The 115343-nt window shown below is 52.3% G+C and carries 111 protein-coding genes and 1 riboswitch (1 of these 112 running past the window's edge); of the genes, 85 read left to right on the top strand and 26 right to left on the bottom strand.

The window, feature by feature from the left end; genetic code table 11:
- Window positions 1-241, top strand: partial view of an AAC(3) family N-acetyltransferase gene (locus RB297_RS28120; RefSeq protein WP_375121941.1) — the 3' portion only. Its footprint begins 560 nt before the window's first position; the window shows 241 of its 801 coding nt (coding positions 561-801); its start codon lies beyond the left edge, outside the window; the stop codon is at window positions 239-241.
- 211 nt (window positions 242-452) lie between these two features.
- Window positions 453-1139, top strand: a complete 687-nt coding sequence (locus RB297_RS28115) for a potassium channel family protein (RefSeq protein ID WP_015737401.1) — start codon at window positions 453-455, stop codon at window positions 1137-1139.
- Window positions 1140-1213: 74 nt separating this feature from the next.
- Here the strand turns inward: RB297_RS28115 and RB297_RS28110 are convergent, their stop codons facing one another.
- Window positions 1214-2593: an aldehyde dehydrogenase gene (locus RB297_RS28110; protein ID WP_096776629.1), complete on the bottom strand. Its 1380-nt coding sequence runs from the start codon at window positions 2591-2593 to the stop codon at window positions 1214-1216.
- A gap of 97 nt (window positions 2594-2690) precedes the next feature.
- Between RB297_RS28110 and RB297_RS28105 the strand changes: the two genes are divergently transcribed.
- On the top strand, window positions 2691-3599 hold the full coding sequence (locus RB297_RS28105; RefSeq protein WP_375121940.1) for a metallophosphoesterase: 909 nt from the start codon (window positions 2691-2693) through the stop codon (window positions 3597-3599).
- Between the two features lie 231 nt (window positions 3600-3830).
- Here the strand turns inward: RB297_RS28105 and RB297_RS28100 are convergent, their stop codons facing one another.
- Both RB297_RS28100 and RB297_RS28095 read right to left on the bottom strand, forming a co-directional pair.
- Window positions 3831-4640, bottom strand: coding sequence for a histidinol-phosphatase (locus tag RB297_RS28100; protein WP_009593069.1), 810 nt, complete (start codon window positions 4638-4640; stop codon window positions 3831-3833).
- 53 nt (window positions 4641-4693) lie between these two features.
- Window positions 4694-5596, bottom strand: a complete 903-nt coding sequence (locus RB297_RS28095) for a LysR family transcriptional regulator (RefSeq protein WP_009593067.1) — start codon at window positions 5594-5596, stop codon at window positions 4694-4696.
- A 419-nt stretch (window positions 5597-6015) separates the two neighbouring features.
- Here RB297_RS28095 and RB297_RS28090 point away from each other — a divergent pair, with 419 nt between their 5' ends.
- Both RB297_RS28090 and RB297_RS28085 read left to right on the top strand, forming a co-directional pair.
- Window positions 6016-6474, top strand: coding sequence for a chemotaxis protein CheX (locus tag RB297_RS28090; RefSeq protein ID WP_009593072.1), 459 nt, complete (start codon window positions 6016-6018; stop codon window positions 6472-6474).
- A 93-nt stretch (window positions 6475-6567) separates the two neighbouring features.
- Window positions 6568-7341 (top strand): SDR family NAD(P)-dependent oxidoreductase, encoded by a 774-nt coding sequence (locus RB297_RS28085; RefSeq protein ID WP_302621997.1) that lies wholly within the window; start codon window positions 6568-6570, stop codon window positions 7339-7341.
- Window positions 7342-7354: 13 nt separating this feature from the next.
- Here RB297_RS28085 and RB297_RS28080 read toward each other — a convergent pair whose 3' ends face one another.
- Together RB297_RS28080 and RB297_RS28075 are read right to left on the bottom strand one after the other, a co-directional pair.
- Window positions 7355-8188: a nucleotidyltransferase domain-containing protein gene (locus tag RB297_RS28080; protein ID WP_375121939.1), complete on the bottom strand. Its 834-nt coding sequence runs from the start codon at window positions 8186-8188 to the stop codon at window positions 7355-7357.
- 44 nt (window positions 8189-8232) lie between these two features.
- Window positions 8233-9174 (bottom strand): helix-turn-helix transcriptional regulator, encoded by a 942-nt coding sequence (locus RB297_RS28075; protein ID WP_375121938.1) that lies wholly within the window; start codon window positions 9172-9174, stop codon window positions 8233-8235.
- A gap of 147 nt (window positions 9175-9321) precedes the next feature.
- Here RB297_RS28075 and RB297_RS28070 point away from each other — a divergent pair, with 147 nt between their 5' ends.
- Window positions 9322-10083: an alpha/beta fold hydrolase gene (locus RB297_RS28070; RefSeq protein ID WP_096776624.1), complete on the top strand. Its 762-nt coding sequence runs from the start codon at window positions 9322-9324 to the stop codon at window positions 10081-10083.
- Here the strand turns inward: RB297_RS28070 and RB297_RS28065 are convergent.
- Entirely contained in the window at window positions 10070-11350 is a 1281-nt protein-coding gene (locus RB297_RS28065) for an adenylosuccinate synthase (protein WP_375121937.1), read from the bottom strand. The two genes, RB297_RS28070 and RB297_RS28065, sit on opposite strands and share 14 nt — an antisense overlap.
- A 217-nt stretch (window positions 11351-11567) precedes the next feature.
- On the opposite strand from RB297_RS28065, the gene RB297_RS28060 reads away from it, so the two are divergent.
- The 4 genes from RB297_RS28060 to RB297_RS28045 all read left to right on the top strand — a co-directional run bounded on the left by RB297_RS28060 (window position 11568) and on the right by RB297_RS28045 (window position 16147).
- Entirely contained in the window at window positions 11568-12452 is an 885-nt protein-coding gene (locus RB297_RS28060) for a LysR family transcriptional regulator (RefSeq protein ID WP_192572753.1), read from the top strand.
- A 251-nt stretch (window positions 12453-12703) separates the two neighbouring features.
- Entirely contained in the window at window positions 12704-14050 is a 1347-nt protein-coding gene (locus tag RB297_RS28055; RefSeq protein WP_375121936.1) for a DEAD/DEAH box helicase, read from the top strand.
- Window positions 14051-14177: 127 nt separating this feature from the next.
- Window positions 14178-14930 carry an ABC transporter ATP-binding protein gene (locus tag RB297_RS28050; protein WP_015737390.1) on the top strand — a complete coding sequence of 251 codons (753 nt, stop codon included), beginning with the start codon at window positions 14178-14180 and terminating at the stop codon, window positions 14928-14930.
- Window positions 14927-16147 (top strand): ABC transporter permease, encoded by a 1221-nt coding sequence (locus RB297_RS28045; RefSeq protein ID WP_375121935.1) that lies wholly within the window; start codon window positions 14927-14929, stop codon window positions 16145-16147. The genes RB297_RS28050 and RB297_RS28045 overlap by 4 nt, the downstream gene beginning before the upstream one ends.
- A gap of 139 nt (window positions 16148-16286) precedes the next feature.
- Here the strand turns inward: RB297_RS28045 and RB297_RS28040 are convergent, their stop codons facing one another.
- The 3 genes from RB297_RS28040 to RB297_RS28030 form a co-directional block, all read right to left on the bottom strand.
- The gene (locus RB297_RS28040) at window positions 16287-16409 is read right to left on the bottom strand and encodes a hypothetical protein (protein WP_009592125.1); all 123 of its coding nucleotides are present in this window, start codon (window positions 16407-16409) and stop codon (window positions 16287-16289) included.
- A 168-nt stretch (window positions 16410-16577) separates the two neighbouring features.
- Complete coding sequence (locus RB297_RS28035) at window positions 16578-17876, bottom strand: aminotransferase class I/II-fold pyridoxal phosphate-dependent enzyme (protein WP_009592117.1); 1299 nt, start codon at window positions 17874-17876, stop codon at window positions 16578-16580.
- Window positions 17877-18001: 125 nt separating this feature from the next.
- Window positions 18002-18616 (bottom strand): pyridoxamine 5'-phosphate oxidase family protein, encoded by a 615-nt coding sequence (locus tag RB297_RS28030; protein ID WP_096776619.1) that lies wholly within the window; start codon window positions 18614-18616, stop codon window positions 18002-18004.
- Between the two features lie 127 nt (window positions 18617-18743).
- On the opposite strand from RB297_RS28030, the gene pdxR reads away from it, so the two are divergent.
- The 3 genes from pdxR to RB297_RS28015 all read left to right on the top strand — a co-directional run bounded on the left by pdxR (window position 18744) and on the right by RB297_RS28015 (window position 22518).
- On the top strand, window positions 18744-20210 hold the full coding sequence (pdxR, locus tag RB297_RS28025) for a MocR-like pyridoxine biosynthesis transcription factor PdxR (protein ID WP_096776618.1): 1467 nt from the start codon (window positions 18744-18746) through the stop codon (window positions 20208-20210).
- Between the two features lie 59 nt (window positions 20211-20269).
- Window positions 20270-21055, top strand: coding sequence for a helix-turn-helix domain-containing protein (locus RB297_RS28020; protein WP_009594561.1), 786 nt, complete (start codon window positions 20270-20272; stop codon window positions 21053-21055).
- A gap of 608 nt (window positions 21056-21663) precedes the next feature.
- A complete protein-coding gene (locus RB297_RS28015) occupies window positions 21664-22518 on the top strand; it encodes an SDR family oxidoreductase (RefSeq protein ID WP_375121933.1) in 855 nt (284 codons plus the stop codon).
- 63 nt (window positions 22519-22581) lie between these two features.
- Here the strand turns inward: RB297_RS28015 and asd are convergent, their stop codons facing one another.
- Window positions 22582-23385 carry an archaetidylserine decarboxylase gene (gene asd / locus RB297_RS28010; protein WP_015737385.1) on the bottom strand — a complete coding sequence of 268 codons (804 nt, stop codon included), beginning with the start codon at window positions 23383-23385 and terminating at the stop codon, window positions 22582-22584.
- Window positions 23386-23550: 165 nt separating this feature from the next.
- Window positions 23551-23663: riboswitch (TPP riboswitch) on the top strand.
- A gap of 91 nt (window positions 23664-23754) precedes the next feature.
- Here asd and RB297_RS28005 point away from each other — a divergent pair.
- The 14 genes from RB297_RS28005 (at window position 23755) to RB297_RS27940 (ending at window position 37094) form a co-directional block, all read left to right on the top strand.
- A complete protein-coding gene (locus tag RB297_RS28005) occupies window positions 23755-24384 on the top strand; it encodes an ECF transporter S component (protein ID WP_015737384.1) in 630 nt (209 codons plus the stop codon).
- The gene (locus tag RB297_RS28000; protein WP_375121932.1) at window positions 24377-26053 is read left to right on the top strand and encodes an ABC transporter ATP-binding protein; all 1677 of its coding nucleotides are present in this window, start codon (window positions 24377-24379) and stop codon (window positions 26051-26053) included. The genes RB297_RS28005 and RB297_RS28000 overlap by 8 nt, the downstream gene beginning before the upstream one ends.
- Window positions 26050-26856, top strand: coding sequence for an energy-coupling factor transporter transmembrane component T family protein (locus tag RB297_RS27995; RefSeq protein WP_096776616.1), 807 nt, complete (start codon window positions 26050-26052; stop codon window positions 26854-26856). The genes RB297_RS28000 and RB297_RS27995 overlap by 4 nt, the downstream gene beginning before the upstream one ends.
- A 302-nt stretch (window positions 26857-27158) precedes the next feature.
- Window positions 27159-27728 (top strand): TetR/AcrR family transcriptional regulator, encoded by a 570-nt coding sequence (locus RB297_RS27990; RefSeq protein ID WP_009594579.1) that lies wholly within the window; start codon window positions 27159-27161, stop codon window positions 27726-27728.
- 4 nt (window positions 27729-27732) lie between these two features.
- Window positions 27733-28092 (top strand): DMT family transporter, encoded by a 360-nt coding sequence (locus RB297_RS27985; RefSeq protein ID WP_096776614.1) that lies wholly within the window; start codon window positions 27733-27735, stop codon window positions 28090-28092.
- A 475-nt stretch (window positions 28093-28567) separates the two neighbouring features.
- Entirely contained in the window at window positions 28568-29266 is a 699-nt protein-coding gene (locus RB297_RS27980; protein ID WP_096776613.1) for a response regulator transcription factor, read from the top strand.
- The gene (locus RB297_RS27975; RefSeq protein WP_096776612.1) at window positions 29266-30198 is read left to right on the top strand and encodes a sensor histidine kinase; all 933 of its coding nucleotides are present in this window, start codon (window positions 29266-29268) and stop codon (window positions 30196-30198) included. Before RB297_RS27980 ends, RB297_RS27975 begins: the two co-directional genes overlap by 1 nt.
- 371 nt (window positions 30199-30569) lie before the next feature.
- Window positions 30570-31493 (top strand): ABC transporter ATP-binding protein, encoded by a 924-nt coding sequence (locus RB297_RS27970; RefSeq protein WP_096776611.1) that lies wholly within the window; start codon window positions 30570-30572, stop codon window positions 31491-31493.
- Complete coding sequence (locus RB297_RS27965; protein ID WP_096776610.1) at window positions 31486-32226, top strand: ABC transporter permease; 741 nt, start codon at window positions 31486-31488, stop codon at window positions 32224-32226. Before RB297_RS27970 ends, RB297_RS27965 begins: the two co-directional genes overlap by 8 nt.
- Before the next feature lie 405 nt (window positions 32227-32631).
- Window positions 32632-33222 carry a YkoP family protein gene (locus RB297_RS27960; RefSeq protein WP_096776609.1) on the top strand — a complete coding sequence of 197 codons (591 nt, stop codon included), beginning with the start codon at window positions 32632-32634 and terminating at the stop codon, window positions 33220-33222.
- Complete coding sequence (locus RB297_RS27955) at window positions 33219-33968, top strand: polysaccharide deacetylase family protein (protein WP_375121931.1); 750 nt, start codon at window positions 33219-33221, stop codon at window positions 33966-33968. The genes RB297_RS27960 and RB297_RS27955 overlap by 4 nt, the downstream gene beginning before the upstream one ends.
- Window positions 33969-34738: 770 nt before the next feature.
- A complete protein-coding gene (locus RB297_RS27950) occupies window positions 34739-35335 on the top strand; it encodes a LysE family translocator (protein WP_096776607.1) in 597 nt (198 codons plus the stop codon).
- A gap of 6 nt (window positions 35336-35341) precedes the next feature.
- Window positions 35342-36121 (top strand): AraC family transcriptional regulator, encoded by a 780-nt coding sequence (locus RB297_RS27945; protein WP_332295543.1) that lies wholly within the window; start codon window positions 35342-35344, stop codon window positions 36119-36121.
- 235 nt (window positions 36122-36356) lie between these two features.
- Entirely contained in the window at window positions 36357-37094 is a 738-nt protein-coding gene (locus RB297_RS27940) for a hypothetical protein (protein WP_375121930.1), read from the top strand.
- 190 nt (window positions 37095-37284) lie between these two features.
- On the opposite strand, the gene RB297_RS27935 is transcribed toward RB297_RS27940, so the two are convergent.
- Entirely contained in the window at window positions 37285-37710 is a 426-nt protein-coding gene (locus RB297_RS27935) for an ImmA/IrrE family metallo-endopeptidase (protein ID WP_096776604.1), read from the bottom strand.
- Between the two features lie 71 nt (window positions 37711-37781).
- Window positions 37782-38201 carry a helix-turn-helix domain-containing protein gene (locus RB297_RS27930; protein WP_009594555.1) on the bottom strand — a complete coding sequence of 140 codons (420 nt, stop codon included), beginning with the start codon at window positions 38199-38201 and terminating at the stop codon, window positions 37782-37784.
- A gap of 297 nt (window positions 38202-38498) precedes the next feature.
- Here RB297_RS27930 and RB297_RS27925 point away from each other — a divergent pair, with 297 nt between their 5' ends.
- The 20 genes from RB297_RS27925 (at window position 38499) to RB297_RS27830 (ending at window position 53846) form a co-directional block, all read left to right on the top strand.
- On the top strand, window positions 38499-38975 hold the full coding sequence (locus RB297_RS27925; RefSeq protein ID WP_015737378.1) for an ArpU family phage packaging/lysis transcriptional regulator: 477 nt from the start codon (window positions 38499-38501) through the stop codon (window positions 38973-38975).
- Between the two features lie 463 nt (window positions 38976-39438).
- Complete coding sequence (locus RB297_RS27920) at window positions 39439-40278, top strand: hypothetical protein (protein WP_375121929.1); 840 nt, start codon at window positions 39439-39441, stop codon at window positions 40276-40278.
- A 10-nt stretch (window positions 40279-40288) separates the two neighbouring features.
- Entirely contained in the window at window positions 40289-40498 is a 210-nt protein-coding gene (locus RB297_RS27915; RefSeq protein WP_192570616.1) for a YqzN/YkzM domain-containing protein, read from the top strand.
- A 2-nt stretch (window positions 40499-40500) separates the two neighbouring features.
- Window positions 40501-41967 carry a phage tail sheath family protein gene (locus tag RB297_RS27910; RefSeq protein ID WP_375121928.1) on the top strand — a complete coding sequence of 489 codons (1467 nt, stop codon included), beginning with the start codon at window positions 40501-40503 and terminating at the stop codon, window positions 41965-41967.
- A 108-nt stretch (window positions 41968-42075) separates the two neighbouring features.
- A complete protein-coding gene (locus RB297_RS27905) occupies window positions 42076-42483 on the top strand; it encodes a phage tail tube protein (protein WP_009594594.1) in 408 nt (135 codons plus the stop codon).
- A 135-nt stretch (window positions 42484-42618) separates the two neighbouring features.
- On the top strand, window positions 42619-43053 hold the full coding sequence (locus RB297_RS27900; protein ID WP_009594601.1) for a phage tail assembly chaperone: 435 nt from the start codon (window positions 42619-42621) through the stop codon (window positions 43051-43053).
- A gap of 23 nt (window positions 43054-43076) precedes the next feature.
- Window positions 43077-43211, top strand: coding sequence for a hypothetical protein (locus RB297_RS27895; protein WP_015737373.1), 135 nt, complete (start codon window positions 43077-43079; stop codon window positions 43209-43211).
- 17 nt (window positions 43212-43228) lie between these two features.
- Complete coding sequence (locus RB297_RS27890) at window positions 43229-45001, top strand: hypothetical protein (RefSeq protein ID WP_375121927.1); 1773 nt, start codon at window positions 43229-43231, stop codon at window positions 44999-45001.
- 66 nt (window positions 45002-45067) lie between these two features.
- The gene (locus RB297_RS27885; protein WP_375121926.1) at window positions 45068-45712 is read left to right on the top strand and encodes a LysM peptidoglycan-binding domain-containing protein; all 645 of its coding nucleotides are present in this window, start codon (window positions 45068-45070) and stop codon (window positions 45710-45712) included.
- The gene (locus RB297_RS27880; RefSeq protein ID WP_277747013.1) at window positions 45709-46686 is read left to right on the top strand and encodes an XkdQ/YqbQ family protein; all 978 of its coding nucleotides are present in this window, start codon (window positions 45709-45711) and stop codon (window positions 46684-46686) included. The genes RB297_RS27885 and RB297_RS27880 overlap by 4 nt, the downstream gene beginning before the upstream one ends.
- Complete coding sequence (locus RB297_RS27875) at window positions 46679-47068, top strand: hypothetical protein (protein ID WP_375121925.1); 390 nt, start codon at window positions 46679-46681, stop codon at window positions 47066-47068. Before RB297_RS27880 ends, RB297_RS27875 begins: the two co-directional genes overlap by 8 nt.
- Window positions 47061-47519 (top strand): DUF2634 domain-containing protein, encoded by a 459-nt coding sequence (locus tag RB297_RS27870; protein ID WP_096776596.1) that lies wholly within the window; start codon window positions 47061-47063, stop codon window positions 47517-47519. The genes RB297_RS27875 and RB297_RS27870 overlap by 8 nt, the downstream gene beginning before the upstream one ends.
- A complete protein-coding gene (locus RB297_RS27865) occupies window positions 47519-48673 on the top strand; it encodes a baseplate J/gp47 family protein (protein WP_375121924.1) in 1155 nt (384 codons plus the stop codon). The genes RB297_RS27870 and RB297_RS27865 overlap by 1 nt, the downstream gene beginning before the upstream one ends.
- Window positions 48666-49232 (top strand): YmfQ family protein, encoded by a 567-nt coding sequence (locus tag RB297_RS27860; RefSeq protein WP_375121923.1) that lies wholly within the window; start codon window positions 48666-48668, stop codon window positions 49230-49232. Before RB297_RS27865 ends, RB297_RS27860 begins: the two co-directional genes overlap by 8 nt.
- Before the next feature lies 1 nt (window position 49233).
- The gene (locus RB297_RS27855; RefSeq protein ID WP_375121922.1) at window positions 49234-50517 is read left to right on the top strand and encodes a tail fiber protein; all 1284 of its coding nucleotides are present in this window, start codon (window positions 49234-49236) and stop codon (window positions 50515-50517) included.
- A gap of 15 nt (window positions 50518-50532) precedes the next feature.
- A complete protein-coding gene (locus RB297_RS27850) occupies window positions 50533-50925 on the top strand; it encodes a hypothetical protein (RefSeq protein WP_375121921.1) in 393 nt (130 codons plus the stop codon).
- Window positions 50906-51046, top strand: a complete 141-nt coding sequence (locus tag RB297_RS27845) for an XkdX family protein (protein ID WP_375121920.1) — start codon at window positions 50906-50908, stop codon at window positions 51044-51046. The genes RB297_RS27850 and RB297_RS27845 overlap by 20 nt, the downstream gene beginning before the upstream one ends.
- A 1102-nt stretch (window positions 51047-52148) precedes the next feature.
- Window positions 52149-52601, top strand: coding sequence for a phage holin family protein (locus tag RB297_RS27840; RefSeq protein WP_375121919.1), 453 nt, complete (start codon window positions 52149-52151; stop codon window positions 52599-52601).
- Window positions 52588-53373 carry a glycoside hydrolase family 73 protein gene (locus RB297_RS27835; protein ID WP_375121918.1) on the top strand — a complete coding sequence of 262 codons (786 nt, stop codon included), beginning with the start codon at window positions 52588-52590 and terminating at the stop codon, window positions 53371-53373. The genes RB297_RS27840 and RB297_RS27835 overlap by 14 nt, the downstream gene beginning before the upstream one ends.
- A 206-nt stretch (window positions 53374-53579) precedes the next feature.
- The gene (locus tag RB297_RS27830; protein ID WP_015737345.1) at window positions 53580-53846 is read left to right on the top strand and encodes a hypothetical protein; all 267 of its coding nucleotides are present in this window, start codon (window positions 53580-53582) and stop codon (window positions 53844-53846) included.
- A 289-nt stretch (window positions 53847-54135) separates the two neighbouring features.
- Here the strand turns inward: RB297_RS27830 and RB297_RS27825 are convergent, their stop codons facing one another.
- Together RB297_RS27825 and RB297_RS27820 are read right to left on the bottom strand one after the other, a co-directional pair.
- Window positions 54136-59118, bottom strand: a complete 4983-nt coding sequence (locus RB297_RS27825; protein ID WP_375121917.1) for a CBM96 family carbohydrate-binding protein — start codon at window positions 59116-59118, stop codon at window positions 54136-54138.
- Between the two features lie 99 nt (window positions 59119-59217).
- On the bottom strand, window positions 59218-60537 hold the full coding sequence (locus tag RB297_RS27820) for a polysaccharide lyase family 7 protein (RefSeq protein ID WP_375121916.1): 1320 nt from the start codon (window positions 60535-60537) through the stop codon (window positions 59218-59220).
- Between the two features lie 417 nt (window positions 60538-60954).
- Between RB297_RS27820 and RB297_RS27815 the strand changes: the two genes are divergently transcribed.
- Genes RB297_RS27815 through RB297_RS27805 form a run of 3 tightly spaced genes read left to right on the top strand, consistent with a single transcriptional unit; the run spans window position 60955 to window position 64356 of the window.
- Window positions 60955-62370: a deoxyguanosinetriphosphate triphosphohydrolase family protein gene (locus tag RB297_RS27815; protein ID WP_096776573.1), complete on the top strand. Its 1416-nt coding sequence runs from the start codon at window positions 60955-60957 to the stop codon at window positions 62368-62370.
- 24 nt (window positions 62371-62394) lie between these two features.
- Window positions 62395-63336: an LLM class flavin-dependent oxidoreductase gene (locus RB297_RS27810; protein WP_375121915.1), complete on the top strand. Its 942-nt coding sequence runs from the start codon at window positions 62395-62397 to the stop codon at window positions 63334-63336.
- Between the two features lie 39 nt (window positions 63337-63375).
- Window positions 63376-64356, top strand: coding sequence for a TRM11 family SAM-dependent methyltransferase (locus tag RB297_RS27805; RefSeq protein ID WP_375121914.1), 981 nt, complete (start codon window positions 63376-63378; stop codon window positions 64354-64356).
- A 13-nt stretch (window positions 64357-64369) separates the two neighbouring features.
- On the opposite strand, the gene RB297_RS27800 is transcribed toward RB297_RS27805, so the two are convergent.
- Together RB297_RS27800 and RB297_RS27795 are read right to left on the bottom strand one after the other, a co-directional pair.
- Window positions 64370-64681, bottom strand: a complete 312-nt coding sequence (locus RB297_RS27800) for an MGMT family protein (RefSeq protein ID WP_015737339.1) — start codon at window positions 64679-64681, stop codon at window positions 64370-64372.
- 149 nt (window positions 64682-64830) lie between these two features.
- A complete protein-coding gene (locus RB297_RS27795; protein ID WP_375121913.1) occupies window positions 64831-65784 on the bottom strand; it encodes a D-2-hydroxyacid dehydrogenase in 954 nt (317 codons plus the stop codon).
- 298 nt (window positions 65785-66082) lie between these two features.
- Here RB297_RS27795 and thpR point away from each other — a divergent pair, with 298 nt between their 5' ends.
- From thpR to RB297_RS27780, 3 genes are all read left to right on the top strand, one after another.
- Entirely contained in the window at window positions 66083-66664 is a 582-nt protein-coding gene (gene thpR / locus RB297_RS27790) for an RNA 2',3'-cyclic phosphodiesterase (protein WP_192570645.1), read from the top strand.
- Window positions 66665-66761: 97 nt separating this feature from the next.
- Window positions 66762-67658: a cell wall hydrolase gene (locus RB297_RS27785; RefSeq protein WP_009590448.1), complete on the top strand. Its 897-nt coding sequence runs from the start codon at window positions 66762-66764 to the stop codon at window positions 67656-67658.
- A gap of 42 nt (window positions 67659-67700) precedes the next feature.
- On the top strand, window positions 67701-68384 hold the full coding sequence (locus RB297_RS27780) for a metal-dependent hydrolase (RefSeq protein ID WP_375121912.1): 684 nt from the start codon (window positions 67701-67703) through the stop codon (window positions 68382-68384).
- A 98-nt stretch (window positions 68385-68482) separates the two neighbouring features.
- Here RB297_RS27780 and RB297_RS27775 read toward each other — a convergent pair whose 3' ends face one another.
- Window positions 68483-69658, bottom strand: coding sequence for an MGDG synthase family glycosyltransferase (locus tag RB297_RS27775; RefSeq protein ID WP_096776568.1), 1176 nt, complete (start codon window positions 69656-69658; stop codon window positions 68483-68485).
- A gap of 327 nt (window positions 69659-69985) precedes the next feature.
- On the opposite strand from RB297_RS27775, the gene RB297_RS27770 reads away from it, so the two are divergent.
- The 5 genes from RB297_RS27770 to RB297_RS27750 all read left to right on the top strand — a co-directional run bounded on the left by RB297_RS27770 (window position 69986) and on the right by RB297_RS27750 (window position 78720).
- Entirely contained in the window at window positions 69986-70567 is a 582-nt protein-coding gene (locus RB297_RS27770) for a TetR/AcrR family transcriptional regulator (RefSeq protein WP_015737333.1), read from the top strand.
- 213 nt (window positions 70568-70780) lie between these two features.
- Entirely contained in the window at window positions 70781-73048 is a 2268-nt protein-coding gene (locus RB297_RS27765; RefSeq protein WP_375121911.1) for a YhgE/Pip family protein, read from the top strand.
- Window positions 73049-73125: 77 nt separating this feature from the next.
- Window positions 73126-73326 (top strand): hypothetical protein, encoded by a 201-nt coding sequence (locus RB297_RS27760; protein WP_375121910.1) that lies wholly within the window; start codon window positions 73126-73128, stop codon window positions 73324-73326.
- A gap of 351 nt (window positions 73327-73677) precedes the next feature.
- Complete coding sequence (gene gltB, locus RB297_RS27755) at window positions 73678-78273, top strand: glutamate synthase large subunit (protein ID WP_213579718.1); 4596 nt, start codon at window positions 73678-73680, stop codon at window positions 78271-78273.
- A gap of 300 nt (window positions 78274-78573) precedes the next feature.
- Window positions 78574-78720 carry a hypothetical protein gene (locus RB297_RS27750; RefSeq protein ID WP_375121909.1) on the top strand — a complete coding sequence of 49 codons (147 nt, stop codon included), beginning with the start codon at window positions 78574-78576 and terminating at the stop codon, window positions 78718-78720.
- A 97-nt stretch (window positions 78721-78817) separates the two neighbouring features.
- On the opposite strand, the gene RB297_RS27745 is transcribed toward RB297_RS27750, so the two are convergent.
- Window positions 78818-79186, bottom strand: a complete 369-nt coding sequence (locus RB297_RS27745) for a helix-turn-helix domain-containing protein (protein WP_009590422.1) — start codon at window positions 79184-79186, stop codon at window positions 78818-78820.
- Window positions 79187-79514: 328 nt separating this feature from the next.
- Between RB297_RS27745 and RB297_RS27740 the strand changes: the two genes are divergently transcribed.
- From RB297_RS27740 to RB297_RS27635, 22 genes are all read left to right on the top strand, one after another.
- On the top strand, window positions 79515-79925 hold the full coding sequence (locus RB297_RS27740; protein ID WP_015737328.1) for a hypothetical protein: 411 nt from the start codon (window positions 79515-79517) through the stop codon (window positions 79923-79925).
- Between the two features lie 116 nt (window positions 79926-80041).
- Entirely contained in the window at window positions 80042-80731 is a 690-nt protein-coding gene (locus RB297_RS27735) for a CpsD/CapB family tyrosine-protein kinase (RefSeq protein ID WP_009590428.1), read from the top strand.
- Window positions 80728-81780 carry a nucleotidyltransferase family protein gene (locus tag RB297_RS27730; protein ID WP_375121959.1) on the top strand — a complete coding sequence of 351 codons (1053 nt, stop codon included), beginning with the start codon at window positions 80728-80730 and terminating at the stop codon, window positions 81778-81780. The genes RB297_RS27735 and RB297_RS27730 overlap by 4 nt, the downstream gene beginning before the upstream one ends.
- A 286-nt stretch (window positions 81781-82066) precedes the next feature.
- Entirely contained in the window at window positions 82067-82858 is a 792-nt protein-coding gene (locus tag RB297_RS27725; RefSeq protein ID WP_015737326.1) for a hypothetical protein, read from the top strand.
- Window positions 82855-83136 (top strand): PqqD family protein, encoded by a 282-nt coding sequence (locus RB297_RS27720; RefSeq protein ID WP_009590425.1) that lies wholly within the window; start codon window positions 82855-82857, stop codon window positions 83134-83136. Before RB297_RS27725 ends, RB297_RS27720 begins: the two co-directional genes overlap by 4 nt.
- Window positions 83126-83563 carry a signal peptidase I gene (locus tag RB297_RS27715; RefSeq protein ID WP_015737325.1) on the top strand — a complete coding sequence of 146 codons (438 nt, stop codon included), beginning with the start codon at window positions 83126-83128 and terminating at the stop codon, window positions 83561-83563. The genes RB297_RS27720 and RB297_RS27715 overlap by 11 nt, the downstream gene beginning before the upstream one ends.
- A gap of 120 nt (window positions 83564-83683) precedes the next feature.
- Window positions 83684-85822 (top strand): ABC transporter ATP-binding protein, encoded by a 2139-nt coding sequence (locus RB297_RS27710; RefSeq protein WP_375121908.1) that lies wholly within the window; start codon window positions 83684-83686, stop codon window positions 85820-85822.
- A complete protein-coding gene (locus tag RB297_RS27705) occupies window positions 85819-86316 on the top strand; it encodes a DUF1854 domain-containing protein (protein ID WP_375121907.1) in 498 nt (165 codons plus the stop codon). The genes RB297_RS27710 and RB297_RS27705 overlap by 4 nt, the downstream gene beginning before the upstream one ends.
- 296 nt (window positions 86317-86612) lie before the next feature.
- Entirely contained in the window at window positions 86613-87374 is a 762-nt protein-coding gene (locus RB297_RS27700) for a YveK family protein (protein WP_009590440.1), read from the top strand.
- A gap of 225 nt (window positions 87375-87599) precedes the next feature.
- On the top strand, window positions 87600-88493 hold the full coding sequence (galU, locus tag RB297_RS27695; RefSeq protein WP_015737322.1) for a UTP--glucose-1-phosphate uridylyltransferase GalU: 894 nt from the start codon (window positions 87600-87602) through the stop codon (window positions 88491-88493).
- Between the two features lie 16 nt (window positions 88494-88509).
- Window positions 88510-89214 carry a sugar transferase gene (locus tag RB297_RS27690; RefSeq protein WP_192570653.1) on the top strand — a complete coding sequence of 235 codons (705 nt, stop codon included), beginning with the start codon at window positions 88510-88512 and terminating at the stop codon, window positions 89212-89214.
- A 27-nt stretch (window positions 89215-89241) separates the two neighbouring features.
- Complete coding sequence (locus RB297_RS27685) at window positions 89242-90201, top strand: GDP-L-fucose synthase family protein (RefSeq protein WP_096776558.1); 960 nt, start codon at window positions 89242-89244, stop codon at window positions 90199-90201.
- Window positions 90198-91196, top strand: a complete 999-nt coding sequence (gene gmd / locus RB297_RS27680; RefSeq protein WP_009590886.1) for a GDP-mannose 4,6-dehydratase — start codon at window positions 90198-90200, stop codon at window positions 91194-91196. Before RB297_RS27685 ends, gmd begins: the two co-directional genes overlap by 4 nt.
- A complete protein-coding gene (locus RB297_RS27675) occupies window positions 91193-92653 on the top strand; it encodes an oligosaccharide flippase family protein (protein WP_375121906.1) in 1461 nt (486 codons plus the stop codon). The genes gmd and RB297_RS27675 overlap by 4 nt, the downstream gene beginning before the upstream one ends.
- Entirely contained in the window at window positions 92650-93450 is an 801-nt protein-coding gene (locus RB297_RS27670) for a glycosyltransferase family 2 protein (protein ID WP_096776557.1), read from the top strand. The genes RB297_RS27675 and RB297_RS27670 overlap by 4 nt, the downstream gene beginning before the upstream one ends.
- The gene (locus RB297_RS27665) at window positions 93440-94288 is read left to right on the top strand and encodes a glycosyltransferase family 2 protein (RefSeq protein WP_015737317.1); all 849 of its coding nucleotides are present in this window, start codon (window positions 93440-93442) and stop codon (window positions 94286-94288) included. The genes RB297_RS27670 and RB297_RS27665 overlap by 11 nt, the downstream gene beginning before the upstream one ends.
- A 56-nt stretch (window positions 94289-94344) precedes the next feature.
- Window positions 94345-95529, top strand: a complete 1185-nt coding sequence (locus RB297_RS27660; RefSeq protein ID WP_096776556.1) for a hypothetical protein — start codon at window positions 94345-94347, stop codon at window positions 95527-95529.
- Entirely contained in the window at window positions 95526-96815 is a 1290-nt protein-coding gene (locus tag RB297_RS27655; RefSeq protein ID WP_036665164.1) for a hypothetical protein, read from the top strand. Before RB297_RS27660 ends, RB297_RS27655 begins: the two co-directional genes overlap by 4 nt.
- Window positions 96816-96826: 11 nt before the next feature.
- Window positions 96827-98059, top strand: coding sequence for a glycosyltransferase family 4 protein (locus RB297_RS27650; protein WP_036665166.1), 1233 nt, complete (start codon window positions 96827-96829; stop codon window positions 98057-98059).
- Window positions 98060-98094: 35 nt separating this feature from the next.
- Window positions 98095-99459: a sugar phosphate nucleotidyltransferase gene (locus tag RB297_RS27645; RefSeq protein ID WP_096776555.1), complete on the top strand. Its 1365-nt coding sequence runs from the start codon at window positions 98095-98097 to the stop codon at window positions 99457-99459.
- A 34-nt stretch (window positions 99460-99493) separates the two neighbouring features.
- The gene (locus RB297_RS27640) at window positions 99494-100042 is read left to right on the top strand and encodes a VanZ family protein (protein ID WP_015737312.1); all 549 of its coding nucleotides are present in this window, start codon (window positions 99494-99496) and stop codon (window positions 100040-100042) included.
- A gap of 6 nt (window positions 100043-100048) precedes the next feature.
- Window positions 100049-100984, top strand: a complete 936-nt coding sequence (locus tag RB297_RS27635) for an LCP family glycopolymer transferase (RefSeq protein ID WP_096776554.1) — start codon at window positions 100049-100051, stop codon at window positions 100982-100984.
- A 119-nt stretch (window positions 100985-101103) separates the two neighbouring features.
- Here the strand turns inward: RB297_RS27635 and RB297_RS27630 are convergent, their stop codons facing one another.
- Window positions 101104-102897 (bottom strand): glycosyl hydrolase family 28-related protein, encoded by a 1794-nt coding sequence (locus RB297_RS27630; protein WP_375121905.1) that lies wholly within the window; start codon window positions 102895-102897, stop codon window positions 101104-101106.
- 490 nt (window positions 102898-103387) lie between these two features.
- Here RB297_RS27630 and RB297_RS27625 point away from each other — a divergent pair, with 490 nt between their 5' ends.
- Both RB297_RS27625 and RB297_RS27620 read left to right on the top strand, forming a co-directional pair.
- Window positions 103388-104305 carry an ABC transporter ATP-binding protein gene (locus RB297_RS27625; RefSeq protein WP_015737308.1) on the top strand — a complete coding sequence of 306 codons (918 nt, stop codon included), beginning with the start codon at window positions 103388-103390 and terminating at the stop codon, window positions 104303-104305.
- Complete coding sequence (locus RB297_RS27620; protein WP_375121904.1) at window positions 104298-105071, top strand: ABC transporter permease; 774 nt, start codon at window positions 104298-104300, stop codon at window positions 105069-105071. The genes RB297_RS27625 and RB297_RS27620 overlap by 8 nt, the downstream gene beginning before the upstream one ends.
- A 136-nt stretch (window positions 105072-105207) precedes the next feature.
- Here the strand turns inward: RB297_RS27620 and RB297_RS27615 are convergent, their stop codons facing one another.
- Together RB297_RS27615 and RB297_RS27610 are read right to left on the bottom strand one after the other, a co-directional pair.
- Window positions 105208-105627 (bottom strand): bactofilin family protein, encoded by a 420-nt coding sequence (locus RB297_RS27615; RefSeq protein ID WP_096776551.1) that lies wholly within the window; start codon window positions 105625-105627, stop codon window positions 105208-105210.
- A 35-nt stretch (window positions 105628-105662) separates the two neighbouring features.
- The gene (locus RB297_RS27610; protein WP_375121903.1) at window positions 105663-106634 is read right to left on the bottom strand and encodes a M23 family metallopeptidase; all 972 of its coding nucleotides are present in this window, start codon (window positions 106632-106634) and stop codon (window positions 105663-105665) included.
- Window positions 106635-106904: 270 nt separating this feature from the next.
- Between RB297_RS27610 and cls the strand changes: the two genes are divergently transcribed.
- Together cls and RB297_RS27600 are read left to right on the top strand one after the other, a co-directional pair.
- The gene (cls, locus tag RB297_RS27605) at window positions 106905-108335 is read left to right on the top strand and encodes a cardiolipin synthase (protein ID WP_015737305.1); all 1431 of its coding nucleotides are present in this window, start codon (window positions 106905-106907) and stop codon (window positions 108333-108335) included.
- A 167-nt stretch (window positions 108336-108502) separates the two neighbouring features.
- On the top strand, window positions 108503-109420 hold the full coding sequence (locus RB297_RS27600; RefSeq protein ID WP_015737304.1) for a YitT family protein: 918 nt from the start codon (window positions 108503-108505) through the stop codon (window positions 109418-109420).
- Window positions 109421-109479: 59 nt separating this feature from the next.
- On the opposite strand, the gene RB297_RS27595 is transcribed toward RB297_RS27600, so the two are convergent.
- Together RB297_RS27595 and RB297_RS27590 are read right to left on the bottom strand one after the other, a co-directional pair.
- Window positions 109480-110550, bottom strand: a complete 1071-nt coding sequence (locus tag RB297_RS27595; protein ID WP_375121902.1) for a serine hydrolase domain-containing protein — start codon at window positions 110548-110550, stop codon at window positions 109480-109482.
- A 44-nt stretch (window positions 110551-110594) separates the two neighbouring features.
- Complete coding sequence (locus RB297_RS27590) at window positions 110595-111176, bottom strand: TetR/AcrR family transcriptional regulator (protein ID WP_375121901.1); 582 nt, start codon at window positions 111174-111176, stop codon at window positions 110595-110597.
- Between the two features lie 228 nt (window positions 111177-111404).
- Between RB297_RS27590 and RB297_RS27585 the strand changes: the two genes are divergently transcribed.
- On the top strand, window positions 111405-112478 hold the full coding sequence (locus RB297_RS27585) for an SPL family radical SAM protein (RefSeq protein ID WP_375121900.1): 1074 nt from the start codon (window positions 111405-111407) through the stop codon (window positions 112476-112478).
- On the opposite strand, the gene ligD is transcribed toward RB297_RS27585, so the two are convergent.
- From ligD to ku, 3 genes are read right to left on the bottom strand one after another with little or no spacing between them, the layout of a single operon-like run.
- Complete coding sequence (gene ligD, locus RB297_RS27580; protein WP_009590907.1) at window positions 112461-113378, bottom strand: non-homologous end-joining DNA ligase; 918 nt, start codon at window positions 113376-113378, stop codon at window positions 112461-112463. The two genes, RB297_RS27585 and ligD, sit on opposite strands and share 18 nt — an antisense overlap.
- Before the next feature lie 5 nt (window positions 113379-113383).
- Entirely contained in the window at window positions 113384-114271 is an 888-nt protein-coding gene (locus RB297_RS27575) for an ATP-dependent DNA ligase (protein ID WP_255250649.1), read from the bottom strand.
- Between the two features lie 24 nt (window positions 114272-114295).
- Entirely contained in the window at window positions 114296-115225 is a 930-nt protein-coding gene (gene ku, locus RB297_RS27570) for a non-homologous end joining protein Ku (RefSeq protein ID WP_375121899.1), read from the bottom strand.
- Window positions 115226-115343: the final 118 nt, after the last annotated feature.

The raw sequence follows: 115343 nt of genomic DNA, 5'->3' as shown, positions 1-115343 counted from the left end.
GAAGGGCAAGGAGGCGGTCACCGCCCACGCGCCAGTCCGCAGGGTGCAGGGAGTGACAGTGTGGGAGGCGTTTCAGGATATCAACTATCATTCGGACGACTTCGAGGCATTAGGGGCTTCGTTCGAAGCGCAGTGCCCCGATGCGTATATCCATGGACGCGTAGGAAAGGCCGACTGCATATTGGCTGAACAGCGGGCCATGGTGGATTATGCCGTGTCGTGGATGGAGAAGAACCGTTAAATGTTAGCGGCGCATCGCACATGCTTTCGGAGTTACCGCAGGCGTGTGTGGAGCGACGCAGCACAAGATATCCAGACTTCGACCAGGACTAAAGTCAGCTCTTGCCGGCTGCCAAGCTGCCAATGACCTCCAGGTGCAGAGGTGCCGTTTCGAGGGTAATAGGACGTAATGGCACGGCCTGCAGGTTGCGGGCCTCAAGGAGGGACTAGAGATGTCTTGGTGGATGTGGCTGCTCAATTTGGCGGGCTTGCTGTCGTTGATCTATTTGTTTTACAGCATGGACAAGAAGTGGTCCAGCAGGCCTTTGCTGCTGGCGCCGCTGCTCATTTATGTCCTGATATCGGTCGAGGATTTGCTCGGCTGGATTGATCTCATGCATGTCGTACCCGGCGAAGGTGGTATGCGGGCCTTGATCCTGCTGTTTTCATTATGTTCCGTTATTTTCTATGTGCTGTATATCTTCGATAAGATTGCAGACTCTGTCCATCAGCATGTCGATATGAAAACGACCCTGGTTCGGATCAGCATGGCGGCGGGGATGTGCATTCTATTTTTCACGGTGGTGTATATGTCGATCTATAAGCTGTTCGGAGGCGTTTCCTTCGAAGGCGAGAACCTCGGTCAGGATTTGCTGAGCCAGTTCATTACCTTCCTGTATTTCAGCATGGCGACGTTTGTCACGGTCGGGTATGGCGATGTAGCCCCTGTCGATAATACGTCCCGGCTTGTCGTGGTGCTGGAGATTGCTTTCAGCTTTGTTACCGTTGCTTATGCGCTGTCCATGCTGGGGACGCTGCGCCGGATCTTTAAGCCCGGCGACGACGGACTGGAGACGGAAGGCGGCGAAGTGAAGACAAAGGGCAATATGCCGCATCGCAGAAAACATTCATCCAAGTAAAACATGCGCGCCGACAACGGTGCGCCTTTATTAGTTATAGTTAACGGGGCAGGAAAGCGAAAGCTGGATGAAAGCTAAGGCTTCATCAGCTTTTTTAAAATGCCCAGCCCGTTCTTGGAAGGATAACGGAATTTAAAATCAAACCGGTTGGTTTGCTTAAGCACGCTTTTTCTATGGGAGAACGTGTGGAAGCTGTATTCCCCGTGATACGAGCCGATCCCGCTCTCGCCGACGCCTCCGAACGGAAGAAAGGGGGTTGCCAGGTGCATCAGCGTGTCGTTGACGCATCCCCCGCCAAAAGAAACCGAGGAGAGCACGTAATCCTGTACATCTTCATTCTCGGTAAACAGGTAAAGCGCGAGCGGCTTGGGACGGGCTTGAATCGCTTGGACCGCCTCGTGCAGATCCTCATAGGTCAAGATCGGACACAGCGGGCCGAAGATTTCTTCCTCCATGATCGGCATATCCCAGGTGATATCGTCCAGCACGGCGGGCTCGATGAGCAATTTATCCCGCGACGTGCCCCCGCCGTGGCGGAGGGTTCCGTTGTCCAGAAAGTTGGAAAGCCGGTCAAAATGCTTCTCCGAAACGATGCGCCCATAATCGGGATTGGTTAGCGGGGTCTCGCCGTAGAATGAAGTGATGGCGTCTTTCAGATGCGCGATGAACTTCTCTTTCACCTTGCTGTGCACGAGCACATAATCGGGAGCGACGCACGTTTGGCCTGCATTCGTAAACTTGCCGAATGCGATACGCGAAGCCGCCAGGGCAAGGGGCGCATCCTCGTGGACGATGCAAGGGCTCTTGCCCCCGAGCTCCAGCGTTACCGGTGTCAGCTGCTTGGCGGCGGCTTCCATGACGATTTTGCCGACGTGGGTGCTGCCGGTAAAAAAGACATAATCCAAAGGCTGCTCCAGCAGGCTCGTGCTAACCTCGGGGCCTCCCTCTACAGAAACCACGTATTCCGGCTCAAACGTCTCTTTCATGATGGCCGTAATGAGTGCGGATACGTTAGGCGTCAGTTCCGATGGCTTCACAATGGCCGTGTTTCCGGCGGCCAAGGCTCCGATCAGCGGAGAGATGGCCAGCTGCCAAGGATAATTCCAGGGAGCGATAATCAGAACCGTCCCATAGGGCTCAGGATAGACCACTCCCTTGCTGCCCACATGCGTCAGCGCGGTTTTGACGCGCTGCGGCTTGGCCCAGCGCTTCAAATTCTTTATGATAAAGGAGAGTTCTTTGTAGACGATTCCGATCTCGGTCGTGAAGGCTTCCTGTTCACTCTTGTTCAGGTCCCTGCGCAGCGCCTCCATAATATCGTTTTCTCTGGCAATCAGGATTTGGCGCAGCTTGGTCAGCTGCTGGAGACGGAAATCTACTTCCTTGGTGATGTCTTTATGAAAAAAATGCCGCTGTGCCGAAACTATGGCTGCGATCGAATCGTTAACAGTCATACATAAACCCCTTTCTCTTATTATTTCATGTATATGAATAAACATAAGAGCGTTAATACTTGAATTCTTTCATTATTATATAGGAGGATGTCCCCCTATGAGAAATCTATCCTCGGAGATGCCCCAGGGTACAGCCGGCGGCGAGGCGAAGCGAGAACTTAAACAGAAGAGGATGTCGCGCCGCCGATTTCTGAAGATCGGCGTTTCCGTCTTGGCCGGAGCTGGCCTTGCTGGCGGTGCTTATGCGTCGTTATGGGAGCCTCGTCAATTGGATATTGCGAGACACACGCTAACGTTTCCTTCGCTGCCCAAGGCTTTTGATGGCATGAAGATCGTCCAGTTTAGCGATTTGCACCTGGGCTTTCATGCAGGGGCGGACAACGCGGCCCGCGTGGTGCAAGCCATTCATCATGAAAAACCGGATATGATCTGTTTTACGGGAGATATGGTGGACGGCAATGCGGAAGATATAAGGGCTGCCATTCAACCGCTCGCTCAGCTGAAAGCCCCGTTAGGCTTATTCTCTATATTAGGCAACCATGATTACGGGGACGTGAAGAAGCTGATTGCTCTGGAGGAGGAGGCCGGGTTTCAGGTGCTGCGCAACGACGCCGTGAAGATTAGGCGGGAGGGTGCCGTCTTCGCCGTTGCGGGCTTGGACGATGGCATCTGGGGAACGCCGGATCCGGAAGCTGCCATCCAGGATCTGCCTGAAGGCATGTTCAAGCTGCTGCTGATGCACGAGCCGGATTATGCAGATACTGCGGCAGTCTATCCCTTTCATCTTCAGCTATCCGGACACAGCCACGGAGGACAGATCCGCCTGCCTTGGATGGGCGAGGTGATCACGCCGCCTGGAGCCAAACGTTACGTGCAGGGCCTGTACACCGTGGGTTCCCAAGGCATGCAGCTCTATGTAAACAGGGGAATCGGCACGACGCATCTGCCTTTTCGTTTCCTATGCAAGCCGGAGCTTACCGTGCTTACGCTGCGGTCCATGGTTTAAGCGAAAGCGGGATATGTAATCTGAAAATTTCAAGTTGAAAGGATCACTTGGAATTTGTTACACAATTGAAATATACCTGTTATCAAACTCTAACAGCCGCGGGTTAAACTTATCACATGACCCCCTTTTGAGAATATATATTATGTTTCGGACCCGGTAACGGGTCCACTTTTTTTGCCCATTTTGCCGCCAATACCCATGTAAATGCAAAAAAACAGAAGGAGTACCCCGTTAAAGAGGTACGGGCACCTTCTGTTTTTGTTCGAAATAGACCCATTCCGTGTATCCGATTTCCTTAAGCACCTTGGCCACTTCGTCAAATTCATCTCCGACCCGGGACGGTTTGTGGGCATCGGAGCCGAAGGTGACCTCGACGCCGTGATGGTGCGCTACTTCCAATATGGCGTTCGACGGATACCAGCCGCCGCACAGCTTGGTTTTGCCGGACGTATTGATTTCGATGGCAAGGCCCGATTCCGCAATGACTTTCAGCGTTTCCTCAATCGCTTCATCGGCTTTGATCTCGGAGAACAGCGGATAATTGCCCTTCATCGCATCCATATGGGCAATGATCTGGAACATTCCGCTTCGGGCGGATTGGCGGATCAGATTGAAGTATTCCTCTTTATCCGCAACCTGCTGCTGAGGCGTCAGCTTCTTCCAGCGGTTCTTGTTGAAGATGCTGACATCCCTGACGTGGTGGATGGAGCCGATGATGTAGTCAAAAGGATAGGCCGATAACGCCTGCTGGTAAATCTGGGCATGGTTCGGGAAATAATCGGATTCGATGCCCAGCAGGACCTTGATTTTCCCCTCATATTCCCGCTTTAAGTCCAGAACCTCTTGCACGTAGGCCGCAAAGTCCGCTTTCGCCATGGAGATGGCCGGGAAGGGCTGTTCTTCCGGGCTTCCGAAATATGGCGTATGGTCGGAGATCCCGATGACCTTTAAATCTGCTGCGATCGCAGCCTCGATGTAATCCCGGATATTGCCGTCGGCGTGGCCGCAGCGAAAGTGATGGGTATGCAGATCGAATTTCATATTGACCTCCTTCATGTCGCTTGATTGGTTATGGTTCTATGGGACGGTCGGCATTATTCACTGCTGATGAATTGGGTCTCGGGCATGCCCTTTAGATCACTAAGGAATTGGCGCATGGCCGAGCTGACATAACGCCCGCTCTTATAGATTACGCCGACAGGGTGGCTGACTTCAAGCTCGCTTAGGGGAACGATCTGCAGGGTGCCGTTGCGCAGCTCCGTCGCGACGGACTGCTTCGAAATAATCGCTGCGCCCAGATTGATCTCGACCATCCGCTTGATTTCTTCGCTGCTGGACAGTTCCATGACCACCTGAGGATCGACGCCGTGCTTCTTCATGACTTCATCGGCGAAGCGGCGGCCGACGGTGTCGCGCGTTAGCAGAATAAGGGGGGTTCCGGCCAGCACGTCCATGTTGGCCGTGGAAAGCTTGGCCAGCGGATGCTGGGGTGATACGACCAGCTCAAAGGTATCGTAATACAGAACGGATGTGCTTAAGTTGGGATTGCGCTCGATCAGATAGCCGATTCCGATGTCGATGAGCCCGTTCTCCACGCTGTGGTAGATTTGGGAAGAGGCCATGGATTGAATGGTTGTTTTTATGTGAGGGAATTGATCCTGGAAGTAGGAAAGTACCCGCGGCAGGATCTGAATCGCTATGGAAGTGGTTGTGCCCAGCTGGATATGACCCTGGGGGGTTTGATCAAGGTCGGACAGCCGCTGCTTCAACTCATCCACGATGCCGAGGATCTGCTCGGCATGATCCACGAAGACCTGGCCCCGGTCCGTTAACGTCACGGGTTGGCTCCGGTCCACCAGCACCGTCTTAAATTCTTCTTCCAGGCTCTTGATCTGGGCGGATACCGCCGGTTGTGTCAGATTAAGAAGCTCTCCCGCTTTGCGAAAGCTCATCGTTTTGGAGATGGTAATAAGCGTTTCCAATTGGCTGATGTTCATAGCCTTCCTCCTTCTTGATATATTCTTCCGCTCAACTATCGCGTGCAACCTGTATGTTATAAATTATAGGTTATTCTCCCCGGTGGAGCAACGAAGGGAGCAAACCGGATGGTTTTCGGCCGAAAAAGATGAAAAACATTTTTATTTTCATTTTAATTATTATTAAAAGATGGGGAAACCATCCGATAATAGTAAAGTAGACATAGAAAAAAGGTGAGACCTAAGGCCCGTTTAAGCGAAAGGAATATCTTCGTACTAAAGCGTTTCAAGCGATAGCTGACATCGTAAGACAGTGGTCGGAATGAGGGCTGTCGCTATTTTGTGATGATTTATTACAAGGTATCCATTATAATGTTTAAATATATAGGTGGGACTTTGGGACCCTGACCAACAACCCAGTGAAAGGGGCGTAATGAGGAATGAAAGCGGAAGTCATCAATCCTTTTTTAGAGTCCGCACGACACGTTATCGAACAAGTCATACAGGTTTCACCCTCCACGGGGAATCTTGGGGTCAAAGAGATCGGATATATGGAGAATCATATCTGGATCCAAATCGGCATGACAGGCCAAATGAACGGTGACATCGTATTTGGAATTCAGGAGCAGGTAGCGCTGCAGATGGTATCGGTGATGATGGGCGGCTATGTCATTACCGAAATGGATGAGATGGGGCAAAGCGCGATTTCAGAGCTCGGCAACATGATCAGCGGCAATGCCAGCACCATTTTATCGAACCAGGGCGTCAGCGTGGATATCACGCCTCCCAAGGTAATGAAGTCGGATAGCACCTCCAGTCTTATTCAGAAGAAGGCGCTATGTATTCCGCTTCGAATGGAAGGAATCGGAGAGCTGGATATTCAAGTCATGATTTCATAAAATAGGAGTAATGAACCCAAGTCCGTGCGTGAAGCTGCTCTGTGGATATTTAGAATGGAGCGCTGCGCCGGTGAGGAAAGGGATAATGAAATCATGCTGAATCATAAAGTTGTAGTTGTTACGGGAGCATCCAGCGGAATCGGTGCCTTGATCGCGGAGAAGCTCTCCGCTCAGGGGGCTTACGTTGTTCTGTGCGCCCGTTCGGCCGATCGTCTGCAGGAGGTGGGTGCGCGTTTATCCGGTCCCCACGAGCTGGCAACCATGGATGTTCAGAACTCTGAGCAGGTGTCGTCTGTCATGGAGGCCGTATTTCAGCGGCACGGCAGAATCGATGTGCTGATTAACAACGCCGGATACGGCAAGTTTGAAAGTATTATGGACATGCCGCAGGAAGAGTTTCAGGATATGATGGACGTCAACTATATGGGCATTGTACGCTGTACGCAAGCGGTGCTGCCGGGCATGCTGAAGCAAGGGGACGGTCAAATCGTCAACATTGCATCCATGGCGGGGAAGATCGGAACGGCCAAATCCACGGCTTATTCGGCTACCAAGCATGCTGTGCTAGGGTTCAGCAATTCACTCCGCCAGGAGCTGCGGAACACGGGCATAACCGTATCGACCGTAAACCCCGGGCCGATCGATACTCCGTTCTTTTCCTTGGCCGATCCGACCGGCGGGTATGTCAAGAATGTAAGCTGGTTCATGATGAAGGCGGATTATGTTGCGGATCAGGTTGTAAAGCTGGTTCATAAACGCAAGGAAGAACTGAATCTTCCGAGACTGGCCTCCTTTGGCATAAGGCTGTATCAGCTGTTTCCGCGGTTTGCAGACCGTGTGTCTTACAAATGGATGAATAAGAAATGAGGGCTATGCGCGCCTACAAAGCTTCCGTTTCGGCTATAAGGTCATGAAGCAGCGCAGTGGCTTGTTTTGTTTTTTCTGTATCCGATGAGAGCAGCGTGATCACTTGGTCCAGGCGTTCCTTGTAATTCGCCGGCTTGCGGGAGAAGGTCTCGATCATGGCCACCGCACGCTTCTCATTGATACAGTACATTTCATTTTTGGCAAAGAGCACTTGGTTCAAGCACGAAATGGAGCGGAAGCAGTGACCTGTAACATAAGTGACGTCATCGCTGGAAGCCGTTTTATTCGCCAACATCAAAGAGAAGGATGCCTCGAAAGTGAAATAGCCGATCATTGCATCCTGCAGAGGCTTCGGATAGGGAGACGTTTTGGCTTTCAGAGTCTGTATGCAATTATCCGAGTCCCATAATATGCGGCAGATCGCTATTTCCCCCATGTACATTACATTCAGATAGGCATGCGGATGTCCGGTTTGGTAATGCGCGGACACCTTTCCTGCCGAACAGTCGTCGATGATGCCGGACACGCGGTGCACATCCCGGAATAAGAAATCCACATGATACCCCTCGATCACTAACCATCCGCCCCCGTTAACCCAGGCTCCCCATTCGCCCAATGAAGTGATAATCCCGTCCCGATGCTCGTCATCTAATTTCTTCGCGATTTTGGCGATGTCCTCCACCTTGAAACCTTGGGCTTCATCATAGTAAACGCCGATATCGATATCGGAATCCGGTCTGGCGGTTCCTTTGGCCCTGGATCCCCCGAGAACGACTCCTGTAACGCCGGGTACCCCGTGAAGCTCTTCCGTTATCCGCTCAATTAAGCGATCCACTTGTGAATTCATGCATATTCTCTCCTTCATTTCTCCCAACTGGGATTGAGTTGTCCTTATGTATACCTTAATCTCATGGATTCAATTTTCTCCCGGGTCCATTGAACCGCTTCGGCTGGCGAGGTGATGACTGCCTCCTCTCCGAGACGCCACACATAGTCCGCATAAAAGTTGACGTCGGTTGCCGGTATTTCAAGCCGAACGACGCCGCTGCCGTCCGTGTTCCGATGGATATGGGGACCGAGCCGTGTATCCGTCTCAAGCAGCCAGACCCCTTTGGAAGTTAATTCTACCTCAAAAAACTTCATCTCGACATCCCCGATCTCGGGCATGTCCTGCAGCGTTTGGCTCGCGATATCTTCACGGATCGGTAAGCATTCATTGGGGCTGGCCGCCGTCATCCGGTCTACCCTGAATTGCCTGATGTCCTCTTGCGTAAAACAGTAGGCGGGACAATACCAGTACCCCGAGCTTGCATACAGCCCGATCGGCTGGATATGCCGCTGGCTGCTTCCGGCGGAAGAACGATAGGAGATCGTGACCGCTTGCCGGACCATGACGGCTTGCATTAACGTTTGTAAAATATCGGCCGACATCGGACGGAACGGGCTGTGAATCATGACGCGATCCTTAAGACGGTCGATCTGCTCCTTAATATCTGCCGGCAAGTAATGATAGAACTTATGGAGCGCCGTGGCGGCTCCCTCACCGAAGGGCAGCGTACTGAAGTAGCTCAGGGATTGGCAGGCAAAAAAGATGGCAATCGCTTCGCTTTCCGTGAAACTGATCGGTGGCAGCATCCGTTCCTGCAGCAATCTGTAGCCGCCGCCTCGTCCTTGCACAGAGTAAATGGGGACGCCGAGCCCGCTCAGCTCATCCAGATCTCTTGATATCGTTCGAACGGAGAGTCCGAATTCGTCGGCCAGCTCTCTTACGGTAAACGACTTTTTTGCATTGATCATCATCATTAATTGAATCAGGCGCTGCGATTTCTGCATTATGAACCCCCAGTCTCTTGATTATTTATTTTATCTTATTCTCTAAATAAGACAACATTTGTCTTATTTAACGGATATGATGTTCTCAAGCAGCAAGGGTTCCATTGAATCCTTGGAACAAAGGTACATTATGGAAGGGGAATATGCATGACTAAACAACAAAAAATGATGCAGGAAGAACTGGGGTTTGTTTTTTTACATGGAGCCGGAATGAACGGAGGCGTGTGGGATATCGTTGCGGAAGGACTGGGCTATCCGTGTTTGAAGGTTGATTACCCGTCGCGGGAAGAGGCTGCAGGGATGCCCGGGCATCATTTGACGCTGGAGGATTATGTAACCCATATGGCGGAGCAGGTGAGAAGATGGGATACGGACAAGTTCGTCCTTGTGGCGCATTCCCTGGGCGGGGTGTTGGCCATGGAGCTGGCTGCCAGGTTAGCCGAACGGGTAGCCGGATTCGTTGCCATCGGTGCCGCCATACCTAAGAGCGGCGGTTCGTTTATTTCGGCGCTTCCGTTTCCCCAGAGGATCATCATGCCGGTTTTATTAAAAATGGCCGGAACGAAGCCGCCTGAATCCGTGATCCGCAAGGGGCTGTGCAGCGATTTGCCGGAGGAGCAGGCCTCCCGCATCGCAGCAGAGTTCATCCCGGAATCCCGTAGGGTCTATACGGACCGCGTTCAAGCATCCGCACCCCAAGTGCCTAAGCTTTACGTGAAGCTCACCCAAGACAAGGAGTTCGGAGAATCCTTGCAAGAGCGTATGGCAGCCAATTTGTCGGCGGACAGGGTGGAGAGCCTCAGCACCGGTCATCTGCCGATGCTGAGCGATCCCCTTGGTGTCCGGCGCATTCTGGAAGGCTTCGTTGGCCAAGTGAAAACAAGCCATGTATCTGCTATCTCATCATAATCTGATCCCGTCTCGGGCCGACGGAGATCGTCTTGACGGGTACGCCAATGGACGATTCAATAAACTGCACGTATTGCTGCGCCGCTTCCGGGAGCTCGTCGAAGGAACGGATATGCGACAGGTCGCATTTCCAGCCCTTCAGCGTTCGCAGGACAGGCTTTGCGGACCGCAGATCGGCCGTTACCGGAAAATGGTCAATGATGCTTCCATTCTCTAATTCATAGCCGACGCATACCGGAATGTCATCCAGATACCCCAGTACGTCAAGGTTGGTGAGAACGGCTTCGGTAGCTCCCTGAATCATGCAGCCGTAACGGGTGGCTACCGTATCAAACCATCCCATTCGTCTTGGCCGGCCGGTCGTAACTCCGTATTCGCCTGCATCGCCGCCAAGTCGTCTGAGTTCATCCGCTTCATCCCCATGCAGTTCGGTCACGAAGGGGCCTGCGCCGACGCAGCTTGAGTATGCTTTAACAACGGCAATGACTTGGCTGATAGCGTACGGCGGAAGTCCTGCTCCGACCGGTGCATAGCCTGCCAGCGTGGAGGAGGAGGTGGAAAACGGGTATATCCCGTGATCCGGGTCGCGCAGGGCTCCTAACTGGCCCTCCACAAGAATCGGATCGCCTTTCATATAAGCTTGCTGCAGCAGCGTGGTCGTATCCTGAATATACGGGGACAGGAACTGGAAGGGCTCCAATAGCTGCTTGACCATCTCATCAACGCTCAGCGGGTCCCTTCCGTAAAGATGCTGCAGCTGCACATTCTTGATGTCAAGCATCTGCTCGAGCCGTTCACGAAGTCCTTCGGGGTGTAACAGATCAGCGACCTGAATGCCCAGCTTGGCATATTTATCCGCGTATAAGGGCGCGATTCCGCGTTTCGTGGAACCGAATCCCCGGGCGCCGAGCCGTTCTTCCTCGAGTTCATCCAGCAGCCGATGAATGGGAAGCACGACCTGGGCGCGCTCGGATATAAACAGCTTCGGAGCGGGAACGTTTCTGGCTTCCAGTTCCTGAAGCTCCCCGATCAAAACCTCCATATCCAAAGCCGTTCCCGGACCGATGATATTCGTTACGTTTGGATAGAATACACCCGATGGCAGCATATGCAGCGAAAATTTCCCGTAATCGTTGATAATGGTATGCCCCGCGTTACTCCCTCCCTGAAATCGAACGACATACGACGATTGCGCCGCAAGAACATCCGTCATTTTACCTTTGCCTTCATCTCCCCAATTGGCTCCTACAATGGCTGTGACTGTCAAAACATGTTCGCCTCCTACGATCATTTTCTTGTACATGGCTCATTATATGAGCCGCTTGATTATAAATAAAATTGATATTAGTAATAGTGGACATTAGTTTGGCTTATGTTATACGATTCTTTAGAGAAGAATACGGGGAACGGTGGAATTCGAAGATGAACTCTCGAATTTCGATCCAAGGTTCCTGTTATCATTTGATAAAATCGAGGTCATCATGATGGAAATCAATATGGAGTGGTATCGCGTCTTTTATTGGACTGCGCGGCTCGGCAGTTTATCGAGGGCAGCGGATCATCTGCATATCACCCAGCCAGCCGTCAGCCATACCGTTAAGCATTTGGAGGAAACGATCGGAGGTCCGCTGTTCTTTCGGACCACCAAGGGAGTGAAACTCACGTCCGAGGGCGATGTGCTGTTTCGCTATATCGAGCAAGCCTTCGGTTTGATCGAAATCGGCGAGAAGGCGATCGCGGACATGCATAATTTGCACAGCGGCGAAATCAATATCGGGGCAAGCGATACGCTATGCAAGTATTACCTGCTGCCGCATTTGGAGTATTTCCACGCCGCTTATCCGGATATTCGCATCCGCATCACCAACCGAACCACTCCGGAAACGCTGTCGCTTCTTAAGGAAGGGAAGATTGATTTCGGCATCGTTCATTTACCGGCTTCCGATAAACAAATCGACTTTCGCCCAAGCTCGCCGATCCATGATTGTTTAGTGGCCGGCAAATCGTATGCGGAGCGGGCCGGATTACCGCACCCGTTGTCCCTTCACGATATCGGGAACTACCCGCTGCTTATGCTGGAGACCGGCGGAAGCACGAGGAGGTACGTGGATCAATTCGCCGAACGCCAAGGCGTGAAGTTAAAACCGGAGTTCGAGCTTGGCAGCATCGAGCTGCTGGTACAGTTTGCCCGAAGCGGCTTCGGACTGGCTTTTGTCATTCGCGACTATGCCAACGACGAATTGCAAACAGGCCAGCTGATCGAGGTGCCGCTCGATCCGCCGATTCCCGAGCGCAGCATTGGAATTGCAACGCTTCGAGGCATTCCGCTATCTGCGGCGGCCAAGTCGTTTCTCGCTCTTCTGCCCTAGGCATGACCAAGCATAGATGAAATAACCTGCATGAAATGCAGAGCATGGCCGTTTCTCATGTTTGATTTGGTGGCAACTCCTGTTTTGGCATATAATGAGAAAGAGTGAACAAGACTCGTTCGAAAAAACGCCTGCTGTACTTTCAATAAAGCAAACAAACTGCACGTAACGGAAGTTTCTCCAGCGATATCAGGCAGCACGCGCTTTGGAACCATAGACTTCTGATATCTAAAAAAAGGATGGACTAACATATGACTGGAACTACATTTCATACATTAGGAATAGCGGAGGATTTTTCCTCCCGATTGGCGGAGTTCGGCATTGTCACGCCTTCTCCCGTTCAGGCTGAGGCGATTCCTCCCATACTCGAAGGCAAGGACGTGCTGGCGACTTCCCAGACGGGCACGGGAAAGACGCTTGCTTATTTGCTGCCCGTTCTTCAGGGCATCGATCCGGAGATCAAGGGAGCCCAGAAACTGATTCTCGCTCCAACGCAGGAGCTCGCCGTTCAGATTGTGAGAGAGAGCGAGCGCTACGGGGAAGCCCGCGGAATCGGCGTGCTCGGCCTGATCGGCGGTGCCGCGGCCAAGCGTCAGATTGAGAAGCTGCGGCTGCATCCGCAGCTGATCGTGGGAACGCCGGGACGCGTGCGGGAACTGATCGAAATCCGGAAGCTGAAAATGCACCAAGTGACCACGATCGTGGTGGACGAGGTGGACCAGGTGTTTAATCTGGGCGGCGCCGGCGATGTGGATCGCATCCTGCGCAGTGCCTTGCGCGACCGTCAATTGGTATTCTTATCCGCAACGGTGAGTCCGGAGACGGCCGAGCTCGTGAAGAAGGAGATGGATCAGCCCGTTGAAATCGGGATCGATCCGGAGCGTCGGACGCCGTCCGCGCTGGAGCATTATTATTTCGTCTCGGAAGAGCGCGACAAGCTGGACATGCTGCGCCGCGTGGTTCGGCATTACAATCCCGACCGTGCGATCGTGTTCGTCAATGCCACCGAGGATTTGGCAGAGGTGGAGGCGAAGCTGAATTACCTTGGATTAAACGCAGCTGCCCTTTACGGGGACGCCGACAAGATGACCCGGAGCCGGGTTTTGAACGCGTTTAGAGAAGGGCGCACCAAGCTTCTGGTGGCTAGCGATGTCGCCGCCCGGGGGCTCGATATCGAAGGGCTCGGCATGGTGATCAATTACGATCCGCCGATTGATGCCGAGCATTACACGCACCGCGCAGGCCGCACGGGACGCATGGGGCGGAGCGGCATGGCGATTACGCTTGTCACGGACCGTCAAACGTTCATCATGCGCAAGTTCAATCGCGAGCTGGGCATATCGATCGAAGAACGCGCCCTGTATGGCGGCAAGGTAAGAACCCCGCGTTCCGCTCCGACCGATCGGGGTCAAGGTCCCCGCGGGTCGGCTGCGGGAGCTGCCCGAAAAGACAAGCCTGCCCGAAAGCCCGCTTCCATCAGCGTCAATGGCAAGTCCGGAAACGGCAAGGCATCGGGCGAGCGTCAAAGTGAACGGGAGCGTGACCGCAAGAACAAGGGCGCTCCGAAATGGTTGAAGAACAAGCCTCCACGGGGCTAAAGCTGCGGCCTCCGCGAGCGTAGGGGCTTGCAGCAATGATGTTGTTTTTTGGGTCCGATTTATGCGGATTCGGTAAGGTCATCATCCGTGTGGATTGGACTCTTTTCAGAATAAGAGGTGATCGATAATGAGCGAACAGCCGGTATTGTCTGTTCAAGGATTAAGTGGCGGATATAGCATAAACCGACCGGTTCTGCATGACGTAACCTTTCAGGTGGAACCGGGGGAAATGGTAGGTTTGATCGGCCTGAACGGCGCGGGCAAGAGTACGACGATGAAGCATATCCTCGGTCTGATGAATCCGCAAAAGGGGATCATCCAGGTCCAGGGGAAGAGCCGCTCGGAGCATTCGGAAGCGTATCACAGCGCCTTGGCTTTCGTTCCCGAATCCCCGCTGCTGTATGAGGAGATGACGGTGCGCGAGCATTTGGAATTTACGGCTCGTTCCTACGGCGTGTCCCGCGAGGATTATGAGACGCGCTCGGCGCAGCTGTCGAAGATGTTCCGAATGGAAGAAAAGATGGACAGCCTGTCCACGCATTTGTCCAAGGGCATGCGCCAAAAAGTGATGATCATGTGCGCGTTCGTCGCGAGACCGTCGCTGTACATCATCGACGAGCCCTTCCTTGGGCTTGATCCGCTCGGGATCCGCTCGCTGCTTGACTTTATGCTGGAATTGAAAGCATCCGGCGCATCCGTTTTGCTAAGCTCCCATATTCTCTCGACGATCGAGAATTATTGCGACCGGTTCATCGTGCTGCACCGCGGCAGCATCATTGCTCAGGGGACGCTGAAGGAAATACAGGATCAAGCGGGAAGACCGGGCATGTCCCTGGAAGAGCTGTTCAATGTGCTGATTCAGGACGGTAAGGGCGAATGAATCTGCGTGAGCTGTATGTCAAACGACGCGGGCAGTTCTGGGGTGAAATCCTTCCCTATCTGGGTTATGTCATACAGAGCGGCGTCGCCGTCGTATTCCTGTTCCTGCTGATTGCATTCGCGGCATGGTATACCGCACTTCTGCAGCAAGTTCCGCCAGATCTGCCGATACGCTGGATCATGCTGATTTTCCTTGCGCCCCTCATGATCAACAGCAGCATTCGCACGTATCTGCGCACGGCGGATACGGTGTTCCTCATTCCGCAGGAATCCCGAATGAAGGAATATTTCCGCAAAGCATGGTTTAGCGGAGTCATATATAAAATCATCGGCTTGGGATTGGTCCTGCTCATTCTATGGCCTCTATACATACGCAGCGATGCTTCGCCAAAGACGCTGCTGGCTACGTTTGCCGTCCTGACCGTGTTCAAGCTGCTGTCCAGCTATGGCAGCTGGAAGGAGCAGCTTATGGTGTCACGGAACGCGGCAGCGGCCTATCGGGCACTCCGCTGGATCGTTCCGGCACTGAGCCTGGCTGCCTGGCTATGGCATCCAACGGGCCGTGCCCTCCTGTTCATGGCGCTGCTCGGCCTCACGTATGTTGCCGCGTTATCCGTTCCCGTCAAACACTTGGTCGCCTGGGAGCGATTAATCGCCGTCGAGCAGCGGCAGGCAAGCCGGGTTATGATGGTGCTGAGCTGGTTCGTGAATGTGCCTCAGCGGGAGCAGCGCGTCCATGCGCGGAAATGGCTGTCCGGATGGGGGAAAGGATTGGCGTGGAAGAAGGAGAGCGCCTATCGCTTTCTTCTTATCAAGAGCCTGACACGCAGCGATATTCTGGGCATTCTGATCCGTGTCGGACTGCTTGGAGCTTTTATCGTATGGGCCACCCGGGATAGCCTGGTATCGGCGCTTGTATATCTGATCAGCCTGATGATTGTCGGGCTCCAATTGTCTGCGCTGCGCAAGCTGCATCCGGAATCGTTCTGGCTGCACGTCTATCCGCTTCCGGAAGGAACTCGCCGCGACAATGAAGGCAAGCTGATCTTCCAGGTACAGCTGTTCTGGGCCGTACTGCTGTGGCTTCCGCTCGTTCCGGGCATCCTTAGCGCGCCAGGGCGGATACTCGGTACAATGGCTGCAGGCATCGCGATTGTGTTCCTGTTCCGAAGCGCCGCTGCCCGAAAGAGCCGGCGCGAAGACGATGACGACGAATAGAATAAAAAGGGAAGAGGCCGGGACGTTAGCGTCCCGGCCTTCTATCGGTGATTATCGTATGGGTTAGGGTTGGCTGCAGAAATCGCAGTGCGTCGTGTGGCGACCTGCGATTTCTAGTATAGCTGTTATCTGGTTGTCATTACACCCAGAAAGAACGAGTGATGATAACGAGCAGGATAAAGAGAACCAGGATTGCTCCGACTCCATATCCACCGCCGTATCCGCCGTATCCACCGTGTCTTACTTCTTCAACTGCACCCATGTTCATTCCCCTTTCGGTTCGTTGATTTATAGTACACGGTATTGTATGTAGCTATTGGTCTATGTGTATGGGCGAGCGTTTAGATATGGCAGAAGAAAAAATAAAGACCGGGGAGAATTCCCGGTCTTTATTTTACCTAAACGTTTATATATTCGGATGCATGGATCATCAAGCCTTCTGCAGATCCTGAATCCCTTTGTAGACCAGGTCGAACAGATCCTCCAAATACTCCTCGTCAATACAGGAGAAGGCGATCCGGAGATCATGCTCGCCAAGGGCGATGGTTCCTACGCCATACTCATGAATGAGATGGGAGCGGAGCTCCTCGGCGTTTACCGTGTTCAGCTTAAGGCACATGAAGTAACCGGAGTTGAACGGATAGTACTCCCAAACATCGCCGTATTTGCCGCTGTCGAGGATGGACTTCACTTTGTTGGCTCGGCCCTTCATGATGACGAATTTCTCTTCCTTCTGCTCGTGGAATTCCGGCGATTTCAGCGCTTCCAGAACAAAGGTCTGCGAAGGGTGGGAGGCACTGGATATCGTTGCGCGGATAATGCCGAGCGTTTTCTGCTCCAGAGCGTCCAGCACGTCTTTGTCTTCAGCCGCATACGTAATGAAGCCGACCCGGAATCCCCATACGAATTCTTCCTTCGTAGCACCGTCGACTTTCACGGGAAGCACGCGAGGATGAAGGCCCGCCAGGCGTCCGAAGAGCGATTCCTTCAGCGAATCTTCAAAGAACAAGCCGAAATACGCATCATCCGTTACGACGACAACGTTCATGCCGGCCTCGGCAGCTTCCTGAATCGCGGACACGATGGCCGCACCTTCCTCCGCGCCGGGCGTGTAACCCGTCGGGTTGTTCGGGAAGTTCAGCAGAACGACGGCTTTGCCTTTATCCTTCTGGCTCAGCAGAGCCTGACGAAGTCCGTCGGCGTTAAATTTCATATCGTCCGTGAAGAGAGGATAGGTTACATGAATGCCATGGCGGCGAATGCCGAAGGTCAGCTCGTAATTTTCCCAGTTTTTGTCGGGATAAATGACGGCATCCCCTTCATCCACGAACAAATCGGCTACGATGCTAAGTCCATGCGTCAGCGCATTCGTGACGATCGGATTGCTGAAGCTCTTGCCTTCAAGCGAAGGATTCTCCTGAATCATCTTGTTCCGCCATACGGAGCGAAGCTCCGGCTTGCCGGCCGGAGGGGCATACGGGTACAGATCCTTCGGCTGGTATGCCGAAAGTTTGTCTTGGATGACGCCCAGATGCATCGGGATTCCGCCCTCGGTTGCAATGCCGATCGTAGCGTTATATTTTTTCGCATGGCTCGTCGCTTCCGCGGATTGGCTCAGGATGCCTTCCTTCGGGAAGTAGATTTCCCTGCCGAGTGTGGAGAGCATGTCGTACACATGCGGATTGCCAGCTTGCATTTTTCCATTCAATTGACCAACCAATGGGTTCATGAACTGATTCCTTCCTTCCGAATACTTTTGGTTAAGGTAAGAGCAGGTGACAAGTTGCCTTTACGTTTTCATTGCCTAACATTATACCACCTACCCCAGGAACCGTCACGGATAAATGTAATGCTTTAACGCGGTCCAGGGTGATACTTGCAAATCAGTCCTGCCGTCTCCTCGTCCCGATTCTTGCCGCGGCATTCCAGGCCTTCGACGACGGCTTGGAGCCGATCGGGCTTCAGGTTCTGGCCGAACTTGAACTTGGCGCTCATTCGCTGCGGAGTCAGCCGGATGACGGCTACCCCTTTCAGCCTGGAGGTGTAAGCCCGGTCGTTCGCGTCGATGGCGCGGTATCCGCCTTCAGGCTGCAGCTTTTGCATCAGCGCCTCCATCGCAAGCGCCTTTTCCTCCAGATCGTCCACGATCACGGCCTCGCCGATAGCCGTTACGCTTTTGAAATAGGCCGTGGCCGGGCATGCCATCTCGGGGTCGGAGAAATAGGAAGGGATGAGGGCATACTCATCCGCAATGGTGAAGCATACGGCGGGCGTCCGGCGGAGATGGTCCATTTTCTCACCCATCCGGCTGCCGTGAAAATAGAACGCTCCGTTGACATAGGCAAAATTCAAAGGCGTTACACGCGGGATTCCCTCTTCATCGGCTGTTCCAAGGAAACCAAAGCTCATCCCGCGAAGGAAGTCCTCGATCTCTTGGGGATCCTCCATCGCAAATTCGTCTCTTCTCATGGTTACATGCTCCCCCTATCATTTTGAATAACAGCATACGATGTTCATTGACAAGGAAAAAGCGCCAATTTAGAGTAATTTGTATAGTCCAATTTGATCGTAATCCCAAAATAGAGGAGACATCGCCATGGAGCTTGGATTGCCGTTCGAGACCTATGTGGAACAATATCGATATAAATATTTGGCTCTGTACCACGCGATTCGCGCCGCGATTCATAGCGGCAAGCTGCCGGAAGGCACGAGGCTTCCCGCAACCCGCGAGCTGGCCAGGCTCTACGGGGTGTCCAGGGGATCGGCCGCGCAGTGTTATGACATGCTCATGGCCGAGGGCTATGTCGTATCCCGGCAGGGCAGCGGAACATACGTGGCCGAGGGAATCGCTGCCACGGCAGGCCAGCCGCCATTGGCCGAGCGGGCGCCGGCGCTCTCCGCTTGGGGGCAGCGACTGATGAGCCAAAGCGGGGAATATGTCTCGGCACAGCTGCTGCTGAAGGAGCCTCCCCCGGGTACGATCTCTTTCGCGAATGCGAGGATGCCCATGGAGGCTTTCCCTTATTCGGAGTGGCGGAGCGCGTTATCCTATGCAGGCGGAAGCGGGGGAGCCGAGCTGCAGAACGGAGCGCCCCCGGAAGGGGATATCGAACTGCGCCGGGCGATAGCCGGACACCTTCGGTTCACGCGGGGCATACAGGCGGATCCCGAGCATATCGTGGTTTTCAGCGGTTCCATGCAGGGGCTTGTCCTGATGTTCCAGCTGTTGGTTGATCCCGGCGATCACGTGGTGATGGAGGATCCGGGTTATCAGGGAATCCACCGGGGCATAAGCTTGAGCGGAGGGATTCCGCTGCCGTCCCCTGTCGACGATGCCGGATTGATTCCGTGCGAATGGGATGCCGGCCTGCTTGTCGTAAGCCCCAGCCGTCAATACCCGACCGGCGCGGTGCTGCCGCTGGAGCGAAGAAGGGCGCTGCTGAATTGGGCGCGAAGCCGCCAGGCCTTTATTATCGAGGATGATTACGACAGCGAATTCCGCTGGGGCGGCAAGCCGATCGAACCTCTGAAAATGCTGGACGACGAGGGACGCGTCATCTTTGTCGGCTCATTCTCCAAAACGATGTTCACCGGCCTCCGCATCGGTTATGCCGTGCTTCCCCCGAGCCTGGTTGAGGCGGTCGTTCAGGCCAAGGCCCTGTACGAGCCGATCTCGCCAGCCGTATTGGAGCAGCGCGCCTTGGCCCGCTTTATTGTAAGGGGAGGTTACGGGAGGCATCTCAGAAGAATGACCCGGCTGTACGGCGCGCGGTATGAGGCGCTTCGCCATGGGATGGAAACCCATGCCTCGGGCTTGTTTCGCCTTCACCCCGGCGATGCCGGCCTTCACGTATACGCGAACTGGCTGCGCTCCGCGGAAGAGTATGCCCTGTTCCAGGAGGCTGCCCGCAAGCGCGGCGTCATGTTTCGGGATGCGGCGGCCTATCATCGTACGCCCGGGCCGCCTGCCGCCTGCTTCGGCTTCTCGCATCTCGGCATCTCCAGCATCGAAGAAGGGGTTGCCCGGATGGCGCAGGCATGGCGGGACATGCAAAAAACATAAAAAACGGGTATGATGGGAAAGAGGTCAATTTTTGAATGAGATGAGGGGGTTATGACGAGATGCTGAATGCATCGCCGTCTTCGTTTATAATCATGCCTGCGCTTGCCAAAATCGTTTGCGAGCCGGGCTGGAAATGGCAAAAACGCGAAAGGCCCATGCAGAACTACGATTTGTTCTATGTATGGAGCGGCGAAGGCACGGTCGAGCTAAATGACGAGCCCTTTACCGTGGGAAAGGGAAGCTGCTTCCTGTTCCGACCCGGAGATCATACGAGCGCGACGCACAATCCGCAGAAGCCGCTCGTATTGACATATATCCATTTTGACGTGACCGACCCGGTCGAAGAGATTCCGGCATCTTATCGCAAGCTGACGGAAACGATGGATTTCGAATATTTGCTTGCACGCTATGTGCGTTTGTATCTGGACAAGCCCTATGGTTCACTGGAAGAGGGCCAGCTCATTCTGAAGCAGCTGATGATTCATTTGCTGCGCTCGGATCTGGATGCGCCGGTGGTCAAAAAAGCAAGCAATCAGCTGTCCGAGGCGATCCATGAAATCGCGAATTACGTCCGCCAGCACCCAGGGGTTCCCCATCGGGTCGAGGATTTGGCGGCCAGAGCGGGGTTGTCTCCCCGCTACTTCTCGATCAAGTTCAAGGAGCTGATCGGCACGCCGGTGCAATCCTATATCATTCAGATGCGGATCGAGCGGGCGCAGCATCTGCTGCTGCATCAAGGGATGAACGTAACGGAAGTGGCCGACGCGCTGGGTTATCGGGATATTTTCTTCTTCAGCCGACAATTTAAGCAGTATACGGGCAAGAGCCCATCCGAAATTCGGTGATTCCCCGCCCTTCCATAACTTACCTGCTTGGTGGAAGGGGCCTATGGGTTTCATAGCAAGCGATTTAGGGTAAAAACGACGTACAGTTTCATTTTAAGATATCAGAAAGTATAAATTCGAAGCAAGAGCCTTCCTGATATCGCAAGAAAAACTTCCGTTAAATGCGGTCTGTCTTCTATGCAAGTACGTCGATAGACGTTTTTCTTATGAAGGGGGGAGAGGGGAATGAGCCCAAGAAGACGGGTGCGTGGACGTTTCTTCAGTCGTGGCGGCTGCGGTATTTTCAGAAATCGCTTGCGCCGCATGAAGACAACGAATCCGAATCATCAGGACGTTTGGTTTTAAAGGACCTTGGCCTACATACGGGTGAATCCCGTTATCATATACGCATTTCGCTGGAAACACGCAAAAGGGAGCTGACAAGCTCCCTTTTTTATTGGGATTAATTTTATAGGTCAGGACTCGGACTGCATTGCAAACATTTGATATATTGGGAATATACATAAAGCGCTTAAGAGCAAAGCTCGAAACAGATTAGGCATTTTGGATATAGGAAGGGTGACGGGTGTGAAGGAGAAAGTGGCATCGACGGAGCCGGCGGTGATCCGATGGTAACGGCGGGAGCAGGGAAGGTTGCGCTGGTCACGGGCGCGTCAAGCGGGTTCGGACTGCTGATCAGTCTGGAGCTGGCAAAAGCAGGTTATGACGTGGCCGCGGGTCTTCGGAGACCTGAGGCGGCAGCAGAGCTGTTGGCTCAGGCTGAACAAGCAGATGTTACCGGGCGTATTCACATCTTCCGATTGGATATATGTGCCGAGGAGCAGGTCAAGGCTGCTGCTTTGGCGCTGGAGCAGAAGTTCGGCCGCTTGGACGTGCTGGTGAACAACGCCGGCGAGGCGGTGGGCGGCATGGTGGAGGAAGTGCCGCTGGGGGGCTGGCGAAAGCAGATGGAGACGAATTTCTTCGGGACCGTATCGGTGACGCAGCATATGCTCCCGCTGCTGCGCAAGACCGGACGGTCCAAAATCATTCTCATGAGCAGCATTAGCGGCAGGGTCGGCTTTCCGGGTTATGGTCCCTATGCGGCGTCCAAATTTGCGTTGGAGGGGTTCGGCGAGAGCCTGTCCATGGAGTTGATGCCCTTTGGCATCGATGTCGTGCTGGTCCAGCCCGGTGCCTACGGCACGCCGATCTGGAATAAGAGTTTTGGGGAGCTGGCGGTCAAGGAAGGATCACCCTACAGCGGTCTGCTGAAGGGCGTGCTGGACTATTCCGAGCGGACGGCCAGGGAAAGCGGAGATCCGCAGGAAGTAGCCCGTCTTGTGGCAAGCATATCGTCCATGACCAAACCGAGGTTCCGCTATACGCTGCCCCGAGGCACGCGGCTGACCGCGCGGATCAAGGGACTGCTGCCGGATCGGCTGTTTCAGCGGATCATTTACCGGCTGCTGAGCAGGCGGTAATCCTTCATCCATCGAATGTTTCATGGACTTAGCTTATAGCGCATGCTTGGAAGGTGAAAGGAATTACCCTTTTCGGGCCGTGGAAGGGTGCAGCAAACCGAGCAGTTCTCCCATCTTCACCTTGGAGCCCGGTTCCAAGTCACCGCGGGGTGTAAATGTGCCGTTCTCCGTCAAGAGCACGACGGTAGAGCCGAATTCAAAGTACGCAAGTTCGTCGCCAATGTCGTATTTCTTCACGCTCTCGTCGGCATAACGGATGCTGCTTACGTTCATGGCTCCGACCTTCACGACTGCAACTTCGCCGAATTCATGGGCAATGTAGGTAATGAGGCGCTCGTTGCGGCTGAGCACGTTTCGGATATGGGTCATCGCAAAATCGTTCACGGGGTATACCCGGCCCTTCAAATGCTCGCTTTCCGCTTGAATGCCGGTTACCGGGGAATGTATGCGATGATAGTCGGTCGGGCTTAAATACAATACGAATGCATAACCGTTGATATAATTCTCCATTCTCGGTGACTTGGCGAGCAGCTCGCTCAGGGTATAATCCTGTCCCTTGACGCTGAGGATGGTGCCGGCGTTGACGGCGCACATCGCCGAGATCGTGGCATCGACGGGGCTTACCATGGCATCGGCGGTGTCGTCTATGGCGCGGAGGCCTATTTTTAACCGGCGGGAAAAGAATTCGTTCAGCGAACGGTATTCGTGGATCTCCTTCTCCGCTTCATGCGCCGGGATTTGGTAGATTCGTATAAATGCAGGTATTAGATGACGGCTCAGCCGGCTGTGGGAACAATGCCCCATGATGCGGGACAGCCACTTGCGGGAGGACAGCTCGGTCATCAGACGCAGCAATTGTTTAGCCATGTCATTCTCCTTTGTGCATAGGTGTCGGCAATAAAACGTTGGTGGAAAAGCCAATCACTCTGATATTGACATAGAATGAGCCGGAAATCAATAAATAGCCATTTTTGAAAAAAGGTTCTTGCTAATTGGGGAACGAATGTGTATTTTAAGATTAACATGAAACCGAATAGGGAATACGGGGGCTTGAGTGAATCAGGCTGAGATTGCAGCTGCTATCCGCTGTTGACCGTTAATCTGAACTGGGTAATGCCAGCGTAGAGAATATCCGACCCTGCCTACATAGGGCCTATTTTTCCGTCTGCGCGTTTTTCCAGACGGTTTTTTGTTGTGTTTATACAAAAATAGCGGTGGAGAGGGGAATGTGTTGTTATGGGAACGTCAGTGCAGGAAAAATTGGGGGTACAGCCTAGAAAAGGGCTGCGTTTAAGCGATATTTTGGTGACGGTGCTGGTATCGCTGGTGCTTGGCGTCATTTATCATTTCTGGGGATCGGTTTACAATCTGCTGAAACCGCTGTTCTTCGAAGCGGATGAACTGTTATACGGCATGTGGTTCGCAGCGGCCACGCTCGCTTACCTGCTGATCCGCAAGCCGGGAGTGGCCATCATCGCGGAGGTGGCGGCGGCCCACGTGGAAGTGCTGTTCGGGAGCGGCTGGGGACTGACGCTGCTGCTGTACGGTCTCATTCAAGGGCTGGGCGCGGAATTGGTATTCGCGGCGTTCCGTTACCGGAGCACCTCGGCGTGGACGGTGGCGATTGCCGGGGCCGGCGCGGCGGTCGGCTCGATGGTGATGGACTTCTATTACAGTTATACCGATGATCTTCAGACCTGGATGTTCCTCGCCAAGTATGGCATGCGGATTCTCAGCGGCGCCGTCATTGCCGGCTTGCTCATGCTGCTGCTGGCCAAAGCGTTGGACCGTACGGGCGTCACATCCCTGCTGCGCCCTGCGTCCAAGAAGGATTATGAAGCACTGGATGATCCGCGTCATGTCTAAAACCGCCGCCCGCTTGGTTTCGTCTTCAACCGCGGAGGCGGTTACGGAGCAGGCCGTGCATGTGGAGGGATTGCGCCTGAAGTATCCGGGCGAGGAGCGTTTGATGTTTAAGGACTTGTCCTTCTCGGCTGCCCGCGGGGAAAAGGTGCTGCTGCTCGGTCCGAGCGGCTGCGGCAAATCCACGCTGCTTCAGGTGCTTAGCGGGATGATTCCCCGCGCCACGGAGGTGCCGATGAAATGCGAAGCCCAGCTGGTGCCTCGCTCTTGGGGATATGTATTCCAAGATCCGGATACCCAGTTCTGCATGCCGTACGTGGATGAAGAGCTGGCCTTCGTGCTGGAGAACCTCAGCGTTCCCCGCGACGAGATGAAGGAGCGAATGCAAGCCGTCCTGCATGAGGTTGGGCTTGACCTTCAGGAGCTGCATATGCCGATCGGTCATCTGTCGCAGGGGATGAAGCAGAGGCTTGCGCTGGCTTCGGCCCTTCTGCTGGAGCCGGAGGTGCTGTTCCTCGATGAGCCGTCCGCCCTGCTCGACCCGGAAGGCAGGGAGCAAATCTGGTCAGCGGTGAAGGCCGTATCGGAAGGGCGTACGCTGATTATCGTGGAGCACCGGATTGAAGAAATGGCCCAATACGTGGACCGCGTGGTGCTGTTCACCCCGGATGGCGCCATTCTGGGCGATGGTCCGCCGGCAGCGATATTCGCCGAATATGCGAGCGAGCTTCAGGCGTATGGCATCTGGTATCCCGGCGTTTGGGAGGATTATGCGGAGTCTCGGGCAGGAAGGGAGCTGTTTGCTCCGGTAGACGCGCCAGGCGATGAGCTGGGAAGTCTCATGCCTAAGGGAGACTCATCGTATGCCCACCTTGGGGAGCCTGTCATTCGGTTAGATGATTTCCGGGGACTGCGATGGGAGAAACCGGTCGTCTCTCTTCCTTCGGCTGAGGTATACCCCGGAGATTTCATTGCGGTGATCGGGCCCAACGGCGCAGGCAAAAGCTCGTTGCTGCTCAGTTTGATGGGGCTCCTGCGCGCCGAAGGGACCTATGTGCTCTGCGGGGAGGAGGTCATCCAGGGCAAGCGCAGGAAAGTGCGGAAGAAGAGAGAGCGGCAGCTGCGCCAAATCGGATTCGTGTTTCAGAATCCGGAGCTTCAGTTTCTGACGGAACGTATCGGCGATGAGGTGATGTACTCGCTGCTGGTGGACCATATGCCGCCGGAAGAAGCGAAGGCACGGGCCGACCGCTGCCTGGAACGCTTTGGGCTGGACGGCATGGATAACAGGCACCCGTACCAGCTGTCGACAGGCCAGAAGCGCCGGCTGAGCGTTGCCACGGCCATGGCAAGGCAGCCGGCCGTCCTGCTCCTGGATGAACCGACCTTCGGACAGGATGCGCGGAACACGTTCGCGATTCTGGAGATGTGCGAACGGCTGCGCCGCTCCGGAACCGCCATTCTCATGGTGACCCATGAAATGGAGATCGCGCAGCGGGCGGCCACGCACATCTGGGAGATTCGGGAAGGGCGGTTGACGTCAAGTTTGCCTTCCCCGCGCTGGTGTAGCGGGACGGAATCCGGACGGGAGACGGGCAAAGCGAATCATACCGATGCGTCGCGGGATACGCTGGCTGCATCCGGTCATCTCCATACGGGGGTGAACGCATGAATATATGGAATCCTGTGCGGATCACTTGGCTGCACCGGGCGAATCCGGTGGTGAAGCTGGGACTGATCTGTGCGCTGTTTTTTATGACGGTGCTGACCCATGATCTTGATTTCGTCATGTATCAGGCCTTTATCTTTATGATTTGCCTCGTGGTGCTCAGCGGGGTGAAGCCGTGGAAGATGCTGCTGTTTTTCATTCCGTTCCTGCTTGCCTTCATATCGTCCGCCTCTTCCATGATGCTGTTCGGTAAGGGGGAGACGATCTGGTGGGAATGGGGATTGTTCCGGGTATCGGAAGAAAGCTTCTATCGGGGACTGCATCTGGGCTTTAAGGGGATTGCCTTTGCGTCAGAAGGGCTGCTGCTCGTGACGACAACGTCCTCGGTGGATTTGTTCTACAGCCTGATGCAAAAGCTGAGGCTGGCGCCGAAGTATGCGTACAGCTTCATGGCCTCGATCCGGCTGTTGCCGATGGTCTGGGAGGAATATGTGATCCGCCGCCAGGCTTTGAAGGTACGGGGAGTCCGCCCGATTCGGGGAGTTCGCGGCATGGTGAACCGTGCAGGCATGTATGTGGTGCCGCTGCTGGCGCAAAGCATCCGCCGGGCACACCGGGTGGCTGCTGCGATGGAGGCGAAGCAATTTGACGGGGACCGGGCGAAGGCCCGAACGTATTATTACCCGTCACGATATTCCCGCTACGATCTTCTGGTCGTCGGTTTACTGGCAGCCGCCGCCTGCTGCGCCTATATGGCGGCCGGATATTTTCCTTGGTTCGGCATTGGCGACGTGCGGTTTGATTAAACCGTTGTTCTCCGGACAAGAGCCTGCTTACGGCTTGTAAGCAGGCTCTTTTTTTGTTGATAACTCCAGAGGGTCTGGCTTGCTTACCTCGCAAGATAAAACGTCCGTTCTATGTGATCCAGCTTCCGAGAAAGTATGGTCCTTGAAGGTTTTCCATGTATCCTCTTGCGATCCTAGTGCATGTAAGGTGTACTCTATCCTGTTAATTTAAAAATCATGTCTGGATTTTATGCTGATTGAGGCGTTATAATACTTCTGGTACCGATAAAGTATTTGCAGTACCAGAAGGAGGGTTTGGTCACTTGCGCGAGCGAATATTAAATGAAACGATCCGTTTGATTCAGCGGCAGGGGTTTACGTTTACGGTCAGTGATCTGGCCCGCGGCCTTGCGATTAGCAAACGGACGATTTATGAGCATTTTTCATCCAAGGAAGAAATCGTTGAGCATATCATTGACGGGATGATTCGTCACATCCAGCAGCGCGAACGCGAAATTGCGGCGGACGAGACGCTTACCGTTCTGGAGAAAATCCATCAGATCCTGATCTGCCTGCCTCAGGAGATGGAGAAGATGGATTTGGGGATGCTGCCGGATCTGAAGCGGTCGCATTATCCGCAGTGGGAGAAGCTGGACACCTTTTTCCGGGAAGAATGGGGCATTGTCACCGAGCTCATGGAGCAGGGCATGGCCGAGGGCAGCATCAAACGGATTCATATGCCGCTGTTCATCGACCTGTACCTTGGGTCGCTCCATCAGATTTACGATTCGAGGGCGACGGTGAAGCATCAACTGCCGCTGGGGGAGCTGCTGCAGTCCGTCATGGATATTTTATTGTTCGGCATTGCCGCTGAGAAACGGAAGGGGTCTTGAGATTATGCATTGGGTCTATCTAAGTTTGGCTATTCTGTTCGAGGTGGCGGGCACACTGAACATGAAGCTATCGGAAGGATTCAGCAAACCGCTGCCAAGCGTGCTGCTGGTCGTGTTCTATATTTGCAGCTTGAGCTTCCTGACATTGAGCCTGAAGCAGATTGAAATATCCGTGGCTTACGCGATCTGGTCGGGACTCGGGATCATGATCATTACGCTGATCGGTTACATGTTCTTTGCGGAGCAGATCAACGGGCTCAAGGTATTCTCGATTCTGCTGATCATCGCAGGCGTTGTGCTGCTCAATTTATCCGGCAGCGCGCATGCGCAGGATCAACCGAAGACGCACCAGTCCGGTCATTGAGGGCGAACAAGCTTGAAACTCCCCTTCAGAATGTTCCACACGGGAATCCAAAGTACCCCGGTGCTTTCCAGGGCAACATGGGAAACCTGGTGAGACTGAAGCCAATCCCGCAGCTGATACAGTTCGTTTGTAGTCGTTCCAAACGTTTTAACTGCTTGATTCGACTTTTGATTCAAAGGGGCCGGTTAAAACACAAGCAACAACCTAGCTTGATGAACGTCCAGACCGCAACAACGTTCTAAAATAGCGTCCATTGTGCATCCCTCACATTTAAAAGATGAGGTCATGCAGCCTTCGATTTGTATTTTTGTACACGTGCTTCATGCGACACTCGGCGGTACGCAAGGCTGCAACAGATCAGTTTGTGGGGTTATTTTAGTTTGAGCGGTTATTTGAAGATGAATCTGAATATACCTTGGGGCCGTTGTTTCCAGTATATTAGAGTTATGGACGTAAAAAGAAAGGCGTGAATGACGTGGCTTCGAACATACTTCTTGTAGAGGATGACAGCTCGATTGGCGAGATGGTAGAGAGCTATTTGACGATGGAAGGTTTTCAGGTGGTGCTTGCCAAAGACGGAGAGGAGGCGCTCGAGCGGTTTGCGAAGCGAGATTATGACCTCGTACTGCTGGATATGATGCTGCCCAAGATCAGCGGTATGGATTTTCTTAAAAAAATCAGGGAGAAAAGCCATGTGCCGGTACTGATCGTATCCGCAAAGGATGGGGAAGTGGACAAGGCGCTCGGCCTTGGTTTTGGCGCGGATGACTATATTACGAAACCTTTTTCGATGATTGAGCTGACGGCGAGAGTGAAGGCCGCTATCCGCCGCGTGACGGCTTATGTAATAGCACCCCCAACTGAGCAAAATAAAATCATCCGGGTCCATGAACTAGAGATGGATCTGGATCATTTGACCGTGACCAAAAACGGCCAGGAGATCAAGCTGACGGCCAAAGAACTGCAAATCTTAAAGCTGTTTATGACGAATCCGAAAAAGGTATTCACCAAGCAGCACATTTTCACATCCGTCTGGAATGACGACTATTTCGGCGATGAAAATGTCATTAATGTGCATATGAGCCGTTTGCGCGACAAAATTGAAGATCAGCCCTCCGATCCGCAGTACATCAAAACGCTGTGGGGCATCGGCTACCGTTTGGGGGAATTTTAGTGGTTGCCGTTCTGCTGATTGTTGTGATCATGTTGGCGTTGCTGAATGTGATGCAGTGGATGGGTCGGAAAAAAAGAGCTAAGCAGCTCGGCTACATCATCGATAAACTGAATACGATTGAGGATTCGTCCTCGCAGGAGCAACTGCTGCTTTTTACGGAGGATCCAGGATATCGTAGACTGTTGATTGCCATCAATCACTTGCTTTTGCAAACCAGGCAGTCCGAGACAGGATTTATGCGTACAGAAATCGCGATGCGCCGGATGTTGGCAAACATATCGCATGATTTGAAGACGCCGCTTACTGTGGTGCTCGGTTATATCGAAACGTTGAACCAGAAGGCCGACTTGCCAATGGAGGAAAGGGAGCCGCTACTGGATAAGGTGCATACGAAGACTGTAGAGATCGTAGAGTTGATCAACCGTTTTTTTGACCTGGCCAAGCTGGAATCGGGGGATAAGGAGATGCCCCTGACCCGCATACATATCAATGAAATTTCCAGAAACAGCATGCTGATGTTTTATGATCTAATCGAATCCGAAGGGTTGCAGGCTGACATCGATATTCCGGAAACGCCGCTTTATGCATGGGGCAATGAAGAAGGACTAACCCGCGCATTTAACAATGTGCTGAGCAATGCGATCCGTTATGGTTCACAGGGCAAGGTGATCGGCATGAAGCTGCGGGATGAGCAGGGCCGGGTGCTTATCGACATTTGGGACAAAGGCAAAGGTATTCATGAACGGGATCAAGAGCTTATTTTCGAGCGGATGTATACGCTGGAGGATTCAAGGAATAAAAGATTCCAGGGCAGCGGTTTGGGTCTGACGATTACGAAAAGACTGATCGAGCTGATGGGCGGGGAAATTCGCGTCACAAGCAAGCCGTATGAACGGACCGTTTTCACGATCTCGTTAAAGAAGCTATCGTAGCGCGGCTTCTTAACATCATATTAGTGCTAGACAAAAAGCGAAAGTAGCGTAGGAGACGGGATCGATTCTTACAAGGCTGAAATAACCCTCTGATGTCACGCTACAATGGCTGGCGTCAGAGGGTTTTCTGTTTGATTCTCGTTCTTGGGAACGACCCCACCGTATTGGGAGACCATGAGAAATCTCTTAAACGAACGTGTTGGCACATTAATCTGACGGGTTGTGAGTGAATCGGTCTTTTTTTATTCCATGTGATATGATTGTTTCGAGTCGCTTTCTACACTTAAGAGATTCGTAAGAATTGCGCAAGAAATATGAAAATGTTGGCGGTTATACTATGATCAAGAGATAAGTGAGAGGGGCAAATATAAATGAGTTATGTCATCAGTACCCGCCATGTCAGCAAAACCTATAAAGGCAAAGATGTTGTCTCTGACGTCAGTATGAATATCAAGCAGGGGCAGATTTACGGACTGCTCGGTCCAAACGGAGCCGGTAAAACAACGCTAATGAAAATGATGCTGAATCTGGTCAAACCAACCAGCGGTGAAATTGAAATATTCGGAGAGAAGCTTACGCCTTCATCGGTTGAAATGTTTAAACGCATTGGCAGCATCATCGAGTATCCGATTTTTTACGATAAAATGACAGCGATTGAAAATCTGGAGATGCATGCGGAATATATGGGTTATTATAACAAACATGCAATTAAAGAAGCGCTTGAGATGGTTAATCTAACTTCCATCCAAGGCAAATCGGTATCCGAATTTTCGCTTGGCATGAAGCAGCGCCTGGGCATGGCCCGCGCCATTATAACCAAACCCGAGCTGCTCATTCTGGATGAACCAATCAATGGACTTGATCCGGTCGGAATTAAGGATTTTAGAAGTTTGCTGAGCATGTTGAGCAAGGAGTACCGGATGACGCTGCTAGTCTCCAGCCATTTGCTGGGTGAGATCGAACAAGTTGCAGATACGATCGGCATTCTTCAGGGCGGCAAATTTATCCGCGAAGTGTCTATGGATGAGATGCGCAGCGAAAACACAGATTATATCGAAATTGTGACCCCACAATGCAAACAAGCTGTATTTGTACTGGAAAATCAGCTGAAAGTCAGCAATTTCAAAATCGTCGGTGATTCAGCCATACGCATTTACGAGTCCAAATTTACGCAGCAGGAATTGACCAAGGCGCTGGTACTGAATGATGTGGCGATTGAATCGATAAACCATAAGCATACTTCGCTCGAGGAGTATTTTATGCATCAGATTAGCGGAGGTGAGCAGTATGCTTAAGCTGATCCGTATGGAGATGAAAAAGCAGAAGTTAGCCTGGTTTTATAGAGGGGCGGTTATTGCAACGATCCTATGCGCCGGTTTCATGCTTCTTATAGCCTACACGGAGGGGGGCGGAGATCCTGCATTCGGGAGTGTCGCCGATATAGCCTACACGGAGAGGGGCGGAGGTCCTGCTTTCGCGAGTTTCGCCGATGCGTTATCGATAGCGGGGCTACTTTGCCGTGCGGTATTTATCGTGTTTGCTTCAGTCTTGCTAAGCAGATTTATTATTGAGGAATACAAAAATAAAACGATCAGCTTATTGTTTACGTACCCGGTCGAGCGTAAAAAACTGATCATGGCGAAAATGCTGCTGGCTCTGGCTCTTACGTTTGGAGCGATGCTCATCTCGACTCTTATTATCTGTATATCCATTCTGGCTCTGAACAGCCATTTTCAGTTTATTCCGGGAAAACTGGAGGCCGGCGTACTACTGCATACGGGGATCCAATTGTTGATCCAAACATTGTCAGCAGCGTGCCTCAGCCTCATTCCTTTATTCTTCGGGATGCGAAAAAAATCCGTACCGACAACGATCGTATCCTCGATCATTATCGTGGTCTTAGTCAGCAACAACACCCAGGGTCTTTCGCTTAGCACAAATATAACGATACCGTTGATCTTGGGAGTTATCGGTCTCCTGATTGCTTATCTCTCGTTCCGTAACGTAGATAAGACGGACGTAGCTTAACTAAAAAAGCACTCTTCTTATCGGCAGCTTCGCCTGCAAGAAGGGTGCTTTTTTACGGAGATACCTACATGAATTTGGTGTTCAACTCCGGGGAATTCGGCCTGGCTTAGCTTCGGCATTTTCCAGTGCATATCCATCTCGGATAAAAAAGCGATCAGGCTGGGCATGATGCCTTTGTTGGTGCGCGTATTTTCCGCCAGACTTCAGTACATATCCCCAGTATTAAAACTTAAGAAAACATTAAGAAACAAGAAAGGGAAAAGATAGAATCATTTTTTAATATAATGGCATGGGTTTTTGGTTTTCCGCCATCTAACTAAACAAATGCCTTTCCTGCAGGGAATAAAGGCGAGGTCTAACTGCAGAAGACCGACTCAAAAATGAAAAGGAAAGATGTGACCGATAATGAACATGTTAGCTACTATTACGAAGGCAAGCGCTCAGTCGGTATGGATGGCTTGGGAAGCGGTTTTTGATCAAATCACGAAACTGCGCAGCGCCGGACTAAAAAGATACGGGATTTGCAAGCTGGTCATCCGCCGGCATCATGGAAAAAACCTGAAGTGCCAGGACGGAGAGTGGATTTATTCGGGGGATTGGGTCGGTGAACTCCATTTGGACAACCGGCAGGTATTGGAGCTTTCCAAAGAGCTGGGGGCTGACCGGGCCGCACTTTTGACCGCAAGAATGCTGAGGAGATCGATCACGCAAATTAGCGAGGCGATGGAGACGGAACCGGAGCTTGCGCAGGTCAAAGCTTTGACTGGAATAACGCTGCTGCACCGCGGTATTATTCACGGGCTCGGTTTTGAGCTGCATCCGCTGGAATCCAAGGGGTTTCGCGTGTTCTCTACTTATTATTTGCGGCTTTTACTCAAGGTGCTGCATCCGGTGGGCCGGGAACGCACGAAGAAAAATGCTCCCAAGCTTGTGCCCAAAATGCTGATGCTGACCAGAAAATCATTGCTTTTGCGTTATTCTAAGGAAACGGCATGAGTATGGTGATGCTGAATCTGCTGCTGATGTTTGTCTTTATCTATATGATCATTCCATATGTTATCACACGGATCTGGGGATTTGGGGTAACCCTGCGCGGCCGGCGTGGCCGGCAGATCGCTTTTACCTTTGATGATGGCCCAGACCCGCTGCATACTCCTAAACTGCTGGATCTTCTCAAGAAAAAAAGGATCAAAGTGACCTTTTTTGTACTGGGCAGCAAAGCGGAGCGATACCCGGAGCTTATGAAACGCATCCACATGGAAGGGCATCAAATCGGGATTCACAACTATTCCCATCTTCCCAATTGGCTAATGAGTCCGCGCCATATACGGAATAAGCATGTCCACCGGTCTGCCGATATCATCGAACGAATCACGGGCGAGCGCCCGGCATTTTACCGTCCTCCATGGGGGATTTTGAATTTAGGCGATTTATTTGCTTTGCGAAAATACCGGATCGTGCTGTGGTCGATCATGGGGTGGGATTGGGGCAAGGGGAGCAAGAACATACCGCTCAAAGAACGGATCTTGGATCAGCTTGAGCCTGGCTCGATTATTTTGCTGCATGACAGCGGAGATACTTGGGGGGCGGAGCCTGATGCCCCAAGCAGAATGATCGCAAGCCTTGAGGAAGTGATTGACACGGTCCATATCCAAGGGTATGAATGCGTCCGCGCCGATGAACTGCTGCATAAGCCGCATGATTCGCGCAGCGACCTTTCAAAAGGCTTCCGGGTTGGATGATGCGTGTAATATTAACAAAGAATGATCATTCAATTGTTTTCCGGTCCCATGATCGACCGTGTTCCGCTGCGGGGGCTGCTGGTATATACCCAGCTCTCTTTAGGCCCTGCTGCTGCTCATTGTGCCTGTGGCGCATTATTTCGGCTTTTTGACGGTCGGTTTAGTGCTTGCCATTACGCCGATACTAACGACGCTGAACATGTGGTTTTATCCGGCTCAAATGTCGGCGCTTCCCAAAATCCTTGATAAGAAGCTGCTTACGCAAGGAAACTCCTTGTTCTCCATTGCTATCAAGCATCGAAGTGGCCTGCAATGCGTTTTCTGGCGCTTTGATTATTGTACTCGGCGCTGTTTCGCTCTATTTATGGAACTCGTTGGGATTTTTCATCGGAGATCTTTTGTTTACCCAACTGAGAATCAAAATACCAATCAGTAATCCTTATAACAACGTTATTTCAATATTGGATGACGAGACGAATCGATCGAAAACACGCCGGGATCATTTGATATATCGGATATGAAAGAAAGACAGTTTTCTCGATCCTGCTGATCATCGCAGGGGTCGTGCTGCTCAATTTATCCGGCAGCGCGCATGCGCAGGAGCAACCGAAGACGTACCAGTCCGGTCATTAAGGACGGTATCATGAAATGATTTTCGCTTAAGGGCCGTACTCGTTACGGCTCTTGTTCTGCTGCAATAATGTACTATGCCCCGCTTCGCGTCCGGCTCTATAATGACAAAGGAAATTCCTTTGTTAGGAGCTATCATCATGAACCTGTCTTCGTTTTTTATTTACTGTTTTATCGTGGCTTTCTCGCCGGGACCGTCCAATATCGTCATTCTGTCTTCGGTCCAGAACTCCGGCATGAAGAAGACCTTGCGCTACATCGCCGGTGCCTCCATCGCTTTTTTCTTATTAATCGCCGCTTCGGTCTTATTAGGCCAGCTGCTGTCCTCCGGCATGCCGATCATTCTGCCGATCATGCGGGTAGCCGGCTGCCTGTTCATGCTGTATCTTGCGTATCAAGTGTATAATATGGACGTATCCAAGTCCGGCGTTAACCAAACGGCTTCTTTTACGTCCGGATTTCTGATGCAGTTTATCAATCCGAAGGTGGTAATGTTCACGCTGACGGTCATTCCCAGCTACGTGATGCCTTATTATACGGCAGGCCCTGTCGTTTCGGCGTTTGTGGTCGCTGTATCGTTAATCGGGCTGTCCGCGTATATGACCTGGGCCGTGTGCGGTAGCCTTTTTCAAGGAATTATGCAAAAATATCGGAGGACGACCAACACGATCCTGGCTTTGTTTTTGCTGTATTCGGCGATTGTCGTATCCGGCATACCGGAGCTCATAAAGGGGTGAAGGAAGATGGAGCAGTTTATTTATAAAAAAGCGGTGGGCATTACGGCGCTGTCCGCAAGCCTGACGGATTTCAAATACAAGAAGCATTACCACGAGGAGTATGCCCTCGGCGTTACGCTGCGCGGCATACAGAAGTACGTCCTTGACGGCAGCCAGCAGGCTTCTTACCAAAGCGGGGTCATGCTGTTCCATCCGGAGCAGAATCATGATGGCTGGTCCCAGGAACGAACGGGCATCGACTACGTGATGATCTATATTCATCCGGAGCTCTTTCTGGAATTGACTCAGAAAAAGGATATCGTGCGGTTCCAATCTCCGATCGTATATCATGCGGGACTGCGGCAGAGCATTCTGGATGTGACGAGGTCGATCTTCACGGGTCAGCCGGAGGCTAAGAGCAGCGAGCTGCTGCTGGGCTTGGCGGGGCATTTTAACGAGGATATTCTGAACCCGGACGGCAGGAAGGACAGCGTATTTACGCGGAAGGCGAAAGACATGATGCACGATCATCTGGAGCATGTCCTCCGTTTGGACGAATTGAGCGGGGCGTTCGGGATGTCGAAGTATCAGTTCATCCGAACCTTCAAAGCGAATACGGGGCTGTCGCCCTATCAGTATTATCTGAACTGCAAAGTGGAGCGCGCCAAGCACCTGATCGAGGACAGTCGGGATGTTTATCAAGCCGTGACCCAATGCGGCTTCACGGATCTTGCCCACTTGAACCGGCATTTCAAGAACGTGTACGGCACGACGGCGTTTGATTATATGTCCCATCTGGATAAGTAGAGGCGGCAGGCTGAAGCTTCTGTTAGCTGTGATCATGCTTCCACCGCGACATTATTGCGGTTTTACGCATGCCGAACCGTCATTTCTGCCTTATCGAAGGGAAAGGTAAGCCGTTCGTTGAAACTGTGAGCAGGGAGCCGCAACCGGATTTTGAGATATGGCCAAGGGATGTTAATCTGTATGAGGAATCATTGGAAACTACTCAGGCTTTAGCCGGATGGAAGGAATCGTTCGAATGGAATATATCTATGAATCAGCCCAGCGCAGCTACGAGGATTTCGCGAGCGGCCGGGTGCTGTATAATGCGCAGGGAACGACGTCGTTTCCCGTCAGGCTGGCCAGCGAGATTGCCCAGCGGTGCTTTCATATATTAGAGGAAAAAGGCGTACAGGGGCCTTATACCTTATACGATCCCTGCTGCGGAGGGGCGTATCTGTTGACGGTGGTGGGCCTGCTGCATGGGCGGCGCATTCGCCGCGTCATCGGCTCTGACATTAACGCGGAGGTGCTCGGCATCGCCGGGAAGAACCTGTCGCTGCTCCGTGAAGAAGGGCTGGAACAACGCGCCGAACAGCTGAAAGAGCTGTTGGCGCTCTATCATAAGCCATCCCATCAGGATGCGCTGGAAAGCGCTGACCGACTGCGGGAGCTGATAAGAATGTCCCGTTTGGAAGAAACGGTTTGTTTTCAAGCCGATATTACCGAGCCCCAACCGGAGGAAAGCCTGGCCCCCTGCAAGGGGACCCAAATCGTCATGACCGATCTCCCTTACGGGGACATGGTTAGCTGGAGCGGCGGAAGCCAGGCGCCGGTAGAAGATTTTTTTAACGGCATGCATGCGATCCTGGATCCCGCCCGTTCGGTGGTTGCCGTCATATCCGACAAAGGCCAGAAATTAAAGCATGACCGGTTTAAAAGAATTCAGCATCTGAAGATTGGCAAGCGGCAGGTTGCCATCTTTGAACCGTTATGAGCGCAGTGTTAAACGGACCGGATTATAGATGAAGTCTCTCTGCATTCCTCACGGATAATTTCTTATCCAATGGAAGCATTGGCTTCCCCAGCAGCCCGCTTTTGGCGACAAGCCAAAGGCGGGTTCTTTTTTGCCCATCGGTGGTTGAATGAAAGTAAAGAATGGATGCTGATCAGGAACGTATGTTCGTTTAAAATCTAAAAAAATATAGCATTTCTTGCGGAATGCCGGCTCTCAGATAGAATTCGTGCAGGGACTCTCCGGGTCCGGGCGCGAGACCTGCGGTCAACAGGGCAATGGCAAAGCGGTTCGCTTGCCGCTCCAGTTTGCCCGGGCTGAAATAGGAATGCTCCTCCAGAAAAAAACGGCTGATTCCCTTATGAAGACGGTCATGCCCCAGCTCATGCGCGCATACGAAGCGCTGCCACGGCGGCGGCAGCTGATTGTGGATGACGATGAATCTCCGTCTTAGTTTACGGAAATACAGTCCTTTGGTCGTCTGGCCTAAATCCGCGAACCGAATATGTATGCCCAAGGAAGCCGCTATTTCAAAGGGGCAGTTGGTGTGATGTTTTTTGATCAGCTGACGGATTAAAGGTTGTAAATGATCATCCATGGCAGTTCACCTGCAATATTGGTTTTGGTTGAATCGTAAGAATCGTTATGTATCTCCTTATGCATGTGGATTTATTTCTTGCGTTTGTTCATCTGCTTGGCTTCCCAGAACAGTCCGGTCAAGACGTCCTTGATGCGCTGCTTGTCCTCCCCGCTCAAAGGGACCCCGTCAAACATGAGCTCGCCGTCATCCTCGAGCATTTTCTTGAAATCCCGTTTATCCCTGGAAGTTGCCCAAGCGGGAGCCGGTATCTCTTCGTGCTTGGCGGCATCCTGCTGCAGATAACCTGCTTTGTTCATCAGCTCTTCATAGGGAACCTCGAGCGCTTCCGCCATTTTGCGCAGCGTTTGCGGCTTGGGTATGCCCCGCAGCCCATTCTCGATCCGCGAGATCTGCGATCCGCTGATGTCGGCGGCCTGGGCCAACTGATTGATGCTCCAGCCTTTGTTCTCCCTCATCTCTTTCAAGTACGATCCAAATATGCGTTCCACGTTCCGGCCACTCCTCACCATAGTCCATCTGAAACATCTACATATAGTATAAACGCATTCCCATCCTTTGCCAACAGGTAAAATAAAAGAGAGGATTATTGCCAAAAGGCAAGAAAATGAGAGGGATGTCCCATATTCCTCTATATAGTTCGTCCATTTGAAGGTTTACGCCGGTCTCCAAATAGTGGTATATTAATGAAAAATACGAACAATATGCGAACATAAGATGAAGAACCGACTTCTGCCAAATGGCAAATTGTAAGCTTGACCATGACAATAAAAGGGGAGTGTTTCCGAATGAATCCATTGTTACCGGAATTGGATCGCAGAAAGACCCAAAGCGCCGTTGAAGCGATATTCGAAAAATATCGCATCTATAAAACCATTACATTCGAAGTCAGGGAGATGAGCGTGACCGCATCCTACACGGAGAGGTTCCACGGACCGACCAACGTCACCTCGGACCAAACGGCAGCGGTTGCCATATATAATGTAGATATGCCGGCGGCCAGGAAGCAGTATTGCGAAACGATCGAATCGATCGTGGAACGGCTTGGCGAGCGGGAGCAGACCCTGATTCGGGAACGGTACATGAAACAGGACGACGTATTCGATTACAAAGTGTACAACCATATCCTCGAGCCGCCGGTCAGCAAGGACACGTATACGAAGATCCGCACCCGTGCTTTTTATAAATTGGCCTTGGCTTTGGCGGACAGAGGACTGCTGAAGCTGCAGGAATTAGAGAAAGCCGCCAAGAGCAAAATGAGCTGACAAGCGCGAGCATGGATCATCACATCGAGCAAAACCGGAGGACCTCCATTATGGACGTCCTCCGGTTTTTTTATTTCTAATATAGAGGGCAGCATTTCACGGGAAAAACAAGTTAAGACTGGGAAATCAACCATAAACACGAACATAGGTTCGTGCTGTTTTCCGCCGACATTCCGCTTAAAGTTCAGCATGAAACGTCCCATAAGGCGTCAGCGCATCCGATTTAGGGGTGTAAGATTGTATTATCGGAAATGAAGCAAAACAGAGCGCACCGAACACACACACAGTCGATGTGAGCCGGCCTTGAGAAGGACCGGTTTTTTGCTGCGGTTGATGCCTGGAGCGTCTCATTTCCGATTCTTTATACGAAAAGAAAGGAGGGGGTCATATTGCACAAGCATGTGATCGTCATGAGCAGCTGGCTGTCCTATGGCCGACCGGAGAGCGTCCGGCAAACCGCGGAATGAGAGGGGCGGTCAAACAGGCCGTTGCATTCCTCATTCCGGAGCTTGACGGCCATGTATATGACGTGCATCCGCCGGACGGGGTAAACGAACCGCTGTATGCCGTGATCACGCTCGGCGAGGACGTCTGGAAATCCTCATGGGCCGGGTACCGGCAGGTGGTGCGATTGAAGCTGCATGGGGATCGTTCCGATCTGCCGCAATTGGATCGATGGGCGGATCTACTCATTCAGGGACTTCACCGCAAGCGGGTTGCCGGAGCCGACGGAAATGCATTCAAGCTTTATTATTTGGGTGTTCCGGAGGCCGACAAGCTTGATCCTGTTTCAGGCAGCATGATCCGGGTCTTGCGATTCGGGATCTATATGCCGCAGGCATCCGGGGCAGGCTCCGTCGGACAGCCGGATGAATGGCTGGATACGCTGACAGCTTGGACTGGAGATATGCTGGGTGGTCCTTGGCGCATCTACCATACGGCATGGCCTGCGGGGCGGGAGGATCACGCCGTATTATGGCGGATGACCGGCTACGAGACCCGAATGGCGGGAGCTTCGATGTTCGAGGTCCGCAAAACCTTTATCGGGCATATCGCCTCCCTGGATTCCGCGGACGAGCAGCTCACGGCTGCAAGGCTGGTGGAGGAGCTTGGCACCCAGGTCCAGCTGGTTCTGGACTTACAGGAACGCCGTTATTTATCCGTTGCGGAAATTTCCTCCGATATGCAGGCCGATCCCATTCTGGACGGTCAGATTAAGCTGACCCTGGCCCAGCGGAAGAACCGTTCGCCGGAGGAAGCCGCCTTGATCAGGCGCGTTAACATTCATCCTATCTTAAAGTGAGGTGGCCAATATGGCTGTGAAAAAAACACTCAAATCCGAAGCTCCCGGGAGCAGCGCTCCCCGATATGCCTTGGCGGAACTTGAAGCACACGCCCATGAACTGTTCCAGGTTCGGGCGGAAGTGCTTGCGGGTGCCATGTATGGGGCAGATGGAGAGCAGTTCACGGTAACCGAGGTCAAAGAAAGAATCCAACAATTCATGAAAGCGAAGGTGGTCTAATCATGGCAGGTGGAACATGGGAAAGCACGAATAAACCGGTACTGCCGGGTTTGTATATGAATTTCAAGGCAGCAGCCGCGTCGGCTGTTCAGGGTGGCAGTCGCGGTACGGTCGTCGTGCCGGTCAAAGCCAATTGGGGACCGGTGCGGGAGTTCGTGGAGATCGGAAGCGAGTTCGCGATTTCCGAACTGTATTCCGCGGATAGCCAGGATGGCGCTACCGCTTACGAGACGCTTTATCTGGCCTTGCTCGGCGGTCCGAAAAAGCTGCTGGCTTATCGTTTGGCGGACAATACGGCGGCAGCGGCTAGCGTGACGCTTCAAAATACTGAAGCTACGCCTTCGGACGTGCTGAAGCTTGAGGCCAAATACCCGGGCAGCCGCGGCAACGGCTTCTCCGTAACGGTGCAGCCGTCGCTGATCGACCCGACTGCACGCGAGCTTCGCCTTTATGAAGGCGCCAAACTGCTTGGCACCTATACAAGCCTGGATGGCACAGCAGCGTCGATGGCGGCGCAGATCAACGAAGATGCCGAGAACCTCTGGGTGACGGCAACCGCACTGGAAACGTCCGGCGTTCCCGCTGACGTGAACGGAGCCGCGCTGTCCGGAGGCAAGAGCGGCAACGGCGGTCTGACGAATGCGGATTATGTCGAGATGTTGGATGCAGTCGAAGGCCAGGAATTTAACGTACTCGCCCTGGATTACGCCGCGGATATGGCTCTGCTGCAGAGCTTTGCGGCCTGGGTAAAGCGTCTCCGTCAAGAAGGACGCGGCGTGATGGCCGTATTCGGCGGAAGCGCGGCGGACGACATCTCCAAGGATGCAGCCAAGCTGGCCGCAGACCGGTCGCTTGCATTGAACCATGAAGGGATCATCAACGTCGGTACGGGCGTGCGTCTGTCCGGCGTGAACTACAGTTCCGCGCAGACGGCTGCTTACGTGGCCGGGCTTATTGCCGGTCAGCGCTTGAACCAATCCGCTACATACGCGGTAACGCCATTCGAGGACGTGACACGCCGCTGGACGCGCTCCGAACAGGAGCAGGCCGTACGCAATGGCGTATTCGTCCTGTTCTTCGACGGTCGTCAGGTAAAGGCGCTGCGCGGCATCAACACGCTGGTGAATCCGGCGGAAGGCCAAAACAATGCCTGGAAAAAAATCCGTTCCATCCGCGTGATGGATGCGATCCATGCGGATTTGCAGCTGGCCGCGGAACAGACCTATATCGGCAAGGTAAACAACACCGAGGAAGGCCGACTCGCGCTGATCGGCGCCGTGAAGGAATATCTCGCTTCGTTGTCGCTGAGCAATGTCATCGAGCCGGACGGTTATGACGTCATTCTCGATCCGGCCTACTACGGCGATTCCGCCGTGAACGCGCCGGAGCCGGACCAGGTCTTCCTGCAGTGGAACGTGAAGCTGACCGACGTGATGGAGCAGCTGTTCGGTACGTTTTACGTGCAATAACGAGAAGAGTGATCAGTACATTTAAGATGAGAACCGAAATGCCTTCTGTGGATGCACGTCCATAAACGTTTTTCTTAAAAACTTAACGAAATCGAGGAGGAACTTAATATGTTGGATGCTTCAAGAGTCATTATGGGGACATACGGCCAGGCATATATCGACGGGGTTTGGCAGACGCACATTAATAAGCTGGAAGCCAGCGTGGAATTGGAGAAGCGCGAGCTGAAGCTGGTCGGCAACGACTGGACGGTGCACAAAAACGGCAGCAAAAAAGGAACCGGCACAATGAGCGGGTACAAGGTTACTTCCGATATGATCTCCCGCGGCTTCACCAAATTCGATATCATCTCCAAGCTGGACGATCCCGAATCCTACGGCCATGAGCGCGTTCGCCTGATTCGCTGCATGCCGGACAAAATCCAGCTGGCCAACTGGACGGCCGGCGAGGAAGTGCAGGAGGAAACCTCGTTTACCTTTGAGGGGTACGAGCTGTTGGATCCGATTCAGGGGGATTAAGGGCTATTTACCTTAAACACGGCTTGAGCGCACCAAACTAGCAGGCAGCGTTCCCCGGCAGGGCGTGCCTGATTCGGGTGAACGTCGTCTGCTGAGTTGGGGGCTACTATTTTATGAGTAAAGGAGATATTACGCATGAGCTTGCACGAGAACATGAGCGAAGAGCAAATTTTAGACAGTCTGTTTGAAGCAGCCGAGAAGCTTCCGGAGGAAACGGTACGGATTAAGCGCCTGGATATGCAGATGGTGCTGCAAGGGTTGACTTCAAGCAAGGTGGACAGCATCCGCGAACGCTGCACGGTTCGCCGTACGGTAAAGGGCGCGGTGGATGAAAAGGTGGATACCGAAACCTTTAATGCGCTGCTCATTTCCGAAGCGACGAGCAGTCTGTCGGTGAAGGGCTTGACGCTTAGCGGCTGGGGCGATCCGCGGATTACAAGCCGCTTGAAGCTGTCGGGCGGAGAGCAGGCGGTTCGACGCATGCTGCTGGCCGGAGAGCTGGATGCCGTAGGCGATAAAGTACTGGAGCTGTCCGGTTTCGGGGTTGAGATTGCTGACCTAAAAAACTGATCGGCTCCGGGGGAATGACGACGATGCTGTATCATCTGTGGGTCCGGCATCACCTTCGTCCCGGAGATTTTTGGCGGCTCCCGCGAGGCGAGCGCCTGCTGCTGCTCGCTTTCTCCCAGGAGGAGATCGAGGGCATGGCCGGTCAGAGTTTGAAGTGAACAGGAGGTGAAACGAAATGGCTGAAGCCATGAACTACCGCATGAATCTGGTCATCGATCCGAAAAACGTGATCAAGGCCAACCGCGAGCTGCGGGCGATGGAGCGTTATTTTGAGCGGATCCAAGGACGCGTCATGCGTATCGGACGTACCCGCATGGCGCCTGAAATCGTGCTGAAGGACAGCGCCTCGAAGGGGCTGGACAACCTGCTCGCCAAAATGCAGCGGGTGAAGTCGCAAGTCATCCAAGCCTCGGCGAATGTGAAGCTGAATGTGCAGAAGCAGATTGATACGAATCTAAACCTGAGCGTGCAGAAGCAGATCGAGGCGAGTGTTCAGGTGGATTTGCGAGCGGCAGGGCTTGATTTTTCTCCGATGATCGCTGCGCTGAATGCGAATACGATTGCGGTGGATAAGCTTACGGATGCGCTTGGATCGCTTCAGCTTGGAGGCGGCGGGAGCGGTAAAAAATCGGGATGGGATACTGCTCTAGGCATTTTAGGCGGTGTTATCACCGTAGGCGCCACCATGAAAAATGGGGGCCAACTATATGGAAAAGGAACAAAGATGCGCGAAGCATGGGGTAAAGATAAACCGGGCCCTGAACCTGCCCCCAGGACGGCGCCTAGGCCCAATGGGGTCAGAAGGGGAGGCGGCCGTGGATCCAACTCCAATCAAAGCACGACGGCTGCTCCCAAGTCGGAACCAGCCAATAAGCCTCTAACGAAGTGGGGCAAGGCGTTTAACAAAGCGGAAACAGCGGGAGATTTTATAGAAACTTTAGGCAACACGGGGAAGGGAGCTGTGCAATTACTCAAGGATGCCGTGGGTATCACAAAAGGAATGTTTGGCGGCGGCGCTTCCAGCGGCATCGTATCCGGAGGCGCGGCGAGCGTTGCCAAGACGGGTGCAGGATCAGATGCAGTAAAACAGGCAGCTGACGGTAGCACTGGAGCAAATGCAGTGAAAAATGCCGGCAAAAGCGGCCTAGGCTCCGGCTTAATGAAGGGGCTTGGCAAACGCGCCCTTGGCCCATTAAGTTATATAGCCGATGCGACCGCAATCGCTACCGCTAAGCCTGGGAAGGAACGAAACCAAGCGATAGGCTCTACCGTCGGCGGCGGCATCGGAAGCACGATCGGCGGCATCGTTGGCTCCGTGATTCCAGTTGCAGGTACGATGATCGGCTCAACGCTCGGCGGCACCGTAGGAAGCTTTATTGGCGAGAAGGTGGGCGGCGCCATTACCGGTATCGGTGATAAATTCAACGAGGCTAAGGAGACGGTGTCGAAATGGTTCTCCAAAACGTTTTCCTTCGGGAAAAAAGACAAGGAAGCTGCTCAACCGAAGGAACCCCCTTCGAGTGCCGCTGCCCTTCCGGCTCCCATTATTCCGAAACCAGCGCCGGCTGATTTCAGCAAGCCGCTGCTGCCGAATCCAGCATTGAACCCGACATACGGCCCGTATGTGCCGCCTAGCCATGCTACAAGCATGAGTATTTTGGGTCCACCTGCGAGTGCAGCGCAAAACCAAGCTTTTGCAGGGAAGCCGACGTCCCCGCAATCCGTTCAGATCAGCCCGGAGCAGATGAGCACGATATCCGGCCTGCTGATGGATTTCAAAACGGAGACAACCGTGAATTACAATCTACCTTCAGGCGCGGTGCAGGTAACGGTGCATGAGGAGCACCCGATCGATGTAGAAGGATTGATTCTTCTGATCGGGCAGCGGCTGAGAGCCGAATTCAGCAAAGCAGCCCAGAACCGGAAGCCGACTCCGATGGCCTATTGAAGATAATGGTTAACGGCAATTATGAAGTCGGTCCGAAGGCATCCATACAGAAAGGAGGGCCCCAAGGTGGAGTTTATTTTGAAGAACGGCAAAGGCATGACATTCCGATTCCCGGTTAATCCGGAAGAGGTAACCATTTCAAGGCAAAAGGGACTGGAAACGGCCACGATTCTCAACTATGGAGAGTTTGATTTTCCGCAAGGGAATCGGATTAAAGAGATATCGTTCTCTTCCTTTTTCCCGCAAGAGTATGATGCAGCTTTTTGTAAAGGCCATGAGAGAGATCATATTAAACCGCAAACCGCGATGAATAAACTTAACGAGTTTCTGGCATATAAAACGCCGCTGCAGTTTGTCATTACCAAGACGGCGGTGAATGTGCCGGTGTACGTCGCTTCCCACCAGTCCACGTTCCGGGGCGGGGAGGTTGGAGACGTATATTTTGACATCACGCTCCGGACATGGAGCGACATGAAGGTGGCCAAAACCGCAGGCGGCAGCGGGGCATCTGGAACAAATAAAAAGCCCCGGGCCGACATGAAGGAAAAGAACAAGACGTACACCGTGAAGTCAGGGGACTCACTCTCCAAAATCGCCAAGCTGGAGCTCGGGGACAGCTCGAAATGGAACCAGATCTACAAGCTGAATCAGAAGACGATCGGTAAAGATCCGAACGCCATCAAGCCCGGGCAGAAGCTGGTGCTGTCATGAGTTACAAAGTGATTTTGCAGGATCAATACGATCTGTCTCCGTTGGTGGAAGCTATCAACCTACGGGATTCGCTTGAACAAGTCGCTTACCAGGGAACCGTCAATCTGGTTGTCACGCCGGATATGCCGCCGATTTCGCCGGGAATGGCGATCCGGATCAGCGGAATTCCGTATGGTAAGAAGGATTATGTCCCCCTGCTGCACCCGGCTGTCGTGTGGGAAGTGGAAACCTCCAACAATGGGGTGAAGCGGATGACCCTCACGCTGTACGATCGGACGGTATACCTCGACAAGTCGGAGGATGAATATCTGTTTCCGGCGAAGCAGACCGCCACCCAGCGGTTCAAAAAGTATGCGGCGGACTGGAACCTGAAAATAGCCGTTTTGCCCGATACCGAGAAGCAGCTGGGGCGTTCCGTTTATCGGACGCAGTCGATTTATGCCAGCATGTTCGCTGATTTGCGGGAGACGGCCAAAGCCGGCGGCAAGCTGTATCATCCGCGGATGATCTCTTCAGGGCTTGAGCTGTACGAGTTGGGAACGAACAAAGAAGTCTACATCTTGGAGGCTATCACGGATACCACGCAATCGCGGACTTTGGAGGGCGCGGCGACCAAGGTCAAGGTGCTGGCGACAGCCGCCAGCGAGACCGGGCAAGAGGTTCCTTCCAAGGTCATGGCCATCGAGGAGAAGGATATCGCCAAATACGGCCAACTCCAAGCGATCATTCAGGATGATGAAGTGAAGTCGCCTGCGGCTGCCCGCCAGCTGGCCCGGAGCAAACTGAGGGGGATCCGGGAGACGATCTCCCTGAATGCACCTGATGTTAATACGATTCGCGCCGGAGATGCAGTCATGCTGGGCTCGATGAAGCTGCTCGTGATTTCCGTCAGCCGTGAGCTGGGAAACCCCGGGAGCATGATGCTGGAGCTGGGGAGTTATGACGATGTAAAAAGGAGGTTTTACCTTGAATAAAGACCCCTATGGACAATTGGCGTCCTCCCTATATGCCTCATTGAACAAGCAAACCCGTCAAGCCATGGGCGGCGTAGGGGCCGTGCTCGGCACGATAACCTCGACGGGACTTAAGCTGGATGATTTCAAGCATGAGCTGCAGGACTATATGGTGGCGGAGCTGCCAGGAATGCTGTTCTTGCCCCGTTATACGGCTGCTGGTACCGCCACTTTGGGAGGACAGCAGCAGGAAATGACATTTGATGTGGAAGAAAATGAAGTCGAGGATACCCTTTTTGAGCTAGGAAAAGGCTTGAAACCGGGGGACCGCGTCCTGGCCGTTCGGGTCAACAGCGGCAATGACGTGGTGGTTGTATGCAAGGTGGTGAGCAGCGGTGGCTAATTTGTTTCCCGAAAACGAGGATATGGTTTGGACGGATGCCACGGATCCGGAGGTACTGGAGGGTGAAGGAGCCGTTTTTGGACGGAGCTGGCGGTATGATTTTGAAGCCGGCGAGTTCGTGATGACTCCCACCCGGAAGATTCCGGTTGCAGATGAGAAGGAAGCCTGGGTCATCTGGTGCGAAAAAGCGATCCGTACGCCGCGTTACCGCCATTTGATCTATACGCCCGATTACGGCAGCGAGCTTGAGGAGCTGGTCGGCAAAGGCTACGACCGATCTCTGCAAGAGAGCGAAATTCAGCGCATGGTAACCGAGGCGCTGCTGGCGGACGCGCGGACGGAGAGCGTGGATCAATTTCTTTTTACCTGGGAAGGAGAAGCCTGCCGTTTCAGCTGCCGTATTACGAGCGTCCGGGATGAGACGGAAATCATAGAAAGCGTGGTGATCTGATGGCAGATTTGCCGTTGTATTTGTTGGATCAGACGGAAGAGAACATTATGAACCGCATGCTGAACAAAGTGCCTTCGGACATCGACAAGTCGGAGGGCTCTTTTATTTGGGATGCGCAGGCGCCGGTTGCCTTTATGCTGTCTGAGGCTGCCTTGTGGGCGCAGGAGCTGCTGCGTCGTGGCTTTGCGAGTACTGCTGCTAGCGATCATCCGGATATCCGGTCTGCCGAACTCGATCTGAGGACGGCAGAGCATGGGATTACTCGGCGGGAAGCGGTCGCATCGTCCGGCAGCGTTGTGTTTACGGGGAAGCCGGGGACGACCGTGCCTGCCGGAACCTATGTCGCTACGCCAGCCGATGAGGGCTCCGGGGAATCCTCCGTGGAGTATGTGACAACATCAGGCGTTATGCTGAGTGATTTGGGTACCGGTTCGGCGCCAATCCGAGCTGTCATGCCGGGCAGCAGCGGCAATGTTCCTGCAGGCGTCATTCAGCTTATGATGACGTCGGTCAGCGGCGTAACATCGGTTACGAACCCGGAACCGACGCGTAGCGGGACGGATACCGAAAGCGATCAGTCGCTTCTGGAGCGTTTTTACGCGAAAGTCCGAAGTCAGGGAACGAGCGGCAACAAAGCGCAGTACATGCAGTGGGCCAATGAGATTGCCGGCGTTGGCGGCGTGGAAGTGGCGCCGATGTGGAAAGGGCCCGGCACCGTTGGGCTGTATCTACTGGATACGGACAAGCGTGCGGCAAGCGCGGATATCGTGGATGCCGTTCAGCAGCACATTGACCCGTCGCAGGATGGACAGGGAGAAGGCGTAGCCCCGGCGGGTCCCGTTATTACCGTGATGCCAGCGGCGGAAGTTCCGATTGATATCTCCGTTAAAGTGCAGCGTACGCAGGAGCAGCCTTCGACGATGGACGAAATTCGGAAGCTGATCGAGGATGGCGTTCGGACGTATTTACAGCAGATTGCTTTTAATAGGAAAGATCCATTGGTAAGATACACTCGTATTGCAGCCGTACTGCTGGATATCCCGATTATCGTCGACTACTCGGATTTGACGATTAACGGCCATACCGAGCAGCAAAACATTGAAATTGGCTCCGGTCAGGTCGCGGTGCTCGGGACGGTGAGCGTAAGTGAATAATGTCCGAATGAACAGCTTGCGCGGTCGCGAGCTGTTTTCTTATCTTCCGGCCTATTACGAGACTTCCCGCGTCATGCAATCCGATATGGATGCCAAGGGCAGCGAACTGGATGCACTCTACCAGGCGCTGAACTCAGCCGCAGACCAGTTCTTTGTCCGTACAGCAACCTGGGGCCTGGAGCGCTGGGAGATGGAGCTTGGCATTCCCACCGACCGAAACAAGCCGATCGAGCAGAGGCGAGCGGTGTTGGAGTCTAAGCTGCGCGGAGCGGGAACCTTCTCAGGAGCGCTCGTGAAAAATGTGGCGGAGGCTTACGACGGCGGCACGGTCGAGGTATCTTTTCAACCCGAGGAATGGGGCTTTACGGTTAAATTCGTGGATACGCTCGGCATCCCGCCGAATCTGGAGGATCTGAAGGCTGCGATCGAGGAGATCAAGCCGGCGCATCTGGCGGTGGCGTATGCGTTCAACTACTTGCTCATACGCGATATACATGCCGTGATGACTTTGGGCGAGCTGGGGCAGACGCCGTTAAACAAATTTGCAGGAGGTGTTTGAGTTGTCCAGTAACACACCGAATTTAGGACTGTTAAAGAAAGACCCTATGGTGGATGGCAATGAAACCTTTAACATCGAGACGATGCTGAATGAAAATTGGGATAAGGTTGATGAGGCTGTGGGGCAGGTCCGGGAGGATCTCGGAAATATCGATGTGGATATTCCGGAAGCTTCGTTGACAGAGAAGGGTATTGTGCAGCTATCCAGTGCCACGAATGGTACGCGGGAGAATGTGGCGGCTACGGAGAAAGCGGTGAAGGCGGCTTATGATCGGGGAAGTGAAGGCATAACAGCAGCAGCTGCTGCTCAGACTAAAGCGAACGCGGCAGAAACTCCGGCAGGAGCGCAGTCGAAGGCTAACGCTGCGGAGACGAATGCGAAAACTTATGCAGAGAATTATACCAAGCAAAATTCGGCCTTAGCAGGGTGGTCGGCTGGATATCGATCTGCCAAACATATAGTCAGCGGCGACTTAAACCTAATCTACGACACGGGGTTCTATGATGGTTTCGGTCTTACCAATGCACCGACGAATGAGTGGTACTTCTACCAAGTGATGTCCCACAGTTCAGGACCCACAACGTGGAGGACGCAAATCGCATACAATTTCAACGACAATAATAAGACATACAGACGATCACAGATGAACGGCAATTGGACCCCATGGGTGAACATTGGGAAACTCCAGAACATAAGTGACGATCCTACTGAGATCAACTATCACGTACCGAGTGTCTATCCAACCATCCAATCGGCCATAAATGCCATGCCGAAGTTAAATGCCACCCGCCGTAAGATCATAGTGGCCGCCAACCATGTCGAGAATGGTAACATAGAGATCAGGGACTTCAAAGGTGGCGGTATCGAGATCTCAGGTAATACCAACGGCAAGATATCCGCACGAGGGAACATAAACATAGATGGTGAGACGAGCTGTCAGGTTAGCATCTCGCATCTCAGACTAGACAGTTCTGGTGGGGTTATCAACTGCCAGGCCCCATGTAACATCTACCTCTATGAAATACACAAGACAACCAGTAGTACTGTCGGCGCCGTATGGCTCGGGGGGGCATGTCGTGGGACAGTCAACTGGTGTACAATCTCCAATCAGGGCGAGGCTTTCTATGTATTTTCCTCCGCTGTGGTGCGGATAAGCTCCATAACTGGGTCGGGCAATGCAAGGGGCATTACGGCAAGTGCGGGTATCGCAATGGTATCCAGTATGAGTAACTTCTCCGCCACGACCAAATATGCTTCGGATAGTGGTGGGAGAATCTTCGAATAAGAGGGGGTAAGATGAATGGCTACAGCATACGTTATTAACAGAAAGTCCCAGGTCGTAGGTGTGATCCGGGACGTGGCGGAGATAGGGTCGGACAATGTGCATGGTAAGGACTCATCCGTCATGGGCATAGATATGAATGAGGCCAAGGTGATCGCGATCGATACCTTTCTGGATTTGAAGATAGGTGATACATTCCCAGATGAATATGAGGATATAAGTGAACAATTCAGGAAGTTAAGAAAGGATGACCAGATCGATGAAATGAACGCAACGATCGGAACACTCTTGTTAGAGAACGCTAGTGACAAGGCTATGATAACATCTCTGGAAGATACTATTGGAACACTACTATTTGAAATAACAGAGTTAAAAGGAGGAAGTATAAAAAATGTGGTATCCAACAATTAAACGGTATTATGATAACGGTCACCAGGCGTACACATACGAAAACCTGAAGACGTTTGTAGTGGCCAAGATGATCACGCCAGAAGAATATAAACAAATCACCGGAATCAAATATGTAGCCTAATGCGCCGCAAGGCGTTTTTTTTATGCCCCTCGGTGGTCCGGGGGCTCTTTTAATGCTCAGAGAGTCGGGGGAGAAGGGTGGAATGGGCAGTCCTGTAACAGCAGCTATAGCGGCACTCTGCTGGGTTGGCATGGGAAGACAAAATCATTCAAAGATGAGGTATCGAGAGAAGCTACAGCTGATGCATCATTACACACAGATGTATCTTACATCAAGCGCGGTATTGATGATATTAAAGTGGATGTTCATATTCAAGGAAAGCGAATGGACGGGTTGACAAAACGTTTGACTCGAGTCGAAGAATCCGCAAAACAAGCACACAAGTGCATAGATGAATTGAAAGAACAGGAGATTAATGAATATGGAACGCAATATGCTTTTTGAATTGATTGATCGGAGACTGATAGCGGTGGTTGCTGTATGCTGTTCGGTTAAAATCCTTATTAGAGGCGGTCAAGCAGGCAAGATATGATCTATTGTTAAGATCATACACAAAAAGCAACGCCTAGTAACCGTCGCCCTGGCTCGTAATGTCATCATCAACGATAACCATTCCCTATACGATACCCAAAATAACGGCCATTACTATAATTGAGATTACTAACCCCGTAAAGTTTTTAACATTTCTAATCAGACTCCCTATAACCAATAGTTAGTTCCGGATCTTAGTTTACGATATCGCGATCATGGCGGAATGCCAGCTATAGACCAAAGTCGCTTCAAGCCCAGTGTGGATTACAGACTCTCCGGGATGCCTCCGGCGCAATCCATATCAATCACCCTCGCATATGAGAACACGCTTCGATCTATGAGCTGCCCGATTCTGTTAGAAAGGGCATGGTTTGCCGAAGGAAATAAGAAGCACAAACGAGTACCGGAGAAACACAGATTTTGAAAGTTGACAGCGCTACAGAAGAAATAAGAATTTCCCCGAATGGACCCTAGGTCCCATTGTCCAGAGGCATGCCGGAAAGTCCAGTCCCTTTTCAATTTCCATAGATCAATTTGCTGGGAATTTCAATGGTGTACTGCAGCTCCCTCTGGGGCTGGATACTGATTCAGAAAAGCTCTCAAAAGAAATACTCTGCGAGGAGGAAGAATTATGTATGAGCACATCGGTCAGTTTTTTAAGATGCTGGTGGCGGGGACGGGGGCCGTGACAGGGTACGTCTGGGGCGGATGGTCGCTGCCGCTGCATCTGCTGTTGTGGTTCGTGGTGATCGATTGGTTGACCGGGTGGGGCGCGGCCTGGATGAACGGCGAGCTGCGCAGCCGTATGGGTTATACTGGAATTGCACGCAAAATGACCATTTTTCTCATCATCGCCCTGATGCATCTGGTGGACCGGGTGCTGGGAGAGATGAATTATTTTCAGAATACGGTAATCTTCTTCTATCTCGCGAATGAGCTGCTGTCTATTATTGAGAACGTGGGAAGAATGGGGGTACCGATCCCCCAGTCCCTGCGTAATGTGGTACAGGTATTCCAGATCAAATCCGAAGAAGGGGATAAGCCAACCGCACGAGAGGAGGAGAAAAAGGATGAAGCCCTCTGAATTTATAGCCAAGCTGGCACCCATAGCTGCTCAGGACATGCGTCAGTACGGGGTACCCGCTTCGCTTACGCTTGCCCAGGCAATCCTGGAATCCAACTGGGGAACGAGCGGCCTGACGCAAAAGGCGAACAATCTGTTCGGCATCAAAGGAACCGGCCCAGCGGGCAGCGTGACCATGCAGACAACGGAATATCGGGGACAGACGCCCTATACGACCCAAGCTTCATTTCGAAAATACAACCATTGGCATGAATCGGTTGCCGATCATACCCGGCTGATCCTGAACGGTACGCGTGACAAGCCGCAGCGCTACCATGGCGTGTTATGGGCGAATTATAAAACGGCGGCAACGGAGATTTGGAGAGGCGGCTATGCCACAGACCCCAATTATCCCAAAAAGCTCATTTCCATCATAGAGCAGCATTCGCTCCATCAATATGATGTGCCTAGTCCGGAGGAGGAGGAACGCATGAAAATCGAACAATTAACGGCAGAACTGCAAAAAACGCAGGACCAGGTTCGGCAGCTTAACGAGCAGTATGCTTCGGCACTGAAACTGCTAACCGAGCAGGAGAATGCCATCAAGCAGATGAATGGCAGGCTTAAGGCGGCGGAGACAGAGAAGCCTGCGAAGGTTCCGTCTTGGGCGGAACCGGCGGTACAAGCTGCAAAACAGGCAGGAGTACTTCATGACCCTGAGGGCAGCTTCGATTTTTACCGGATCATGACCGTGCTTTATCGTCTGGGGATTATCCATAAAGAGAGTAAGTGAAATCTGAGTTTTCTGTAAGAGACGATTCCATCTAATTAACATGGCAGGGGTTTATTCTTTTGAATGACTTTGGATACAGCTTCCCTTGAACTTGAAGTATATGGAAAAAAATAAGAAACCGCTTGGTCGCCAATAGGCGGCCTTTTTATTTGGCACGGGTTTTACAGGGAAAATCCCTGATCATATAAACCAGAAGGAGAACCATCATGATGGCAAAGTATCTGTTAACGCATGTAGAAGGGGAGAAGGCTTATCCGGGTGTGGAGGAATTCGATGGGGATATTCATGCTTACATGGAATCAAAGGCATTGTATATCCGTACCATTCCCTTGACTAGCGGTGTGAACGGAAATTATGTCTACGCCGACGGTCAGAAGGACCGCTTCGGTGATTCCGTCACGCTGGGACTGCTGACTTTTGTGCAGAATACGATCCCCGCCCGGCATATTCGCTGGATTATTGCCCCGTTGTAGAAGGAGCTGGCGCATTGGCGGTAGGCGCGATATAAATTACCGCTTATATGTAATATTTATCGGTCTATATGTTTAACCAAGCATGAATAGCCTGAAAAAAGAAAAGTCGCCTAGCGGCGACTAAAATAAAGCAGCGATGCAGCTTTCGATGATTTTTCTACTCCGGGTTGCCATAATGTAATATTTATCAGTCAATATGTTTAACCAACTGGGAAACCAACTAATTTCTCAACGTAAAAGGCAGATTAACGTGCCTCCCCATTACATTTTTCACGTATTATACCTTACGTCACTTCACCCTCACCGTCCCCACCGCATCTGCTTGATTCCCCGCATGATCCGTAACGGTATAGGTCACCGTGTAGATTCGGCTTTGACCGCGTGCCGATTTCTCCGCTCGCAGCCGGAAATGAGTGTCATGGGTACCGAATTCGGCATCCTGAACATCCGGTCCTTGATCACCTCCCTTGCCTTTGCTTTCGCTGTTACTCGCGTCCTTACCTTTCTCAATCGAAATCTCCTGGATATCTCCGTTCTGCCCCTTGCCGCCTGCACTCTCAATGGTGATGGAGGTTAGCACGATGGACGCAACGCCCGAGCCTTCATCGCTGAATTCGAGGCTAGCGCGAATATCGACCATTTTGCGATTCGGCGCCTTCAATACGGAAGGCGAGAGCTTAACCGTAAGCACCGGGGCGATTTTATCGATGTTCGACACGCTTGCCGTTAGGGTGCCTTCGTTGCCCTCCTCATCCGCATATTCGAAGGTAAACGAACCGTTCTCCGTAAACATGTAAGTTGGAGATCCGCCGTTATTCGTAACGGTAATCGGACTCTCCGACACCAAGGTTGCTACAACGTCCCCATTCGTTGGGGCCGTCGTGCTGTACTCCAGGCCCACGGTGAGATCGGTATACGTGACGTCAGGTGCCGCCGTGAAGTTCTCCCCGATATTGTCCAGCGTATTGCCGCTTAGCTTGATATTCTTGCCTGCCTGGAGCTGAATTCCGTTGCTGTTGCCGGTGATGACGTTGTCCAGAATCTGCACGTTCTCCGGGTCTCCGGCTCCGATGCCGCCCGCGTTGGTGTCCCCGTTGTCGTGCTCGAGCAGGATGCCCCAATAATGCTCGGCGGTGTTCTGACGGATCGTGTTGCCTTTGATGATCGTGCCCGGCCCGTTCAAAATATTGATGCCTGCCGCGTTAGGAATATCGACGGTATTCTCGATCCGGTTGTTCTCGATGATGGTATCCGGCGAGCCCATCGATACGACAATGCCTTCCCGGGCATTGCGGATCGTGTTGTCGTGGATATAGTTTTGCGGGCCGGATTTGCTGTGATTGGTCGGGGCGGTCCCCCCGGTATTCCCGATGCCGATGCCGCCGCCATACGGCATGTCGGTGATCAGGTTATCGTGGATCTCGTTAAAATACTCCAGCTCCCCGTGCAGATCAATCGCATCCAGCCGGACCTGTTGGAATTCGCTGTGCCGGATCACATTGTTATGGGCCACATATTGAATGAGTGCGCCGTGTCTCAGGTAAGGCCCCTCGAAGGAGGAATTCTCGACCAGATTCCACCTGGTATCGTTGGCAAACCCGTTGCGGTCGACCTTCGGCACGCCCTGAATGGATACGCCGTACCCGGCACCGCCCGGACCGAGGTCCGTGGCATTTCGGAACGTCGTGTTGCGGACGACGATGTCATGGCTGTTCTCGATGCGAACGCCCATGCGGCTGAATTTCTCGATCGTCACGCCGTCGATCGTGATGTTGTACGATGGCGCCTCGCCATAATTGGCGGCAATGATCATCATGTCGGGGCCTCCGGCATCCGGGTTGTTGATTCTGTGATCCGTCGTGTACTGGCCATCCCAGGCAGATGTCAGCGTCAGGTTGGAGATGGTCAGGTCATGCTGTTTGGCGGATCTCAGCATCGTGCTGTTGCGGACCTTGTTCAGCGAGGTCTTTAGAATCGCGCCGTTCTGGCTTTCCCCGCGAAAATTGACCTCGGATTTCAGCATCAGATTGGTCAGTCCATCGGGCGTGCTGTTTAAGTTGTAAACCCCATTCGGGAAAAACACCTCGTCGCCCGGGAGCGCTTCATCCATCGCTCGTTGGATCGCCGGTCGATCGTCCGTTGCATTGTCTGCAGGATCAGCCCCGTAATCGACCACGTTCAGCGTCCTTCCGGTAGCAGCAAAAGCCTGATGCACCGGATGGTCGCTGCCGTCCGCATTCTTCATGCCTGGGGCGGTAAAAGGAACGGTACCCTCCGGCGGCTGCGGCACAAAATCCGGAATGATCGCCACGGGCGTATCCCCGTTAGCGAAAGGCGGATAGATATGAACTTCCGTTAGGCTCGTATAGGCACTGCCGTCCGAATTTCCGCGCCCGGTCAGCCTCACGTAGCGGGCGTTCGTATCTGGAACGTCAAAAGCCTGCATTGCGGTGGTGGTTCCGCTGCTCGAACCGTTGAAGAGGGAAGACCAGGTCACGCCGTCATCGGAGGCTTCGATATCGATCTCCGTAGCGCGAGCGTCCCCTTTATAGAAGGCGATACCCAGATAACCGATGTCCCGGGCCTCGCCGAGATCGTACATGATCCACGGACCGTCGCCGGCGGCAGACCAGCGGGTGTGTAGATTCTGGTCCAGGGTATTATCCTCGATGTTGCCGTCGCTGCCGCTTGCCGTGACCGAGGCCACAGGCCAAGGGGCTAAGGTAGCGCTAAGCGTCGTAACCTGGAGCGTCAGCGGAACCGGACTGACGTTTCCGGCCGCATCCACGGCCTCGACCTTATAGCTGTACTCCGTGTGCGGTGATAGTCCCTCCGCTTCATGGCGGGTGATGTCGGAGCCCAGCTCCATGACTTTGACGCCGTTTTGATAAACGTTGTACTTCGCGACGATCTTGTTGTCTTCCGCCGTCGGCCATGACAAAAGCACATAATCTTCGCCAATGCTGCCGATGGACAGGCGGCTTCCGTCCGGCCAGGACGGCGGCGTCGTATCCTGACTGGAATCCACCCATTCGCTCACGACCATGGCAGGTCTCGGATTGCTGGAGCCGTTGGCTTCCTTGGTATAGATATTGACGCTGACACCGGTATGGGCCGCATCCGCCAGGAGAAACGATATGCTGCCATCTGTGAGGTGACTGCGGACATAGTCCGTCACATCGACGCTGTATACCTCCGGCCGGCCGCCATTCTCGGCCTGTACGGTAAACGATCCGATATAAGCATTTGGATCGAGAACGTTCACGGGTGCATTGTTCCAAGTCAGTTGGCTTTCGCTCCAGGCTGTATCCTCGATCCCGTAGAGGGAGAGCTCAAGATCCGTGTTGCTGGTGCCTTTTTTCGCGGCGACCTGGAATTCGTACCGGTAATCGGGATCGCTCAGGGTGGAAGCATCGAATTTGAAATAGACATACCTTTTGTTGGTTGTACCGGATGAAACGCTAAACAAACCGACGCTTGTGCCTGTAGCGGAATTGATATTGGCGTCCGGTTTGGAGCTGTCGATCAAGGCATCGTCCGAGGGCTCCAAACGGCCGATCTCAACGGGAATGCCCGGTGAAGGATCGGTTGGGTCGGTTGGATCGGTGGGATCGGTCGGATCCGTCGGATCCGTCGGATCAGGAGGCGTGTAGCCATCTTTGTAGAGAATCGGCGTCGTGACCTCCAGATTCTTTACGTGCTGCTCCATGAAGGCCCAAGCTTCCGCTTCCGCGGTTGTTTTGGCTTCTCCGGTAAAGCCGTGGCCTTGGCCGGGAACGATTTCGAAATCGACCACAGGAACACCGGCTGCCGTCAATTGATTGGCGAAGGTGACGCTGTCGGTATAAGGGATGGTGGCGTCCGCGTCTCCATGCCGAATCCAGAACGGCGGATCATCGGGAGTGGCGTACGTTCCGGGCATGGCAAGCCGTGCTTCAATCGGGACGGACAGGGCGTTATGCCCGCCGAGCAGCTTCGTGACCGAACTGTACCGGTCGGCAAAATCGGTCGTGAAATCGGCAGGTCCGTACCAGTCCACCACGGCCTGCACCTTGGTGGAGTATTCCGGCCAGCCGCCGGCGCCTTCGATATCGGGAAGATGCACCGAATCCCCGGTATCCAGCGTAACCGTATCCTCCAAGGTCAGGTCTCCCGTCGTTCCGAGCAGGGAAGCGAGATGCCCTCCCGCCGAAGTGCCCCAGACGCCGATTCGACTCGGATCGATGTGGTATTGCTCGGCGTGGGCCCGCAAATAACGGATGGCCAGCTTCACGTCTTGAATTTGGGCTGGGTAAGGCGCTTCGGGAGTTAGACGGTAGCTTAAGGAAACGCCGATATACCCGCGTTTAAGGACATAGTTGCAGATGCTGCCCAATGCGTTTTTGCGGTCGCCCTTGTTCCAGCCTCCGCCGTGAATGTAGATCATGACCGGCATGGGCTCGGCCGGGGGAGTGCTCGGAACGGCGATGGACGTATAGAGGTCCCGGTCGCCGGCTTTGCCGATCAAAACGTCCTCATAGAGGGTTACGCCTTCCGGAGCAGGGTATGGGCCGGTTTCGGCCGGCGGGGGTTCAGGCACGGGATCGATCGCAGGCGGAACGCCCGGGATGGCCTGACCGGACAGCGAGACGCTGTCGATATACATATTGGCGTTCATCGGATCACCTACCCGGAACTGGATTCGCACGTTCGGATTGCTGTTCGCTTCCGACGGCAGCGTCCAGGTTTTTAACGTGTTGGATTCGCTGCGCGGCGCTTCAGGAGTTCCCGGGGCCAGCTTGAAATCCTCCAGCAGGCTCCAGGTCGCGCCTTCGTCGCCGGACCACTCTGCCACGATGCTTCCGCTGACATAAGAAGAAGCTCTCGTATAATAACTCAGCTTGATGTTGCCGTAACCCGTCGTATTGACGGGCAGATAGACGGAATCGGTCACGTCGATTTTCATGAGGTTCGGCGTGGACGGCGCGCTGCCGGATACGGAGGTCTTGGCTTTGCTTCCGCCTTCCCCGGTTTGAACCCAGGGCAGGGGAACGACGACTCCTCCGGTGGTGCCATATCGCTCGGAATCGAAGTTATCGGAGAAGAATAGAACATCCGGACCTTCTGGCTCCGGTAGGGGATCGGAAGCTGAGGCAACAGATTCTGCCGCAAGATCGAATTCTGCAACAGATTGTGCAAATATAACAGGAAGCTGCCCTGGGGATGCCATGACGCTCATGGTTATGAGCAGGCAGAGGACTAGGCATGAGAACCGGTAAAGTTTCTTCTTCAACGTTTCATCCCTCGCTTTTCGATTGGTAGTTGAAGCGTGTTTAAGAACGCCCGGAAGCAGGCGCTGGACTGTCCCGGGCATCGGATGGACAAGTGGAAGCTACGGATGCATGTGCGTTAGTGAGAAGAAAGTGGCTTTGACATGGTCGGATTGATCGGAGGTGGTATCGGATTTGTTCTGGTTATAGACGCCTGTTTTGAAGTAAAGATATTTATCGTTGTAACCGCTTGGGAGGGTATGGTTCACGGTGGTGGCCGATCCGCCCTCCGGGATTACTTTTACCGTCATGAGCAGTCCGGTCACCTTGATTTCATAGCTCCATGTCTGGCTGAGGGCAATGCCGTTTACAGGGTTAAGCTGGTTCGGTCCGCCGAGAATGTTTACCCAGGTGTTGTTGTTGTCCAGATCATCGGTCCCAAAATAAACGGCACCCCTGCTGTCCGAAGGACGCTTGTGGTAATAAAGCCGTATCGGCTCGGTGCTGGGGCCATGGATTTGCCCGACCACGACGCGGCCGATTTTATCGGCTTCGTTACCGCTGACGGATACACGATCCACGCGTAAGGTAGCCTTCATCGTTCCATCCACGCCGCCGGCCTGCGACTTTATGGATGGGGAGGAGGTAGAGGTTACCCAATTATTGGCCCATGAGGAGGCGCTGTTCATCGACGGATTCAGCATTTCCCGAAGCTCGGAGCGGGTGTAGGTACTGTTCGTGGTGGTCTCGCCGATATTAGGGGATGTGAATACCATGCCGCCGGTGACGGGATCGGTATAGAACCAATCCGGATGCTCATAGCCGCCGGCGAGTGCGCTAGCTGGAATCTCGGACGCGTCGGGCAGGGTGATTTTCCACTTGGTTAGGTCAAAATTGCCCGAAGGGGGTTTAGCCGGGTCAAGGTTTCCGCTTCCTCCATCCGTAGTACCTCCCCAAATTTCGACCTCTGTGTAACTGTTCCAGTCATTTGAGGTGTTGCCGTAGCCCACAATGCGTACATACCGGGCTTCAGCGACGGGGATGGAGAAGGATTGCAGCTGGTTGTTATGTGCGCTAGTGACAGCGTTCCGTGCTTGAAGCCAGTTGGAGCCATCCGATGAGGTTTGAATATCGAAGGTGAATGTGCGCGTGTCTCCGTTGTAAAACGCGATCTTGACCAGTGAAACCGGTTGGGCGGACCCAAGATCCAGCCTCAGCCAAGTGCCGTCACCTTCGCCGGACCAGCGTGTGCTAAGACTGCCGTCCACCGCTTTCGATGCATCGCAAGCACAGCGGGTGTCGTAGCTGCTGGCCGATGCGGAAGCCGGGTACTTGCTCTCATTAGCTGCGACACTCTGTCCTTCAAATAGACCAGCAAGCAGCATGGCTGCACTGATCAGGCAGAAAGCCATTTTTTTGGATAAAGCAAACCTTCGTTTCACGGCGATCCCTCCCGTAGGTTGATGTAATCGTTAATGAATATCATTTCCCTCCTTTCTGCGGTGCGCTTCAGACTGTATGACAGCGCTTACCTAAAACGTAGCAAGAATGTGCGCACAGGTCTTGTGTTAATCCTATAAGTACTTGGTATTTTTGCATAATGGGAGGATTTATTGCGCCTTCTGCCCTCCCGCAGCTTTCCTGGACGGTGAAGCATTACGTATTTGGATTTCGTCATACCTGACTCAGACAGGAAAATATCTTGCTTGGCGATAACGGATATGATGAGCCGGGTATACAATGAGGGAACAGGCGGAAAGGGAATAACATTTTTCTTCGGATGCCGTATGGCATATAATCTAAAGAACGAACGATTCCGAATCGACCTTAAATAGATAAAAAAAACAGGAGTGGGACAAATGACACTGAAGGAGCTTAGAGAGCATCGCCAATATCCGGAGCAAACGAAGTCGGATGCTTCGCGCGCGGTATACGAGCGGGATTATTCGCGCCTGATCCATTCGCCGACGTTCCGCAGGCTGCAAGGAAAATCGCAGGTATTCGGCGCCGGCACCGGCGATTACTACCGGACGCGCTTAACGCATTCGCTTGAGGTGGCGCAGATTGCGAGAGAAGCGGCACGTAGCCTGACGCGTCTTTATCCCGAAGTGCTGCCGGAGCAGGCCGAGAACGCAGGGCTGATGATTGATCCCGAGGTGGTGGAATGCGCGGCGATCGCCCATGATTTCGGGCATCCTCCGTTCGGCCATAAGGGCGAAGAGGTGCTGCAGGGCATTCTGGAGAAACTCATTGACCGGAGGACCGAGAAGGAGCTGACGCGCCAGCCCGGTACGCCGACACCGGAGCAGGCGGCCGAGGTGCAGCAGGCCATGCGGCGCAAATATGAGCATTTTGAAGGGAACGCGCACAATTTCCGGCTGATCATGTTTTTGGAGAAAAGAGAGAACGTAAACGGCCTCAACCTGTCGGATGCGGTGCTGCTTGGCATCAACAAATATCCGTTCTCCGGCCTGGATAATCCCAAGGGGATGTACCGGCATGAATGGGAATACATCTCCCATATCCGGAATGAGTGGCAAATACCCGGAACGCACAGAACGCTGGAAGCGCAGCTTATGGATCTGTGCGATGACATCGCGTATTCCGCGCACGATCTGGAGGATGGCATCAAAGCCGGGAAGATTGAGGTGCACGAGCACTTTCTGCGGGACAGCCATCTCAACAAGTTGATCGTGCAGAAGATCATGACGCTGGAAGACGAGGTGTGGAAGGGATGGACCAAGGAGCAGATCCAGCCGAAGGTGGATTTGGTGCTGGACGAGTTTCTGAAAATATGGAACGAAAAAATGCCGACCTGCGAGAATGATTATTCACGCACCCGGCGCGAGGTCAAGGCCTACTGGGTCAGCCTGTTTGTGGGCAGCCTTGGCGTGATCGCGAACGGGGATTGGAAAAAGGTCACGTTTGTCAAAGACGGCGTGGAAGACGAGGATATGCTGCGTACCGTCAGCGTCCTGAAAAGTTTCGCCTGGGTGACCATGATTCGCGACCTGCGGGTTCAGCGCCTGCAGAAGCGCAGCGAATGGATCATCAAGCGCTTGTGGGATGCCTTTCTGGATCCTGTCGCTTCAACGGCGATCATTCCATCCGACTGGCTCCAGCGATACGAAGCGGACCAGAAGCGGGCGAATCCGATCTGGACGTGGGAGCATATGGTGATTGATTATATCGCAGGGATGACGGACGCTTTTGCCGAGAAAATCTATAACGAGTTGTACGGGCTCAAGGTAGGTTCGATCTATGATTTGGATTAGTAACGGCGATACAAGGGGGATTGCATGAATAGCCAATTGAAACTGAGCGTGCTTGATCTGGTTCCGCGATGGGGAGAGAGCTCGTTCGAAGAAGCCTTGCAGCAAGCGGTGATACTGGCGCAGTCTGCGGAACAATGGGGCTACGGGCGATACTGGGCAGCGGAGCATCATGATCTGGAGCACCTGTCCTGTGCGTCGCCCGAGATCCTGCTGTCCCATATCGGCGCCCGAACAACGCGCATCCGGCTTGGTTCCGGAGCCGTGCTGCTGCCCCATTACAGCCCGCTGAAGGTGGCGGAGAATTTCCGCATGCTGGCGGCGCTGTATCCCGGCCGCATCGATCTCGGGATCGGGCGGGCGCCGGGAGGTTCGGCCCATACGAGCATGGCGCTTAGCGGGAATTTCCTGGGGCATGTGGCGGATTTGCCGCAGCGGATTCGGGCTTTGACCGAACTGCTGGAGGACCGGTATCGCTACGACGATGTGCCGGTGGCAGCCAAACCGGTACCCGCAGCGCAGCCGATGATGTGGATGCTGGGCACGAATACGAAAGGTGCCGGGTATGCAGCCGAATTCGGGACGGGCTATGTATTCGGACAGTTTATGAGCGATACGGACGGGGCGGAGATTCTCCGTTCTTACAGGGAAGGCTTTCAGCCAAGCGCTGATCTGAGAGAACCGCGTGCGATGGTGGCGGTGAGCGTGATTTGCGCGGAGACGGAGGAGCAAGCAAGAAAGCTGGCCGCGTTAATTCCACGGCCTGGGGAGAGCGACCTTCCTTCGGAACCGACGGATTCCGATTCTTCCGGTCCATCCCGGAGGCTAATCATCGGCACGCCTGCAAGCGTGCGAGATAAGCTGCAGATGATGGCGGAAAAATACCGGTGCGACGAGTTCCTGGTCGTTACCCCCGTGAGCGATTACGATGCGCGGCTGGAATCGTATCGGCTGTTAATGGGGCAGTAGCGACTGCTGCACTTATATAATAGAAGAGAGACGAAATACATGATGAATACGAACGACTATGACATGACCTTCGGTCCGTCCTCCATGAGCGATATATCATCTTATCTGTATACGTATGCCTGTCATGAAACCGAGCGTGCGCTATGCTTGATGGAGCTGACGGAGCTGTTCGGTCAGGGGCCTGGCGGAGCGGACTGGCTGGAAAGCGAGCGGCGGGTCGATCCGGATCGCAGCCCGTTCCTATCGGCCTGCCTTGACGTCAAGATGACTGGAGAATCCATCGAAAGCATCGCCGAGCAAGCAGGCCGCATTCGACTTAACCAAACGACCTTCAAAGTCGTCTGCCTTAAGGCGGGCGATCGTTTCAGCTATGATCAATTGCGCGGTTTCGAACGGATGGTAGGTGGCCGAATCGAAGGAACGGCGCAGATGAAATCTCCGGATGTCACGCTCGGCCTGATATCCCTAAACGGAATCTGGCGATTGGGGGTATTGCACGAGCCTGAACGTGCCTGGCTGGAGCATAAGCGGAAGCCGCAAAATTATTCGACAGGGCTCAGCTCGAGGGTGGCCAGGGCGCTGGTCAATCTGGCCGTGCCTCGGATAAACGGTGCCACGCTCATGGATCCCTGCTGCGGAATGGGAAATGTATTGATCGAGGCATTCTCGATGGGAATCCCGGCCGAGGGCCGTGACATCAATCCGCTCGCGGTTCGGGGAGCGAGGGTGAATCTCCGGCACTACGGTTATGATGACAATAAAGTTGCCGTCCAGGACATGAACACGCTGCATGGACATTATGATGCCGCTGTACTGGATTTGCCGTATAATCTGTGCTCCGTCTTTCCAGAGGATGAGCAGTTGCGGATGCTGAAAAGCTTACGCCGCTTGTCAGATCGTGCTGTCATCGTAAGTACGGAGCCGCTAAGAGAGCAGCTGACGGACACGGGGTGGAAGGTGCTTTCTCATTGCACGACCCGCAAGGGGAGCTTTGTAAGGGAGATTTGGCTGTGCGAATAAACGGCTACCCGATTTATTCGGCAGGATCATATCGATACTTCTCCAAATCAATGATGCCTTTGTGATTGACGGCAACTCCTTCGTCCTGCAGATACAGCTCCTGCATGAGCCTGGACTCATCGTCTTGGATCGCGATTTCTCCTTTGGCGTTGATGACCCGATGCCACGGCAGCTTGTGAATATGACTGAGGGTGTGAAGTATTCTGACGACCTGCCGGGCGCCCCTGGGGCTGCCGGCCAGTCTGGCCACCTGTCCATAAGTCATCACGTATCCTTCCGGAATGCTCTGAATCACTTCAATGACGCGTTTTGTAAACGGCTGCATTTATGTGTGCTCACTCCATTTTCCATATAAATAAAAAGGGCGTCCCGGCAGGCAAGGTAAACCCCGGGACGTTCCTTTTTTTGACAAGCTCCTTAAACCAACGCGTGGATCTAGATACGAAACGGTGCTTCACGACTTGTTGCCTGGTCTTAGTACGACTTGCTGTAATCGATCACATTGCGGGATAACGGCTCTCCGTTTACGTAGTGCTTTAAATTCTCCAGGAAAATATCCACGGCACGCTCGCCGTATCGATCCGTATCGCCTGCCATGTGAGGCGTCATGATGACGTTGTCCAGGTTCCACAGCGGATGGTCCGCAGGAAGAGGCTCTTCCTCGAAGACATCCAGACCCGCGCCTGCCAGAGCTCCGGATTGCAGCGCTTGGACCATGTCGTCCGTGACCACGGTCTGGCCGCGGCCTACGTTCACGAAGAAGGCGGAGTCCTTCATCGCCGAGAATCTTGCCGTATTGAACAATCCGCGGGTTTCATCGGTCAGCGGCAGGATATTGACGATGTAATCGCCTTGCGCCAGTGCTTCATCGAGCTGATCGACCTTATACATCGATTCCACGTTAGGATCGGACTTGCCGGAGTTGCGGACCCCGACGGTCCGCATGCCGAACGCCTGGGCGACCCGTGCCGTATGGCTGCCGATTTGGCCGACGCCGACGATGACGATGGTTTTGCCGGCCAATTCCGTGAACGTGCCGGATGTATCCCACTTGTTGTTCGACTGCTGACGGATCGCGAGATGAAGGTTGCGGTTGAAGGCCAGGCTCATCGCAAAAATATGCTCCGTGATCGGAACGCTATGTACGCCGCTGGCGTTGGTCAACTGAATGCCTTTTTCCTCTAGTTCACGGAGCGGCATTTTATCCACCCCGGCCGACCAGGCTTGAATCCATTTGAGCTTACTGTCGGCGGACAATACCTCGTCCTGCATGGAGCGTGACCAGCCGATCATGATCTCGGCATTCCGAACGATGCTTCCTGTCAGCTCTTTCGCTTTTGTCACCAACAGGTCATAGTCGGGGGCAATCTCCTTGATTTTTTGCTGCTGCTCGGCGGTTAAGTCGTGTATGGCCACGATGTTCGGCATGGTACTACCTCCTAAGGAATATGATGTTCAACCAGAATCATAGCGAAAATCTCTTAGGGAACATATTATCAGAAATCATCGCTTTGCGCATGAACGAACGGACGCGATTGGTAAATTTGTACATGAATTATTGTCCGATTTATGGTAAATTGAAGCTTCATCATATTTTTAGGCGAATTTGATGTACCCCTCATACTATTTTCAGATGTTCTTGCTCAAACTATAAACGAACCAGGAAAACATGGTGGCAGTGCTTAGACTGCTAGCGATAAAAGATGATTGGAAGGAAGTGTCGTAGTTGAGCCATTCGGCTGAGGGAGCTATGGATCGTTTGTTTGTTGCCGTGCGTCTGCCTTCGGAGGTCTCCTCCCGGATACAGGATTGGACGGAAACATTGAGGAAGCAAGCCAATTTCAAAAAATGGGTTCATCCGCAGGATTACCACATTACCTTACAGTTTCTGGGCGATACGCCCTCTCATCGCATAGCGGAGCTCACCGAAGCGCTCCAGGAGGTAGCCAAGGAACGCAAGCCCTTCAAGCTCAGTCTTTATGATGCCGGCGTGTTCGGGGCAAGCGGCTCCCCAAGGATTCTATGGGCTGGGGTCGGCGGGGATCTGAATGCGCTCGCTGAGCTGCAGCAATCGGTCGTGTCGCGGATGGAATCTTTCGGATTCGTACCGGAGGAGCGTCCCTTTCGACCGCATATTACGGTTGGCCGGAAATTTCAAGGAAATCAAACATTTTCTTTGGATGTTATCGGAAAAGGACCCGAACCTATCCAGTGGGACGTGCTAGAAATGGTTCTTTTTCGAACAAATTTACAGGCGAGCCCGATGTACGAAACCGTAGGTGTGGCGCGGCTTTCGACCATTTTTTGAAATTGAAAATAGAATGTTCATAAAATTACCATGTTTTCAACGCCTAAAAATGTGGTTACATAGTGTAGAAATGTGCCGACATCATAGGAGGAAAAATATGGTTATGAAAGTGCTACGGCAAAATCGCTGGGTTGCGCTGCTCATCGGAGCGCTCTTTGTGAGTTTGTCTCTTATAAGTTTGCTTGGAATGCAATCGAAAACGACGGAAGGGAAAGAGCCAAAGCAGGACATGCCCAAATTTGTAACGGCTGCTCCGGTTCCGGAAGGCGACCCTGATCACTACGTTAAAGCTGAGAGTAGGCAGCAGGATAGGGAACCTGTCAACATTTTGTCTTCAATTGTTTTCCAAGAGTGGAATAAGCCGGGGAGCAAGGTTCATGCTTTTTCAAACGCAAAAGGCATTGGTTTAGCCTCCGGGAAGATCGACTCGAAAGCATCATTGAAGACTGCAGATGAGAAGAAGAAAGCAACCAAATCTCAGGCTGCGGACGGGAAACCGGCAAAACAAAAGGGGACTCATGTCGTCAAATCCAAGGCGGAAAGCCTATCACCCCCCACAACTTTATTCTTCACAAGAACAAATACGTTAACCCAGGACCAAAAAGACAAAGCGACCTGGACCTATGATTTGTCAGCTGAAGAACTGCTTCTGCTCCAGAAGATTGTCATGGCAGAGGCGGAAGGCGAACCGTACGAAGGCAAGGTGGCAGTTGCCAACGTTGTCTTAAACCGGCTGCGGTCAGCCAATTTTCCCGATACGATTACCGATGTCATCTATCAAAAGCATCAATTTAGTCCTGTAGCGAACGGGCGTCTTAAACGTGTCCAGCCGAACGAAGAGACGATTAAGTCCGTGAATGCGGCGCTTCATGGCCAAAAAGAGGTGAAGGACGATACGTACTTCTTCCTGTCTTTGAAGCTGGCTCAGGATCTCACGGTGCATCATTCCAGGACTTTTGTTAAAAAAATAGGAAATCACTCTTTTTACAAGTAGTGCCCATAAGGGTAAACTAGGATGTAGGAGGTGTGTTTAACCATGAATATTACGTATTATGGCCATTCCAGCATATTGGTGGAGGAAGGCGGCGTTCGTGTCATCATCGACCCTTTGCTGTCCGGTAATCCCGGTTCCGGCATCGAACCCAGTGACGTGAAAGTGGATGCAGTGGTTCTGACGCATGGGCACTCCGACCACTTTGGCGACTGCATCGAAATCGCGAAACAGAATGATTGTCCGATTATCGCCGTGTACGAACTCGCCGTGTATTGCGGCCAGCAGGGAGTCAAATCCCATGGAATGAATATCGGCGGAAGCGCGCAGTTCGACGGTTTTAAGGTGAAGTTTACCCCGGCCTTCCATTCTTCCTCCATCTCGGTGGGGGATACCTGGATCTATGCGGGGCAGCCTGGAGGCGTCATTCTGACCATGGGTGGAAAAACGTTCTATCATGCTGGCGACACAAGTTTGTTTGGCGATATGCGCCTGATCGGAGAGATGAACAACATCGATGCAGCCGCGCTGCCGATCGGGGATATGTTGACGATGGGCCCGCAGGACGCCCTGCTGGCCGCACAGTGGATTCGTGCGAAGCATGTCATCCCGGTGCACTATGACACGTTCCCGGGCATTAAACAGGATGCAAGGGCCTTCTGCGACGAACTGGCCCAAACGGGCATTCAGGGTCATCCGTTGAAAGCAGGAGAAACGCTGGAAATATAGATCGATTTATACTTAAAAAAGCTTCCCTGTCACATAGGACAGGGAAGCTTTTTGGTAGAGGATAAGTGCATAAGCGCGTTCTGGGAGCAGGATGCATATTAGGGCTGGTCCGCCAATATTTTGACGGCATCTTCGGGATAAACGGGTATGCGTCCTTCGGTCAGCAATCCCATCACCTGGCCGGCGCAGTGGTCGGGCTCCAGATGAGGCGTGCGCTGCCGGCCCGCTCCGTTACGCTTCTTCTCCACCTGGTCATAATGATCGGACAGCAGGTTCAACCACTTGTCGATCACGGCAGGGGAGTCGAGAATTTCCCCGTAGCCTTCGCTGACAAAGAAGTGGGAATTCACTTCTTCCTGTCCCGGGATAGGCTCATAGAACAGCATCGGAATTCCCTTGGCGGCTCCTTCCGTGCATGTCATCCCGCCGGGCTTCGTGATGAGAAGATCGGACACGTCCATCAGTTTATGTATATCGTCCCGATAACCGAGAACATGAATGTTGGGATGCTGGAAGATCGGATCTTCGCGCATGCTGGCAACCAGCTTATCGTTCTGTCCCATACAGAAGACCAGCTGGATATCATCGGCCCTGGCGGCCAGCTTGCTGAGCAGCTCCTTGTTGAATACGAGGCCCCATCCGCCCCCCATGATCAGCACGGTGGGCATGTTCTTTAATTCAAGCTCGGCCTGCAGCGCAACCCGGCTGCCTCTTTCCCAGAACTTCGGATGCACCGGAATGCCGGTCACATGGATGAATTCCGGCTCAATCTCCCGCAGCATGAGCATCTTTTTCACATGAGGCGTCGATACGAGATATTCATCAACCTCCGGATTGACCCAGGTGCCGTGCGCATCATAGTCGGTAATCAGCGTATAGAGCGGAACATCAAGCCCCTGGCGCTTCAGGCGGGAGACCACGGCGTTGGGAAACGGGTGGGTGCATATGATCAGATCCGGTTTCAGCTCCTCGATGACGCGCTGGGCCTGCGCATAGAAAATCCGATGCAGCGCGAGCCGCGTCAGACGGTTTAACGATTTCTTATATTGCGAACGGTACAGCATGCCGACAAGGCGCGGCCGGGTGCTGACGGTTTTTCGATAAGCGGACAAAATCAACGGCCCCACGGTGGGATTCAAAAAATTGCCAAGTTCAATGACGCGGCAGTGGATGCGGGGATTCATCCGCTGTATACCTTCAGCCAGCGCATACGCCGCTTGCGTATGTCCTGTGCCGAAACCCTCTGAGAAGAGGAGCACTCTTGTATATCGCATGGTTTCACCTACTTCTTTCTCCCTCTATCTTACAAAACAGGAATCATTTTTTGAAGAGCGGCGCGAAAAAAAAGAGTATGCATCCTAAGTATACGCGCAAAAGGGAAAAGCATTTCAATTTATTTTACCGGCGGACTTTTTCTTTCATTAGACGTTATGATAAGATTTGAACCCTGCATCCGCATTTTCAAAAAAATTTAACGAAAGATATTGCAACGCATCCGATAATCTGGTAAAGTGATTTTTGACCGAATGACCAGAATTGTATTTTGGTCAGTTTCGAAAGAAAAGGCCGATCAAAAGAAGATCGTAGAAGGAGGGGTAAGCATGCCAGCTGTGGACCGACGGAAGCAGGTGCTAGATGCTGCCTCCAAGTCGTTTGCTTTGTTCGGATACAAAGCGACGACGATGGAACAGGTGGCGAAGATTGCAAATGTTGGGAAAGGCACGATCTACACGTTTTTCACGAATAAGGATGAGCTGTTCGACGAGATCCTGCTATCGGCCATCATGGAGATGAAACGTCTGGCCGAACGGGAGATACGGAAGGACAGGGATTTCTTTGACAATCTCTACCGGGTGCTGGATGCGCTGCTTGAATTCCGAAGCGAGCATGAGCTGTTCATCAAGCTGTCGCAGGAAGTTCGGGACATCGGCACGCCTAAGGCGCATGAGGGATTGACGAAAGTGGAGAACGGAATCGTCGGGTATCTCAAGGGAATCGTGGAGAATGCCATTTCGATCGGTGAGATCAAGCCGCTGGATGCTCAGGTGGTATCCTTTGTGATGCTGAAGCTGTACGTTGCGCTCACGACCGACTTCAATCAGCTTCACAAGCCGCTCAGCAAGGAACAGATCAAGGAATATATGATGGTGTTCTTGGCTGACGGGCTCAAAGCCTCCTCGTAAGAGGAAGATGCAATCTCCTTCGTGATGAGGAAGGCGGACTCTCTTGGCTTGAGGGATCGCCTTCCTTGCCAGGGATCGTTTTTTTTGGTCTAAAATGACCGAATGAGCATATTGGTCATTGTGTACTGGAATGAAGATGTGATTTGCCGTAAGAGCAGATTCATGTCGGCTGGTAAACTGCTGTATCTATAGAAAAAAAAGGAGAGAGACTGGATGAAGTCATTATCTGTGTTTGCCAAAGATCTTGGTGCCGCCGTTCGGAATAAAAAAATATTGATTCCGATCATCGCGGTGCTGTTCATACCGGTCATGTACAGCGGTATGTTCCTCGGGGCCTTCTGGGACCCGTACGGAAAGATGGAGGATTTGCCCGTAGCGGTCGTCAATAACGACCAGGGCGCCGTTTTTGAAGGAAAGACGCTTCACGCCGGCGAGGATTTGGTGGCCGAGCTGAAGAAGGGAAAAGATTTTAATTGGCAGTTCGTTAACCGGAGCGAAGCTGAACAGGGCATGCAGGATAACAAATACTACATGACCATCAGCATTCCGGAAAATTTCTCGCAGCAGGCGACAACGTTAATGGATGAACATCCGCAGCCTGCGCAAATCGTCTTCGAGCCGAACGAAGGCTACAACTTTCTTGCGGCACAGATCGGCGGATCTGCCGTGAAGCAGATTCAGTCCAAGGTGTCGGCGAAAGTGACTGAAGCCTACACGGAAACCCTGTTCGACCAAGTGGCCAAAGTATCTGACGGCCTGAGCGAAGCGGGGGACGGCGCCACGAAGCTGTCCGAAGGTGCCGTGAAGCTGGACGACGGCGCAGTGAAGCTCAAAGAGAACTTGGCTAAACTCGTCAGCGGCACGCAGGAGCTGCAAGACGGCATCGCGCCATTGACGCAGGGCGTGCAGGAGCTGAATAACGGTGCCGGCAAGCTGAACACGGGAGCGGGCTCCCTCGCCTCCGGCCTGGATCAGCTTAAGGCTGCTCACAGCCAGCTGCAAGCAGGGGCAGAAGAGGCCGGCAAGGGCGGTGCCAAGCTGCAGGCGGGCATTGAATCGGCCGCAGCCGGCAGCACGGCCTTGAATGAAGGCCTGCAAGCCAACCAGGCAGGGGCAGCCCAGCTTGCCGCGGGAGCGAAGAGCGCTCATGATGGCAGCGGCAGCCTGAAGGCCGGCCTGAATCAATCGCTGGAAGCCACGGCTGCGCTGGAGCAAGGCGCAAAGGCTGTCGCGGACGGCCTGAAGCAGCTGGCCGAAGGCAATCCGGAGCTGGCGCAAAGTCCGGAGGTGCAGCAGCTGCTGGCCGCGAGCCAGTCCGTCGCCTCCGGCACGAGTGAGCTGAATGCCGGTCAGAAGCAGCTGGCGCAAGGCGCAGCGGAGCTGAACCAAGGCACGCAGCAGCTGCAGGAAGGCGCAGGCAAGCTGAGCGCCGGCGCGAACCAGCTCGCTGACGGCGGCAAACAGCTCGCCGCGGGCGGCCAAGAGCTGCTGGCCGGCGCCAAACAGCTGAACGCCGGCCAAAACCAATTGGCCGACGGCATGAAGCTGTTCGGCACGAAGCTGAGCGAAGCGGCAGCCGGCGGCAAGGAGCTTGCCAGCGGCGCGGCCGCCCTGTCGCAAGGCACGCAGCAGCTGGCAGGCGGAGCCGGCAAGCTGGGAAGCGGCGTAACGACCCTCGCCGACGGCTCGAAACAGCTGGATTCCGGGGCTGGCGAGCTGGTCAACGGAATGAACGAATTGAAGGAAGGCAGCGGGGAGCTTGCAGGCAAGCTGAACGAGGCTGCCGACAAGACTGGCGGTATCCAAACCACCGACGAAACGGTCACGATGTTTGCCGGACCGGTTCAGGTAGATGAGCATAAAGTGAACGAAGTACCGAACTACGGTACCGGATTCGCGCCATACTTCCTGTCGCTCGGCTTGTTTGTCGGAGCCCTGCTCTGCACGATTATTCTGCCGATCCGCGAGGCATCGGTACCGAACGCATCGGGCTGGAACCGGTTTGTCAGCCGTACGCTGTCCTTTGCCGGCATGGGATTGATTCAAGCGCTGCTGGCTTCGGTTGTCATGCTGTACGGATTGAAGCTAGAGGTTCAGAGCGTTCCGCTCTTCTATCTCTTCTCCATCATTACCAGCTTGTCGTTCATGTTCCTGGTGCAAATGTTCGTCACATGGCTGGATCAGCCTGGACGCTTCGTCGTCATCGTAATCCTGATCCTTCAATTGACAACGAGCGCGGGCACGTTCCCGGTAGAGCTGATTCCGAACTGGATGAAGGCTTTGAATCCGCTGCTGCCGATGACCTACAGCGTAAAAGGCTACAAAGACGTCATTTCCACGGGAAGCTTCGACGGCATGTGGGCCAACGTGGGCGTACTGGCCGGATTCGGTCTGGTGTTCCTAGTGTTGACCGCGGTGTACTTCCTGGCAATCCGAAACAACAAGCAAGCAGCAGACGCCGATACAGCGGTGACTGCGTAAGAAGAACTTCTATATAATATGTAAGGAAAAGGACTTCCCCGGGGGATCGAACAGATCCAGGGGAGGTCCTTTTTTTGATGAGCCGATATAACGTGTCGATCATCGACGCGATACCGGATATGGTTGCGTCAAGGTTCATCGGCCCCCCTCAACCTGCTGCTGAAATACTCCCGAGAACCGATCATGAAGGAGCTTCATTTTATATAGGATGGATGGTCAGGATGATCACGGCTTCACTGCCGGAGAGAGGAGTGAGCGGCCAAAGCGGAGCGATATGATAACGAATTACGAAAAAAGTGATGAAAACCGCTTGTTCGGAATGTTCTATTTGCATGTTTTTTTGCACTATTCTACATAATATTTAACTAACTTTTGTGATTACTCTCACAAAAACAATTCTTATCAAATTCATAAAAACTTTGAATTGCCTGCATTGTATGACGGTGATAAAATATATAGAACTAATTAATCTTACGTGTTAGGTAAATGTTAACCCTTGTCGCTTTTGCACAATACTGCATCGCCTCAAGACAGTGTGTCCACTGCAGGAGAGGATTGATGTCCAACCTTTACGTTTTTCTGTTATTGATCAGCAGCATTTTATTCTATAAAAAGAAAGGTTGCATCTTATGAAACATACTGATTTTCCCCAGAAACAGGGCCTCTATGATCCGCAGTTCGAAAAAGATGCTTGCGGTATGGGTTTCGTTGCTCATATCAAGGGTAAGCCATCCCATGAAATCGTCAGCAGCGCGCTGACCATGCTTGCGAATATGGAGCATCGCGGCGGTCAGGGCAGCGAGCCGAACTCCGGCGACGGTGCGGGGATCATGTTGCAGATTCCTCATTCCTTCTTTGCTGCCGAAGCGGCGAAACTGGGCTTTGAGCTTCCCGAAGCCGGACATTACGGTGCAGGCATGCTGTTCCTTTCCCATGATCCTGCCGTCCGTTCGGCACATGAGGAGCAGTTGGCTTCGATTATTGCCGAAGAAGGCCAGACCCTGCTTGGCTTCCGCGATGTACCCACCCATGATGAAATGCTGGGCAAGTCCGCAAAAGCGGCAAAGCCGTATGTCCGCCAAGTGTTCATCGGCCGCAGCGCCGACATTCAGGATGATCTCTCGTTCGAGCGCAAGCTGTATGTCATCCGCCGCCGCGCCGAGCTGGCGATCCGTTACAGCGGCAAGCCCGAAGGCGACAGCTTCTACGTATCCAGCCTTTCCTGCCGAAAAATCGTATATAAAGGCATGTTGACGACGGAGCAGGTGGGAGAATTTTACCTGGACCTGCAGGATGAGGGTTTGGAATCGGCGATTGCGCTCATTCACTCCCGTTTCAGCACGAATACGTTCCCGAGCTGGGAGCGAGCGCATCCGTACCGTTTCATGATTCACAACGGCGAAATCAATACGCTGCGCGGAAATGTGAACTGGATGCACGCGCGCCAGTCCATGTTCGAGCATGAGCTGTTCGGAAGCGATTTGGAGAAGGTGAAACCTGTCATCAACCCGGACGGTTCCGATACCGGGATGTTCGATAATACATTTGAATTCCTGTACCTCAGCGGTCGTTCTCTGCCGCACGTGGCCATGATGATGGTTCCCGAGCCGTGGAGCAACCATGAGAGCATGGATAAGACCAAAAAAGCATTCTACGAATACCACAGCACGCTGATGGAGCCATGGGACGGACCAGCGGCGATGGCATTCACGGACGGCGTTCAGATCGGCGCCACCCTGGACCGGAACGGGCTGCGCCCATCCCGTTATTACGTGACGAAGGATGATCTGATCATCCTGTCCTCCGAAGCGGGCGTTCTGGACGTTGCGCCGGAAAATGTGCTCTACAAGGATCGCTTGCGTCCTGGACGCATGCTGCTTGTCGACACGAAGGAAGGCCGCATCATTTCCGACGAGGAAGTCAAAGCCAGCATCGCGGCGGAGCTTCCATATTCCGAATGGCTGGATGAGCATCTGGTAGAGCTGCATGATCTTCCTGATGCGCCGGAACTTCCAGATCCGAAGCATGAGAATGTGCGTCAGCTCCAACAAGCGTTCGGCTACACGTACGAGGAACTGCGCAAAGTGATCGAGCCGATGGCGATCACGGGCGCGGAAGCGATCGCTTCCATGGGATATGACGCACCGCTTGCGGTGCTGTCCGACCGCCCACAGCGGTTGTTCAACTACTTCAAGCAGATGTTCGCCCAAGTGACGAATCCGCCGATCGATGCGATCCGCGAGGAGCTGGTCACTTCGACGGCGACGACGATCGGCCCGGAGCGCAATCTGCTGAAGCCTGAACCGGAAAGCTGCCGCCACATCCGCCTGGATTCGCCGGTGCTGTCCAACGAAGAGTTTGCGAAGCTGCGCCATGTCCGCCGTCCGGGCTTCAAGTCCATGACGATTCCGATTTTCTTCCCGGCGGCCGAAGGAGCCGAAGGGCTTCGCAAGGCGATCGACACCCTTTGCGAAGCTGCGGACCGAGTCATCGCCAAGGGGCATAACATCCTGATCCTGTCCGATCGCGGCGTGGATAAGGACAATGCGGCGATTCCTTCGCTGCTAGCCGTTTCGTCGCTCCATCATCACCTGATTCGTCAGGGAACCCGGACCAAGGTAGCGATCCTGCTGGAATCGGGCGAGCCTCGCGAAGTGCATCATTACGCCCTGCTGCTCGGTTACGGCGTGAGCGCGGTCAACCCGTATCTTGCGTTCGAAACGCTGGACGACATGATTCAGGAAGGCATGCTTCGCGGCATCTCGCATGAGAAGGCTGTGAAAAATTACATTAAAGCGGCAAGCAAAAGCGTCGTGAAAGTGTTGTCGAAGATGGGGATTTCCACGATTCAGTCCTATCGCGGCGCACAAATCTTTGAAGCCGTCGGCCTGAAGGAAGATTTCGTGGAGAGCTACTTCACGCGGACGCCGTCCCGCATCGGCGGCATCGGCCTGGAGGAAGTGGCCAGGGAAACGCTGGCCCATCACGAGCGTGCTTTTACCGACAAGGACGGCAACGATAAAGCGCTGGATTCAGCCGGCGAATACCAATGGAGAGCGGACGGGGAAGAGCATTTGTTCAATCCGAGAACCATCCATTTGCTGCAGCAGGCCGTCCGGACCAATGACTACGCAACTTACAAGAAATACGCCGAGCTCGTGCAGGGTGAGAATGAGCAGCATCTGACGCTTCGCGCACTGCTCAAAATCAAGCCGGCCGGCAAACCGGTGCCGCTCGATGAGGTTGAATCCGCGGAGTCCATCATGCGCCGATTCAAAACGGGCGCGATGTCCTTCGGCTCCATCAGCAAGGAAGCGCATGAAAGCCTCGCGATCGGGATGAACCGCATCGGCGGCAAGAGCAATACGGGTGAAGGCGGAGAGGATCCGGCCCGCTTCATTCCGGATGCCAACGGCGATTCCCGCCGAAGTGCCATCAAGCAGGTGGCGTCGGGACGTTTCGGCGTCACTTCCAATTACCTGGTGAACGCGGACGAAATCCAGATCAAGATGGCGCAGGGAGCGAAGCCGGGTGAAGGCGGACAGCTGCCGGGCCGCAAGGTATACCCTTGGGTGGCCGAGGTCCGCGGTTCAACGCCGGGCGTAGGGCTGATCTCGCCGCCGCCGCATCATGATATTTACTCCATCGAGGATTTGGCGGAGCTGATCTATGACCTGAAAAATTCCAATCCACGCGCGGATATCAACGTGAAGCTCGTATCCGAAGTGGGCGTAGGCACGATTGCCGCAGGCGTTGCGAAGGGCCGCGCGGACATCATTCTGATCAGCGGTTACGATGGCGGCACGGGTGCTTCGCCGCAAGGCTCCATCCGTCATGCCGGCATGCCTTGGGAGCTTGGGCTTGCCGAGACCCATCAAACCCTCATCATGAACAATCTGCGTGACCGCGTGGTGCTGGAGACCGACGGCAAAATGCTGAACGGGCGCGATTTGGTGGTGGCGGCTCTGCTCGGAGCCGAAGAGTATGGATTCTCAACGGCACCATTGATTGCCGTCGGATGCATTATGATGCGCGTCTGCCAAATGGACACCTGTCCGGTCGGCGTGGCCACGCAGAATCCGGAGCTGCGCAAGAACTTTACGGGAGATCCGGAGCATGTCGCCAACTTTATGCGCTTTGTCGCTCAAGACATGCGCGAGCTGATGGCTGAGCTTGGCTTCCGTACCATTAACGAGATGATTGGTCGTACGGATTGCCTGGATGCCGTCAAAGCGGAACATCATTGGAAGAAGAAAGGCGTGGATATTTCGGCATTGCTGTATACGCCGGAGCTGCCGGAGGGCAGCACGCGCTACCGTACCCAAAGACAGAATCATGGTCTGGAACAGACGCTGGATATGCGTTCGCTGCTGGGCACCGCGGCGCCGGCATTGGAATCGGGTGCTGCGGTGAAGGGCACCTTCCCGATCACGAACGTGGACCGTGCCGTGGGAACCATCCTGGGAAGCGAAGTCACGCGCAAGTATGGTGCTGCCGGATTGCCGGAAGACACCATTCAATTCGACTTCGTGGGTTCCGCAGGGCAGAGCTTCGGCGCATTTGTGCCGAAAGGGATGACGCTGACGGTTGAAGGGGATGCCAACGACTATATCGGTAAAGGCCTTTCCGGCGGCAAGCTGATCGTGAAACCTTCACCTAAAGCAACCTTCAAAGCCGAGGAGAACATTATTGCGGGGAATACCGCATTCTATGGGGCTACAGGCGGAGAAGCCTATGTAAGAGGCATTGCCGGCGAGCGTTTTGCCGTACGTAATTCGGGCGCGAACATCGTCGTCGAAGGCGTCGGCGATCATGGTTGCGAATATATGACCGGCGGCCGGGTGGTCGTTCTCGGGGAAACCGGACGCAACTTCGCGGCCGGGATGTCCGGCGGCATAGCCTACGTCTATGATCCTGAGGGAACCTTCGTGGATCGCTGCAATCTGGAGATGGTGCTTCTGGAACGCGTCGAGGATGGAACGGAAGCGGAAGCCCTCCATCGTCTTGTCCGGCAGCATGAGCAGTATACCGGCAGCGTGCCGGCACAGCAAATTCTGGGAGACTGGGATCAAGCGCTCAGCCGCTTCGTCCGTATCATTCCGAAGGATTACAAACGCATGCTGCTGCATATCGAGAAGGTACAGGATCAAGGCCTGACGGGGGAAGCAGCGCTCCTCGCCGCCTTCGAGGCGAATATGAAAGAGCTGGCACGTACAGGGAACTAGAATCCAAAACGTATGACGGGAAACCACATTGTATTCTTTAATGAATGCAATGTGGTTTTTCTTCATATATAAATAAATTACAAGGGTTTAAGAATCTTCTATGATGACAGGATTCACCAAAAGAAAATTCGACAAAATTAGAACCGGAAGCATAGGACAAAGGCTCCACAAGACGACAGCATCATGTGATTTCATTCGTTATAATATTGGTAAGTAAGTTGTTGGGAAGATATGCGTTGTCATCGTGTTCATGCAGCAGGGATGGAGATGAAACTATAGATAAGCGAGGTAGTTGAAGAAATGAGTGTGGACAAGGAGAGAGGCTCCGGAAGCACCGAGCAGCGGCTTGACCAGCAGAAGACGAACATCGACATCAATAAGCTCATGACTCAATTGGGAATCCATCCTGATAAATGGCTGCAATTGGAGGAAGCTCATAACGATTAATACATTTGTCATTGCTAAACATGACTCTAGTGAAAATCCCCGATACCGCTATGTTGGACATAGTGAGTAACGGGGATTTCCATCTTCATGATCTGCATTATTTCATGGAGCGTTCCATGCGAACAAAAGCAATAAATCTTTTGGCTTCCTCTTCGGTTAACTTGCGGCCATCCACCGTGAGATTGAACCGCTCCAGCAAATCCTGGTCCGAAAGCTCAAGTCCGTCCACAAATGAGCGAACCTCCGGGTCAAGCACCGATTTCTCCAATGTTGTTCTCCCGATCAGATAGTCTATGGATACGTCAAAGAGGTCTGCCAGGCGGGTCAATGTTTCAAAATCCGGCTTGCGCCGGTTTTTTTCGTAATGGGATAGTGCAGCACGAGTAATGCCGACAGAGGTTGCGAGTTCTTCTTGAGTCCACCCGCGCTGTTCACGTAGTTCTGCAATTCGTTCTCCGTAGTTCATGCTTTGATCCCCCTTTCAATTGCTTGGCATACCTGATGGTGTGATTAGAAAAATGCGTCGATTTTATATAAAGCAGCTTAATGTACGTAAAGTCACGGTTTGGTGATGAGAGGGTCGTAAAAATACGTAACATCCTAAATTTACACACGGAAGGTAGAAAATGACGATTTTTCTATTGACTCGATACGATATGTATCGTAAAATTGGAAAATAAAACGATACAATTTGTATCTGTTATCATTTTTTGAGTGACACTTAGTATCATTTTATCCATCGATAAAATGTCCCATACCAGAATTTATAGAAATAAAGGAGAATTAAAATCCTGATGTCAAGCGAAACGAAGCATCTTATTAAGGTAGGGATTAGAGTCATGGAGATTGGTCCCCTGAGCCTGCACGGCAGAAGCCACGATGTGACGCCGATCGAGCTGGGTCCGGAGAAGCTTGTTTTCCTGTGTCCCTGGGATATCCCCATGAGTCCCAAGATAAAGCTGCGTTATGAAATCGATGACATGTTTGATCATATTCAGGTTTATGGGAGGATACAGACTCAAGAGCCATTGCATGATTATCGGTTGTATCAGGTTCAAATATGTACGGATCGTGATCAAAAAGCACGGATAACGGGCATGCTTAACCGGATGATAAGCAGTCATGTGGCGTTTAGCCATGCCGTTTATCAAAATTACATATATCGTTCGCCAGGCCAATATAATAAAAAGCTAATCATACAGTAACAAACTAGATACAGACATTTTACTATATTTAAGATGCTTGGTCATTAGTTCTTTTACCTTAAATCCGCTCACTCTTTTCACAGGGATCGGACTATTTTAATAGGCAGGTGAGTTAAATGGCGAGAAAATACAAAAATCCTCTGGTTACCGTCATTAACCCGAAATCTCCGGCAGCGGAATCGTATCGGGGGCTAAGGACGAACATTCAATTTTCCGTTCATGACAAACAGGTTAGGGTGATCATGGTTGGCTCGGCTCAAATGAACGAAGGCAAAACAACCACAGTTAGCAACTTGGCCGTCGCCTATGCGCATGAAGGCAAAAATGTGCTGTTGATTGAAGCGGATTTGCGCAAACCCTCACTGCATCACGTATTCGGCGTTTCGAACGATACCGGATTGACCAATGTCTTGGCCCAGCAGGTAGACGTTGAAGACGTCATTCGGCCGACGGCGGTTACGAATCTCTCCGTCATAACTTCCGGCTCCATTCCATACAACCCTTCCGAAATGCTAGGTTCCCACAACATGCAAATGTTAGTTCACGATCTTAAGCAACGCTACGACATGATTTTGTTTGATACCCCTCCCATATTGGCAGTGAGCGATGCGCTTATTGTCAGTGCTTTATGCGATGGCGTCGTTTTGGTTGTACTGGGTGGGAAGGTGAAGAAATCCCAAGTGAGAAAAGCCAAAACTCAACTTGAGCATGTTAAGGCCCATCTTCTTGGGGTAGTGCTTAACAATATAACGATCAGAGAAAATGAAGCAGAGCAGCTTTATTACGGTAGTAAGTGGTTGAAATGAAGAACCGCGACATTCTGGTTATGTTTCTGGATGAGTTGTACCAGGGGAGGCTTCCTTCCCTGAGCGAATCTCAATATGACAAACTGATGGAAGATGTCGAATTGTTTGATATCGGGCCCCAGGTTTTCTCAGAGCTTCAGCGAAAACACCTTCTTCTTCAAATCCCGGAAAAATTCCGGCGCAAATTAAGCTCTGATGCAAATACCGTACTCTTACAGAACCTTTTTATAAAAATCGAGCTCAAAAAGATCCTGCAGACCTTCGAAGCGTCCTGTATAGAAGCGATCCCTCTCAAGGGAACGCTGCTTGCAGAACGCTATTTTGGCGGTCTCGCAGCGCGCGGCACGACAGATATCGACCTGCTTGTGGGCAAGGAGGACTTGCATCGAGCCGCCACGCTGTTGACGAATGCTGGATTTGTTAAAGCTGCGGGCGATGCTACACATTTTCATGAAGAATACGTCAAATCATTGGATAACGATAATTTTCCCTCGCTAACCATTGAATTGCATTGGAATATCAGCAGAGAGGATTTTACGGCTACGGATGTGTCACGTTTGTGGGACGAAGCTTGCGTGATGAGCGATTTTAATTACATTTACGAGCTAAGCCCGTTGCACACCTTTTACCATATTTGTCTGCACGGCATGAACCATCACATGATGTCGATGAAATACTTTGTTGACATTGCAACGCTTATACATTCCCTTGATACAAGGCTGGATTACGCGAAACTGTTGGATATGGCCGCTGCGGATCGAAATCTCTCGAAGGTATGGATCGCTTTGAATCTGGTTTACAGCATGTTCCCGCATCTTCAGGCACGATGGCCGCTGCCGCTGCCTTCATACAAGTTTAAATATCCAGGATGGAACCTTGAAAAGGCGCGTAAAGTTATGCAGGGTCGCAAGGGCTTTAGTTACTCATGGTTCAGAATGATGACCGCCTTCACGGTCCATGATACTTGGAGGCAGCGCTGGTCCCAGGTAGGATTCCTTATCTGGAATTTGCCGCTGCTATGGATAAGAAAACGTGAAATTTTCAGATAGGATATTTTTACTATTTATTGGTTGCAATATGTAGCATTATCTAGTTGACATGATACAAATTGTATCATAAACTAATGCTCAAGAAGGAGGTGTTAAGTATGAAAAAGACCTACGAGGCTCCAAAAATTTTGGCACAGGGCAAAGTGGAGTTTGGCACGACTCGTCCCAGCAACCCGGGCGGCGGCGGAAACCCTATTTGGTAGTATTTATACATTCCTTTGTTCATCGTTCCATAAAGCGCTTCGCTGGAATTGAATTATTATAGGTGGAAGTCGAGGTTGATCATATGTATGTAGCAACGGCAATAGTCGGAAAGTCCCGGGTGTCCTTTAAAACCGAATCGAAACGGATAGCCGAATTTGTCGCCAAGCGATTTAGGGTATCCGCCATTTCCGGTCAGGATCCTCAGGCTGATTTGTATGTTCGTATTCGAGGTGGGTACGGAGAGCCATTTGATGATGGACCTGTCCAGATTTCTGTATCCGAACATCTAATTAACTTCAAACGCTGTGATTATCATATGATTTCATCCCGGGATTACAGTTCGGCGGAAATCCATGTCTATGACGAGTTTGCCCTGAAGCATGCATTAATTAATTTGTACAGCTCATGGCTAATCCATGGAGAGCGCGGACTGCTGATCCATTCCTCTTGTGTGGTTCAAGACGGCAAAGCGTGGATGTTCGCAGGCCAATCCGGTGCAGGTAAGTCGACTGTCGCTGAGCTGTCGCGTCCCCGTCCGATTTTATCTGATGAAGCTACGTTTCTGTACATAGAAGAAAACGGACGTGTAACCGTGTTCGATTCTCCATTTCGCAGCGAGATGGAGAATCCCTGTGAACTTGAGGAAGCCGAATTATCCGGCATCCATTACATTATTCAATCCCCTGAAGTGGAGCGTGTGTCCATAACGCCGTTAGATGGATTCGCGCTAATGCTGGATAAGGTGTTTTATTGGCGTCATGATCCTGAGGAAACAAGAAATATGATTGCTTTATGTAAGAAGGTAGTGCAGCAAGTACCTTCCTATCAGCTCTATTTTCAGAAAAATGATACGTTTTGGGAGAGGATTTCATGAGCCAAACACAAACGAGGCTGCTGATAAGAAACGAGCATGTTGAAAGCGAAATGATCGGAAACGAATGGATACTGCTGAACATGAAGGAGCATGTGGCAACCAAGCTGAATGAACTCGGGGGGTATATCTGGAGCATCATCCCGGAATATGGGCACATGGAAGGAATCATTGAAAAAATTGCGGAGGAGTATGACATTGACCGTCATACTGCTGAGCAGGACGTAAAACCATTTATTGAAGAACTGTTGGGCAGCGGCCTTCTGACGTATGCTGGATGAGGCCAGAATCGCCAACGAGTGGATGGAAAGACGCGGGGGGATCCAACTTCCCTCCTTGGGGCGCAGCATGTACCCCTTCATGGTGGAGGGGGAGCTAAGTTCTTTTGAAAAGCTCAATCATGAGGAAGCCAGAATCGGTGAAGTCTATCTCTTTGTTACAGGAGCGGGAAGCCTCGTCTGTCATCGGCTTCATGACATTCATGGCGAAGGCAGCTTGAAACGATACATATTTAAAGGGGACACCAACATTGTCCCGGATGAGCCGGTACGGAAAGAACAAATCTTGGGACGTTTTACCGGAACTTATAAAAGGAAGGGTTGGATTCCTGCCGATCATTGGAAATTGTCGATTCTAACCTGGATAACGCTCAACATACCGCTGTGGCCAAAGATGGTAAGGCGGTATTTGTCGTTAAGAAGGCTTTAAATAGAAAGATGTGATGATATGAGGATATTACGAAAACGAGGATCGAGGATTTCGGAACGATCGGAAACGCATGGCAAAGAGACGCCCTGGCTAATATTGCACGGAGACTTGAATCGTGATGTGCGTTTTGAACCGTTGCAGCTTGTGTTTACAGCTTCCAGGCTGCAGGCGCTGGATCGGGAAGGAAGGGAATTGCTGGATATTCCCAAGCGTAAAATGATGAACATCGACCTGGTTGAGGTCATCGGCGGTGGTTGTCTTGTCGCTGGCACTTCGGACGGCCCGGTTGAAATTTTACGATTCACGGAACCGTACCTTGAGTCCTGTCGCAAGGCTCTGCCGCAAGTAGAACAGTGGATAACGGATTCATCGCCGCATCGTATGGACCAACGCGGCGATTTGGATGAAAAGAAGGGGAAATGTGACCGCTGCGGCCGCGCAAAACGGACAGCTTCCGCTTTCTGCATGCGCTGCAATCCGAAATGGAGTACGGTGTCCCATCTTCTTCAGCGGAGCAGAGCCTATAGATCTTCTATCATGATGATGGGGATCATCGTAACCGTTACCGTTCTTGTATCCCTGGCACCACCCTACGTAATCAAATGGATCATTGATGAAATATCATCGCCTACTCGCTCAGACGGGGATTCCGCGTCATTGATATGGTTGGCCGCAATGCTCGCCGGTTTGTATATTCTGCAGGCATTGCTTCAGATGATCGAAGGTTATACGGCCATTAGGATCGGTGGACGCTTCCTAGGAGAGATTCGCAGAGATATGTTTCATGCCCTGATGAAACAATCGATGCGTTTTTTTGATAATCGGCAGGTATCCCAATATATTGGACGCATTAATCAGGATACGGATGCGCTCAAAAATTTTATGTCGCAAGGGATTGTTCACCTGACCTCTCAATTTTTATCCGCTATTTTTATTATGGGAATGCTGTTCTATTTGGATTGGCGCTTGACCCTGATGATCCTTCTGCCGCTGCCGCCGCTTGGAATCCTTGTGATGCGTCTGTGGCCGAAAGTCCGGGACATGTGGTATGCCCAGTGGCAGTCGTCCATTCACGTTCAAAATATGGTTGGGGAGGCTCTTCAGGGAATACGAATCATAAAAGCCTTCTCCAAGGAACAAGCCGAGAAAGCACGTTTTGATCAGGTCAATCAAAAATATGTTCATCGCATGATTTCAATTCAGAACTTATGGATGTTCATGACGCCGGTACTCACGTTATTCATGTCACTGTTTGCAGCCCTCGTATGGTTTGCCGGAGGACGGAGCGTGCTGGAAGGCAGCATGACTGTCGGAACATTAAGCGCATATGCATCGTATTTGATCATGTTCTTCGGTCCTGTCAAATGGCTGGCGCAATCCGCCAGCTGGATCAATGAGGTGCTGGGATCGGCCGAACGAATCTTTGAGGTGATTCAAACGCCTGCTGAAGTGAAGGATGACGAGAAAGCTCCGCGCTTTAACAACGTTCAAGGCGAAATCGTCTATGATCAGGTGGCTTTCGGCTATACGCAAGATCGGCGAATTCTCCAAGGGATCAACCTACGAATAGCACCTGGCGAGATGATAGGCATCATCGGTCCGTCAGGAGCGGGGAAGTCGACCTTGATCCATCTGTTGTGCCGACTTTATGATCCGGACGAGGGGGACATCTATGTGGACGGACGAAGGCTTACCAGCATTAAGCAAGAGGAGTTAAGGAGAAATATTGGGGTAGTGTTTCAGGAAACCTTCCTCTTCGATGGGACCATAGCGCAGAATATCGCTTATGGATGCCCCGAAGCCAGTACAGAGGACATTATTCAAGCGGCAAGGACCGCAAATGCGCATGACTTTATATGCCGCCTCCCTGACGGTTATGAGACAAAGGTAGGAGAAAGAGGGCATCGGTTGTCCGGAGGAGAGAGGCAGCGTATAGCCATTGCCAGAGCCGTGCTGCTCGATCCCCCGATTCTGATTTTGGATGAGGCGACCTCCTCGGTCGATGTGGAGACCGAAGCTGTCATTCAGGAGGCGCTGGATACGGTGGTTCAAGGCAGAACGACCCTTGTCATTGCTCATCGGCTGTCGACTCTTCGGCGAGCGGATCGGCTTCTGGTTCTTGAAGGAGGGAGGCTAGTCGAGAGTGGAAGCCATGAAGAGCTTCTGAGACGCCAAGGGGTATATCATCGTTTGCTTCATGCAGCGCAGGCGAAAGCCCCGAAAGACGAATGGATACCGATGCAGGAGGTTGCTACATGATGGTAGCGAGAAGGGAAGTATGGGCTCAGGACCAAAGTCTTCGACTCTATCGTAACGGGATAGGTGAACTAGAGGCGGAAAAAAACCGAGAGACAATCGGTAAAGTGCGCCTTGTTCTGACATTTCCGGTCACGAAGCCGGAGGGGTACATTTCTGTGCGCTCTGCATTGGATCAAGAGGTTCATTTTATTCTTTCGCTGGATGAACTGGATAAGAAAAGCCAGTCGGCTGCCAGGGAAGAACTGCAGCGAAGCTATTTGATACCCGAGATATTGAAAATTATGGGAATCAAGCGCCGGGGCAGGAATTGGCTATGGGAAGTGGAGACGACATATGGCAGGATCTCATTTCGCATAGACCAGCCGCAAGAGAGCATCGATTTCCTCTCGGAGAATGATTATACAATCAAGGATACGGAGGGCAGACGATACGTCCTCCGCGATGTTACACGTCTCGACAAACAGAGCAAGCTCTATTGGAATAAGATCAATTAGTTATAACGACTCACAAATGAGAGAATAGAGTACCAAAAAATGTAAACGTCTGCCGAATGGGGGCGTTTTTCTTTTTTGTTTCAGCCATGCATTTATATTTGTGTACGCTTACATGCCTAGAAATCATGTTGAAAGATCTGAATTAGCTTTCTGATTGTGTAACAAAATGTATCGTTTGTAGGTAAATAAGACCAAATCAGTATTGACACGATACGAATTGTATCGTAAATTGAAGATGCTAAATGATACAAAATGTATCTACGGAAGCACATTTGCTTATGGACGGAGGAAATTCAGTGGAACTTGAAATTAAAGAGTATGCAACCGTGTTGAAGAAAAGGCTGTGGTTAATTCTCCTCGTGGTTGCCGTAGTCTGCGTACTCGTTGGATTTTACAGTTATCGAATGGTTGAACCCCAGTACGAAGCAAGCAACAAGATGATCGTGACCAATAAGACCGAAGAAAAAAAGTCTGTCCTTAGTTCAGATGATATGGATATGGGGATGCGTCTGGTTTATACATACAAAGAAATTATCGGAACTAGCGTGATTCTGGAAAAAGTGGTGGAACAGCACCCGGAATTGAAGCTGACCGTGAAAGACCTGATGGATATGATGGTGGTCGATACCGTACAGGATACACCTGTCATGACGATATCCGTCAGGGATTATAGTTACGATGGCGCACTCAAAGTAGCGACGGCCGTTGCCGACGTATTCAAATCTGAAATATCCTCTATCATTCCCGGCGGGAACATCACCATCCTCTACGAGAATAACGCCGATCCCAGACCGGTCACTCCAAGTCCTTTGCTGTATGTCGTGATTGCTTTCGTTGTGTCGCTGATGCTGTCGATAGGTTTCTGTTTCTTGCTCGAATATTTGGATGATTCCATCCGCACCGACAAAGAGGTTGAACTGGTTCTCGGACTTCCGACACTGGCCGTCATACAGCACTTCAAGTCAAGTGACTTCAAAGCGAGAGGCAGCTCCGTGTCAAGACGGAGTCCGGTTGAACCGCCCGGTTCCGGAAAGGCCATCGTTAACGCGTCCGAATAAACGTTGTTACTTAAAGCATACATCAGGTAATGCCTACTGAACCTCTACCACCGTAGGCACTCGATTATGCTGTGGGCATCCGTCAAACAGGATGGCTTAGACGTTCATCGTCGATGGCGTAAAGTGAGGAAGGGTTAGATGCCCTCTCTTGTTTACATAGAGCTTCACATGGAATACCCAATTTTCCGGTAAAACGAACGAATTAGGATAGAGGAGGAACGGACAATGGCAACCATTAAAAAGGCTATCATTCCTGCTGCCGGACTGGGTACTCGATTCTTGCCAGCTACAAAAGCAATGCCCAAAGAGATGCTTCCGATCGTGGATAAGCCTACGATCCAGTACATTGTGGAAGAAGCGATTGAGTCCGGTATCGAGGACATCATTATCGTTACAGGCAAAGGCAAGCGGGCGATTGAGGACCATTTCGACCATGCATTTGAACTGGAGCATAAGCTTAGGCAGACCAAGAAGCTTGAATTGCTTCATGAGGTGCAGCGGCCCTCTCGCATGGCGGACATTCATTATATTCGCCAGAAAGAGCCCAAAGGGCTGGGGCATGCCGTATGGTGCGCACGAAAATTCATAGGCAACGAACCGTTTGCCGTCCTGCTCGGGGATGATATTGTTCGTGCGGAGAAACCGTGCATCAAGCAGTTAATCGAACAGTATGAACAGACCCGGAGTTCCGTGATTGGCGTTAAGTACGTATCTCCTGAGGAAGTACACCGATATGGAATCATTGATCCGTATCCGGTGCCCACCATCGGAGGGCTGTCCAGAGTGCAAGGAATGGTAGAAAAACCGAAAGCCGAGGACGCACCTTCCAATCTGGCGATCATGGGACGTTATATTCTGACCCCCGCGATTTTCTCTTACCTGGAGCAGATGGAGGAAGGAATCGGCGGGGAGATCCAACTAACGGATGCCATTCAGCGAATGACTGAAATCGAGGAAGTGTATGCCTACCAATATGAAGGTACGCGCTATGATGTCGGGGAAAAGCTCGGGTTCATTCTTACATCGGTTGAATTCGCGTTGATGAAAGAGGAGCTGCGGCTCCCCCTTTTGCACGGACTTGAGCAAATGATACATAAGAACCGAACGTTGGCTAGATAGGAGATTGAATCAAGCCATGAATATCGAAACGATTGAAACAAGAACGTTGGAAACCGCTGCAGCCGAAGAATTTCCCGTGATGACAGGTGCGAGCTCTTATCCGGTGAAGCCCCGTTCAGGGTACTTCCGGTTGAAACGGGCAACGGATGCCGTGCTATCCGCTGTTGGCCTTATTCTTCTTCTGCCTTTGTTTATGATCATCTTCGTGTGCATGAAGGTGGAAAGCCCCCGAGGACCGATGCTGTTCTCGCAGATTCGGGTAGGCAAGAACGGAAAAACGTTCAAAATGTATAAAATTCGCTCCATGGTCGTTAATGCGGAACAGCTTCAACAGAAGCTGGTTCACCTAAATGAGGTTGAAGGTGCCATGTTTAAAATGAAGAACGACCCACGGATCACGAAGGTGGGACGCATTCTTCGAAAAACGAGCCTGGATGAACTCCCGCAGCTGTGGAACGTACTGAGAGGCGAGATGAGCCTGGTCGGACCGCGGCCCCCACTGCCTGCGGAAGTAGAAGCCTACACCCCTTACGACATGCAGCGGCTGAGCGTGGTTCCGGGCTGTACCGGCTTGTGGCAGGTAAGCGGCAGAAACGCCCTGGGGTTCCGCGAAATGGTGGAGCTGGATTTAAGGTATATCCGTGAACAATCCACGACCCAGGACATTCGGATCCTGTTCAAGACGGTCCGGGTGTTCATGGGGTCCAAAGATGCTTTTTGAACAACCTCTTAAAAGGAGATGGCGGTAATGAATTTGGATTCCCGAATATATGTGGCTGGTCATCGCGGTCTCGTGGGATCTGCCATTGTCAGGGCATTGGAGTTGCAAGGATATCGCAACCTGGTTACCCGTACCAGCCAGGAGCTGGACTTGCGTGAACGTGATCGCGTGGAACGCTTCTTCAGCAGTGAAGGGATAGAGTATGTGTTTCTAGCTGCCGCCAAAGTCGGCGGTATCATTGCGAACCGGGATCACCCAGCGGATTTCATACGGGACAATCTTCTAATCCAGAATAATATCATTGATCTTTCCTATCGGTACGGGGTAAAAAAACTGCTCTTTCTCGGATCTACCTGCATCTACCCCAAACTGGCTCCGCAGCCAATGAAGGAAGAATATTTGATGACCGGCGCCCTGGAGCCTACCAATGAGCCCTATGCCGTTGCCAAAATCGCGGGAATCACGATGTGCCAATCGTACAATCGGCAGTATGGTACCCGGTTCATTTCGGCCATGCCTACGAACTTATACGGCCCGAACGATAACTACGATCTGGAAACCTCCCATGTTCTTCCCGCGCTGCTGCGAAAGATACATGAGGCTAAGGAGACAGGTCAACGCGAGGTGGAAATTTGGGGTACCGGTCAGCCGAAGCGGGAATTCCTTTACGCTGACGATCTTGCCGATGCCTGTTTGTTCCTGATGAAGCATTACGAGGACAATACAATCGTCAATATCGGTTGCGGAGAGGATGTGTCCATCCGGGAACTTGCAGAGAGCATAGCCTCCACTGTCGGTTATGACGGAAGTTTTGTCTATAACGCCTCTAAGCCCGACGGTACGCCCAGAAAGCTGGTGGATGTCAGCAAGCTGACAGCCCTCGGCTGGAAGCCGTCGATCAGCCTTGAGCAAGGATTGGCCCGAACCTATGAGCACTATTTAGAATCGCAACAGATCTACAGTAAATCCGTTGGAGGATCAATATGAAAAGAGCATTAATCACTGGCGTTACCGGTCAAGACGGTTCGTATTTGGCTGAGTTTCTTCTAAGCAAAGGGTACGAGGTTTTTGGATTGCGCCGCCGGACCAGCACACCTAATTACGAGAACGTGACCCATATTAAAGATAAGATTCACTGGATATCCGGGGATCTGACCGATCTCGCCTCGTTAATCGAAGCGGTCCGCATCGCCGATCCGCACGAAGTATATAACCTGGCAGCCCAGTCCTATGTAGCCGCTTCTTGGCCGCAGCCGCTGGCAACGGGCCAAATGACGGCGATCAGCGTAACCAATATGCTGGAGGCGGTCCGGCTGGTGAAGCCGGAGGCGCGTTTCTATCAGGCGTCCAGCAGCGAAATGTTTGGCAAGGTCGTGGAAACGCCTCAGAAAGAGACAACGCCTTTCTATCCCCGGAGCCCTTATGGGGTAGCCAAGGTATACGGCCATTGGATCACGGTGAATTATCGCGAAAGCTTCGGGATGTTCGCATGCTCCGGCATTTTATTTAATCATGAGTCGCCCAGAAGGGGATTGGAGTTCGTTACCAGGAAGGTCACGGATGCCGTTGCCCGGATCAAGCATGGTTTGCAGCAGGAGCTGCGAATGGGGAATCTGGATGCATTGAGGGATTGGGGATTTGCAGGGGATTATATCAAAGCCATGTGGCTCATGCTCCAGCAAGAGCAGCCGGACGATTTCGTGATATCAACGGGCGAAATGCACACCGTAAGGGAACTCCTTGAGGTAGCCTTCTCTTACGTGGGCTTGCATTACGAGGATTACGTCGTCATTGATCCCGAATTCGTGCGTCCTGCGGAGGTAGACCTGCTCCTTGGCGATTGCACAAAAGCTAAAGAGCAGCTCGGGTGGGAGCTTGAGGTCAGCTTTGAACAGCTGATTAAGATGATGGTAGACGAGGACATGAAGCGGGTGCGCGCAGAGATCAAATACCAAGAAGCGCTGTCGGCGGCATACGTGTGAGAAGCAAACGATCGTCCAGCACGCGGCATAAGTTAGAAAGGTTTCACGATCTTCGCAAACTCACCCGTAATCGAACGGTCAACGGCGGTTTGTGGATATTTGCAGGGCGGGCATTCTTCGCGGGGTCCGCGCTGCTCATTAATATCTTACTGTCCAGGGTACTGAATACGGCAGCCTTCGGCGCCTATTTGATGGCTTTCAATATCGCCTTTTTTGGCGGCGTGGTTGGCACGCTGGGTTTGAACCAGAGCATCATACGTTTTTTGGCCGAGCAGAGGGAGAAAGGAAGGCAGGCATGGGCCCGTAAAACCGCGCTGCTGTCTCTGAAGATTGCGATGCTCGGAGCAGCCGGTACAGGCATACTGTATACATTCCTGCAGCTGACGCTGCTTCGAGGGGTTTTGGGCTCGGAAATTATGGCATCGGCTGCGTTATGGACCGGGCTGTGGATCATGTTAACGGTTTTGCAAAATGTAATGGCCGAAACCTTTCGGGGACACGGTGATGTGAGGCAGGCTACATTGTTTAGCGGCGTTTTGTCCAACTTTCTCATGCTGGCAGGTTTAGGGTTGTTGATGTGGCTGGGGCGTTCATCATTATCGTTGGAGCATGCGCTCATCTTGGTTACGGTCTGCATGGGGATTAGCTGCTTCGTCGCCGGTTGGAGATTGCTGAAGCTTCTCCAGGGAGGGTTCCGGAACCCAACGAATGAGCCGGCCTTAGATCATGGGCCAAACGCTCGGCGGCTGCTTGCCGTCTCTCTCCCGATGATGGCTTCGAACGTCGCGCTGTTTATGCTCACCTCTAGCGATATCTGGATTCTGGGCGTTTTTTACGATGAGAGCGAAGTGGCGATTTATGGTGCAGCCGTACGCTTAATGGCCGTGCTTAATTTCTTCGTCGTGTTGATGAATACGCTGATGACAAGCATCATTTCCAAGTATTTCGGCAGCGGCCAGTTCCCGAGCATTCAAAATGCCGGCCGGATCATTGTTGGCATATCTACGCTGCCCGCAATCGTCATTGGAATGGTTTTTATGTTGATGGGCGAGCAAGTGCTTCAATTGGCATTTGGATCTGCCTATGGCTCAGGTCATGCCATTCTGGCCATCTTGTCGCTGGGTCAGCTCATCAATTTATTCGCAGGCCCTTCAGGACTCCTTCTGACCTTAACCGGCCATGAGCGGGCCATGTTGAGAATCACGCTGATTACCAGTGTCGTGACGGTAATTGCGGCCGTGACGGTCGTTCATGCATGGGGACCGTTTGCGCTTGCCGTCGTGATGGTATGCGGTTTGCTTGCGCAGAACGGTTGGATGTGGGTAGAGGTGCGGCGAAGACTCGGCATTTCGGTGCATTTCCACCCTGTTGATCTGATACGTCAGTTGATGCGTCTGGCAGGCAGGAACAAAAACATGGAACAGCAAGTTCGATTAAAGGGAGCCAGTTACAAATGATACGGACTCAATGGGTAGAAGACAGATCTGAAGTTTTTCTCTCCGTAGTCACGGTCTGCAGAAATAATCTACAGGGTCTGATCAAAACGTGGCAAAGCGTGAAGTCGCAATCCTGCTCGCTCGAATGGATCGTCGTTGACGGCAACTCGGATGACGGCACGCTGGCTTTTCTTCAGAATATTGAAGATGAACGAGTGTCCTTTGTCAGTGAACCGGATCAAGGGATATATGATGCGATGAATAAAGGGCTGGAATGTTGCAATGGCCAGTATGTGGTCTTCATGAATTCCGGCGATCGATTTTATGATGATACGATAGGCGAACGGCTTCGTATGCAAGCTATCCAGCATCATCTCCCGGATTTGCTGTACGGCGATGCGCTTGAAGAAGCGCGGTCGGGTGAACTGTTGTATAAGACGGCACGCAGTCATAAGCGCATGTGGTACGGCATGTTTACGCATCACCAATCCATGGCTTTCAGGCGGGGGAGTTTGAGCAGCATCAGATATCGTCTGGAATACCCGATCGGAGCGGATTATGCCCTGACAGCGGAACTCTTGTTGCAGGGCGGGACCGCAGCGTACCTCCGTAAACCCATATGCATTTTTGAGCAGGGCGGTATCTCCCAAACCCAGCATAAACAAGGCCAACGGGACCAGTGGTTTATCCGTAAAACCATTCTCGGGATGCCTATCGTCCTCCGCGCTTCGATCGCGCTGCTGCAATGGGGCGTTCGTTTGGTTAAACATAGCTTTCCTAAAATCTATAAGAGGGTGCGCTTTTCCTATGAAAAATAAAATCCCGGTGTCCGTCATTATCATGACGAAGAACGAGGAAAAAAACATAGCCAAGTGCTTGGCTTCGGTATCCGCTTTTGACGAGGTGTTCGTCGTGGATTCCAACAGCACGGATCGAACATGTGCCATTGCACGGGAAATGGGTGCACATGTCATCAATTTTACATGGAATGGCCAATATCCGAAGAAAAAGCAATGGTGCCTTGAGGAGCTGCCGTTCCGCAATGACTACGTGTTTTACGTGGATGCGGATGAAGAAGCCACACCCCGGCTGGTCGCCGAGATGGAGGGGTTGTTTCAAGAAAAGCGGGATTTGGCGGCAGGCTATTTCGTGGCGTATGACTATGTATTCATGAACAAGGTGCTGAAGCACGGGCACAGGATGTATAAGCTGGTACTGTTCCACCGCCGGTTAGGCAGATTTCTGGACCATGACGATCTGTCGGCGTCGAACATGTGGGAAGTGGAAGGGCATTATCAGCCTCAGATTGATGGAAGTACCGGGGTGCTCAGCAGCTGTATGGTGCACTATGATCATGATTCCCTGTTTGATTATTTCGCGAAGCATAACCGTTATTCGGATTGGGAGGCGGTTGTGCGCACCAATGGCGGCTTTCGGAACCTGAACGAATCCCAAATTTTCATCCGAAGCCTCCAGAAGAAGCTGTTCGACCGGATGCCTTTGAAGTGGGCGGTTGCATTTATACACTCTTATATCATTAAGCTTGGCTTTCTCGATGGTTCCGCCGGCTTCCACTATGCTTTCGCACGTTCGGTTTATTACTGGCAGATCGGAATCAAGATGTCGGAGCTCCGGAAAGTAAGCCAGGGGACATGAACAGCCGTACTGCTATCGGTAATCAGTTGTCCCCGGTCCCGACTGGAGGAGGAATTATGGGGGGGCTTGCCTTTATTCTGGCCCTCTTGATTTACGCTATCTTCAGCGCGCCCTTTCCAGCCAATCCCGGCATGACGGAAGTGCTGATCGCGGCGTTGCTGGTATTGTTTGTTTCGCTTCCGACAGGAATTCTGGTCATGAGCGGCGGTTTTACGCTGTATCGCAGATATGACACCGTCCCCATGCCGCTGCATTTGGGCTTTTTTGTGCTGCTGTGGCTGGGGCTGCTGAATGGAGGCGTCATATATCGTTGGGATTCAACGGATATACTGCGAGATCTTATTCCATGCGTATATTTGTTTGTCCCTTTATTGCTGCTTCCCGCAATGAATCGTTCCAAATTCAAATGGCTGTCTATTCTTCCGTGGCTCATCGCGGTAATGGGCGTTATTTTATCCATCAGATTCTATATGGAAGTTCGCATTTCGCCGCTGGATATCGGGAAAATGTATTATTTTGATAATTTTCTGTATTTGCCTTATGACCCGAGCGTTTCGTTTGCCGGCGTCTTCCTGACGATTATGGCCGTGCATACGTGGAAAAGCACGAATCCGCTCCGCTGGCTAAGCAGCCTGGCCATGCTGATCGGCGGTTTTTTGGCGTTAGGTTCGCTCATGGCCGTAGCGCAGCGGGCCCCTCTGGGGTTGGCAGCCCTATGCTTTGCGGTGTATTTCGGCGTAAGTTCCGGAAGGTCTGTACGGAAGTTGATCGTCATTATCGTGATCTTGATAGGAGCCGGGATTCTGGCCCAGGAGCAGATCACGAGCTCGTTTGATTTGCTGTTATCCAAGCAGGTGAACTACGGAGCGAACGGGAAGACGGATGAATTGGCGGCCGTGCTTCAGGAAACGTCCAAGTCGGTGTATACGCTGCTGCTTGGTATAGGCTGGGGGGGACTGTTTTTTGATCCGACCTACATGTCCGAGGTCTCGTTTACTCATTCGGCGTTTACCTTCTTCCTGTTAAAGGGAGGGGTTATCGGCATTACTGTCTTTTTGGCTTATCTGAGCTGGATTATATGGAAGTGCTTAAAGCGCGTAAACATGCAGAATCTCCCGTACATGCTTGGGGCCGGGGTTCCGATCATGATCGGATTGTTGTTCCAGCCCAGTTTCAAGACCCTCTCCTACGGAATGCTCCTCACCGTTCTGATCTTAAAAGATAAGGAGTCAATCCCATGAATCACAATCTGAGTTTCCCTGCGGATACATTGCATAATCGGGGCAGAAGCTCAGTGGCCAACTTGGGGGGATTCGGATTTATAGCAGCGTTGCTGTTATATGCCTTGTTCAGTTCCCCTTTTCCAGCAGAGCCCGGGATCGCGGAAGCTTTGATTGCTGTTCTTCTGATCTTGTTTGTATCGATCCCGACCGGAATCATTGTTATGGGCGGCGGTTTCTCGTTATATCGCCATTACGGTACCGTGCCTGTCGTTATTCATGCCGGCTTCTTCTTTTTGCTGTGGATTGGGCTTCTGAACGGCGGTGTCGTTTATGGGTGGGATATGACGGATATTATTCGCGATTTGATTCCGTGCGTGTATCTGTTCGTTCCGCTCCTGCTCTTGCCGGCAATGAAACGCTCAACGCTCAACTGGCTTGCGATATTGCCTTGGATCATCTCCGTAATGGGCGTTATTTTATCCATCAGATTCTACGTGGTTGTACAGATTTCCCCTCTGGAAGTAGGCAGAATGTATTACTTTGATAATTTTCTGTATCTTCCGTATGATCCCAGCGTTTCGTTTGCCGGCGTATTTCTTCCCATCATGGCGGTTCATACGTGGAAAAGCTCCAGCCCGTTTCGCTGGCTGGGGAGCCTCGTGATGCTGACTGGCGGTTTCCTGGCCCTCGGGTCTCTCATGGCCGTTGCGCAGCGCGCGCCGCTTGCGCTTGCTATGCTGTGCTTTGCCGTTTACTTCATCGTGAGCTCGCGCAAATCGATGAATAAGCTGATCATCGGTCTGATCATTCTTGTCGCCGCAGGGATGCTTGCCCAGGAGCAAATATCCAACTCATTTGAATTGTTGGTATCCAAACAGGAGGATTTCGGCGCAAACGGAAAAACGGATGAGCTCGCCGCCGTACTGGCTGAAACGTCCGCCTCTCCGTATTCCATGCTGCTGGGAGTAGGGTGGGGAGGCCTGTTTCACGATCCGGCGGTAAACAACATTCTTGTATCCTACACTCATTCGGCGGTTAGCTTTTTCCTGCTCAAGGGAGGGCTGATCGGGATTGCAGTGTTGATGACTTATCTGATCTGGATCCTGTATAGGGCTCTTCAGCGGTTTACGATCACCATGCTCCCCTACATGCTGGCAGCCTTTGTACCTGTCATTATCGGCTTGTTGTTTCAGGTCAGCTATAAAACCTTGTCGTACGGAATGATCCTTACCATGATCTGTTTGATACATAAGGATCCCGGTAGCGTTCATTCAGGCGGCGAAAAGAACATTCCAAGACAGTAAGGGGACATGAAATGAAAAAAGAAATCGTGTTTGTGGCCAATTATTTTCATCCGGATTATGCTTCGTCCGGGCAGCTGCTAACTGAACTTTGTTTGGAGCTCCAGCATGATTTTGATGTGACGGTTATCGCCGTTCAGCCGGAAAACGCAAACCACGTCCAGAAGAAAAGAATGTTTGAATACGATCAACTGGAACGTATACGGATTATCCGTCTTCGTACTCCTCAAGTGAATAAGCGAAGCAAATTCAGCCGCATCCTGTTTATTCTCTCCTATTTTCTATTGGCTGTTATCGCATTGCTTCGCATTAAGAAAGTGGATGTCATCTATACGATATCTTCTCCTCCGATTATCGGCGGATTGATTGGCGCCATCGGCAAGGTGCTGAAACGCGGGAAACTCGTCTATAACATCATGGATTTTAATCCGGAGCAAGCCGAAGCTATCAGTTACACGAATCGAAAATGGCTGTTTCGTCTGGCCAAGAGAATGGATAATTTGAGCTGCCGCATAGCCGACCATATCATCACGGTTGGACAGGACATGCAAGAGACGCTGAACAGCCGCTTTCGTGGACGCAGGGTACCGAGCAACAGCGTAATTAATAACTGGACCGACGAGCAGGATATCACGCCGCTGCCCCGCAGCGATGCTAACGTGTCGAAGTTTTTGAAAGATCATGATCTGCAGGGAAAATTTATCGTGATGTACTCGGGGAATCTCGGTCTTTATTACGATCTGGAGAACATTATACGGGTCGCTTCGGATTTTAAGGATCATCCGGATATCCTGTTCGTTTTTATCGGCGATGGCGCCATGAAGCCCGAGATGCAGCGATATGTGGAGGAGAAGGGATTGGGGAATGTTCGGTTCCTTCCGTTTCAGCCTAAAGAAAACATCAAATACTCTCTATGCGCTGCGGATGTCCATTTGGTCGTCAATCAGAAAGGGATCAAGGGCGTCTCGGTTCCAAGCAAAATCTACGGCGTCATGGCCGCCGGAAAGCCGATACTCGGCGTTCTTGAGCAAGGAAGCGAAGCCGCCGTCCTTATTAAGGAAAGCGGATGCGGAGTCGTTGTGGAACCGCAACAATACCGCGAAATCTCCCAGCACATAGCGAATATGTATGCATGCGGTACGGAAACGTTGGAATTGACCGGACGTGGCGGAAGATTGTATTTGGAACGGTATCTTGCCAAGGCTCAGTCAATCGACAAATACCGGACGCTCCTGCAGTCCATATAGATGCTGTGATAAAAGGATGGAGGGAAAGTAGTAAGATGAAGATTATTTTATTGTCCGGCGGTTCGGGTAAGCGTCTGTGGCCTCTCTCCAACGAGCTTCGCTCCAAACAGTTCCTTAAGGTGCTCCCTGGAGAAGAAGGAGAATCCGAGTCCATGGTGCAGCGCGTTTGGAAGCAATTGCAGAGGAGCAACTTGGCGGATTCATCCTTTATAGCCGCAGGCATTTCGCAGATTGAAATTATTCGAAATCAGCTTCCCGGCAGGGTGCCGATCATCGTAGAGCCGCAGCGCAGAGATACGTTCCCTGCGATCGCGCTAGCCGCCGTGTATCTGTATTCCATAGCCAACGTCAATTTACAGGAAACAGTTACCGTACTGCCGGTAGATCCTTTTGTGGAGGAGCCGTTCTTTCATACAATGTCTTCTTTGGATCGCGTTTTGGAAGAGTCCGGAGCGGATATAGCGCTTATGGGGGTCAAGCCAACCTATCCTTCGGAGAAGTACGGTTATATTCTCCCTGAACAGACGGAGGATGCCTCGTGTGGTTACCGCAACGTAAAAAGCTTTAAAGAAAAACCAAGCGAAGAGCAGGCTTCGCAATACATCGCACAATCCGCTTATTGGAACTGCGGCGTGTTCTCTTTTAAGCTGGACTATCTGATCCAGCTTCTGATCGATAAGGGACTGCCGATTCAATATGAGGAAATGTCCAAACAGTATGCAAGGCTCTCGAAGATTAGCTTCGATTATGAGGTGATCGAGAAGGCTCGGCGCGTCGTGGTGGTTCCTTATGAAGGGAGCTGGAAGGATCTGGGCACTTGGAACACGCTTACAGAGGAGATTCCATCGCCGATCAACGGGAAAGGGACCATCAGCGACGATTGCTACAACACCCATTTGATTAATGAACTGGATATTCCGGTAGCGGTGCTGGGACTCTCCAATGTCGTGGTAGCCACTGGCGCAGACGGCATCCTGGTTACGGAGAAATCATCCAGCCCGCGGTTGAAGGAATTTATTTCTCATATCGAACAACGGCCCATGTATGAGGAACGCCGCTGGGGATGGTACCGTGTACTCGATCTGCAAAAGCATAAGAACGGACATGAGGTTCTTACCAAGCGGATTCGGATTGATGCAGGAAAGAACTCCAGCTATCATTATCATCTGCATCGCGAAGAATACTGGACGATCACCAGCGGTACAGGTGAAGTCTGCATTCAAGACCAGGTAAAGTCCGTTCAGGCTGGGGATGTGCTCAAAATACCCGCCGGCACTTTGCATGGAATTCGCGCGCTTGAGGATCTTGAATTCATTGAGGTTCAATCCGGTACCGAAGTATCAGAGGAGGATACGATCCGGTTAACCTTTCAATGGGAAGAGATGACCCAGTTCGTCTAAGGACAAAGGTAATTTCATGACGGGGGAGAATGCCGTGGGCAGAAACAGAAGCAGCTACAGGAGCAGGAGGCTCCTGTTTATCATCGTCATCGTTTTCGTTTGGATGAGCATCATTTTTTTCTTCTCCTCCCAGTCGTACCAGCAGCAGGATCTAAGGCCGTGGCTGCAGGAGCACTTGCCAGAGGCGGCGATTGAACACTGGTTTTCATGGGTTTCGTTTACTTATGCCGGAGAGATCGTTAGCATCGATGCCAAGGGTGTGCCCGGTTTCGTTGAATTTTTTATCCGAAAGGCAGCCCACATCGGGGAATACTTCGTCCTTGGTGGCTTGTTGCTGCTGCTGTTGACGAATTTGCTGCGGATCAGGGCTAGCATAGTCATACCTGTGTCATGGTGCTTGTGCGCGTTGTATGCCGTTAGCGACGAGCTGCATCAAAGCACATCGGGGTACCGCATCTTTAAGGCACAGGATGTTGTCCTGGATTCGATTGCCGCATTGGTCGGAATAACGCTGGTCAGTGCATATACATATTGGAGGTCTATGAAATCGAGGCCGAGGGAAGTGTTAGATCGGAAAGGATGACGAGGCATGAAAAAATGGCTGAAGATTACTGCGGGAGCGCTCGTGAGTCTGACCGTGTTGGCAGGCGGTTATGGTGTGTATGTGTACCAGTCCGTCAAAGCGACGGCTGAACAAATTTATGAGCAGCGGGAACCCTCATCGCCTCCCGCTTTTATAACAGCCGATCCCATCCTGCAGGAAATCCAGACGGCGGATATTGATCGGCGCGAGCCCTTTACGGTGCTTGTGCTGGGAGTAGACGAACGCCCGAATGACCGGGGAAGGTCGGACGCGATGATTATGCTGTCCGTCAATCCGTCGAAACAGTCGATCCTGATGTTTAACATTCCTCGAGACACTCGTACAGTCATCGCGGACCGCGGCACGGAGGATAAAATCAATCATGCCTACGCGTTCGGAGGCATCCAAATGTCCGTACGGACCGTTGAGGAATGGCTCCGATTTCCGGTGAATTATTACGTTAAAGTCAACATGGAGGGTTTTGCGAACATCATAGACGCGCTTGGCGGAGTCGATATTGATAACGCGTTGGCATTTGATTATGAGGGCCATCATTTTGCCAAGGGACGGCTGCATTTGAACGGCCGGGAAGCATTGGCTTTTTCCCGGATGCGTTATGAGGATCCCCGCGGCGATTTAGGCAGGAACTCCAGGCAGCGTCAAATCGTGAAAGAAGTATTGAACAGCGCGCTTGACGTTTCAACGGTCTTCAAGCTTGAAGCTTTGCTTAAGGAGGTCGGGTCAAGCGTAAAGACAGACGTCCGATTTGATGAAATGAAGACGTTTGTAACCGACTATCGCCAGGATATGAAAACCATCAAACAGATCGAAATTCAGGGAGGCGGGCAGAAGATCGGCGGTGTCTGGTATTATCAAGTGAGCGAGAAGGAACGTCAGCGTATCCATCAACTGCTTAAAGAGCATATGGATCGAAACGAATGAGACGATGAGTGCATGGATGCTTAATGGCTCTGACAATGAAACAGCGGGCATGAAAAGAGGGGGAAGACGTTAAGTCTTCACCCTCTCCGTGTTGTATTGCATCATGATCATCGCATCGATTATCCTAACTTGATCCAGGAATGGACGCCTTTTGAACGCTGTTTGCAAATATACAGCGAATCTACCCCGTTACTGTCCTCAACCATGATGATTCGGCCGCGGTGGGCAGCAGAAGCAGCCGGTATCGCAGGCAACGGACTGAGAATCATGCTGCTGGAGCGAACCAATTCGGTAAAGACAGCCGAACTCGCGATCGTTTCCTCCCCGTAAGGAATGTTATTTACCAGATTCGGCAGCACGAATATCGAATGGACTTGGAGATTAAGCGGCTCGTATACCACGAGGTCGACGATGTCCGTGTAGTATTTCTTGAACGTTTTCGTAATGGTAAAGCGTTCGGAGCCGGAAGGAAGAATAAGAGTCAGATCGTTGGTGTCCCCGCCGATATCAATAAATAGCGGTGTTGATTTCCCCGACAGGTTCGTGCCAGACAGCACGAAGGTGTAATATTCATGCTTATGCAGACGTTCTACGGTTCTCATACGGAGCTTGGTCTTTGAGCCGGTTGAACTTTGGGTGACGATACAGCCGGATGGAGCCGCTTGTTTAAAGGCAAAGCCCGGGTCAGGTTCGATGGAGTATGGGACATCATTCGTAAACATGGCGCTGAGAGACGGGTTTCGAAGCAGGTTATGGCCAGAGGAGCCGATATAAGGTACGGTACGTCGTTCCGTTAAATAGAATGCATCCCGAAATGATGTCCGGTCCGCGATATTCTCGACAACTACGCAGCCGACAGGGTCCTTGATAAGCGTACCGTGTGTCGTATTGGGATGATTGGCTTGAATCCGGTAGTTACGCGGTCCGAGGATGATATCCTGCGATGCCGTAGAACCCGGATCTACGGTGACGATGTATCCTTTATTGGGATTGTAATCCGTGATCGCGTAGTGATCCAGACGGCATCCGTCAATCCACACGCCTGACGTATGTCCGTAAATTCCCACAAAGCTCTCATAGGTCGCTTCCGCATGGCATTCTTCGATCGAAACGGCACGGGCATTATCCAGCTTGATGAGTGGGGCGGTCATCACTTGATTCGCCGCAATCGCATCCCTCATGACATCTTCCTCGGTGCGTCCCTCTGCAGGAGAAGCAGGGGGGACGGTTTGTTCGCTCCTCTCAAAGGCCGTTGAGGTAATATGAATGCTGTCCGAATTCACAATTTCCAGATGGGGGTAATTTCGCACAGACCTGGAGAAGAAACAGCTATCAATCGTTGTGCACAACACAATATCCTCTAACTTTAAGCCCGTACCCAAGTAACCCGTCTCCTGCCAGAAACGGCAATCGCGAAACGAGATCATATAGCCTCCATAGCCCGATGTGGGATTCGTCCCGCTTCGCATCCCCTGAATATAAACTCCGAATTTTCCTTCACCGCATGCGCTTGAGAAGAAACGCTCAAACATTTGGTGTGCGCCCTGCGGCAGATAGATGCCACCACCCGCAGCGTGGTTAATATAAAAATCCCTAAATAAGATAGTCTCGGCCATGTCTTTATCGCTGTATAGGGCAAAATCTGTTCCCGTATAAATAATACCGCTGTCATACATTCCGTCCCCGTAGATGGTAAGTCCAATTCCTTGCGTGGCGTTGGTGTTGGGCCTTTCCTGTTTCGGTAATACCAAGGTTTGCGTTATGCGATATCGGCCTTTAGGCATATAGATGACGGAATATGCACCGGAGGCACACGCTTGGATCGCTTGTTGGAAGGCTAACGTATCATCTGAAACGCCATCACCTTTTGCACCGAAATTTTTCACATTGGCTTGACTGTTCAGTACAGGCATTTTCGTACCCTCCCATCTGTCGGAATGTTATCCTCATACAAAATATGATCAAGCATCGGCCGGAGTGATGTCAATTCACCTAATTGTCCTTAAATAGCCAAGAAATATTTATGTTTTCGTTTGACAAAAGAGTGCAAATTTATTAGGATACATTCTGTATCAACAACCATTATATCAAGCCATTTCTCATTGGGAGTGGAACATTCATGGAAAATGAACTGAAAATGTACTGTATATGTTGTCGTCGGATCGTGTCGATGATCGAGGGAGTCAGCGTGTTTAAAACCGGTTTCTATCGATACGATATGCCTATGGGCATATGTGGAAAGTGCAAAACGGCTCCATCCAATGAGCTATTTTACATGGCGCAGGACCTTTGAATGATTGGCTGATTCAGACGGCTTGGAGCGGAGTCTATTAGACTCATGCCTGGTATTGTGTATAATGGGGAATATTGAACTTGTTTCGTTAGGGGCAAAGGAGAATTCACATGAAGCAGGAACCGCTGGTAAGACTGCTCGGGGTTACGAAAAAAATATCGTCGAAGGTTCTGGTAGATGATGTGACCTTTGATATCGCACCTGGACAAATCTTCGGATTCCTTGGGCCGAACGGGGCAGGCAAGACGACAACCATCCGCATGATGGTCGGGCTGATGTCCATTACCCAAGGGGATATAACCATCGGGGGATACAGCATTCGGAAAAATTATGAGCAGGCTGCTGCCCAGATCGGGGCGATCGTCGAGAATCCGGAAATGTACAAGTTTCTATCCGGTTACAATAATTTGAAGCATTTTGCACGCATGATGCAGGGGATTACGAAGGAGCGTATCGACGAAGTGGTGGAACTCGTCGGGCTCGGGAACCGGATCCATGAGAAGGTGCAGACCTATTCGCTGGGGATGCGCCAACGGCTCGGAGTGGCACAGGCGCTGCTGCACCGGCCCAAACTTCTGATCCTGGACGAGCCTACGAACGGCTTGGACCCGCAGGGCATTCGGGAGCTGCGTGATTATTTGCGGCGATTGACGCAGGAGGAAGGGACCACCGTATTCGTATCCAGCCATCTGCTGTCGGAAATGGAGCTGATGTGCGATACCGTCGGCATCATCCGTCACGGCAAGCTGGTCGATATTCGGCAGCTTCGCACGGACGGGGGAGAGCGGATGTTTGAAGAGACGGCATTTACCGTCAGCGACGCGGATGCCGCCGCAGCGCTCCTCCAGGACTACCAGGCGACAGCCCGGGAGCATCGCGTCCTTGTTCGCGGTGACCGGGATATGATTGCGGACATCAATGCGGCATTGGTCGAAGCGGGCATACGCGTATATGCCATACAGCCGGTAACCCGGTCGCTGGAGGATCAATTTTTGGAAATGACGGGAGGGGGATCTCTTGTTGAATAACTTTACCCGTCTTGTTGCCAATGAGAATATGAAAATTTACTACCGCGTGCGGACTTGGGTCATGCTGGGCATACTTGTCTTATTTAATGCGGCCATGCCTGTCATGCTGTACTTGACGGATGCGCCGATGGATGTCTGGACCGTGTTCACTTGGACGGAGAGTTTCACCATATACCTCAGCGCGATCTTCACGGTTGTCATCGCCGCGGATATCGTGGCCGGGGAATTTAGCGGGGGGACCATCAAATTGCTGCTGATCCGGCCGTGGAGCCGGGGGAAGATTCTGTTATCCAAATTCGCCGCCTTGTGTCTGTTCGGGCTGCTCTGTGCGGGAGTCACCATGGCGGTGGGCATCGCTGTCTCGATGCTGCTGTTTTCCGGCAATGCCGGATTCTCGGACGGATTTGATGGATCGCCCATGAGCAATTCCCTCTTGCTCCTGCTGACGGATACGATCCAGGTGTTTGTCATTTCGCTGATTGCATTTATGCTCTCCACGGTATTCCGTTCAGGCGGCCTTGCGATTGGATTATCGCTGCTGGTCCTGTTTACGAAAGATATCTTCGGTTTTATCTTTAACCCGGAGCGGTTTGTATGGGCGAAGTATTTGCTCTTTCTTCACACCGATCTGAGCGGGTACATCAGCTCGCCCGTCGGGCCGGGAGGCGTTGGGATGGGCTTTTCCGTAGCGATTTTGGCCGTCTATTGCTTACTGTTCATGCTGGTCTCGTGGCTGGCCTTCACCAAGAGAGACGTAGCAGCATAATTCATAACGATGAGAAAAGAGCTCCTTCCGCCGTGTGGGTCACATGGATGAGAAGGGGCTCTTTGATTGTGTCGGCTGTAGGATCCGGCCGAAGCGGATATCGTGTTCGAATTCGGGTGGTCGTCCATACGCCGGGTTAACCTGCTTCCGGACGCTTAAGGGGCAGTGCGGCGTCAATGGATTCCGAGGCTTCCTGAGAAGAGGTCTGCTGGTCCATCCGGCTTGCCCCGTGAAGAAGCCCGCCCTCCATAACGATAAGGGAAGCTGCGTGAACATCCCCGTACATTTGCCCCGTTGTCGTAATCGTCAGTTTATTTTCCGCAATCACATCCCCATAGACCTTGCCGGCCACGATGACTTCCCGAGCGGAAATATTGGAGCGGGCAATCGCGGCTTCGCCTATGGTGACGCAGCCTTGGCTTTCGATGGAGCCGTTAAAGCGGCCGTCGATCCTCAGGTCATCCTCGCATTGCAGGACGCCCTCCACTTCGCTTCCTGGCCCGATCAGCGTATCGGTCCGCTCTGTCGCCCGTTTCTTCTTGTTTTTCTTCTTCATCTGTCATTCCTCCTATTCGAAAATGGATGGTGTGCTTATTGCAGATAAGGCAAAGGGTCAATCGTCTGATTGTTTTTGACGACCTGGAAATGAAGGTGGGGGCCCGTGCTTCGCCCGGAGGAGCCCAGCTTGCCAATCGTTTCGCCCTGCTCGACATGATCGCCTGCCGACACGTCCAGGCTGTCCAGATGCATGTACCACGTCTCCAGACCATTCGGATGCCTGATGACGATATACACCCCCCGCGCCCCGCTGCGTTCCGCTGCCGTCACCTCGCCGGCGCCTGCGGCATAGATAGGATCGCCGGTTTTCCCGGCAATATCGATGCCGGCATGATAGGCCGAGCGGCCGGTAAAAGGATCGCTACGATAACCAAAATTCGAGGTGAGCCGCTTGGAGGTGGTCGGCCATAATGAAGGCGTGCCCTCACGCCTTTCCTGGGTTTCCTGGGCCTGATCCAGCGTACGCGGAATATGCTGCTCCATGCGTGAAATCAGCTGCTGCATGTTCTCGAAATCATCCTGGGTCTCCTTGGCGAGGTTTAACATTTCATTCTCATGAACGGCAATGAATTCACCGCCGACATGCTGCTTATCCTCGTCAGCGATGGAGGAGGTCTGGCCGGACAGGCTGCCGTGCTTCTCAATAAACTGCTGAAGCTCCTGCTCCAGCTGCTGAACGCGCTCCATCTGGACCTTCGTTTGCTCTGCTTCACCCGATAGCTGAATGATCGCTTTATTTAGGCGTTCGATGGCTTCATCCTTATCGGTGACCGTCACTTCCATCTTTAAGGCTTCCAGGCTTTTCAGCGTCAGCTGCTGCTCCAGCCCCGAGATGGTCTGAGCCGACTGGATCTGGAGGGAAACGATCAGTCCGGCGATGGACAAAATAGCGGCCGCGGGCACCGCTATCATCAAAGGTTTGGACAGATGGACCTGTTTGACTGAATGCTGGGCATCCCGAAGCACCAGCAAGGTTAAGCGTTGTTTACGGTGTGCGGTTTTCATGGCATCTCCCTTCCATGCATTATTTATGGTTTACAAGGGCACCCGCTAGACTTGGCCAACTCCTTATCTAGTATGTATTCTATTCTTTCGAAGAACATGTCAAAAATTATTAGATAAGAGAACTTATTCAGTATGGCGCCGCATTGGGTAATTGAATAAATACATATGGAATTGGTCAATGATGTAGTGTAGTTAATTGCTTGTCTTTCATTTCAAACGTTTTGACAAAGGGCTGCTCAATATATTATTCATCGTGAGGAGGCTGCCGATATGGTGTGGCTTCTGGTTGCACTTATTACTTTTATTTTGCAGATGGTTGCGGTGCTGCTGCTTGAGTTTCGAAATCCGTCCAAGGCCGTGGCATGGCTGTTTATTTTATTTTGCCTCCCCTTTATCGGGTTTGTACTCTATTTCTTTGTGGCGCAGGATTACCAGAAGCGATTGAAGATTCGCAAGCGGGGTTCCCGTTTGTTTCAGGAAATCAGGGCGCATTTGTGGGATCGGGCGGCGGTCGTCAGAAGAAAAGGAGATATGAACAATCCCGGCTTTCATCATAATGACCGTTTGTTCAATCTGCTCAATCACTTGTCGGAGAGTCCCATCACGGGCTGTAATCAAAGCCGGGTGTTGACCGATGGGGAAGAGACGTATGAGGCCATGCTGAACGCCATGGAGGAGGCCAAGGATCACATTCACGTGGAGTTTTACATCTTTCGCCATGACCGGATCGGCACGAAGTTTCAGGACGTCATGATTCGAAAAGCGCAGGAAGGCGTCAAGGTGCGCCTGGTTTGTGACGGGCTGGGCAGTTATAAACTCAAGAAAACATTCATTCAACGCTTCAAAGAATCGGGAGTGGAGTTCTATTTCTTCCTGCCCGCAATGGTCTCGATGTTCAGCCGCAGAATCAATTACCGGAACCACCGCAAAATCGTCGTCGTGGACGGCACGATCGGTTTTCTGGGCGGCATTAACGTCGGGGACGACTATCTTGGCGAATATCCGAATATGGGCTACTGGCGCGACACGCATCTGGAAGTAAAGGGGGATGCGGTCTATTTTCTGCAAAATGTGTTTCTGCACGATTGGAAGCTTGCGTCCGGAGAGCGCATTGCGGATTTCGGGCTGTTTCCGGAGCATCAATGCACCGGGGAGGAGCAAGTGCAGATATTGAGCAGCGGACCGGATCTGAACTGGAATGCCATTCAGGAAATGTGCTTCGGGGCGATTTCCGTGGCCAAAGAACGGATATGGATCACCACGCCGTATTTCATTCCCGATGAAGGTATTTATGAAGCCCTGAAGACGGCTGCGGTGAGCGGCGTGGACGTACGGATCATTATTCCGGATCACGCCGATTCCCGCCTCGTCAAGATGGCAAGCTTGTCCTACGTGGAAGAGCTGCTGGCAGCGGGAGTCAAGTTCTACGAGTATGAAAAAGGGTTCATCCATGCCAAGGTGCTCATTGTGGACGAGCTTCTCGGTTCGGTCGGTACGGCGAATATGGATATGCGGAGTTTCTTCTGTAACTTCGAGCTGACGGCCGTGCTGTTCGATCGGCTGCCTATTGAGCGGTTGGTTTCGGATTTTAAGGAAGATCTGCAACATAGCAGGCTTATTGATGCGGAGGTGTTCCGTCAGCGCGGAAGATGGCAGAAAGCGGCCGAAATTATGTGCAGGATGCTGTCGCCATTGCTGTAAAAGTAATATTTTACATGAGATGTGAGAATGACGGAAATCCGAGTAAAAAGCAGGATAAACTGCGAAAAATCTATGTCCCGCTTTTATTTATATGATAGAATATTTATATAGGATCCACTTATAAATATATATTAGCTTAGTTTCATAAAGTTGAACGGGGGAGATTTATGTCAAGTGATGTGAAGATTCTGGCGCAAGTGAAAGCGGAGCAGCAGAAGCCGGAGAATCCCAAGGCAGGCTCAGCGACCTTGAAGCTTCTCCGCCGTCTGGTGTTCTTAACTTTCGGCGCGATTTTGATGGCAGTAGGGCTGGAAATCTTTCTGGTGCCGAACAAGATTATTGACGGAGGGATTACCGGAATCTCGATTATGGTTTCCCATATCACCGATATTCCGCTGGGTGTATTCCTGACTTTGTTCAACCTTCCGTTTTTGTTTATGGGATATAAACAGATCGGAAAAACCTTCGCATTATCCACGCTGTTCGCCGTATTGGTCATGTCCGTCGGCACTTATTTCCTGCATCCCGTCGATCCGATCACGATCGATCCGCTGCTTGCGGCCGTGTTCGGCGGCGTGCTTCTCGGAATCGGGGTCGGCCTTGTTATCCGGTCCGGCGGTTCCTTGGACGGCACGGAAATCGTGGCCATTCTGATCAACAAGAGAACGCCGTTCTCCGTCGGCGAAATCGTGATGTTCATCAACGTATTCATTCTAGGCAGCGCAGGTTTCATTTTCGGCTGGGACCATGCCATGTACTCGCTGATTGCGTATTACCTTGCGTTTAAATTGATCGATATTACCATTGAAGGCATTGATCAATCCAAATCGGTTTGGATTATCAGTGATAAGCATAAGGAGATCGGTGATGCGCTGACCCAGCGTTTGGGACGCGGCGTAACCTACCTCGAAGGCGAGGGCGCTTATTCCGGAGACAGCAAGAAGGTTATCTTTGTGGTTATCACTCGCCTGGAAGAAGCAAAGCTCAAATCCATTGTGGAAGACTGGGACTCCCAGGCCTTCGTAGCCGTCGGCAACATCCATGATGTGAAGGGCGGCCGCTTTAAGAAAAAGGCAATCCATTAATACAATCATTTCAGGCTCCACCCGGTGCGAGAGTTAGCGCGGGCGGAGCCATTTTTTGTTTAAAGAGTATCGGCTTGCAGGCGCAGCGCCTTCTTCTCGCGCACATAATGGCGGATGATTCGCGACATGGCCTGCACGGCGGCGGTTTGACCGACGGCCTGGTTCACGGTTCCGGTGAAATAGAGGCCCGACTCCGGGTGATGGAAGGCAAATGCCCCGGATTGGCCCCAGTGGCCGATGAGTCCGCGTCCCAGACTGAAAGGAGATAGCGGCTGTCTTGAAATGCCGATGCCATAGAAGAAGGGGCCGGGAGCAAACAGGAAGTTCCACTGCCTCTGGAGCTCCCCCAAATCACCCAGCGGAAACAAATCCCCGTTAAAAAAGGATCGCAAAAACGTCATCGTTTCCCTTGCCGTGGAGACGATCCCGCCCTCCGCACCGACTGATGCCATATACAAGGGAAGGTCCAGTCGCTTCTGCTTGTAATGGAACGGAACGGGGGACGCATCCTCCGGGTCATGATAAAAATAGGTTTGCGTCAGCTTGAGCTTGTCGAAGATGTATTCCTGGAATACGGCCTGAATGGATTCGCCCTTGATATTCTCGATGATTTGGCCAAGCAGCCGATAGTTGGTGTCGGAATATTGGGCTTTTTTCTGCTGTCCCGGTTTGAATTTAGGCGTTTTCCTTTTGGCCGCGGCCAGGACTTGGTCCAGGCTCCAAGCTCGATCCTTCCCGGCGATCAGATTCGAGAAGACGGTTTCCGAGAAATAGTCCGGGATGCCGGACGTATTGGACATCAAATGCTGAACGGTGATTTCTTCGCCGTAATCCCTGTTCTTAAACCTGTGGAGCCCGGTCATAATCTCTTCGGGCAGGTGCTTGCCAATGGGATCATGGAGCTCCAGCCGCCGCTCGGCGCGTAATTTCAAGAGTACGGCAGTCACGTACAACTTGGTCACGCTGGCAATGAAATAGCGGTCGTCAGGCTGCATATCACCTCCGCTGCCGACTATGGACAATGACCGCTCCTGGTCCTCGACGCACATCACTGTGCTAAACACATTTCTTTTATTGGCGATTTGAGTCACACATGCATCCAGAACCGATTGCTTCAGGATTGTTCCCATTGCCGTTCTACCTCCCATGAATCGTAATTTTTCTTTCCTTCAGTTTAGATTCCCTTTCCCTCATGTTTCCGGGCACGCGCAGCACGTATGAACGCTTCAGCGGCTTCGTCCATCATATTCATCATCTGCTCGTCATCCACGTTCTTCGTGAACAGATCGTTTGCCACCATGACGCAGAGACCTGTCTGAAACACCTGCATGTTCAATAAAATAGATTGCAGCTCCTGATCCGAAAATCCCGCGAGCTCCGGATCCTGCCTCATCAATCCGATAACTTCGTCCAGTTGTTCCGGCGTATTCTTCATATGGGGATTGTCCTTCATCATGAGGTCCCGATAAAGCACGGGATATTCCTTGGCAAAGCGGAGACTTGCCATGCCGATATCCCGGAACGGCTGTCCGGATTGCTGCTCCATGATCATTCCTCTGGCCACATGGAAGGCTCTTTCGACGACCTGCTGAAGCAGTTCCTGGACGTCGTTGAAATTGACATAGATCGGCGCGATGGAGCTGCCGAGACGTTCGGCTACTTTTCGGATCGTAATGGACTCGATGCCATCCGTTTTGGCAATGTCGAATGCGGCTAGCACGATATCTTGTTTGGTAAACTTCGTTTTTGGTGCCATGATGTCTACAGCTCCTTAAGTTATTCATATGTAGAACGATCAATATATATCACTTGATATATATTGATTATAATGAGTAATTGGACCGATTTCAATCCGATTCTCATGAAGCGTTCATGGAATCATGATTTGTAAATCCAGTAAAACCCACTTATAATAAGAACATATGTTTGTTAAAATAAAGAATAATGACATAGAGCATGGCAGGTCCAGGGAGGAGGAAGCGGAATGGCTCGTACGCAATATGAACGCATAACCACCAAGCAAACATTAAACCGAGTGAAGGAAGAGCGGATGCCCTTCGACTGGTCCATCAATCCGTATCGAGGTTGTGGACATGGCTGCAGCTTTTGCTACGCCCGCGCATTTCAATCGTTTATCGGGATGGGAGCGGAAGACGAGTTCCAGCACCATATTTTTATGAAGTCGAATGCGGCGGAAGCGTTGGAGAAGCAGCTGTCGAGCGCGGCGAGGAAGTTTAACTATGACATTGAAGCGATGCGGAGATCGATCGGACAGGTGACGATCGGAACGGCAACCGACCCGTACCAGCCGATCGAGGGCAAGGAGACCCTTACGCGGGAATGTCTGAAGCTGCTCGCTAAATACCGCATTTCTACCAGCATTACGACGCGTTCTCCGCTCGTATTGAGGGATTTGGATATCTTGACCCGGATGGAGAACGTGTCCGTCAACATGAGTCTCAACACGCTGAGCGGGGACGTCATCCGGAAGCTGGAGCCGGCATCGCCTCATCCGGAGGCCAGGCTTGATGCGATTCACAGATTATCGGCTGCAGGCATAAGAACAGGCTTGTTTGTGGCGCCTGTACTGCCCTTTTTGACGGACGAGGAGCCGGAACTGAAGGAGCTCTTGTCCCAGGCCAAGGAAAGAGGCGTTTCCTTTGCGATGATCTCCTTGCTGAGACTGTCGCGCGACGTGAAGAAATGGTACCTCGAAACGCTGAAACACCATTTCCCCGAGGTGGTTCAATCCTACCGCGAGTTATATGGGCAAGGTGCTTATGCGGAAGAGCATTACGTTCGTTCCTTCAAGTCGATGGCGTCCAGGCTGTTGAACGAATATGGGCTGAGCGGATTGACCATGGGGGCACCTGCTGCTGTCAACCGGTCCGGACCGATTGCAGCCTCGGAGAACGATACATCGGATGAAGGGGCCAACGATCACCCTGCGAGGGAATGGGCTGCTCCTGTACGTCCAAGGAAGCTTCCTCAACCGGCGGCCCCGGTTTCCGGAGAGGAGCTTAAACCCGATGTTGAGCAGCTATCCTTTCCTTTTTGACGCTGCCTTACCCTTTGGCAACAGATGCCGGATGACATTCTCGATCGGTTGGGGCGGCAGGGTCTGCAGCAGGTCGCCCTTTTCCCTCAGCCGTTCTTCGATGTTCAGCAGGTGAAACTCCGTGGGAGAAACGTCCTGGCGGACTTCGTCCCACGTGAGCGGCGTGGAGACGGTCCCGAGCCGCCGGGCCCGCGGGGTATAAGGAGCGGCGAGCGTCCTTCCGCTGTAGTGCTGAAGATAATCGAAGTAGATTTTATCGCCGCGGTTCTTCTTCAGCCGCTCGATGGTGAACAGCTTCGGGAACTTCTCCGTCACGTATTGGCCCACGAATTGGCCAACCGTTCGAAGTTCATCGAACGTTACGCCTTCCGGAATCGGAACGATGATCTGCACTCCGGTCGCTCCCGAGGTTTTCGGGACGGAGGACAGGCCCAGGGAGCTCAGCACGTCCCCTACAATGGCCGTCGCCTCCATAATCCGGGGCTCCTCCGGGAGCGTGGGATCCAAATCGATCATCCATTCGCAGGGCAGATGGCTGCCTGCCAGATGCAGGGAAGGGTGAAACTCAAGCGCAGCCAGATTCCCCAGCCAGAGCAGCTCCGGCAGCCCGTTGAGCAGCACGTAGTTAATATTTTCGTGCACATAAGTCTGAACAAAGGGCGGCAGCGGCTCGGGTGCATTTTTCTGGTAGAAGGATTCGCCTTGCGCTCCGTGCGGATACCGGATGGTCGTGAGCAGCCTGCCCCGGCAGTACCGGAGCAAGAAAGGCGAGATGGCCGCAAGCTTTTGCAAATACATTGCCTTGGTAATGCCGACCTCCGGCCACAGCGGTTTGTCGGGATTCGTAATTTGAATCTCTTGCCCCTCGATCGTCAGGGTGCCTTTAACGGTACGAGCCATATGGTTTACACCCCCTCAATCGATACGAGTTTGGGATGGCGCATCATGCCATCCTGGCTCCACTCGAGAAATGTGACCTGGACTGATAAAGGCTGGCTAAGCCAGGCCAGCTGTTCTTTCTTCAGGTCGGTATGGAGCGTTCTCCATACCGCGTCAGCACGATGGCTTTCGGCATATTGCAGCAGTTTCTTCTTCGTTTGCTCATTGAGCCCCAGGGAAGCCCGGCCGATGTAGTTCCCATCGTCGTCTGCGATGACGAGGCTGGCTACGCGACCTTCCCTGATGATCATGGCGACGGCGGAGGCTGCCATGTTCACGGCAATTTTCTTTTTGTACCAATCCCGATGCTTTTTGCCCTCACGGTATGGCGAGGAGAGGCGCTTCATGACAATGCCCTCCCAACCGCGCTGTTCCGCCCAGTCCCATAACGGTTCGCCTTCAAGAAACAGATCGGCGGTCAGCAGGCCCGGAATGTCGGAAACCGTCTCCTTGAGACGATGATGACGTTCCAGATAAGGCAGCTTGCGCAAGTCCTCGTCGCCATCCACCAAGATATCGAACAGCACATAAGTAAACAGAGGAGCGCTCGTACTGACCGTACGCGAACGCTCCCGCTGAAGAACCTTCTGAAAGACGGGGCGGCCAAGCTCCGGATGAAAATACACGACCTCGCCATCCAGGAGAAGACGCCGATCCTGCAGGACGGATAAAGCCTGAACGATTTCGGGGTACAGGGATGTTTTGTCGAGCAGCTTGCGGGAATACAGGGATACGCGGTTCTGGTCAAGCCCGGCCAGAATGCGTACGCCATCCCATTTCAGCTGATAACCCCAATCTTCGCCGGTCGTAATCTGATCCGTCGAGATCGGAGCCATCGGCTCTTTCGGCAGCAAATTTTGCAACTGTCCCATGCGGCTTTAGGATGGGGAATCGGATTTCTTGGATTTGGCCGTCCGGCGTTTCGGCTTTGGTGCATCCGCGTCAGCTTCCCCGCCGCTGACCTTGGCTGCAGGCTCTTTGGCAGCGGTCTTCCGGGTCGTTTTACGCGGCTTCGGCTTGGTGCCCGGGTCCGTTCCGATCGGCTTGACGGCCTCGATGCTGGCCTGAAGGGCCGCCATCAGATCCACAACGTTGGTCTCCTGACGAGCAGGGGCAATCTTGATCTCTTCGCCGGACACTTTGCTGTTGATCAGGTCCAGCAGGCGTTCGCGATAATCATCCGTATATTTTTCAGGGTCAAAGGGAGTCGACAACTGGTCAATCAGCAGTTTGGCCATATCCAGCTCCTTGGCGTTGACCTCGGTTCGCTCAGGCAAATTCGGGACCTGCGAAATCGGCCGGATTTCATCCGGGTAGAAAATCGTCTCGATCGACAGGCATTCATCCAGCACGCGAATCGCAGCCAAACTGCTCTTGGAGCGAATGGCAATTTTGGCGATGCCGATTTTGCCGGACTGCTTCATCGCTTCCAGCAGCAGCCGGTATGCATTGGCACCTGCTTGATCCGGCGAGAGATAGTAGGTCTTCTGGAAGTAGATCGGATCGATCTCGGTCAGATCGACAAAGTCCAGAATGGTGATGTTTTTGCTGTTCGCTTCGGCGAGCTGCTCCAGCTCTTCTTTTTCGAACAACACGAATTTCCCCTTCTCGTACTCATAGCCCTTCGTAATCTCCTCCCAGGAAACCTCCTCTTCACATACCGGACATTTGCGGATGTAGGAGAGCGGGCTGCCGCACTCCTTGTGAATGTACCGCATCGAAATATCCTTGTCTTCCGTAGCCGAGAACATCTTCACCGGCACGTGCACCAGACCAAAGCTGATCGCGCCCTTCCAAACCGTATGCATTCTATGAAACCTCCTATCAAGTTCTAATATGTTTTGGGTATGACCGTGTAGTAAACGCAATAAACGACGACTATAATTTTTTGAACTACCTCTAGTAGTGCGTGTTCAAAAAGGTCGG

The sequence above is a fragment of the Paenibacillus sp. CR_12 genome (assembly GCF_041953985.1).
GTDB lineage: Bacteria > Bacillota > Bacilli > Paenibacillales > Paenibacillaceae > Paenibacillus_AQ > Paenibacillus_AQ lautus_A.
This window is presented reverse-complemented; position numbering and strand designations above follow the sequence as displayed.

Bases quoted from the DNA above. Each gene is read 5' to 3' on its own strand.
- RB297_RS28115 (WP_015737401.1), top strand. From the start codon at position 453: ATGTCTTGGTGGATGTGGCTGCTCAATTTGGCGGGCTTGCTGTCGTTG.
- RB297_RS28110 (WP_096776629.1), bottom strand. From the start codon at position 2,593: ATGACTGTTAACGATTCGATCGCAGCCATAGTTTCGGCACAGCGGCAT.
- RB297_RS28105 (WP_375121940.1), top strand. From the start codon at position 2,691: ATGAGAAATCTATCCTCGGAGATGCCCCAGGGTACAGCCGGCGGCGAG.
- RB297_RS28100 (WP_009593069.1), bottom strand. From the start codon at position 4,640: ATGAAATTCGATCTGCATACCCATCACTTTCGCTGCGGCCACGCCGAC.
- RB297_RS28095 (WP_009593067.1), bottom strand. From the start codon at position 5,596: ATGAACATCAGCCAATTGGAAACGCTTATTACCATCTCCAAAACGATG.
- RB297_RS28090 (WP_009593072.1), top strand. From the start codon at position 6,016: ATGAAAGCGGAAGTCATCAATCCTTTTTTAGAGTCCGCACGACACGTT.
- RB297_RS28085 (WP_302621997.1), top strand. From the start codon at position 6,568: ATGCTGAATCATAAAGTTGTAGTTGTTACGGGAGCATCCAGCGGAATC.
- RB297_RS28080 (WP_375121939.1), bottom strand. From the start codon at position 8,188: ATGAATTCACAAGTGGATCGCTTAATTGAGCGGATAACGGAAGAGCTT.
- RB297_RS28075 (WP_375121938.1), bottom strand. From the start codon at position 9,174: ATGCAGAAATCGCAGCGCCTGATTCAATTAATGATGATGATCAATGCA.
- RB297_RS28070 (WP_096776624.1), top strand. From the start codon at position 9,322: ATGACTAAACAACAAAAAATGATGCAGGAAGAACTGGGGTTTGTTTTT.
- RB297_RS28060 (WP_192572753.1), top strand. From the start codon at position 11,568: ATGGAAATCAATATGGAGTGGTATCGCGTCTTTTATTGGACTGCGCGG.
- RB297_RS28055 (WP_375121936.1), top strand. From the start codon at position 12,704: ATGACTGGAACTACATTTCATACATTAGGAATAGCGGAGGATTTTTCC.
- RB297_RS28050 (WP_015737390.1), top strand. From the start codon at position 14,178: ATGAGCGAACAGCCGGTATTGTCTGTTCAAGGATTAAGTGGCGGATAT.
- RB297_RS28045 (WP_375121935.1), top strand. From the start codon at position 14,927: ATGAATCTGCGTGAGCTGTATGTCAAACGACGCGGGCAGTTCTGGGGT.
- RB297_RS28040 (WP_009592125.1), bottom strand. From the start codon at position 16,409: ATGGGTGCAGTTGAAGAAGTAAGACACGGTGGATACGGCGGATACGGC.
- RB297_RS28035 (WP_009592117.1), bottom strand. From the start codon at position 17,876: ATGAACCCATTGGTTGGTCAATTGAATGGAAAAATGCAAGCTGGCAAT.
- RB297_RS28030 (WP_096776619.1), bottom strand. From the start codon at position 18,616: ATGAGAAGAGACGAATTTGCGATGGAGGATCCCCAAGAGATCGAGGAC.
- pdxR (WP_096776618.1), top strand. From the start codon at position 18,744: ATGGAGCTTGGATTGCCGTTCGAGACCTATGTGGAACAATATCGATAT.
- RB297_RS28020 (WP_009594561.1), top strand. From the start codon at position 20,270: ATGCTGAATGCATCGCCGTCTTCGTTTATAATCATGCCTGCGCTTGCC.
- RB297_RS28015 (WP_375121933.1), top strand. From the start codon at position 21,664: ATGGTAACGGCGGGAGCAGGGAAGGTTGCGCTGGTCACGGGCGCGTCA.
- asd (WP_015737385.1), bottom strand. From the start codon at position 23,385: ATGGCTAAACAATTGCTGCGTCTGATGACCGAGCTGTCCTCCCGCAAG.
- RB297_RS28005 (WP_015737384.1), top strand. From the start codon at position 23,755: ATGGGAACGTCAGTGCAGGAAAAATTGGGGGTACAGCCTAGAAAAGGG.
- RB297_RS28000 (WP_375121932.1), top strand. From the start codon at position 24,377: ATGTCTAAAACCGCCGCCCGCTTGGTTTCGTCTTCAACCGCGGAGGCG.
- RB297_RS27995 (WP_096776616.1), top strand. From the start codon at position 26,050: ATGAATATATGGAATCCTGTGCGGATCACTTGGCTGCACCGGGCGAAT.
- RB297_RS27985 (WP_096776614.1), top strand. From the start codon at position 27,733: ATGCATTGGGTCTATCTAAGTTTGGCTATTCTGTTCGAGGTGGCGGGC.
- RB297_RS27970 (WP_096776611.1), top strand. From the start codon at position 30,570: ATGAGTTATGTCATCAGTACCCGCCATGTCAGCAAAACCTATAAAGGC.
- RB297_RS27965 (WP_096776610.1), top strand. From the start codon at position 31,486: ATGCTTAAGCTGATCCGTATGGAGATGAAAAAGCAGAAGTTAGCCTGG.
- RB297_RS27960 (WP_096776609.1), top strand. From the start codon at position 32,632: ATGAACATGTTAGCTACTATTACGAAGGCAAGCGCTCAGTCGGTATGG.
- RB297_RS27955 (WP_375121931.1), top strand. From the start codon at position 33,219: ATGAGTATGGTGATGCTGAATCTGCTGCTGATGTTTGTCTTTATCTAT.
- RB297_RS27950 (WP_096776607.1), top strand. From the start codon at position 34,739: ATGAACCTGTCTTCGTTTTTTATTTACTGTTTTATCGTGGCTTTCTCG.
- RB297_RS27945 (WP_332295543.1), top strand. From the start codon at position 35,342: ATGGAGCAGTTTATTTATAAAAAAGCGGTGGGCATTACGGCGCTGTCC.
- RB297_RS27940 (WP_375121930.1), top strand. From the start codon at position 36,357: ATGGAATATATCTATGAATCAGCCCAGCGCAGCTACGAGGATTTCGCG.
- RB297_RS27935 (WP_096776604.1), bottom strand. From the start codon at position 37,710: ATGGATGATCATTTACAACCTTTAATCCGTCAGCTGATCAAAAAACAT.
- RB297_RS27925 (WP_015737378.1), top strand. From the start codon at position 38,499: ATGAATCCATTGTTACCGGAATTGGATCGCAGAAAGACCCAAAGCGCC.
- RB297_RS27920 (WP_375121929.1), top strand. From the start codon at position 39,439: ATGAGAGGGGCGGTCAAACAGGCCGTTGCATTCCTCATTCCGGAGCTT.
- RB297_RS27915 (WP_192570616.1), top strand. From the start codon at position 40,289: ATGGCTGTGAAAAAAACACTCAAATCCGAAGCTCCCGGGAGCAGCGCT.
- RB297_RS27910 (WP_375121928.1), top strand. From the start codon at position 40,501: ATGGCAGGTGGAACATGGGAAAGCACGAATAAACCGGTACTGCCGGGT.
- RB297_RS27905 (WP_009594594.1), top strand. From the start codon at position 42,076: ATGTTGGATGCTTCAAGAGTCATTATGGGGACATACGGCCAGGCATAT.
- RB297_RS27900 (WP_009594601.1), top strand. From the start codon at position 42,619: ATGAGCTTGCACGAGAACATGAGCGAAGAGCAAATTTTAGACAGTCTG.
- RB297_RS27895 (WP_015737373.1), top strand. From the start codon at position 43,077: ATGCTGTATCATCTGTGGGTCCGGCATCACCTTCGTCCCGGAGATTTT.
- RB297_RS27890 (WP_375121927.1), top strand. From the start codon at position 43,229: ATGGCTGAAGCCATGAACTACCGCATGAATCTGGTCATCGATCCGAAA.
- RB297_RS27880 (WP_277747013.1), top strand. From the start codon at position 45,709: ATGAGTTACAAAGTGATTTTGCAGGATCAATACGATCTGTCTCCGTTG.
- RB297_RS27865 (WP_375121924.1), top strand. From the start codon at position 47,519: ATGGCAGATTTGCCGTTGTATTTGTTGGATCAGACGGAAGAGAACATT.
- RB297_RS27850 (WP_375121921.1), top strand. From the start codon at position 50,533: ATGGCTACAGCATACGTTATTAACAGAAAGTCCCAGGTCGTAGGTGTG.
- RB297_RS27845 (WP_375121920.1), top strand. From the start codon at position 50,906: ATGTGGTATCCAACAATTAAACGGTATTATGATAACGGTCACCAGGCG.
- RB297_RS27840 (WP_375121919.1), top strand. From the start codon at position 52,149: ATGTATGAGCACATCGGTCAGTTTTTTAAGATGCTGGTGGCGGGGACG.
- RB297_RS27835 (WP_375121918.1), top strand. From the start codon at position 52,588: ATGAAGCCCTCTGAATTTATAGCCAAGCTGGCACCCATAGCTGCTCAG.
- RB297_RS27830 (WP_015737345.1), top strand. From the start codon at position 53,580: ATGATGGCAAAGTATCTGTTAACGCATGTAGAAGGGGAGAAGGCTTAT.
- RB297_RS27815 (WP_096776573.1), top strand. From the start codon at position 60,955: ATGACACTGAAGGAGCTTAGAGAGCATCGCCAATATCCGGAGCAAACG.
- RB297_RS27810 (WP_375121915.1), top strand. From the start codon at position 62,395: ATGAATAGCCAATTGAAACTGAGCGTGCTTGATCTGGTTCCGCGATGG.
- RB297_RS27805 (WP_375121914.1), top strand. From the start codon at position 63,376: ATGATGAATACGAACGACTATGACATGACCTTCGGTCCGTCCTCCATG.
- RB297_RS27800 (WP_015737339.1), bottom strand. From the start codon at position 64,681: ATGCAGCCGTTTACAAAACGCGTCATTGAAGTGATTCAGAGCATTCCG.
- RB297_RS27795 (WP_375121913.1), bottom strand. From the start codon at position 65,784: ATGCCGAACATCGTGGCCATACACGACTTAACCGCCGAGCAGCAGCAA.
- RB297_RS27785 (WP_009590448.1), top strand. From the start codon at position 66,762: ATGGTTATGAAAGTGCTACGGCAAAATCGCTGGGTTGCGCTGCTCATC.
- RB297_RS27780 (WP_375121912.1), top strand. From the start codon at position 67,701: ATGAATATTACGTATTATGGCCATTCCAGCATATTGGTGGAGGAAGGC.
- RB297_RS27775 (WP_096776568.1), bottom strand. From the start codon at position 69,658: ATGCGATATACAAGAGTGCTCCTCTTCTCAGAGGGTTTCGGCACAGGA.
- RB297_RS27770 (WP_015737333.1), top strand. From the start codon at position 69,986: ATGCCAGCTGTGGACCGACGGAAGCAGGTGCTAGATGCTGCCTCCAAG.
- RB297_RS27765 (WP_375121911.1), top strand. From the start codon at position 70,781: ATGAAGTCATTATCTGTGTTTGCCAAAGATCTTGGTGCCGCCGTTCGG.
- RB297_RS27760 (WP_375121910.1), top strand. From the start codon at position 73,126: ATGAGCCGATATAACGTGTCGATCATCGACGCGATACCGGATATGGTT.
- gltB (WP_213579718.1), top strand. From the start codon at position 73,678: ATGAAACATACTGATTTTCCCCAGAAACAGGGCCTCTATGATCCGCAG.
- RB297_RS27750 (WP_375121909.1), top strand. From the start codon at position 78,574: ATGAGTGTGGACAAGGAGAGAGGCTCCGGAAGCACCGAGCAGCGGCTT.
- RB297_RS27745 (WP_009590422.1), bottom strand. From the start codon at position 79,186: ATGAACTACGGAGAACGAATTGCAGAACTACGTGAACAGCGCGGGTGG.
- RB297_RS27740 (WP_015737328.1), top strand. From the start codon at position 79,515: ATGTCAAGCGAAACGAAGCATCTTATTAAGGTAGGGATTAGAGTCATG.
- RB297_RS27735 (WP_009590428.1), top strand. From the start codon at position 80,042: ATGGCGAGAAAATACAAAAATCCTCTGGTTACCGTCATTAACCCGAAA.
- RB297_RS27730 (WP_375121959.1), top strand. From the start codon at position 80,728: ATGAAGAACCGCGACATTCTGGTTATGTTTCTGGATGAGTTGTACCAG.
- RB297_RS27725 (WP_015737326.1), top strand. From the start codon at position 82,067: ATGTATGTAGCAACGGCAATAGTCGGAAAGTCCCGGGTGTCCTTTAAA.
- RB297_RS27720 (WP_009590425.1), top strand. From the start codon at position 82,855: ATGAGCCAAACACAAACGAGGCTGCTGATAAGAAACGAGCATGTTGAA.
- RB297_RS27715 (WP_015737325.1), top strand. From the start codon at position 83,126: ATGCTGGATGAGGCCAGAATCGCCAACGAGTGGATGGAAAGACGCGGG.
- RB297_RS27705 (WP_375121907.1), top strand. From the start codon at position 85,819: ATGATGGTAGCGAGAAGGGAAGTATGGGCTCAGGACCAAAGTCTTCGA.
- galU (WP_015737322.1), top strand. From the start codon at position 87,600: ATGGCAACCATTAAAAAGGCTATCATTCCTGCTGCCGGACTGGGTACT.
- RB297_RS27690 (WP_192570653.1), top strand. From the start codon at position 88,510: ATGAATATCGAAACGATTGAAACAAGAACGTTGGAAACCGCTGCAGCC.
- RB297_RS27685 (WP_096776558.1), top strand. From the start codon at position 89,242: ATGAATTTGGATTCCCGAATATATGTGGCTGGTCATCGCGGTCTCGTG.
- gmd (WP_009590886.1), top strand. From the start codon at position 90,198: ATGAAAAGAGCATTAATCACTGGCGTTACCGGTCAAGACGGTTCGTAT.
- RB297_RS27670 (WP_096776557.1), top strand. From the start codon at position 92,650: ATGATACGGACTCAATGGGTAGAAGACAGATCTGAAGTTTTTCTCTCC.
- RB297_RS27665 (WP_015737317.1), top strand. From the start codon at position 93,440: ATGAAAAATAAAATCCCGGTGTCCGTCATTATCATGACGAAGAACGAG.
- RB297_RS27660 (WP_096776556.1), top strand. From the start codon at position 94,345: ATGGGGGGGCTTGCCTTTATTCTGGCCCTCTTGATTTACGCTATCTTC.
- RB297_RS27655 (WP_036665164.1), top strand. From the start codon at position 95,526: ATGAATCACAATCTGAGTTTCCCTGCGGATACATTGCATAATCGGGGC.
- RB297_RS27650 (WP_036665166.1), top strand. From the start codon at position 96,827: ATGAAAAAAGAAATCGTGTTTGTGGCCAATTATTTTCATCCGGATTAT.
- RB297_RS27645 (WP_096776555.1), top strand. From the start codon at position 98,095: ATGAAGATTATTTTATTGTCCGGCGGTTCGGGTAAGCGTCTGTGGCCT.
- RB297_RS27635 (WP_096776554.1), top strand. From the start codon at position 100,049: ATGAAAAAATGGCTGAAGATTACTGCGGGAGCGCTCGTGAGTCTGACC.
- RB297_RS27630 (WP_375121905.1), bottom strand. From the start codon at position 102,897: ATGCCTGTACTGAACAGTCAAGCCAATGTGAAAAATTTCGGTGCAAAA.
- RB297_RS27625 (WP_015737308.1), top strand. From the start codon at position 103,388: ATGAAGCAGGAACCGCTGGTAAGACTGCTCGGGGTTACGAAAAAAATA.
- RB297_RS27615 (WP_096776551.1), bottom strand. From the start codon at position 105,627: ATGAAGAAGAAAAACAAGAAGAAACGGGCGACAGAGCGGACCGATACG.
- RB297_RS27610 (WP_375121903.1), bottom strand. From the start codon at position 106,634: ATGAAAACCGCACACCGTAAACAACGCTTAACCTTGCTGGTGCTTCGG.
- cls (WP_015737305.1), top strand. From the start codon at position 106,905: ATGGTGTGGCTTCTGGTTGCACTTATTACTTTTATTTTGCAGATGGTT.
- RB297_RS27600 (WP_015737304.1), top strand. From the start codon at position 108,503: ATGTCAAGTGATGTGAAGATTCTGGCGCAAGTGAAAGCGGAGCAGCAG.
- RB297_RS27595 (WP_375121902.1), bottom strand. From the start codon at position 110,550: ATGGGAACAATCCTGAAGCAATCGGTTCTGGATGCATGTGTGACTCAA.
- RB297_RS27590 (WP_375121901.1), bottom strand. From the start codon at position 111,176: ATGGCACCAAAAACGAAGTTTACCAAACAAGATATCGTGCTAGCCGCA.
- RB297_RS27585 (WP_375121900.1), top strand. From the start codon at position 111,405: ATGGCTCGTACGCAATATGAACGCATAACCACCAAGCAAACATTAAAC.
- ligD (WP_009590907.1), bottom strand. From the start codon at position 113,378: ATGGCTCGTACCGTTAAAGGCACCCTGACGATCGAGGGGCAAGAGATT.
- ku (WP_375121899.1), bottom strand. From the start codon at position 115,225: ATGCATACGGTTTGGAAGGGCGCGATCAGCTTTGGTCTGGTGCACGTG.